At 35.3% G+C, this 115,343-nt stretch carries 120 protein-coding genes, 3 tRNA genes and 7 pseudogenes (2 of these 130 cut by a window edge); 68 read left to right on the plus strand and 62 right to left on the minus strand.

Going from position 1 to position 115,343, the window contains the following annotated elements:
- The 12 genes from ACICPZ_RS03885 to ACICPZ_RS03940 form a co-directional block, all read right to left on the minus strand.
- On the minus strand, positions 1 to 46 hold the 5' end (the start) of the coding sequence (locus tag ACICPZ_RS03885; protein WP_080717620.1) for an IS3 family transposase. It extends 119 nt beyond the left edge of the window; the window shows 46 of its 165 coding nt (coding positions 1-46); it begins with the start codon at positions 44 to 46; the stop codon falls past the left edge of the window.
- Positions 36 to 248 (minus strand): DDE-type integrase/transposase/recombinase, encoded by a 213-nt coding sequence (locus tag ACICPZ_RS03890; RefSeq protein ID WP_264329769.1) that lies wholly within the window; start codon positions 246 to 248, stop codon positions 36 to 38. The genes ACICPZ_RS03885 and ACICPZ_RS03890 overlap by 11 nt, the downstream gene beginning before the upstream one ends.
- Positions 181 to 642, minus strand: a complete 462-nt coding sequence (locus tag ACICPZ_RS03895; protein ID WP_395462164.1) for an IS3 family transposase — start codon at positions 640 to 642, stop codon at positions 181 to 183. The genes ACICPZ_RS03890 and ACICPZ_RS03895 overlap by 68 nt, the downstream gene beginning before the upstream one ends.
- A gap of 51 nt (positions 643 to 693) precedes the next feature.
- Positions 694 to 957, minus strand: a complete 264-nt coding sequence (locus ACICPZ_RS03900; protein WP_264373881.1) for a transposase — start codon at positions 955 to 957, stop codon at positions 694 to 696.
- A gap of 346 nt (positions 958 to 1,303) precedes the next feature.
- Positions 1,304 to 1,561, minus strand: a complete 258-nt coding sequence (locus ACICPZ_RS03905; protein ID WP_010962372.1) for a hypothetical protein — start codon at positions 1,559 to 1,561, stop codon at positions 1,304 to 1,306.
- The gene (locus tag ACICPZ_RS03910; protein WP_155975168.1) at positions 1,516 to 1,686 is read right to left on the minus strand and encodes a hypothetical protein; all 171 of its coding nucleotides are present in this window, start codon (positions 1,684 to 1,686) and stop codon (positions 1,516 to 1,518) included. The genes ACICPZ_RS03905 and ACICPZ_RS03910 overlap by 46 nt, the downstream gene beginning before the upstream one ends.
- Complete coding sequence (gyrB, locus tag ACICPZ_RS03915; protein WP_010962371.1) at positions 1,655 to 4,042, minus strand: DNA topoisomerase (ATP-hydrolyzing) subunit B; 2,388 nt, start codon at positions 4,040 to 4,042, stop codon at positions 1,655 to 1,657. Before gyrB ends, ACICPZ_RS03910 begins: the two co-directional genes overlap by 32 nt.
- Before the next feature lie 95 nt (positions 4,043 to 4,137).
- Positions 4,138 to 4,260 (minus strand): hypothetical protein, encoded by a 123-nt coding sequence (locus ACICPZ_RS03920; protein WP_010962370.1) that lies wholly within the window; start codon positions 4,258 to 4,260, stop codon positions 4,138 to 4,140.
- Positions 4,261 to 4,559: 299 nt separating this feature from the next.
- Positions 4,560 to 4,820 (minus strand): hypothetical protein, encoded by a 261-nt coding sequence (locus ACICPZ_RS03925; protein WP_010962369.1) that lies wholly within the window; start codon positions 4,818 to 4,820, stop codon positions 4,560 to 4,562.
- Positions 4,821 to 4,850: 30 nt separating this feature from the next.
- Positions 4,851 to 5,459: an SCO family protein gene (locus tag ACICPZ_RS03930; protein WP_010962368.1), complete on the minus strand. Its 609-nt coding sequence runs from the start codon at positions 5,457 to 5,459 to the stop codon at positions 4,851 to 4,853.
- A 44-nt stretch (positions 5,460 to 5,503) separates the two neighbouring features.
- Positions 5,504 to 6,199, minus strand: a complete 696-nt coding sequence (gene dnaQ, locus ACICPZ_RS03935; RefSeq protein WP_264373880.1) for a DNA polymerase III subunit epsilon — start codon at positions 6,197 to 6,199, stop codon at positions 5,504 to 5,506.
- 17 nt (positions 6,200 to 6,216) lie between these two features.
- Positions 6,217 to 6,867: a Tim44/TimA family putative adaptor protein gene (locus tag ACICPZ_RS03940; protein WP_010962367.1), complete on the minus strand. Its 651-nt coding sequence runs from the start codon at positions 6,865 to 6,867 to the stop codon at positions 6,217 to 6,219.
- Positions 6,868 to 7,026: 159 nt separating this feature from the next.
- On the opposite strand from ACICPZ_RS03940, the gene secB reads away from it, so the two are divergent.
- From secB to putA, 3 genes are all read left to right on the plus strand, one after another.
- Positions 7,027 to 7,530: a protein-export chaperone SecB gene (gene secB, locus ACICPZ_RS03945; RefSeq protein WP_264373879.1), complete on the plus strand. Its 504-nt coding sequence runs from the start codon at positions 7,027 to 7,029 to the stop codon at positions 7,528 to 7,530.
- Positions 7,531 to 7,544: 14 nt separating this feature from the next.
- Entirely contained in the window at positions 7,545 to 10,130 is a 2,586-nt protein-coding gene (gene acnA, locus ACICPZ_RS03950; RefSeq protein WP_264373878.1) for an aconitate hydratase AcnA, read from the plus strand.
- A 134-nt stretch (positions 10,131 to 10,264) separates the two neighbouring features.
- A complete protein-coding gene (gene putA, locus ACICPZ_RS03955) occupies positions 10,265 to 13,405 on the plus strand; it encodes a bifunctional proline dehydrogenase/L-glutamate gamma-semialdehyde dehydrogenase PutA (RefSeq protein ID WP_264373877.1) in 3,141 nt (1,046 codons plus the stop codon).
- A 141-nt stretch (positions 13,406 to 13,546) separates the two neighbouring features.
- Here the strand turns inward: putA and ACICPZ_RS03960 are convergent.
- The 8 genes and pseudogenes from ACICPZ_RS03960 to ACICPZ_RS03995 all read right to left on the minus strand — a co-directional run bounded on the left by ACICPZ_RS03960 (position 13,547) and on the right by ACICPZ_RS03995 (position 21,131).
- Positions 13,547 to 14,739, minus strand: a pseudogene (locus tag ACICPZ_RS03960) (IS4 family transposase).
- A 266-nt stretch (positions 14,740 to 15,005) separates the two neighbouring features.
- Complete coding sequence (locus tag ACICPZ_RS03965) at positions 15,006 to 15,350, minus strand: DMT family transporter (RefSeq protein ID WP_264373876.1); 345 nt, start codon at positions 15,348 to 15,350, stop codon at positions 15,006 to 15,008.
- A 16-nt stretch (positions 15,351 to 15,366) separates the two neighbouring features.
- Positions 15,367 to 15,681: a DMT family transporter gene (locus ACICPZ_RS03970; RefSeq protein ID WP_010082606.1), complete on the minus strand. Its 315-nt coding sequence runs from the start codon at positions 15,679 to 15,681 to the stop codon at positions 15,367 to 15,369.
- 99 nt (positions 15,682 to 15,780) lie between these two features.
- Positions 15,781 to 16,887, minus strand: a complete 1,107-nt coding sequence (locus ACICPZ_RS03975) for a D-alanyl-D-alanine carboxypeptidase family protein (RefSeq protein ID WP_010082605.1) — start codon at positions 16,885 to 16,887, stop codon at positions 15,781 to 15,783.
- A gap of 1,109 nt (positions 16,888 to 17,996) precedes the next feature.
- Positions 17,997 to 18,755, minus strand: coding sequence for a cell division protein FtsQ/DivIB (locus ACICPZ_RS03980; protein ID WP_264373875.1), 759 nt, complete (start codon positions 18,753 to 18,755; stop codon positions 17,997 to 17,999).
- Positions 18,736 to 19,689, minus strand: coding sequence for a D-alanine--D-alanine ligase (locus tag ACICPZ_RS03985; RefSeq protein ID WP_264373874.1), 954 nt, complete (start codon positions 19,687 to 19,689; stop codon positions 18,736 to 18,738). The genes ACICPZ_RS03980 and ACICPZ_RS03985 overlap by 20 nt, the downstream gene beginning before the upstream one ends.
- Positions 19,690 to 19,777: 88 nt before the next feature.
- Positions 19,778 to 20,563: a hypothetical protein gene (locus ACICPZ_RS03990; protein WP_264373873.1), complete on the minus strand. Its 786-nt coding sequence runs from the start codon at positions 20,561 to 20,563 to the stop codon at positions 19,778 to 19,780.
- A 193-nt stretch (positions 20,564 to 20,756) separates the two neighbouring features.
- Positions 20,757 to 21,131: a ferredoxin family protein gene (locus ACICPZ_RS03995; RefSeq protein WP_010082601.1), complete on the minus strand. Its 375-nt coding sequence runs from the start codon at positions 21,129 to 21,131 to the stop codon at positions 20,757 to 20,759.
- A gap of 61 nt (positions 21,132 to 21,192) precedes the next feature.
- On the opposite strand from ACICPZ_RS03995, the gene dprA reads away from it, so the two are divergent.
- Complete coding sequence (gene dprA / locus ACICPZ_RS04000; RefSeq protein WP_264374146.1) at positions 21,193 to 22,281, plus strand: DNA-processing protein DprA; 1,089 nt, start codon at positions 21,193 to 21,195, stop codon at positions 22,279 to 22,281.
- 213 nt (positions 22,282 to 22,494) lie between these two features.
- Here dprA and ACICPZ_RS04005 read toward each other — a convergent pair whose 3' ends face one another.
- Both ACICPZ_RS04005 and ACICPZ_RS04010 read right to left on the minus strand, forming a co-directional pair.
- A complete protein-coding gene (locus ACICPZ_RS04005) occupies positions 22,495 to 23,223 on the minus strand; it encodes a triosephosphate isomerase (RefSeq protein ID WP_264373871.1) in 729 nt (242 codons plus the stop codon).
- Positions 23,224 to 23,247: 24 nt separating this feature from the next.
- A tRNA-Thr gene (locus tag ACICPZ_RS04010) sits at positions 23,248 to 23,320 on the minus strand.
- Between the two features lie 78 nt (positions 23,321 to 23,398).
- Between ACICPZ_RS04010 and rsmA the strand changes: the two genes are divergently transcribed.
- The 6 genes from rsmA to secD all read left to right on the plus strand — a co-directional run bounded on the left by rsmA (position 23,399) and on the right by secD (position 28,534).
- Positions 23,399 to 24,211 carry a 16S rRNA (adenine(1518)-N(6)/adenine(1519)-N(6))-dimethyltransferase RsmA gene (gene rsmA / locus ACICPZ_RS04015; protein ID WP_264374145.1) on the plus strand — a complete coding sequence of 271 codons (813 nt, stop codon included), beginning with the start codon at positions 23,399 to 23,401 and terminating at the stop codon, positions 24,209 to 24,211.
- Between the two features lie 116 nt (positions 24,212 to 24,327).
- Complete coding sequence (gene guaB, locus ACICPZ_RS04020) at positions 24,328 to 25,821, plus strand: IMP dehydrogenase (protein WP_264373869.1); 1,494 nt, start codon at positions 24,328 to 24,330, stop codon at positions 25,819 to 25,821.
- A 63-nt stretch (positions 25,822 to 25,884) separates the two neighbouring features.
- On the plus strand, positions 25,885 to 26,019 hold the full coding sequence (locus tag ACICPZ_RS04025) for an IS3 family transposase (protein ID WP_007548354.1): 135 nt from the start codon (positions 25,885 to 25,887) through the stop codon (positions 26,017 to 26,019).
- Positions 26,016 to 26,150, plus strand: a complete 135-nt coding sequence (locus ACICPZ_RS04030; RefSeq protein ID WP_259349141.1) for a hypothetical protein — start codon at positions 26,016 to 26,018, stop codon at positions 26,148 to 26,150. The genes ACICPZ_RS04025 and ACICPZ_RS04030 overlap by 4 nt, the downstream gene beginning before the upstream one ends.
- 445 nt (positions 26,151 to 26,595) lie before the next feature.
- Positions 26,596 to 26,781, plus strand: a complete 186-nt coding sequence (locus ACICPZ_RS04035) for a DDE-type integrase/transposase/recombinase (protein WP_338062968.1) — start codon at positions 26,596 to 26,598, stop codon at positions 26,779 to 26,781.
- A 247-nt stretch (positions 26,782 to 27,028) separates the two neighbouring features.
- On the plus strand, positions 27,029 to 28,534 hold the full coding sequence (gene secD / locus ACICPZ_RS04040) for a protein translocase subunit SecD (RefSeq protein ID WP_264373868.1): 1,506 nt from the start codon (positions 27,029 to 27,031) through the stop codon (positions 28,532 to 28,534).
- Positions 28,535 to 28,550: 16 nt separating this feature from the next.
- Here secD and ACICPZ_RS04045 read toward each other — a convergent pair whose 3' ends face one another.
- Entirely contained in the window at positions 28,551 to 29,336 is a 786-nt protein-coding gene (locus ACICPZ_RS04045; RefSeq protein ID WP_065106832.1) for an enoyl-ACP reductase, read from the minus strand.
- A 233-nt stretch (positions 29,337 to 29,569) separates the two neighbouring features.
- Between ACICPZ_RS04045 and ACICPZ_RS04050 the strand changes: the two genes are divergently transcribed.
- The 6 genes from ACICPZ_RS04050 (at position 29,570) to ACICPZ_RS04075 (ending at position 32,825) form a co-directional block, all read left to right on the plus strand.
- Complete coding sequence (locus ACICPZ_RS04050) at positions 29,570 to 30,385, plus strand: hypothetical protein (RefSeq protein WP_264374144.1); 816 nt, start codon at positions 29,570 to 29,572, stop codon at positions 30,383 to 30,385.
- Between the two features lie 62 nt (positions 30,386 to 30,447).
- Positions 30,448 to 31,620, plus strand: coding sequence for a porin (locus ACICPZ_RS04055; RefSeq protein ID WP_264329757.1), 1,173 nt, complete (start codon positions 30,448 to 30,450; stop codon positions 31,618 to 31,620).
- Between the two features lie 170 nt (positions 31,621 to 31,790).
- Positions 31,791 to 32,084 (plus strand): transposase, encoded by a 294-nt coding sequence (locus tag ACICPZ_RS04060; protein ID WP_264706324.1) that lies wholly within the window; start codon positions 31,791 to 31,793, stop codon positions 32,082 to 32,084.
- A 71-nt stretch (positions 32,085 to 32,155) separates the two neighbouring features.
- Complete coding sequence (locus tag ACICPZ_RS04065; RefSeq protein WP_182319997.1) at positions 32,156 to 32,503, plus strand: IS3 family transposase; 348 nt, start codon at positions 32,156 to 32,158, stop codon at positions 32,501 to 32,503.
- Positions 32,504 to 32,506: 3 nt separating this feature from the next.
- Entirely contained in the window at positions 32,507 to 32,668 is a 162-nt protein-coding gene (locus ACICPZ_RS04070; RefSeq protein WP_010082071.1) for a DDE-type integrase/transposase/recombinase, read from the plus strand.
- Entirely contained in the window at positions 32,661 to 32,825 is a 165-nt protein-coding gene (locus ACICPZ_RS04075; protein ID WP_010082072.1) for an IS3 family transposase, read from the plus strand. Before ACICPZ_RS04070 ends, ACICPZ_RS04075 begins: the two co-directional genes overlap by 8 nt.
- 91 nt (positions 32,826 to 32,916) lie before the next feature.
- Here ACICPZ_RS04075 and ACICPZ_RS04080 read toward each other — a convergent pair whose 3' ends face one another.
- The 10 genes from ACICPZ_RS04080 to ACICPZ_RS04125 all read right to left on the minus strand — a co-directional run bounded on the left by ACICPZ_RS04080 (position 32,917) and on the right by ACICPZ_RS04125 (position 52,328).
- Positions 32,917 to 34,320 carry an NAD(P)H-dependent flavin oxidoreductase gene (locus tag ACICPZ_RS04080; RefSeq protein WP_264373866.1) on the minus strand — a complete coding sequence of 468 codons (1,404 nt, stop codon included), beginning with the start codon at positions 34,318 to 34,320 and terminating at the stop codon, positions 32,917 to 32,919.
- 90 nt (positions 34,321 to 34,410) lie between these two features.
- The gene (locus ACICPZ_RS04085; protein ID WP_209473407.1) at positions 34,411 to 34,611 is read right to left on the minus strand and encodes a hypothetical protein; all 201 of its coding nucleotides are present in this window, start codon (positions 34,609 to 34,611) and stop codon (positions 34,411 to 34,413) included.
- A gap of 58 nt (positions 34,612 to 34,669) precedes the next feature.
- Entirely contained in the window at positions 34,670 to 35,257 is a 588-nt protein-coding gene (coaE, locus tag ACICPZ_RS04090; RefSeq protein WP_264373865.1) for a dephospho-CoA kinase, read from the minus strand.
- A 312-nt stretch (positions 35,258 to 35,569) separates the two neighbouring features.
- Positions 35,570 to 36,748 (minus strand): ribonuclease D, encoded by a 1,179-nt coding sequence (locus ACICPZ_RS04095; RefSeq protein ID WP_264373864.1) that lies wholly within the window; start codon positions 36,746 to 36,748, stop codon positions 35,570 to 35,572.
- A gap of 37 nt (positions 36,749 to 36,785) precedes the next feature.
- A complete protein-coding gene (locus ACICPZ_RS04100; protein WP_010962423.1) occupies positions 36,786 to 36,920 on the minus strand; it encodes a hypothetical protein in 135 nt (44 codons plus the stop codon).
- Between the two features lie 711 nt (positions 36,921 to 37,631).
- Positions 37,632 to 40,127 carry a DNA mismatch repair protein MutS gene (gene mutS / locus ACICPZ_RS04105; protein ID WP_264374052.1) on the minus strand — a complete coding sequence of 832 codons (2,496 nt, stop codon included), beginning with the start codon at positions 40,125 to 40,127 and terminating at the stop codon, positions 37,632 to 37,634.
- A gap of 274 nt (positions 40,128 to 40,401) precedes the next feature.
- Entirely contained in the window at positions 40,402 to 40,722 is a 321-nt protein-coding gene (locus ACICPZ_RS04110; RefSeq protein WP_264373863.1) for a hypothetical protein, read from the minus strand.
- A gap of 15 nt (positions 40,723 to 40,737) precedes the next feature.
- Positions 40,738 to 42,084, minus strand: coding sequence for an IS110 family transposase (locus ACICPZ_RS04115; protein ID WP_065106789.1), 1,347 nt, complete (start codon positions 42,082 to 42,084; stop codon positions 40,738 to 40,740).
- A 252-nt stretch (positions 42,085 to 42,336) separates the two neighbouring features.
- The gene (locus tag ACICPZ_RS04120; RefSeq protein ID WP_395462144.1) at positions 42,337 to 51,045 is read right to left on the minus strand and encodes an ankyrin repeat domain-containing protein; all 8,709 of its coding nucleotides are present in this window, start codon (positions 51,043 to 51,045) and stop codon (positions 42,337 to 42,339) included.
- 11 nt (positions 51,046 to 51,056) lie between these two features.
- Positions 51,057 to 52,328 (minus strand): hypothetical protein, encoded by a 1,272-nt coding sequence (locus ACICPZ_RS04125; protein WP_264706290.1) that lies wholly within the window; start codon positions 52,326 to 52,328, stop codon positions 51,057 to 51,059.
- Positions 52,329 to 53,181: 853 nt separating this feature from the next.
- Between ACICPZ_RS04125 and ACICPZ_RS04130 the strand changes: the two genes are divergently transcribed.
- Positions 53,182 to 55,680, plus strand: a complete 2,499-nt coding sequence (locus ACICPZ_RS04130; protein ID WP_264374055.1) for a leucine-rich repeat domain-containing protein — start codon at positions 53,182 to 53,184, stop codon at positions 55,678 to 55,680.
- Positions 55,664 to 56,260, plus strand: a pseudogene (locus ACICPZ_RS04135) (M16 family metallopeptidase); the annotation flags it as partial. The gene ACICPZ_RS04130 and the pseudogene ACICPZ_RS04135, both read left to right, overlap by 17 nt.
- A 284-nt stretch (positions 56,261 to 56,544) precedes the next feature.
- Here the strand turns inward: ACICPZ_RS04135 and ACICPZ_RS04140 are convergent.
- The gene (locus tag ACICPZ_RS04140) at positions 56,545 to 56,700 is read right to left on the minus strand and encodes a hypothetical protein (RefSeq protein ID WP_264706293.1); all 156 of its coding nucleotides are present in this window, start codon (positions 56,698 to 56,700) and stop codon (positions 56,545 to 56,547) included.
- Between the two features lie 132 nt (positions 56,701 to 56,832).
- On the opposite strand from ACICPZ_RS04140, the gene ACICPZ_RS04145 reads away from it, so the two are divergent.
- Complete coding sequence (locus tag ACICPZ_RS04145; protein ID WP_264373951.1) at positions 56,833 to 57,723, plus strand: Rpn family recombination-promoting nuclease/putative transposase; 891 nt, start codon at positions 56,833 to 56,835, stop codon at positions 57,721 to 57,723.
- A 467-nt stretch (positions 57,724 to 58,190) separates the two neighbouring features.
- On the opposite strand, the gene ACICPZ_RS04150 is transcribed toward ACICPZ_RS04145, so the two are convergent.
- The 14 genes and pseudogenes from ACICPZ_RS04150 to ACICPZ_RS04215 all read right to left on the minus strand — a co-directional run bounded on the left by ACICPZ_RS04150 (position 58,191) and on the right by ACICPZ_RS04215 (position 68,218).
- A complete protein-coding gene (locus ACICPZ_RS04150) occupies positions 58,191 to 58,349 on the minus strand; it encodes a hypothetical protein (RefSeq protein ID WP_209472999.1) in 159 nt (52 codons plus the stop codon).
- A 21-nt stretch (positions 58,350 to 58,370) separates the two neighbouring features.
- Positions 58,371 to 58,718 (minus strand): annotated as a pseudogene (locus ACICPZ_RS04155) (recombinase family protein); the annotation flags it as partial.
- Positions 58,719 to 58,744: 26 nt separating this feature from the next.
- Positions 58,745 to 59,508, minus strand: a protein-coding gene (locus ACICPZ_RS04160) for an IS5 family transposase (protein WP_156518237.1) whose coding sequence is annotated in 2 segments (ribosomal slippage) — positions 58,745 to 59,154 and positions 59,154 to 59,508 — 765 coding nt in all. Because the reading frame shifts where the segments join, the coding sequence is not laid out codon by codon here.
- 61 nt (positions 59,509 to 59,569) lie between these two features.
- Positions 59,570 to 60,724, minus strand: a pseudogene (locus ACICPZ_RS04165) (recombinase family protein); the annotation flags it as partial.
- On the minus strand, positions 60,717 to 61,151 hold the full coding sequence (locus tag ACICPZ_RS04170) for a DUF2924 domain-containing protein (RefSeq protein WP_264373950.1): 435 nt from the start codon (positions 61,149 to 61,151) through the stop codon (positions 60,717 to 60,719). The pseudogene ACICPZ_RS04165 and the gene ACICPZ_RS04170, both read right to left, overlap by 8 nt.
- Positions 61,152 to 61,196: 45 nt before the next feature.
- Entirely contained in the window at positions 61,197 to 61,757 is a 561-nt protein-coding gene (locus tag ACICPZ_RS04175; RefSeq protein ID WP_065106771.1) for an ankyrin repeat domain-containing protein, read from the minus strand.
- Positions 61,758 to 61,941: 184 nt separating this feature from the next.
- The gene (locus ACICPZ_RS04180) at positions 61,942 to 62,511 is read right to left on the minus strand and encodes an ankyrin repeat domain-containing protein (RefSeq protein WP_264373949.1); all 570 of its coding nucleotides are present in this window, start codon (positions 62,509 to 62,511) and stop codon (positions 61,942 to 61,944) included.
- A gap of 16 nt (positions 62,512 to 62,527) precedes the next feature.
- Entirely contained in the window at positions 62,528 to 63,226 is a 699-nt protein-coding gene (locus ACICPZ_RS04185; RefSeq protein WP_264373948.1) for an ankyrin repeat domain-containing protein, read from the minus strand.
- A gap of 184 nt (positions 63,227 to 63,410) precedes the next feature.
- The gene (locus ACICPZ_RS04190; protein ID WP_264373947.1) at positions 63,411 to 64,571 is read right to left on the minus strand and encodes a phage tail protein; all 1,161 of its coding nucleotides are present in this window, start codon (positions 64,569 to 64,571) and stop codon (positions 63,411 to 63,413) included.
- Positions 64,571 to 65,380, minus strand: coding sequence for a baseplate J/gp47 family protein (locus ACICPZ_RS04195; protein WP_264373946.1), 810 nt, complete (start codon positions 65,378 to 65,380; stop codon positions 64,571 to 64,573). Before ACICPZ_RS04195 ends, ACICPZ_RS04190 begins: the two co-directional genes overlap by 1 nt.
- Before the next feature lie 2 nt (positions 65,381 to 65,382).
- Positions 65,383 to 65,718: a GPW/gp25 family protein gene (locus ACICPZ_RS04200; protein ID WP_264373945.1), complete on the minus strand. Its 336-nt coding sequence runs from the start codon at positions 65,716 to 65,718 to the stop codon at positions 65,383 to 65,385.
- A 19-nt stretch (positions 65,719 to 65,737) separates the two neighbouring features.
- Positions 65,738 to 66,841 carry a YhcG family protein gene (locus tag ACICPZ_RS04205; protein ID WP_264373944.1) on the minus strand — a complete coding sequence of 368 codons (1,104 nt, stop codon included), beginning with the start codon at positions 66,839 to 66,841 and terminating at the stop codon, positions 65,738 to 65,740.
- Positions 66,825 to 67,079 carry a PAAR domain-containing protein gene (locus tag ACICPZ_RS04210; RefSeq protein WP_264373943.1) on the minus strand — a complete coding sequence of 85 codons (255 nt, stop codon included), beginning with the start codon at positions 67,077 to 67,079 and terminating at the stop codon, positions 66,825 to 66,827. Before ACICPZ_RS04210 ends, ACICPZ_RS04205 begins: the two co-directional genes overlap by 17 nt.
- Before the next feature lie 50 nt (positions 67,080 to 67,129).
- On the minus strand, positions 67,130 to 68,218 hold the full coding sequence (locus ACICPZ_RS04215) for an IS481-like element ISWpi2 family transposase (protein WP_264373697.1): 1,089 nt from the start codon (positions 68,216 to 68,218) through the stop codon (positions 67,130 to 67,132).
- Between the two features lie 71 nt (positions 68,219 to 68,289).
- Between ACICPZ_RS04215 and ACICPZ_RS04220 the strand changes: the two are divergent.
- From ACICPZ_RS04220 to ACICPZ_RS04255, 8 genes and pseudogenes are all read left to right on the plus strand, one after another.
- A pseudogene (locus ACICPZ_RS04220) lies at positions 68,290 to 69,105 on the plus strand (hypothetical protein); the annotation flags it as partial.
- 22 nt (positions 69,106 to 69,127) lie between these two features.
- A complete protein-coding gene (locus ACICPZ_RS04225) occupies positions 69,128 to 69,694 on the plus strand; it encodes a hypothetical protein (protein ID WP_395462145.1) in 567 nt (188 codons plus the stop codon).
- A gap of 54 nt (positions 69,695 to 69,748) precedes the next feature.
- Positions 69,749 to 70,912, plus strand: coding sequence for a phage tail sheath subtilisin-like domain-containing protein (locus ACICPZ_RS04230; RefSeq protein ID WP_395462146.1), 1,164 nt, complete (start codon positions 69,749 to 69,751; stop codon positions 70,910 to 70,912).
- A gap of 30 nt (positions 70,913 to 70,942) precedes the next feature.
- Complete coding sequence (locus tag ACICPZ_RS04235; RefSeq protein ID WP_395462147.1) at positions 70,943 to 71,449, plus strand: phage major tail tube protein; 507 nt, start codon at positions 70,943 to 70,945, stop codon at positions 71,447 to 71,449.
- A gap of 76 nt (positions 71,450 to 71,525) precedes the next feature.
- A complete protein-coding gene (locus ACICPZ_RS04240; RefSeq protein WP_395462148.1) occupies positions 71,526 to 71,747 on the plus strand; it encodes a hypothetical protein in 222 nt (73 codons plus the stop codon).
- 12 nt (positions 71,748 to 71,759) lie between these two features.
- Complete coding sequence (locus ACICPZ_RS04245; protein WP_395462165.1) at positions 71,760 to 72,044, plus strand: type II toxin-antitoxin system RelE/ParE family toxin; 285 nt, start codon at positions 71,760 to 71,762, stop codon at positions 72,042 to 72,044.
- A gap of 142 nt (positions 72,045 to 72,186) precedes the next feature.
- The gene (locus ACICPZ_RS04250) at positions 72,187 to 72,444 is read left to right on the plus strand and encodes a phage tail assembly protein (RefSeq protein WP_395462149.1); all 258 of its coding nucleotides are present in this window, start codon (positions 72,187 to 72,189) and stop codon (positions 72,442 to 72,444) included.
- A gap of 100 nt (positions 72,445 to 72,544) precedes the next feature.
- Positions 72,545 to 72,712 (plus strand): hypothetical protein, encoded by a 168-nt coding sequence (locus ACICPZ_RS04255; protein ID WP_395462150.1) that lies wholly within the window; start codon positions 72,545 to 72,547, stop codon positions 72,710 to 72,712.
- A gap of 15 nt (positions 72,713 to 72,727) precedes the next feature.
- Here ACICPZ_RS04255 and ACICPZ_RS04260 read toward each other — a convergent pair whose 3' ends face one another.
- From ACICPZ_RS04260 to ACICPZ_RS04275, 4 genes are all read right to left on the minus strand, one after another.
- Positions 72,728 to 73,816: an IS481-like element ISWpi2 family transposase gene (locus ACICPZ_RS04260; RefSeq protein ID WP_264373697.1), complete on the minus strand. Its 1,089-nt coding sequence runs from the start codon at positions 73,814 to 73,816 to the stop codon at positions 72,728 to 72,730.
- Between the two features lie 153 nt (positions 73,817 to 73,969).
- A complete protein-coding gene (locus tag ACICPZ_RS04265; protein WP_010081946.1) occupies positions 73,970 to 74,485 on the minus strand; it encodes an IS110 family transposase in 516 nt (171 codons plus the stop codon).
- Entirely contained in the window at positions 74,475 to 74,726 is a 252-nt protein-coding gene (locus ACICPZ_RS04270) for a hypothetical protein (protein WP_010081945.1), read from the minus strand. The genes ACICPZ_RS04265 and ACICPZ_RS04270 overlap by 11 nt, the downstream gene beginning before the upstream one ends.
- Positions 74,727 to 75,247: 521 nt before the next feature.
- Positions 75,248 to 77,341, minus strand: coding sequence for a hypothetical protein (locus ACICPZ_RS04275; protein WP_264711391.1), 2,094 nt, complete (start codon positions 77,339 to 77,341; stop codon positions 75,248 to 75,250).
- A 127-nt stretch (positions 77,342 to 77,468) separates the two neighbouring features.
- On the opposite strand from ACICPZ_RS04275, the gene ACICPZ_RS04280 reads away from it, so the two are divergent.
- The gene (locus tag ACICPZ_RS04280) at positions 77,469 to 78,824 is read left to right on the plus strand and encodes a phosphomannomutase/phosphoglucomutase (RefSeq protein WP_227738550.1); all 1,356 of its coding nucleotides are present in this window, start codon (positions 77,469 to 77,471) and stop codon (positions 78,822 to 78,824) included.
- A 106-nt stretch (positions 78,825 to 78,930) separates the two neighbouring features.
- Here ACICPZ_RS04280 and ACICPZ_RS04285 read toward each other — a convergent pair whose 3' ends face one another.
- On the minus strand, positions 78,931 to 79,782 hold the full coding sequence (locus ACICPZ_RS04285) for an Rpn family recombination-promoting nuclease/putative transposase (RefSeq protein WP_015589151.1): 852 nt from the start codon (positions 79,780 to 79,782) through the stop codon (positions 78,931 to 78,933).
- 210 nt (positions 79,783 to 79,992) lie between these two features.
- On the opposite strand from ACICPZ_RS04285, the gene ppdK reads away from it, so the two are divergent.
- Positions 79,993 to 82,728, plus strand: a complete 2,736-nt coding sequence (gene ppdK / locus ACICPZ_RS04290; RefSeq protein WP_395462161.1) for a pyruvate, phosphate dikinase — start codon at positions 79,993 to 79,995, stop codon at positions 82,726 to 82,728.
- A gap of 85 nt (positions 82,729 to 82,813) precedes the next feature.
- Here ppdK and ACICPZ_RS04295 read toward each other — a convergent pair whose 3' ends face one another.
- Entirely contained in the window at positions 82,814 to 84,175 is a 1,362-nt protein-coding gene (locus tag ACICPZ_RS04295) for an ankyrin repeat domain-containing protein (RefSeq protein WP_264373991.1), read from the minus strand.
- Positions 84,176 to 84,287: 112 nt separating this feature from the next.
- Here ACICPZ_RS04295 and glpX point away from each other — a divergent pair, with 112 nt between their 5' ends.
- Entirely contained in the window at positions 84,288 to 85,214 is a 927-nt protein-coding gene (gene glpX / locus ACICPZ_RS04300; protein WP_264374058.1) for a class II fructose-bisphosphatase, read from the plus strand.
- A gap of 81 nt (positions 85,215 to 85,295) precedes the next feature.
- Positions 85,296 to 86,663, plus strand: a complete 1,368-nt coding sequence (locus ACICPZ_RS04305; protein WP_264373990.1) for a hypothetical protein — start codon at positions 85,296 to 85,298, stop codon at positions 86,661 to 86,663.
- A gap of 420 nt (positions 86,664 to 87,083) precedes the next feature.
- On the opposite strand, the gene ACICPZ_RS04310 is transcribed toward ACICPZ_RS04305, so the two are convergent.
- Entirely contained in the window at positions 87,084 to 87,578 is a 495-nt protein-coding gene (locus ACICPZ_RS04310; protein ID WP_010962761.1) for a hypothetical protein, read from the minus strand.
- A 205-nt stretch (positions 87,579 to 87,783) separates the two neighbouring features.
- Here ACICPZ_RS04310 and carA point away from each other — a divergent pair, with 205 nt between their 5' ends.
- The 36 genes from carA to ACICPZ_RS04490 all read left to right on the plus strand — a co-directional run bounded on the left by carA (position 87,784) and on the right by ACICPZ_RS04490 (position 108,732).
- A complete protein-coding gene (gene carA / locus ACICPZ_RS04315; RefSeq protein WP_264373989.1) occupies positions 87,784 to 88,983 on the plus strand; it encodes a glutamine-hydrolyzing carbamoyl-phosphate synthase small subunit in 1,200 nt (399 codons plus the stop codon).
- Positions 88,984 to 89,097: 114 nt separating this feature from the next.
- A tRNA-Tyr gene (locus ACICPZ_RS04320) sits at positions 89,098 to 89,180 on the plus strand.
- 4 nt (positions 89,181 to 89,184) lie between these two features.
- A tRNA-Gly gene (locus ACICPZ_RS04325) sits at positions 89,185 to 89,255 on the plus strand.
- A 78-nt stretch (positions 89,256 to 89,333) separates the two neighbouring features.
- Entirely contained in the window at positions 89,334 to 90,506 is a 1,173-nt protein-coding gene (gene tuf, locus ACICPZ_RS04330) for an elongation factor Tu (protein ID WP_010962759.1), read from the plus strand.
- Positions 90,507 to 90,520: 14 nt separating this feature from the next.
- Complete coding sequence (gene rpsJ, locus ACICPZ_RS04335; RefSeq protein WP_012673184.1) at positions 90,521 to 90,841, plus strand: 30S ribosomal protein S10; 321 nt, start codon at positions 90,521 to 90,523, stop codon at positions 90,839 to 90,841.
- Between the two features lie 9 nt (positions 90,842 to 90,850).
- Positions 90,851 to 91,573: a 50S ribosomal protein L3 gene (rplC, locus tag ACICPZ_RS04340; RefSeq protein WP_006279218.1), complete on the plus strand. Its 723-nt coding sequence runs from the start codon at positions 90,851 to 90,853 to the stop codon at positions 91,571 to 91,573.
- Positions 91,574 to 91,575: 2 nt separating this feature from the next.
- Positions 91,576 to 92,190 (plus strand): 50S ribosomal protein L4, encoded by a 615-nt coding sequence (gene rplD / locus ACICPZ_RS04345; protein ID WP_012673183.1) that lies wholly within the window; start codon positions 91,576 to 91,578, stop codon positions 92,188 to 92,190.
- Entirely contained in the window at positions 92,187 to 92,474 is a 288-nt protein-coding gene (locus tag ACICPZ_RS04350) for a 50S ribosomal protein L23 (protein ID WP_209473095.1), read from the plus strand. The genes rplD and ACICPZ_RS04350 overlap by 4 nt, the downstream gene beginning before the upstream one ends.
- Position 92,475: 1 nt before the next feature.
- Positions 92,476 to 93,300 carry a 50S ribosomal protein L2 gene (gene rplB / locus ACICPZ_RS04355; protein WP_015589143.1) on the plus strand — a complete coding sequence of 275 codons (825 nt, stop codon included), beginning with the start codon at positions 92,476 to 92,478 and terminating at the stop codon, positions 93,298 to 93,300.
- A 3-nt stretch (positions 93,301 to 93,303) separates the two neighbouring features.
- Entirely contained in the window at positions 93,304 to 93,588 is a 285-nt protein-coding gene (gene rpsS / locus ACICPZ_RS04360; RefSeq protein ID WP_006279181.1) for a 30S ribosomal protein S19, read from the plus strand.
- 5 nt (positions 93,589 to 93,593) lie between these two features.
- Complete coding sequence (gene rplV / locus ACICPZ_RS04365; protein ID WP_065106675.1) at positions 93,594 to 93,941, plus strand: 50S ribosomal protein L22; 348 nt, start codon at positions 93,594 to 93,596, stop codon at positions 93,939 to 93,941.
- Between the two features lie 39 nt (positions 93,942 to 93,980).
- Complete coding sequence (rpsC, locus tag ACICPZ_RS04370) at positions 93,981 to 94,595, plus strand: 30S ribosomal protein S3 (RefSeq protein WP_010962753.1); 615 nt, start codon at positions 93,981 to 93,983, stop codon at positions 94,593 to 94,595.
- A 14-nt stretch (positions 94,596 to 94,609) separates the two neighbouring features.
- Positions 94,610 to 95,023, plus strand: a complete 414-nt coding sequence (gene rplP / locus ACICPZ_RS04375) for a 50S ribosomal protein L16 (protein ID WP_010962752.1) — start codon at positions 94,610 to 94,612, stop codon at positions 95,021 to 95,023.
- Between the two features lie 11 nt (positions 95,024 to 95,034).
- Positions 95,035 to 95,238 carry a 50S ribosomal protein L29 gene (rpmC, locus tag ACICPZ_RS04380; RefSeq protein WP_006279350.1) on the plus strand — a complete coding sequence of 68 codons (204 nt, stop codon included), beginning with the start codon at positions 95,035 to 95,037 and terminating at the stop codon, positions 95,236 to 95,238.
- Positions 95,231 to 95,467, plus strand: a complete 237-nt coding sequence (rpsQ, locus tag ACICPZ_RS04385; protein WP_007549925.1) for a 30S ribosomal protein S17 — start codon at positions 95,231 to 95,233, stop codon at positions 95,465 to 95,467. Before rpmC ends, rpsQ begins: the two co-directional genes overlap by 8 nt.
- A gap of 13 nt (positions 95,468 to 95,480) precedes the next feature.
- Complete coding sequence (rplN, locus tag ACICPZ_RS04390) at positions 95,481 to 95,840, plus strand: 50S ribosomal protein L14 (RefSeq protein ID WP_006279348.1); 360 nt, start codon at positions 95,481 to 95,483, stop codon at positions 95,838 to 95,840.
- Positions 95,840 to 96,157, plus strand: coding sequence for a 50S ribosomal protein L24 (gene rplX / locus ACICPZ_RS04395; RefSeq protein ID WP_006279347.1), 318 nt, complete (start codon positions 95,840 to 95,842; stop codon positions 96,155 to 96,157). Before rplN ends, rplX begins: the two co-directional genes overlap by 1 nt.
- 6 nt (positions 96,158 to 96,163) lie before the next feature.
- Complete coding sequence (gene rplE, locus ACICPZ_RS04400; RefSeq protein ID WP_010962750.1) at positions 96,164 to 96,697, plus strand: 50S ribosomal protein L5; 534 nt, start codon at positions 96,164 to 96,166, stop codon at positions 96,695 to 96,697.
- Between the two features lie 16 nt (positions 96,698 to 96,713).
- On the plus strand, positions 96,714 to 97,022 hold the full coding sequence (rpsN, locus tag ACICPZ_RS04405) for a 30S ribosomal protein S14 (protein WP_006279345.1): 309 nt from the start codon (positions 96,714 to 96,716) through the stop codon (positions 97,020 to 97,022).
- A gap of 21 nt (positions 97,023 to 97,043) precedes the next feature.
- Complete coding sequence (gene rpsH / locus ACICPZ_RS04410; protein ID WP_007551150.1) at positions 97,044 to 97,439, plus strand: 30S ribosomal protein S8; 396 nt, start codon at positions 97,044 to 97,046, stop codon at positions 97,437 to 97,439.
- 16 nt (positions 97,440 to 97,455) lie between these two features.
- Complete coding sequence (rplF, locus tag ACICPZ_RS04415) at positions 97,456 to 98,001, plus strand: 50S ribosomal protein L6 (protein WP_007551152.1); 546 nt, start codon at positions 97,456 to 97,458, stop codon at positions 97,999 to 98,001.
- A gap of 5 nt (positions 98,002 to 98,006) precedes the next feature.
- The gene (rplR, locus tag ACICPZ_RS04420; protein WP_006279867.1) at positions 98,007 to 98,378 is read left to right on the plus strand and encodes a 50S ribosomal protein L18; all 372 of its coding nucleotides are present in this window, start codon (positions 98,007 to 98,009) and stop codon (positions 98,376 to 98,378) included.
- 12 nt (positions 98,379 to 98,390) lie between these two features.
- Positions 98,391 to 98,903 carry a 30S ribosomal protein S5 gene (gene rpsE, locus ACICPZ_RS04425; protein ID WP_010962748.1) on the plus strand — a complete coding sequence of 171 codons (513 nt, stop codon included), beginning with the start codon at positions 98,391 to 98,393 and terminating at the stop codon, positions 98,901 to 98,903.
- Between the two features lie 3 nt (positions 98,904 to 98,906).
- Positions 98,907 to 99,377: a 50S ribosomal protein L15 gene (gene rplO / locus ACICPZ_RS04430; protein WP_006279863.1), complete on the plus strand. Its 471-nt coding sequence runs from the start codon at positions 98,907 to 98,909 to the stop codon at positions 99,375 to 99,377.
- 3 nt (positions 99,378 to 99,380) lie between these two features.
- On the plus strand, positions 99,381 to 100,709 hold the full coding sequence (gene secY / locus ACICPZ_RS04435) for a preprotein translocase subunit SecY (protein WP_010962747.1): 1,329 nt from the start codon (positions 99,381 to 99,383) through the stop codon (positions 100,707 to 100,709).
- Complete coding sequence (locus tag ACICPZ_RS04440) at positions 100,706 to 101,347, plus strand: adenylate kinase family protein (protein WP_007550178.1); 642 nt, start codon at positions 100,706 to 100,708, stop codon at positions 101,345 to 101,347. Before secY ends, ACICPZ_RS04440 begins: the two co-directional genes overlap by 4 nt.
- Positions 101,348 to 101,406: 59 nt before the next feature.
- Positions 101,407 to 101,775, plus strand: coding sequence for a 30S ribosomal protein S13 (gene rpsM, locus ACICPZ_RS04445; protein WP_010962745.1), 369 nt, complete (start codon positions 101,407 to 101,409; stop codon positions 101,773 to 101,775).
- Between the two features lie 24 nt (positions 101,776 to 101,799).
- Positions 101,800 to 102,186: a 30S ribosomal protein S11 gene (gene rpsK, locus ACICPZ_RS04450; protein WP_015589137.1), complete on the plus strand. Its 387-nt coding sequence runs from the start codon at positions 101,800 to 101,802 to the stop codon at positions 102,184 to 102,186.
- A 21-nt stretch (positions 102,187 to 102,207) separates the two neighbouring features.
- On the plus strand, positions 102,208 to 103,275 hold the full coding sequence (locus ACICPZ_RS04455; RefSeq protein ID WP_012673178.1) for a DNA-directed RNA polymerase subunit alpha: 1,068 nt from the start codon (positions 102,208 to 102,210) through the stop codon (positions 103,273 to 103,275).
- Positions 103,276 to 103,282: 7 nt separating this feature from the next.
- Positions 103,283 to 103,711 carry a 50S ribosomal protein L17 gene (gene rplQ, locus ACICPZ_RS04460; protein WP_007550873.1) on the plus strand — a complete coding sequence of 143 codons (429 nt, stop codon included), beginning with the start codon at positions 103,283 to 103,285 and terminating at the stop codon, positions 103,709 to 103,711.
- A gap of 23 nt (positions 103,712 to 103,734) precedes the next feature.
- A complete protein-coding gene (locus ACICPZ_RS04465) occupies positions 103,735 to 104,085 on the plus strand; it encodes a YraN family protein (RefSeq protein ID WP_012673177.1) in 351 nt (116 codons plus the stop codon).
- Positions 104,086 to 104,126: 41 nt separating this feature from the next.
- On the plus strand, positions 104,127 to 104,687 hold the full coding sequence (gene atpH, locus ACICPZ_RS04470) for an ATP synthase F1 subunit delta (RefSeq protein WP_010962742.1): 561 nt from the start codon (positions 104,127 to 104,129) through the stop codon (positions 104,685 to 104,687).
- The gene (atpA, locus tag ACICPZ_RS04475; protein WP_182320407.1) at positions 104,684 to 106,225 is read left to right on the plus strand and encodes a F0F1 ATP synthase subunit alpha; all 1,542 of its coding nucleotides are present in this window, start codon (positions 104,684 to 104,686) and stop codon (positions 106,223 to 106,225) included. Before atpH ends, atpA begins: the two co-directional genes overlap by 4 nt.
- Positions 106,226 to 106,234: 9 nt before the next feature.
- Positions 106,235 to 106,729, plus strand: coding sequence for a transcription elongation factor GreA (gene greA, locus ACICPZ_RS04480; RefSeq protein ID WP_007549342.1), 495 nt, complete (start codon positions 106,235 to 106,237; stop codon positions 106,727 to 106,729).
- Between the two features lie 6 nt (positions 106,730 to 106,735).
- Positions 106,736 to 107,380: a 3,4-dihydroxy-2-butanone-4-phosphate synthase gene (gene ribB / locus ACICPZ_RS04485; RefSeq protein ID WP_007549343.1), complete on the plus strand. Its 645-nt coding sequence runs from the start codon at positions 106,736 to 106,738 to the stop codon at positions 107,378 to 107,380.
- Between the two features lie 71 nt (positions 107,381 to 107,451).
- Positions 107,452 to 108,732 (plus strand): M48 family metalloprotease, encoded by a 1,281-nt coding sequence (locus tag ACICPZ_RS04490; RefSeq protein ID WP_174515763.1) that lies wholly within the window; start codon positions 107,452 to 107,454, stop codon positions 108,730 to 108,732.
- Between the two features lie 27 nt (positions 108,733 to 108,759).
- Here the strand turns inward: ACICPZ_RS04490 and ACICPZ_RS04495 are convergent, their stop codons facing one another.
- Together ACICPZ_RS04495 and fabG are read right to left on the minus strand one after the other, a co-directional pair.
- Positions 108,760 to 109,089 (minus strand): TrbC/VirB2 family protein, encoded by a 330-nt coding sequence (locus ACICPZ_RS04495; RefSeq protein WP_155968336.1) that lies wholly within the window; start codon positions 109,087 to 109,089, stop codon positions 108,760 to 108,762.
- Between the two features lie 94 nt (positions 109,090 to 109,183).
- Entirely contained in the window at positions 109,184 to 109,918 is a 735-nt protein-coding gene (gene fabG / locus ACICPZ_RS04500; RefSeq protein WP_015589136.1) for a 3-oxoacyl-[acyl-carrier-protein] reductase, read from the minus strand.
- Positions 109,919 to 110,184: 266 nt separating this feature from the next.
- Here fabG and ACICPZ_RS04505 point away from each other — a divergent pair.
- Positions 110,185 to 111,486, plus strand: a pseudogene (locus ACICPZ_RS04505) (HlyD family type I secretion periplasmic adaptor subunit); the annotation flags it as partial.
- Between the two features lie 32 nt (positions 111,487 to 111,518).
- On the opposite strand, the gene ACICPZ_RS04510 reads toward ACICPZ_RS04505, so the two are convergent.
- From ACICPZ_RS04510 to ACICPZ_RS04530, 5 genes and pseudogenes are all read right to left on the minus strand, one after another.
- Positions 111,519 to 112,607, minus strand: coding sequence for an IS481-like element ISWpi2 family transposase (locus ACICPZ_RS04510; protein ID WP_264373697.1), 1,089 nt, complete (start codon positions 112,605 to 112,607; stop codon positions 111,519 to 111,521).
- Between the two features lie 74 nt (positions 112,608 to 112,681).
- A pseudogene (locus tag ACICPZ_RS04515) lies at positions 112,682 to 114,139 on the minus strand (phage terminase large subunit family protein); the annotation flags it as partial.
- A complete protein-coding gene (locus ACICPZ_RS04520) occupies positions 114,136 to 114,267 on the minus strand; it encodes a hypothetical protein (protein ID WP_264373986.1) in 132 nt (43 codons plus the stop codon). The gene ACICPZ_RS04520 and the pseudogene ACICPZ_RS04515, both read right to left, overlap by 4 nt.
- A 14-nt stretch (positions 114,268 to 114,281) precedes the next feature.
- Positions 114,282 to 114,779 carry a MarR family transcriptional regulator gene (locus ACICPZ_RS04525; RefSeq protein WP_264374057.1) on the minus strand — a complete coding sequence of 166 codons (498 nt, stop codon included), beginning with the start codon at positions 114,777 to 114,779 and terminating at the stop codon, positions 114,282 to 114,284.
- A gap of 7 nt (positions 114,780 to 114,786) precedes the next feature.
- A protein-coding gene (locus tag ACICPZ_RS04530) for a DNA modification methylase (RefSeq protein ID WP_264373985.1) crosses the window boundary here: on the minus strand, positions 114,787 to 115,343 show its end. It continues 676 nt past the right edge of the window; the window shows 557 of its 1,233 coding nt (coding positions 677-1,233); its start codon lies off the right edge, out of view; the stop codon is at positions 114,787 to 114,789.

Raw genomic sequence — 115,343 nt, forward strand, 5'->3', positions numbered from 1 at the left:
AGCTTTCCACAACAGAATTGTCGTAACAACAACCTTTATAACTCATCTATGTTTTTTATGGATAAGAGATATTGATAACCTTGCGAAGTATATTGTGAACCTTGATCACTATGTAATAGTAGATTTTTGGCAGGTTTACGCTTGTTAACGGCCATTAATAAAGAGTCCATAACCAATTGTTTATTTATTGAACTGCTCATTGACCAGCCAACTACCATGCGTGAATATAGATCGATTATTGTTGCCAAATATAGCCATCCTTCTTTGGTTTTTATATAAGTAATCCCATACTTTATTTGGTTGATCGACAATAAAGTTTTGGTCTAATATATTGGGAGCTACGACTCTACTGTCCGTTTGTTGTTTCTTAATTTTAAATTTTCTTCTCAATATAGCCTGAATACCATTTTTCTGCATAATACTTTGCACTGTTTTTAAGTTGCAACTTTTACCCAAAGCCTTCAATTCAGCATGAATTTTAGGAGCTCCATATCTACATTTAGAAACTTGATATATTTTTTGAATAGCTGCGAGTAGCTCTTTATTTGCTGATTCTCTACTGCTTATTTTTCTTGTGGTCCACTTATAGTAGCCACTAGCAGAAAATTCTACATAATTCCTGTACTTTATAGCAGTTACTATGCTCTTTTATAAAAAAATATTTTACTCTTTTTGACTGGCCAGGGCTTTTTTTTAAATGTCTCTTTCCCTTGTTACTCTTGCTAACTCTCTTTGTAAATCAAACCTCTCTTTGTCGTAAGGAGCCATGTTACCTCTACCTGGAAATGCATCTGCTGACGACTTTTTTTCGTTGTGTTTCTTTATCCATTTTCCTAATAAACCACCCTTTATTCCTAAATCCTTTGCTATTTTTGTAATTGTTTGACCTGCCTTTCTTTGTTCATTTGCCAGTTTAACAGCTTCCAATTTGAATTCTGCCGTATATTCTCTTGCCATTTCTAATCCTCCAAAATTTTATTTTACCCGAAAAAACTCCTTTCTTTCTCTCCACTTTTTCTGGGTAAGGTCACTTGGCAACAGTTGCTCTACTTTCTCCTTCATCCAATGCTTCCATTGCTTCCATTGCTTTTTTCCTTAAGTCGTAACTATACGCTGCTGGCATACAAACCCCTCTACCATAAATCCATTCTTACCTTATTGGGATTATTATGAGAAGAGCTATAACTCTATGGGAGGGAAGCAAAATCTGGGATTCGGCCTTAATGGCATTAGCGTTGCATCAGCTTCACCCTCCCTGTGAGGTATTTTAGCTCTAATGCCTCACATCATAAAGATACAAGTGTCAAGCTACTTGGATGACAGGGGAGGGAGGCACTGGGATGACAGGAGAAGGTAGTGGGATGACACCCTGACAACCGTCATCCCGCTGCTTGTTAGCGGGATCTAGAGATACCGCGAATGAATCGCGGCATGACGTAGGACTGCTTTCATTCCAGTGCTTGACACTGGAATCCAGCCTTTCTGCAATCTCATCGAAAACGTTGTAACCACTTTCTATGCTAGTTTGCTTGTGAGCAACCTGGATTCCAGTGTCAAGCACTGGAATGACACCGTTATAAAGGAACCAGTGTCAGCTACTTGAATGACACAGTCTTTGCTTAAACCCGTAACGTTCGTACATTTTGCTAAAAGTTCAAATATCAACATCATGCACATTAAGTGCATTGCTATTAATAAAATCACGGCGTGGTTCAACTATATCACCCATTAATATTGAAAATATGGAATCAGCTTCTTCACAATCTTTTATTTCAACCTTTAATAAAGTTCTAGCCTCAGGATTTAACGTAGTATCCCATAGCTGATCAGCATTCATTTCACCAAGACCTTTAAATCTCTGCAGAGTTAAACCTTTTTTACCATAGTCCATTATTATTTTTGCAAGCGTACTTGGAGAAGTGATTCTTATTTCAGTTTCTTGTGACTTTAAAAATGAATCACCATTAAATAAATTACTTATACCATCAAGCAAACTTAATATGTTTTGCATATCTTTGCCTTCAAGCATACTAAGTGCAAATATATATTTGTCTGCCAATCCTTGAAACAATTTAGAGATATGAATTTCTTTTTCTTCATCTTTTATTTCCACTTCCCAAGTGTATTCGCTGTACATTAACTTCAAATACTTTAATATCTCATCAGCCGATGATAGAGCATTCTTTTTACTTAAAATTAGCAATGACTCTAAGAGATTTTGTGGTATTTCTCTATCATAATTTTTGCTAATATTAGAAGTGCTAACGCATTTATTCAAAATAAGGCGCAAGTTGTTAAATTCTGTAGCTGTACCACTTAGTGTTAATCTTTTAACTGCTGAGTTTATTATATACTCTTCAAAAGTTTCGTCATCTTTAATATAAGTGTCTTTGGCATTCTTTGTAACTTTATAGAGGGGTGGCTGTGCTATGTATAAGTAACCTTTTTCAATAACTTCACGCATATGTCTAAAAAAGAAAGTTAGAATCAAAGTTCTTATATGTGAACCATCAACATCTGCATCTGTCATGATGATAATTTTATGATATCTAGCTTTTTCAATATCGAAGTGTTCACTCCCTATTCCAGCACCAATTGCAGTAATTAAAGAGCCTATTTCTGCAGATGAAAAAATACGATCTAAACTTACACGTTCTACGTTTAGAATTTTTCCTCTTAAGGCAAGCACTGCTTGTGTTTTACGATTACGCCCCTGCTTTGCAGTACCACCTGCTGAATTACCCTCTACTATAAATAATTCCGATAACTCAGGAGCTTTTTCCTGACAATCAGCAAGCTTTCCTGGCAGAGTTGCAATATCAATATTGTTTTTGCTTTTAACTAGCTCGCGCGCTTTTCTTGCAGCTTCTCTTCCTTTTGCTGACCTGATTGCTCTTTCTACTATGCTTGCTGCCAATTTGGGATCAGTTTCAAGGATTGTGCTCAATTTATCAGAAACTATACTTTCTACAACTGCACGTGCTTCAGAACTAACTAGTTTATCTTTTGTTTGTGAAGAAAACTTAGGATCAGGCATCTTAAGAGATAAAACACAAGTTAAACCTTCTCTAACGTCCTCTCCAGTTAAATTTACTTTTGCTTTCTTTAAAAACCCTTCATTAGTTGCATAGGTATTGATACATCTAGTTAGTGCAGATCTAAATCCTGCCAAATGCGTACCACCATCTCGTTGCCGTATATTATTAGTGAAACACAACATATTCTCATAGTAGGAATCATTCCATTCCATCGATATTTCCAAGCTGATGCCAAGATCTTCTGCATCTCCTTTCATACTGGCAATTTTAGTTACATGTGTCTTATTCTTATCTAAATACTGCACAAAATTTGCTGTACCAAAATTGTCTTTAGATTGATTGCTCTGATTGAAATGAGATTCTGTATATGGTTCATTGCGCAGATCACGTAAAGTAATGTCGATATTTGAATTTAAAAATGCTAATTCTCTTATACGACTTTCAAGCGTTGAGTAACTGAAATTAATGCCATTAAAAGTCTCTGTTGATGGCATGAACGTGACTTTAGTTCCTCTTTTGTTTGTATTTTCGTTGACTACCTTTAAAGGTTCAATAGACTCACCATCTTCAAAACGCATAAAGTGTTCTTTCTTATTGCGCCAAATAATTAATTCCAACCAGCTTGATAATGCATTCACAACTGAGATTCCAACACCATGTAATCCCCCAGAAACTTTATAGGTATTGCTGTCAAATTTACCACCAGCATGGAGTTGAGTCATTATTACCTCTGCTGCTGATATTCCTTCTTCTTCATGAATGTCAGTTGGAATGCCACGACCATTGTCGGTTACTGATACTGAACCATCTTTATTTATGCTAACTTCAATTTTATCACAATATCCAGCTAAAGATTCATCTATTGCGTTATCAACAACCTCATATACCATGTGGTGCAAGCCAGATCCATCGTCAGTGTCACCAATGTACATACCTGGACGTTTCCTTACAGCATCAAGACCCCTTAAGATTTTTATTGCATCGGCATTATAACTATTTTCCATGGTATTGCTTCGTTTATGAATGTTAATTAATATTACATTCATATATGCTGATTAGCAACATTTTTAAACTGATAACCCATATTAAAAGCACAACTTTACGAATGTTTATTTTTGAAGACAGCAAATAGTGTCATTCCAATGTGTCTTCCATAACTGTACGAACATTCATTTTTGAAGGTAAATTGCACAACAGATGATGTCATTCCAGTGCTTGACACTGGAATGGCTTTGTTGCATCGCTAGCTATGATGGATTAAAGATAAAAAAGATGGAGAATATCAGTAGCTTATTATTCTGGTATTTATAACAAGAACGGTCAGTGAATACCTAAATTTGAGTAAAAGAAATTTCACTACCACTCACTAATCCGGCTAAAATTCAAGAATTTCAATGCTTTAGCTATTTTCAATAGAATTAAATTTATTAATGTAAATAATAAATTACTATTCTTAAATTTGATCAGATTGATTGCAAAAAAACAAGATTTTCAATAGGTTACTTATAATCCTAACTATAGTTAGCCTTTCATAAGTAGCGATGCAACAAAGCCCACTGGAATCCAGAAATTTTGCTTATAACTGAGCTGATGAGCTAAAGGTAGTTGTCTTACGCTAAAACAAACGTTTTTAATTAAGTTGCATAGAAGCTGGATCCCAGTGTCTGGGCACTGGGATGACACCCCACTGGTGGGAATTGCTCCCAAACTACAACGTTCGTACAGTTGTGTGTGTCTTCCCATGGAGATTGCTCTCAAATCATAATGCTCATGCAGTTGCATGCTCGACTAATTAACAGAAAAATCTATAATTCAGTTTACGTATTTTCTTATCTCAGCCAAAATCTTATCAGATTGACTTTCGTCTGAATTTAAATCAGCTGCAAAGTGTGTAACATATTTTCCTCCAGGGCCAATAAGGTACATTATTGAAGAATGGTTGATTTCTTCTTCTCCACCAACTTTGCTAGCATATACTTTATACTTTGCAATTACTTCGTCTATTTTTTCTCTTTCACCAGTTAACATTTGTATTCTGTGGTCAAATTGCTGCTGAAATTCTTTAAGTCTTTCCGTGCTATCGCGCTCAGGATCGACTGTGATGAAGAATGTTTGTAGCTTGTTGTTAGTTTTCTCATCTAACTTTGCAAGTGTTTCTGAAATTATTCCAAGGTTCATAGGGCAAATTCTTTTGCATGAGGAAAACCCAAAGAAAATCATCATGTATTTATCTTTAAAATCACTACTGCGCAAGATCTGTCCGTCCTGATTAATTAAAGAAAAATCTCCGCCTATCTTAACTTCTGCGTTGTGAATCGCTGCTGGGGCAAATATGCCTTTTTTAGTGAAATAACAATAACCTAAAAAAACAACTGCTAATGCTGCTAGCACATTAGATAATAATCTTATAAACCTTACCATTAGAATGCTCTCAGTAAAATTGAATTGTATCTTTATTGGTTAACCTATTCAATATATTTATTCCAAAGTGTATTGTTAATTTTGTCTAACAGTTTCTTATGTTCATCAATTTCTTCACTATTTGGTAAATGTTCTCTGGGAGTTAGATTACGTACTTTATGCTGAACGAATGTGGAGTTACTGTCCTGATTGCATTCATTATCAAACAGAAAGGTTTGTAACCCTCCTGTAAGTTCAACATATACCTTTGCAAGCAATTGAGCATCAACTAGTGCTCCGTGCAATTCTCTATTCTCTAGCGATATATCAAAACGCTTACATAATGCATTCAAAGAAGCAGGTGATCCTGCGAATTTTTTCCTCGCAAGAGGTAATGTATCTAGCACTCTGTCTGAGGAAATTAACCTAGCATTCAGCTTGCTTAACTCCATGTTAAGGAACTTAACATCGAATTCAGCGTTGTGAATTACCAAAATATCATTAGATATAAAGTCAAGAAATTCAAGTGCAACATCTGAAAATAATGGTTTATCTTCTAAAAATTCTTCACTAATACCGTGAATCTTAAACGAGTGATAAGGTATATCTCTTTCTGGGTTAAGGTACCGATGGAATACTTTACCTGTTGGAATGCGGTTAATTAATTCCACACACCCTATTTCAATAATTCGATGACCAGGTTCAGTGTCAAGACCTGTCGTTTCAGTGTCAAGTACTATTTCGCGTAGCTTGCTTTCCATTTCAAATAAAACTCATCTTACTTATCATTTGTCTTATCGTTACTTGTCTTTTTATAGTGAATAGAAACAAGCAACCAGCTTGGGTCTGATGAATTAACATTTTTTTTGAATTGCCATACATCCTCAACTTTATTAATAGTGGATGTACTACCTGATATTATATCTCCTTCATTGTTCTTAACGAAGTTAATTTGCTCTGAAAGGAAATATACTGCAATAAACACTGCGTTTTTTACTAGCTTTATTTCTAAAATCTTTTGTGAAACGATAGAAACAATTATAGACTCGTGCACCTCTTTACGATGTTTAATCTTCTCTGCAAAATTATCATATAAGTCTTTATCGAGAAGTGGTTTTAACTGAGACAAATTTCCTTGATTGAAACATTTTATTATTAATTCAAAAGCTATGCTTGAACCTTCTATAAAGTGGGAAATAGAAAAATCTTTGTTTTTTTTTAATATTTGTTTATAAGTAACTTTTATTGAATTTTCATCATTGCTATCAATGTAACCCTCAATGTTTTCTACTACATCTTCTCTACTTCGGCTTACATCCAATACATTAGTTAGCTTTTTTAGGTTGAGGTTGGCTGACCTTCCTAAAGAATTATACAAACGTGAAAAAATGAACGCCGCTAATAAAGCATATATTACAAGCTCTATCATAGTAACTCAACTCCTTGGCATATAAAGTATCCGAACATTATTAATTATTAATGAAAATATGTTTTTCATATTATAATCAGGTTTGCTATTCGTTTGTAAATGAATATATTATATAAGAAAGTATTAAATATCTCAACTTAATTAAAGGAGACGTAAGAAATGCCACAACAAAAAATGAGAATTCACGGTCAATATGTTAAAGATCTATCATTTGAGAATCCGAATTCGCCATTCCTTTCTTCTAGTAAAGCTCCAGATATTAATGTAATGGTTAATATCAATTCAGCAAAATTAGAAGGGACGAAAAACAAAGAAGAAGTGAATGAAGAAAAATCTTTTCATGAAATTACTTTGCATATAGAAGTCAAAGCAACGGTAAAAGATGAAGGCATAAAAGATGGTGTAGCTTTCATTTGTGAGACGAAATATTGTGGCATTTTTTCAATAGAAAATTTAAAAGAGTTGAGTGAGGAAGAGGTAAGACAAGCTTTGTTTATTGGCGGACCTACTTTTCTTTTCCCTTTTGCAAGAGAAATAATTGCAAGAGTTACAAGTAGTGGTGGATTTCCCCCACTGATGCTAGATCCTATAGATTTTGAAACTATGTATGAGCAGCAAGGTCAACAACAAAAAAGTAAAGGTAGTAATTCCAATTTTAACTAATATAGTGTGATAGGATGAACAATTCTTTAAATGCAAAAACGACTTTAAACATTGACGGGAAGTCATACAACTATTTTAGCCTAAGTAGTGCTAGTGAATTTTTAGGAATAGATGTGACTAAATTGCCTTGCTCACTTAAGGTTCTGCTTGAAAGTTTATTGCGCAATGAAGATGGAGTAAACGTAAAGCTAGATGACATAAGAGTACTAGCAGACTGCGTTAATAAACACACTAATCACGAAATTAGCTATAAACCAGCAAGGGTGTTGATGCAAGATTTTACAGGGGTTCCTGCTGTTGTTGATCTAGCTTCAATGCGGGACTATGTTAAGAAAAATGGAGGAAACCCAAGCAATATAAATCCGTCTGTACCGGTTGATCTTGTGATTGACCATTCTGTTCAAGTAGATAGTTATGGAAGTGTTTCCGCATTCAGTAAGAATGTTGAGTTAGAAGTAAAAAGAAATTTGGAGAGATATCAATTTTTAAAGTGGGGAGAATCGTCCTTCACAAATTTTAGAGTAGTGCCGCCTGGCACAGGGATTTGCCACCAAGTGAATCTTGAATATTTAGCGCAAGTTGTGTGTAATAATGATGGAGTCATATATCCTGATACTTTAGTTGGTACTGACAGCCATACTACAATGGTTAACGGATTATCAGTTCTTGGTTGGGGTGTTGGAGGCATAGAAGCTGAGTCTGTGATGCTTGGTCAACCAATTAGTATGGTGATTCCAGAAGTAGTTGGATTTAAATTAATTGGCAGATTGTCGGAAGGAGTAACTGCGACCGATTTAGTGCTGATGGTTACCAATATCCTAAGAACAAAAGGCGTTGTTGGTAAGTTTGTAGAATTTTATGGTGATGGTTTAGATTATTTATCTTTGGCAGATAGAGCCACTATAGCAAACATGGCCCCGGAGTATGGCGCAACTTGTGGATTTTTTCCAATTGATCAAAAAACGCTAGATTATTTAAGCTTAACCGGAAGGCCAGAAAAGCTGATTAAGCTAGTTGAGGCTTATGCGAAAGAGCAAGGACTGTGGCGTAGTAGTGACGAGTTAGCATTTTTTGACACACTAGAGCTTAATTTATCAAGCGTGGAGCCAGTAATGGCTGGTCCCAAAAGACCACAAGATAAGGTTTTTCTTTCACAAGTGGCAGAGTCTTTTTCTAAATCATTTTTAGTTAATGAGTCAAAGGAAAGCGATAAACTCCAAGATGGAAGTGTAGTTATTGCAGCAATAACAAGCTGCACTAATACTTCTAATCCAAGTGTGATGATTGCTGCAGGTCTTGTAGCTCGTAATGCAATTAAACTTGGATTAAAATCAAAGCCTTGGGTTAAAACTTCTCTTGCTCCAGGGTCACAAGTTGTAACAGAATATTTAGAAAAGTCTGGATTGCAGGTAGATCTAAATGCTTTGGGTTTTAATCTAGTTGGATATGGTTGCACAACTTGCATTGGGAATTCTGGTCCACTTAATAAAGATATAGAAGATGGCATTAAAAACAAAAACTTAACCGTTGCTGCAGTTTTATCTGGCAATCGTAACTTTGAAGGAAGAATTCATCCGTTAGTCAAAGCTAATTACTTGGCATCTCCGCCACTTGTTGTTGCATATGCACTTGCTGGTACTGTGCAAATTGATCTGACAAAAGATTCAATATGCAAAGATAAGAATGGAAATGACGTCCATCTCAAGGATATATGGCCAACAAACAATGAAATCGAAGATTGTGTTAAAAATGTGGTAACACGTGAGATGTTTATACAAAAGTATAAGGATGTTTTTTCTGGTGATGAACATTGGCGAAAGATAAAGTGTGAAAAAAGTGAAATCTATAATTGGGATGCAAATAGCACTTACATACAAAATCCGCCCTATTTTGATAATTTATCACCTAAAAATAATAAAATCGATATAAAAGGTGCACAAATATTGGCAATGTTTGGCGATAGCGTAACCACTGACCACATTTCCCCTGCTGGAAATATTGCCTCAAGTAGTCCTGCAGGTATATATTTAAAAAATCTTGGAATTGAGCCACAGGACTTTAATTCGTATGGGTCTCGTCGTGGTAACCACAATGTAATGATGCGTGGGACTTTTGCTAACATTAGAATAAAAAATGAAATGGTAAGCATCGAAGGCGGCTATACAAAATATATTCCTTCTCAAGAAACTATGTCGATTTTTGATGCAGCAATGCGCTACAAGGAAGCTCTCATCATTGTGGCAGGAAAGGAGTATGGCACAGGTTCAAGTAGGGATTGGGCAGCAAAGGGTACTTTATTGTTGGGGGTTAAAGTTGTCATTGCAGAAAGCTTTGAGCGTATACATAGGTCCAACTTGGTCGGCATGGGTGTTCTTCCACTTATATTCCAAAATGGAATAACCAGAAAGATATTTGATGGTAGCGAGGTAATAAGCATAAAAGGTGAAATAGTGCCAGGTGGAAATCTAGAATGCATCATCAAAAGAAAGGATAATTCAAAGCAATCAATTCAACTCAAATGCTGTGTACAAACCGCAACTGAGACTAAATACTTGATGTGTGGTGGAGTGTTGAACTACATACTTGCACAATCTTTTTGATTTAGTGAAGTTATTGCATGGACTTCTTTTAGCCAGCCCTGATCCCTTTGTAAATAGCAATTTGCTCTGCGCAAAGTTATGATATAATTTCACCATACATATGGTGTCGGAGTATTTTTTGGAGATAATTATATATGATAAGCTCTATACAAGAACCTAATGAACTCAGAAAACGTTTACAAGGATTTTATCGTACTGATGAAAAGAGTTATATACGTTATCTTGTAGAAAAAGCAGAGCTTTCGGCTGATTCAAAAAATAGAATTTATAATATTGCAAAACAAGTTATTGAAAAAATCAAACACAATAAATTAAGTATTGTAGATTCCTTTATGCAGCAATACTCGCTTTCCAATGATGAAGGAATAGCATTGATGTGCCTTGCTGAATCGCTACTTAGAATACCAGATGATTATACAATAGACGAGCTAATCAAAGATAAAATTGCCAATCAAGAATGGAGTAAATATTTAGGATATTCTTCTTCATTGTTCGTCAATGCTTCCACGTGGAGTTTAATGATAGGTAGCAGTATATTGAGAGATAATGAAGGCGATTCGAAGTTCTATTACGCAATTTCTAAGTTACTTAAGAATTTAGGAGAACCGATCATTCGCAAAGCAGTAAAACAAGCAATGTCTATGCTTGGTAATCATTTTGTTGTTGGAGAAACCATAGAAGAAGCTTTAAGGTACGCAAAATTAGATGACAATAGTAAGTTTTTATACTCTTTTGATATGCTCAGTGAAGCTGCTCACACAGCTGAGGATGCAGAAGAGTATTTTAATTCATATATGCACTCAATAAAAGCTATAGGTGAATCCACTGAAATAAATGATTGTTTTAAATCCCATGGAATTTCAATCAAACTTTCTGCTTTACACCCATGTTATGAATTCAGCCAATTCGATAATATAGCTGAAGAGCTGAGAGCTAAGCTATTAGAGCTTTGTCATGAAGCAAAAAAATACAATATTTCATTATGTATAGATGCAGAAGAATCAGAAAGACTTGAGATGTCATTAGTTTTATTCGAGCAATTGCGTCTTGATGAGTCACTTTCTGAGTGGGAAGGGCTTGGCTTGGCTGTGCAAGCATATCAAAAGCGCGCTTTATCTGTTCTTGACTTTGTTGAAGATGTTGCTATCCGATCAAAGCACAAAATTATGGTGAGGCTTGTAAAAGGTGCATATTGGGATTCAGAAATCAAGCGTACGCAAGAATTGGGATTAAATGATTACTCAGTATTTACAAGAAAAAGCTATACTGACGTATCTTACCTCGTGTGCGCACAGAAACTTTTGAGTAAACCAAACAACTTTTACCCATGCTTTGGAACTCATAACGTCTATACTTTTGCTTCTATCATGGAACTTGCTGATAAAAACCACCCTGGATTTGAATTTCAACGCTTACATGGAATGGCAAAAGACTTATATGATTATGCAATGTCAGAGCTTGCAACAAATGTTAGCTGTCGTGTCTACGCACCCGTTGGGGAACATAGTGACTTGTTGCCTTATCTTATAAGACGCCTTCTTGAAAATGGAGCTAATAGTTCGTTTGTTAATCAAATAAGTGATCCTAACGTTAAAATCGATGAGTTAATTTCAGATCCACTGGAAAAAGCTATAAATTTTAATTATGAACCTCATCCAGGCATTCCATTACCACAAGATATTTTGGGACCAGAAAGAAAAAATTCCTTGGGGATGGATATTAGTGATTCTGTGATAGTCTCACAATTTGCAGATGATATAAAGGGTTTTAGTGAAAAAAAGTGGCAAATTGGACCAATAATTGATGGAAAAGCACTATTTGATAATGCTGAATTTATCGAAGTAGTGAATCCTGCACATTTGGAAAATGTAATTGGAGAAGTGTCAAGTGCAACAAGCGATCAAGCTTTAAACGCTCTTGAAATAGCACATAGTGCTTTTGCTAAGTGGCAGAATGTTTCAGCAGAAGAGCGCGCTAAATGCCTTGAAAAAGCTGCAGATTTCCTTGAGGAAAGGATGAAAGAGTTAATTTACATTCTGATTGTGGAAGCAGGAAAAATTTTATCCGATGCAATAGCAGAAGTAAGAGAGGCAATCGACTTTCTGCGTTATTATGCAATGATAGCAAAAAATGAACTGAGCGACTGGAAAAAATTGCCGGGCCCAACAGGTGAAGATAACTTCATCTTTTTTGAAGGCAGAGGAGTTTTCTTATGCATATCACCATGGAATTTTCCGCTCGCTATCTTCATTGGGCAGGTCTCAGCTGCACTTGCAGCAGGTAATGCAGTGCTGGCAAAACCGGCAGAGCAAACGCCGATTATTGCCTACGAAGCTGTTAAGATACTACATGAAGCTGGGATACCAAAGAATGTGTTACACCTCATTCCTGGGGATGGTGGATATTTAGGCAAAATATTAGTTCCAGACAATAGAATTTCCGGTGTAGCTTTTACTGGTTCAACACAAACCGCTCAAATAATTAATAGAATGCTTGCAAATAGGGATGGTCCTATTGTGCCATTTATTGCTGAAACTGGCGGATTAAATGCTATGATTGTTGATAGCTCTGCTCTCTTAGAGCAAGTGACTACGGATGTTTTGCTTTCTGCGTTTCGCAGCGCTGGCCAACGCTGTTCTGCGCTTAGAGTGCTGTTTATTCAAGAGGACATAGCAGAGAAGCAGATAAAAATGATATGCGGTGCAGCGCAAGAACTCAAGATTGGTGACCCAATACAACTTAGTACTGATATTGGTCCAATAATTGACAAAGCATCTATCGATATGCTAACTCAACATACGCAAAAAATGTCAGAGGACGAAGATTCAAATCTGTTATTTAAAGTACCCATGGATACAAATTCTCATAATGGTTATTTCTTTCCTCCATATATTTATGAAATACAAAAAATTTCGCAATTAAAGCAAGAAGTATTTGGTCCTATTTTACATATCATACGTTTTAACAAGTCACAATTAAATGAAGTTATAAGTGATATAAATAGTACTGGATATGGACTCACGTTTTCTTTGCAGAGTCGTATACAAAGTCAAATTGATACTATAAGTAAAAAAATATCAGTTGGAAATGTCTACATCAACCGTAACCAGATAGGTGCAGCAGTTGGGATACAACCATTTGGTGGTAGAGGACTATCTGGCACTGGGCCAAAAGCTGGTGGTCCTCATTATTTACAGCGTTTTTCTACAGAAAAAGTTGTAAGTGTTAACACTACAGCATTTGGTGGTAACACTACACTTATGTGTTTGGATTAATTTGCGGGCCCTAATTTTTCTTACCCCTAAACTAGACGTTCGTGCAGTTATGTACACAGCGCTAAAATCCGAAAAGGACCAGCTCATGCACTGAAATAAATCGTATCCGTTCAGCCAATGGCGTCAACTTAAGAACTTTCATTAGCAAACTCTCCTAAAGACATGATGGCGTTTAGGCTTATCTACTTTATTGCGGCTGTCCCGGTCGGATTTTAACTTTAGCGCGTATACTTAAAAAGGGCTTGAAAGTTTTTTGGCGCAATAAGTACCTGATAGAGTTTCTGTCTCATTACACTAAATAAAACTGAAAAATTTAAACGATACTCAGCAATTTGATCTGGATTCCAAGGCCCTTGTGCATCACACATATGAAGCGACAATATATTACACATGACTAAGTTTGCCCAAAATTCTTGTAATACAGCCTCTAAATTTACGCCAGAAAAATTCTCTAATTCTGCACCTATTTTGAGTCGTTTATAGCACTCCTCTATATGCCACCTTAACACATAAGCTTTGCTGATATCTTCCAAAGTAAATTTTACTCGGTCAAAAAGTGAAGTAATCAATACCTCTGTTTCTCCGTTGGCTAATGTCAGCACTATAACTCTTACTTTCTGTCCTTTCATTTTATTTTTTAGCTTTTCATTTTCTAATATAAAATCGAAATCTAATTCGCCAGATGCAATTCGTTCCCATAGCTTGCTATAATTTCTTTTTTGCAAGCGAAAAATAAAATCTACTTCCAAATCATAATGCTGCTGAATGAATTTTACTGAAGACGATCATAGATAAATAATAGTTTCTCTTGATTTAATAAACGCATTTGAGTGATAACTTCGGGTAATTGCTCTGCCGCCAACGTTTGTTCACCTATATTCCAAGCTGCAAGACGAGCACTGCAAATCAGCGAAGTACACAAATCAACAAACAAATTGCCAATGGTGCCTGTTGTTCCATTTGGTTCAAACTCGGATACAATTTCCCCAGAGCTGGGTAATCTCATACCAGAACCATCTGCTGCAATAAGTCTATAGCCTCTCCAACTCAGGTTCATCCTGATAGGCTGTTTGGATGCTTAAATTCTTGAAAGCCTGTATGGCAAATCTTATACCTTGCTTTAGAAAAAGCTTGCTTTGAGGGTACATGTCAATGGCTCCATAAGTTCACATTCTATTCCCAAACTTTTTTTAACTAACTTTAAAATCATAGAAAATACTGTCGAAAAAGGAAGTTTTCTTGTTCGTGTAAAACTCAACACAATGGATTCTCTGAAAAGCTTTCGAGTATATTATATTTTTAATTTGTAGAATAAAATTTTTTCCTTTTTGCATGTTTCACCTAAAAAGGACACATTTTAAACTTCTTTGTTGAAATAAAATAGAAACAAAAGTGCTGTTTCCTGCGGCTTCTGGATAATTTAATGGTAAAAGTTTTAGAGAGAAATTTTATACACTATCGCTGATATTTTTCCTTAAGTTGACGCCATTGTGTGAACGGTTACGGTTTCCCGTCTTCACCATGCTATATAGAAAAAACTCTGGATTCCAATTTGCATGACAATATGGAGTATCTGCTTCTTTCATCCCAGTGGGATCTTTTATTCCATTTTATCAACAGTTTGTTTTGCAGTATCAAACAATTTTAATCCTATAATCCCGAATGTAACTAAAATAAAGCATATTACTTCGAATAAATTAACTGGTTCATCAAATAGGTAAACTCCAAGTATCGAAGCTCCTATAGCGCCCACTCCAGTCCAAATTGCATAGCATACTCCGATAGGTATAGAACGTGTAGCGAGCGAAAGTAAATATGTACTAAGAGCCATGGAGAGTATGCTCATTATTGATGGTACGAGATGAGTAAATCCATAACTATGCTTAAGTGTTATGACCCAGAACACTTCAATTAGTGACGATAAGAGTAAATATATCCAATTCATGCATAAATTTTTAGGTTTAAATAGAGAGCTTTAGCCCTATGCTTCCTATTACAATTAAAACGATACATAAAACTTGAGATAAATTAATATTCTCTGTGAAAGTGGTTGCACCAATTATAGTTATTCCAATTGTGCATATTCCAGAGGAAACTGCATAGCATACCCTAATAGGTAGAAAGCATGCTGCAAGAGATAAAAAGTAAATGCTAATGATCATAATTACCAATGTTGCAATCGAAGGCACAACTTTAGTAAAACTGTTACTAAACTTTAGCGTTACAGCCCACAGTATCTCTAGGATACTAGACAGCAACAAATACAACCAGCACATTTTCGTAACATTTCAATCTTGTATTGTAACAGAAATTGTTAGTTAAAACTACACTAAAGTGCAATAGATCTCTCTTTCGGAATTGCTTTAATATCAAACTTAAAACAACATCCTAAAAAACTTTTCTACGAAATTCAATTCCTGCACGTCATTTGCTGCATAAAGTGGTGTAGTTTGTTGCTCAATACCTGGTATTTCTACAAAAACTTTGCCCACTTCTTGACCTTTTTTAATGGGTGCAGGTATCATATCTTTATATTCAATACGCACCTTAATTTGGTCATGCAATTTGCGGTTGTAAGTTATGGTAACATCGTTTGCAACTGTAATAGGCACTTTTCTATCTTTTCCATAGAGAACATTTACTTCCTCAACTACGCTGTCTTTAACGAATATTTTCTTAGTGTTAAAATGATTTAAGGAGTATTGTATCAATCTTTTTGCTTCTTCTATTCGCTCTTTCTCAGTGTTTAAACCATTTACGACAGCAAAAATTCTCCTATCATTTCGTTTTGCAGATGCTACAATGCCGTAACCACCAGCATTTGTATAACCGGTTTTTAAGCCATCAACCCCAATATCGTGAAAAAGTAGAAGATTTTTATTCTTTTGTACAATTTCATTATATGTCAAATATTGTTCGGAAAATAAATCATAATATTCAGGAAAATCGGTGAAAATCCTTTTTGCCAGCATTACCAAGTCTTTTGCGTTCATAAAATGATCTTCATCTGGCCACCCGCTTGAGTTGACAAAATGACTGTCATTCAGATTCAAATTTTGTGCAACTTCATTCATTTCAGCCACAAAATTCTCTTCTGATCCTGCAATGCCCTCGGCTAGTGTTATGCAGGCATCATTGCCTGAGACTATTGTAATTCCTTCAAGTAATTCCCTCACCGTAACGGATTGACCTTCTTTCAAAAACATAGAAGAGCCTCTCCTTTCCCACGCTTTTCTACTTACTCGAAATTTATCCTCCATGTGTATTATTCCAGCTTTTAGATAATCGAAGGCTATATATAAAGTCATTAGCTTGCTCATTGAAGATGGGGCCATTTTTTCATCAGAATTATGGTCAAAAATGAATGAGTCTGAAGCTAAATCTAAGACTACTGCTTGCTTTGCTTTGGTTCTAAACTGGTATGAGTATGAAGAAAAAGGAAGTATAAAAACTAATAGCAAAATTACCAATCTGCTTAACATATCTATAATTTTAAATTTATAGTGTACTAATTAATAGTATAATTTTACAGGGGCATTTCAATAGATCTCTTGCATAAAAATTCCTTGACAAACCTCGCCAGCCCCCTTATCATGAAACTGAAGCTATTTATTTATCTTCTCTGTACAGATTAAATGACAAAAAAACTCACGTATCTGGCGTCTCATGTTTAATTTTTTGCACTATGTGCACCTTATGTCTTTATAAAATTTCTAGGTTTTTACCTAATATAAGCTAAAATGCGCTTATAAAGCATTTAAAACATAAAAAAACGCCAACTTAAAAAATGGATAGTGAATAACTAGCTACCCTAGGGTTTCTTTTGCCTTTTTTTCTGTTTAGTAAATTTCTTAAACATTTATGACTAAAGGTTAGTTGCATTAAAAAGCAGCTAAATCGCGGTTATTAAGCGTTTAGAATAAAAAAACGCCATACTTGAAAGTATAATGTAAGTAATTAGCCAACCACGGGGCTTCTTTTGCCTTTTTTTTCGTTTGGTAAATTTCTTAAATATTTATAGCTAAACGACAACCGTCATCCCGCTACGTGTTAGCGGGATCTATGCCAAGAGATACCGTGAATGAATCGCGGTATGACGGTTCGTGACGGTATGACGGTTCGCGGTGACATGACGATAACCTCGTCATCCCGCTACGTGTTAGCGGGATCTATGTTAAGGTATGGCGGTTAAATAAGGGATCTATGTTAAGAGATACCGCGAATGAATCGCGGTATGACGGTTCGTGGCGGTATGACGGTTCGCGGTGACATGACGATAACCTCGTCATCCCGCTACGTGTTAGCGGGATCTATGTTAAGGTATGGCGGTTAAATAAGGGATCTATGTTAAGAGATACCGCGAATGAATCGCGGTATGACGGTTCGTGGCGGTATGACGGTTCGCGGTGACATGACGATAACCTCGTCATCCCGCTACGTGTTAGCGGGATCTATGTTAAGGTATGGCGGTTAAATAAGGGATCTATGTTAAGAGATACCGCGAATGAATCGCGGTATGACGGTTCGCGGCGGGATTCCAGTGTCTGGGCACTGGGATGACAGGAAAAGGGGCTACTTGGATTACAGCAGATCACCTCTTCACAAAGATTTTATCAGTAATACGCATATCAATTATACTCCAATTGCTGAAAGTAAAATCAGTTGTATTTTGCAAGTGGTTTAAATAGTCCCATGCACTATAAGGGTTATCTTCAGGCAGTTTTACTGTGGAATCGTTATCAAGTATGATATTCCATCTTCTATTCCCTATATAAGCAAAAGAAGAAATGTGGTCACTTAATTGAGTTTTACTCTCTAACACATCTTTAACAAATTCTAGGTTTGATAATGAGTTTTGTCCTGTAATTACAACAAGATCATCTACTAGATAGTCATCTACGATCACTTTACCTTCAAAATCAATTACCGAGGTTTTGTTATTATCTTTCCAGAGAGCAAACGGTTTATGCTCATCTATATTAATGTGTAGAGTATTGGGCAAAATTCTGTGAACTCTTACGTGTTTTATCCATCTGCTTACGGATTGTATGTTACCGGCAAGTTTTGAAAGTGATATATACAGGATAGGTTGCGTTCTATCTGTCAAACTTAGAATATCCTTTTTGTTTGTAAATTTATTGCCGCTCACGACTACTTCGTCGATTGAAAATCCACTACTGAGTAATAAACTAGATAGGCAGTCATTATACCAAGTAAAGTAGTAATTAAATCGATTTATTATTTTATCAAGTGAGCTGTAGAGTATTAGCGTAAGAAAAAGTGCTGTGATAATAACCAAGGCACACTTGCGCAAAAAACTCCTTTGGCTTCTAGTAATACTGCTCAACATGACTTAAATCCCTAATATTTTTGTGCTGCAAACTATCTTCAATAATAATTTTAACTAATTCATTAAAATTGATTCCTTTTGCCAATTTTGCAATTTCTGGCACTAACGATAACTCAGTAAAGCCAGGATGTGTATTAATCTCAAGCATTTTTAAAGTGTTATTTTTGGGATTATAACGGAAATCTGAGCGGGAAATAGTTTTGCATCCTAAAAATTGATGTATTTTCAGTGCGTGTTCCAAGGTCATTTTATATATATTGTCAGGAATTTTAGCAGGAAATATATGTTCTGCAAATCCATCTGTATACTTTGCTTCATAATCATAGAATTTATTTTTTGGTCGTACTTCTATAGTGCCAATTGCTTCATCCAGCAATACAGCAGTATGTAACTCTATGCCCGGTATGTATTCTTCTACGATCATCTTTTCCATTATAGTAGAACTATTATCTTTCAGTTCTAAGTAATCCTCGTGCGAGAAAATTATGTACACTCCAATACTTGAACCTTCATTAATTGGTTTTAAGACGTACGGATAATCGATTTTAATATTATTTTTTAGTACATCTTCTCGGCTAATTACATAACCTTTTGGAGTGTCGATATTAAGGGATCGAAATATATGCTTTGACATCACTTTATTTATAGCAACGGCAGAAGCCATAACTCCTGAGTGTGTATATTTTATACCTAAGATTTCCAATAAACCTTGAATGCAGCCATCTTCACCATAAGGTCCATGCAGAGCGATAAAAGCAAGGTGGGGATTAATTTTTTTAAGCTTTTCAGCAATGTTGCTGTCAACATCTATTTCTATTGCATTATATGAAAGGCTATCAAGCGCCTTTTTTACTGCTTTTCCACTCATAAGCGATACTTCTCTCTCACAAGAAAACCCACCACTTAAAATTGCTATAGTTGGAATCATGGGCATTCTATGTTTTACTATATAGCATATATAATGGTTACATTAAGCTTATTAAATACCTACTTTGGCTAACTATAAGACCTTCTTACTTTCTTCAAGCACTTTTTTTATCCACTTCAAATAGCGTGCTCGGCAACGGTAGTGGCGTGTTTGCTGCACCTTTATACTGTTCACAGATAAGCTTTTCTAAATCCTCAGCAGATTGTTCTTTTGCTTCTTCTTTTTTCACTACTCCACTAGTTACTAAATCAATTAAGGCTGTAGTGTGTATTATCATTCGATTATTTAGCTCAAATATCTTTTTTGTATCAAGTGAGGGGTTTCTAATTAAGGCAGATAGTGCATGCATATATTTGTCTATATCAGAAAGACTTTTGTTTGTATCATAGTTGCTAGCTAATATATATTCCTTCAAACGCTCAATTTCTTCTGGAGTAAACTTGTAAACTTCATCAAGTTTCCTTATTAAAGATATAGTAAGTATTCTACTTAGAACTCTCAATTCTCTAATAAATTGTATTCCTTCTCCTTCAGGATAAGACATTTCTTCTTTTTTATATTTCTTAAATAATTCTTGATCATAAGACTTTCTGAAATCTGACATCATTGCTAATGCTAACTCTTGTGAACCTAGCTTAAAAACTTCGTTGAAGCTGTTTGCGTTGGCATCTTGTGCACTGCCTGCAGTAATTCCACAACTCCAAGAAATCTTTTCAAACAAGCTATGATACTCTTTTATCATCTCTTCCAGCAATATTTTAATATCATCTTCGGTTAACTCTACTGTTGATAATAGATCACATGCTTTTTCAAGATTACCGTTCGCTTGAAAAAGTAACCCTTCAATCTTTTTAATGGTTTCTCTTTTATTTATACTCATAACTTACCCCCAAGATTTAATGCTAACAGCTAGTTTTATAATCAAATATTTCAAAAGTCAATAAGCCTTTTTCCTTAATCCTTAAATTAATCGATACTAATTTATCAGCATAACAACTTAGATAACGCAACTATTTTCAGCAACCAAAAACAACAACCCTGAAATACAAAAAGTTTCTTTTCCTTCAGTAGCATTATTCTAAATTTTCATCAAAATAAGCTGTTTTATCCTTTTTTTCCTTATACTCTTCTGCGGTATAGAGGGGTTGCTTCTTAGCTGTGATATTTGGCCATTTTTGTGAGTATTCTACATTTATATCGTAAAATAACTTGAAAGTTTTTTGTTCGCTGCTCAGCAACTCTTCATCTAGTTCTAAAATATCTTTTATGGAATCATCAGTTACAATTGCATCTACTGGACACTCAGGTATGCACACTCCGCAATCAATACATTCATCTGGGTTAATCACGAGCATGTTTTTGCCTTCATAGAAGCAGTCAACGGGACATACTTCCACGCAGTCTGTATATTTACATTTTATGCATTTATCTGTAACAAAATGCGTCATAAAACACTGTATATTTGCATTATCTTGGGTACACTAAATTGATAAGAAATTCAAGCTTTTTATGAAGATAAATAAATTGAACAACAAAGAATTAGAAGTATGGTTAAGCCTGGCTAGAACCATAGGACCAATAAAGTTTTTTAGTATACTAAGAACACACGGATCGCTAGATGAGGTGCTAAAATATCTCAATAGGGTGGCTAATGATAAGGTGTATGGCATTCAAGATGCACGAGAAGAAATCAATAATGCAGAAAGAATTGGAGCTAAAATTATACCCGCATGTGACCCAGATTACCCTGATCTTTTAAGAAATATCCCTAGTTGTCCTCCTGTAATAACTGCGCTTGGTGATATATCATTATTAAGCCGTGAGATAATTGCAATAATCGGTGGGCGTAACTCTTCAATAAATGGAAGAAATTTTGCCAATAAGTTGGCACTTGATTTAAGCGAAGCTGGTTTTGTTATCGTTTCTGGACTTGCAAAAGGAATCGATACTGCAGCAAACAGTGTAATATACAAAAATCATCCCACTATTGCTGTTACAGCAAGCGGAATTGATGTGGTGTATCCAAAAGAGAATTTTGATCTATACAAAAAAATCACTGGGAACGGTGGGTTAGTAATTACTGAGCTTCCATTTGCTACTAAACCAAAGCCTCAATATTTTCCTCAGAGGAATCGAATTATATCTGGTCTATCGCTGGGTGTTGCAGTGATTGAAGCATCGAAACGTTCTGGCTCTCTAATAACAGCAGATTTTGCTTTAAATCAAGGGAGAGAGGTGTTTGCAGTTTCTGGTTTCCCTTTAGATTCACGCTGTAGTGGTAGTAATTATTTAATTAAAAACGGTGCTAAGCTTATCGAATCCGCTGATGACATAATAGAGAGTATTAGGTTTAGTTTACCTCCGCAGCAAAAAAACCTATTTGATGTTGAGCACCATTTTGTTAACCAAAAACAAGAAAAATTACAACAGGCAAAATCTGTTATAGTTGATCATATTAACTCTGTACCTGTTGACATAGATGAACTTATACTAGCAAGCGGACTTTCTACCAACATAGCTCTAATGGCTCTTTTAGAACTAGAGTTGGAAAACAAAATAGAGCGTTCACCGGGGAATAAAATATCGTTAATTTTCTAGATTACTTTAGCTATACTAGATGTTCGTACAGATATAGCTAAAGTGGCTTAGGTTTACCTACAATTTGAAAAACAACAAATTCGTCATTCCGCTACTCGTTAGCGGAATCTATGCTGAGATACCGCGAATGAATCGCGGTATGACGTAGGGAAATCTTTCTTGGGTTAGCTATATATGCTTGACACTGAAATGATGTCATTTGTCATAGGATTCTTAGTTGCTGATTTTAGAATTGATAAGAGAAAACTTTTTTTCAACTTGTTGTATAATTTTATAAAAGTGATCGAAATCTAAGCTTGCACTGCCAATTAAAACTCCTGATAAATTTGAAATATTTAACAAATTTTCTATATTTTCTGAACTAACTGAACCACCATATATAATGTGTTTTTTACTAGTACACAATTTTATTACCTCTATCACCTCAGTAATTGCATCATTATTTGGCACATGACCTGTGCCTATTGCCCATATTGGCTCATATGCTACGGTATATTCACCGTGTGTTGGCAAGCGGTTTTTACATTGATATTCTATTACTTCTTTTGTTTTTTCATTCTTATAATCTTCTGAATTTTCACCTACACAGATAATTGGGTGTAAGCCTGATTCTATTGCTATTTCCGACTTAAGTTTTATTTCACTATCTTTTTCATTAGCCCTTTCAGAATGCCCAAGTATTACGTAAGTACACCCTAGTTCTTTTAACATTTCTGCGCTAATTTCACCTGTGTAAGAACCGGACTTTTTCTGATGGCAATTCTGTGCTCCTATACTAATATTATTGCTTAGCTCTATACTATCTGGCAATGATGTAAAAGGAGGGCAAATCACTAGCTTAGAGGTAATTTCGTTGCTCTTGTTGTTAAGTTTGCCTATAAAGTCAACAAATGAAGAACGCATTCCATTCATTTTCCAATTTGCTACTATTAAAAAGGACATCAACTTTACTTATATGGGCGAGAGTGCCGGCTGTCGGACTTGAACTGACAACCTACTGATTACAAGTCAGTTGCTCTACCAATTGAGCTAAGCCGGCGTTAAACACATTAATAATATACAATTATCAATGAATTTTAGTCAACTAATTTTTAAAATACTGTATAATGAAAATAATATGAAAAAATTTTTACTGAAGCCAAAAAAGAGTCTAGGGCAAAATTTTATTTTATCGAGTGAGATAACAAAAAAAATCGTCGCTTTAGCTGGTAGTCTGGAAAATTTTAATGTCATTGAAATTGGTCCTGGATATGGTGCATTAACAAGAGAAATATTGGTGCATAATCCAAAGTCTCTACTTTCTATAGAAAAAGATAGAGATTTAGTAAAACACCATGATCAACTGCTAAATGAGCATCAAGGAAAGTATAGAATTATAGAAGCGGATGCACTGCATGTTACAGAAGAAGAGCTGATAGAGCGCCCAGTTAAAGTTATTGCTAACTTGCCTTACAATATCTCGGTAGTGTTATTTTTAAAGTGGTTAAATAATATAAAATTTTTTACGAACTTGACATTAATGTTTCAAAAAGAGGTAGCAGATCGCATTACGGCAAGACCCAATTCTAAAGATTATGGTTCCTTATCAGTGCTAAGCCAGTTGCTATGTGATATAAAAAAGGAATTTGATATTGAACCTAAAGAGTTTTTTCCAAGACCAAAAATACATTCTTCAGTAATTACAGTAAATCCTTTGCCTACCCCAAAGTTTGCAGTAAATTTGGCAACCTTAACAAGATTAACACGTGTCGTTTTTTCTCAAAGAAGAAAGATGCTGAGAAATAGCTTGCAAAATATAACGAACCACGCTGAAACTGTCCTTGAAAACGCTAAATTGAGTGGAAATGAACGTCCAGAAAACTTAACTATTGAGCAGTTCTGTTTGCTGGCAAATAATGTAGAATGCTTATTGTGCAATAAAATGTATTAGCAACTATATAGCTTTTCTATCTCCTAAAAACAGTTAGAGCTATACAATTAAAGGCTCCTAGCTAATTTTGCCTATTGCAATTTAATTAATTGGCGTATAAGCTTTAAATAAAGCCTATGAAAAAAATGGAAGCTTGTTATTCGTTTGACGATATACTTCTTTTGCCAGCCTATTCTAATATATTGCCTTGCGATGCAGATACAAAAACTTATTTAACAAATAGTATAGAACTAAATATCCCTCTCATATCCTCTGCAATGGATACTGTTACTGAATCGGGCTTTGCAATAGCTATTGCCCAACATGGAGGGATAGGTTGCATACATAAGAATTTATCAATAGATGAACAAGTTTTAGAAGTGAGAAGGGTGAAAAAATATGAAAGTTGGATCGTGTATAACCCAATTACGATTTCACCGGATAAAACAGTTGCGGAAGCAATTTCATTAATGAGAGAGCACAATTATTCTGGCATTCCTGTAGTCGATCAACGCAAGTTAGTTGGAATTTTAACTAACCGAGATGTGAGATTTATTGAAGACCAGAACATGAATGTAAAAGTTTCCGAAGTGATGACAAAAGATAAGTTAGTGACAGTGCGGGAGCAGGGAGTGAATAGTGCCTCAGCAATGAAATTGTTGCATGAAAATAGAATAGAAAAGCTTTTGGTCGTAGATAAAAATTCTTGTTGTATAGGTTTAATTACGGTTAAAGACATTGAAAAATACAATAGATACCCAAATTCATGTAAAGACAGTAAAGGGCGTCTCAGAGTTGCCGCTGCAATTGGCACTGGTAAAAAAGATGGTATAGACAGATGTGAAGCTTTGATCGGAGAAGAAGTTGATGTAGTTGTTGTGGATACTGCTCACGGTCATTCCGAAAACGTTATCAATACCATTAGGGAAATAAAAAAGATGTATCCTAATACGCAATTAATTGGCGGAAACATTGCAACAAAGGAGGCTGCTGAAGCGTTGATTGATGCGGGTGTTGATGCAGTGAAGGTTGGAATAGGACCAGGATCAATCTGTACAACCAGAATAGTTACAGGTGTTGGTGTGCCACAATTCTCTGCAATCAAGAATGTTGCAGAGGCGTGTAGAGCAAGAAACGTCAGACTAATTGCTGATGGTGGGGTAAAATACTCAGGAGATGTTGCAAAAGCTATTGCAGCTGGTGCTGACTCTGTGATGATTGGTTCGATTTTTGCTGGCACTGACGAAAGCCCAGGTGAGATTATTATGTATAAGGGCAGAGCATATAAAGGCTATCGAGGAATGGGATCTATTAGTGCAATGAAACGAGGTTCAGCTAGCCGTTATTTTCAAGATAAAGATTCAAAACTCAAATTAGTTCCACAAGGAGTGGAAGGAAGAGTTCCATTCAAAGGTCCAGCTTCAGGAGTAATCCATCAATTGATTGGCGGATTGCAAGCTGCAATGGGGTATACTGGTAATAGGAATATAGAAGAGATGAAAAAAAATTGTAAATTTGTTACTATTACTGCATCAGGATTAAGAGAGAGTCACGCTCATGATATAGTCATTACACAAGAAGCTCCAAATTATGCTTATCAAACGTCCAATTTGTCAACCGATTCGGAGTAGTCCAGAAAAAGTAGAGAGAAAGTTAAGACGTTTTTGGAGTAAAATAAAACGTTTTTTCAAAATATGACAAATAGAAGAGAATATACAGCAGAATTCAAATTAGAAGCTGTTAAGCTGGTTAAAGAAACAGGTCAAGCAAGTACAAAAATAGCAAAAGATCTAGGTATAGATGGCAGTATGTTAAGTAAGAAAATATGATGGAAAAATGTCTGGAGCATACGCATTTCCAGGCAAAGGCTCCTTATGACAAAGAAAGATTTGATCTAAAAAAAGAACTAACAAGAGAAAGAGACATTTTAAAAAAAGCCCTGGGCAAAGAAAAAGAGTAAAGTATTCTTTTATATAGAAATTGCTATAAAACACAGGAACTATGTAGGGTTTTGTACTGGTGGTATTGGTTGCTAAGGAAAAAAGCAGTAAAGAATTAGCAAAAGAAGGGCTTCTAGCAGATATTCAAAAAATAATCAAGCTTCTAAATGCAGATATGGAGCCCCTAAAATTCACGCTGAATTAAAAGCTTTAGGCAAAAATTAAAACAGTACAAAGTGTTATGCAAGAAAATGGCATTAAAGCCAAGTTTAGACGAAGGTTCAAAAATAAAAAACAGCAAATAAGCAACCGAGTTGTGGCTCCGAACACATTGGATCAAAATTTTACTACTGATCAGCCAAATAAAGTTTGGGATTACCTACATAAAAACTAAAGAAGGTTGTTGGCGGCAATAATTGACCTATATTCACGCATGGTGGTTAATGAGTAACATGATAATTAGTTATAGATTCTTTATTGATGGCCGTTGATAAACGCAAACCCGATAAAAATCTGCTGTTACATAGCGATCAAGGGTCACAGTATACCTCTCAAAATTACCAATTTCTATTGAATACAAAAAACATCATTTCCAGCATGAGCCATAAGGGCTGTTGTTACGATAACTCTGTTGCAGAAAAGTTCACTTAAAAGGGAGCTGCTTATTGATACTTCTCGCTCAACAAACCAGAACTGCCATATTTGAATACATAGAAATCTTTTATAACAAATAACGTAGACATTCTACTATTAACTATTGCATTCCTGCACAATTTATTCTCATGATAAAAACGTCTTAACTTTCTCTCTACTTTTTCTGGGTAAGGTCAAATAGAGAATTTTACAAAAATCTATTTTTAACTTACAATCAATTATTACAATTTTAAACCTACAACTTATGTATAACAGACTTATAGTCAAATCTTTTTCAGTATTATGCATCTGTTTATTTGCTTTATACATAACACTGCCAAATTTCTTTGATAATAAGCTTTTTATTTCGAAAAAAAGAATAAACTTAGGCCTTGACCTGAAAGGAGGGGCATCTTTGCTTTTAAACATAGACTTAGACTTCTATTTTAAGGAAAAGCTAAGCATGCTAGCTAACGAAATAAAAGAGACATTGCTAACAAAAAATATTGAATCTAACGTACAAAATAGCGTTATAACTTTAAATAATATTGATGATTATAAAAAAGCATCTGTGTTGATTAATGCGATAAATCCAAATTTAGAGCTAAATAGAAAAGATTCTTCAATTCTCATTTCGTATAAACCCCATTATAAAAATTCTTTGATCAGTGAAGTAGCTGCAGAATCAATAAACAATGTCCAGCGCCGTTTGGACAAACTTGGCACAAAGGAAGTCAGCGTTCAAAAACAAGGGCAGAATAAAATATTAGTGCAGGTGCCTGGAGTAGAAGATACCAAGCAGATAAAATCTCTGCTTGGCAAAACTGCTAAGCTAGCTTTTCATTTGGCAAACACTAACATAGCCAAGGTGCAGGATATAGACCATGAAACCACTGTCATGCTCAAGGATTCTTTAGGTAATTCTTATCCAATATTCCGCAAAACTGAAATAGGTGGTGATTCGCTGGTTAACGCATCAGTTAGATTTGGTCACTTAGGTAAACCAACAGTGCATTTTAAATTTGACAGCATAGCGAGTAAAAGATTCGCAAAAATCACTAAAGAAAATGTGGGAAAACCTTTTGCAATTGTTCTGGATAACACAGTCTTAACAGTACCTACAATACGTGAGCCAATTTTAAATGGAGAGGGAGAAATTAGCGGTAATTTCACTGAAAAACAAGCAAGCGAACTTGCAATACTTTTAAAATCTGGAGCACTGCCAGCACCACTTAAAATAATTGAAGAAAAAAACATTGGCCCAAGTCTTGGAGAAGAATCAATAAAGGCAGGGGAAATGGCAGCAACAATCTCTATTATAGCCGTGGCTTTATTTATAATCATCACTTACGGCAAATTAGGTGTATTGGCCTCTGTTGCACTTTTTTCTAATGTAGTTCTTATATTATCAATTCTCACTCTGCTTGAAGCAACTCTAACTTTACCTGGAATTGCCGGTATTGCACTCACTGTCGGTATGGCGGTGGATGCAAATGTTTTAATATTTGAGCGAATTCGTGAGGAAATCAAATCTGGCAAGAGAGTGGAACGTGCTATTGAAGAAGGGTTTAAAAACGCTATAAAGACAATACTGGATTCAAATATCACTACATTAATTGCTGCAGGAATAATGTTCATTATTGGCAGTGGAGCAATAAGAGGCTTTTCTGTCACTCTATCAATAGGAATTTTATGTTCGATGTTTTCTGCAATCACAGTCACAAAACTCCTGATAGAGTTGTGTATGAACCCGAAGGAACTAGCGCTTTGAATTAAGGATTTAGATCTCAGTCAACCACCTTCATTCCCACAACGTTATATCCTGAATCGACGTGCAAAATTTCTCCAGTAGTGCCACTACTTAAGTCGCTTAATAAGTATAGCGCTGCCTTGCCAACATCCTCTATTGTAACATTGCGTCTGAGCGGAGAATTATTTCTATTCCATTCTGATATGGAGTGAAAATCGCTTATTCCAGAAGATGCTAAAGTTCTGATTGGACCAGCGGAAATTGCATTTACTCTGATATTTTGTGGCCCGAGATCACATGCTATATATTTTACACTTGCTTCAAGTGCCGCTTTACATAAACCCATAACGTTATAATTTGGCATAACTTTTTCAGCGCCATAATAAGATAAAGTAAGTAAACTACCACCATTTGACATCATTTTTTCAGCCCTTTGCGCTAAAGCAGTAAAAGAATAGCACGATATATGCATTGCATTGAGGAAGTTATCCAGTGAAGTATTGACATATTTACCATCTAACTCATTTTTATCGGAGAATGCTATTGCATGCACCAAAAAGTCAAGAGTACCCCATTTTTTCTCTATTATTTCGAAAGCGTTATCTATGATTTTTTCATTTGAAACGTCACAGTGTAATATTAGCTCCACATTTAATTCATCTGCTATTGGTAATAATTTTTCTTTTATTATTTCGTTCTGGTAGGTGATTGCAAGTTCTGCCCCGTGCTCTGAGAGAGCTTTTGCTATACCGCATGCTATCGATCTCTTATTTATTATTCCGGTTATTAATCCCTTTTTGCCTTGTAATAGACTTGTCGTCATAGAACTATCTGTTTTTTTATAATTTGGAATATTAACTAGGTAAAGTCAAGATATCACTATGTTTTAAAATATTTTTTGCAGTAACTTGAAGTCTATAAACAGTAATCTTGATTCTTCTACAACAAAGCCATCCCGTATGACATTTTGTCTATACCTAATTAAGCATATCAATAAGTAAGTAAATCTTAATATAATCTTATTATACTTATAAATACGCTGTATAGAATGAAAGTATGGATGATTTCATAACTGCAAGAAGAAAAGATGATGCTGTGGTATCTGTTTGTCAGGATAATAAGAAAAAAAACGTGTTAATTTTAGGGCTCAATCAAGCCGCAAGGAATTTGTTAAAATACGAGGAAGGGAATTTACTTAATAAGCCGTTAATCAATATTTTAAGTGCAAGAGCAGCTGACGACATGAAGAATTATTTAGAGTATACCGAAAATGGGCACGATTTACTTGATATATTACCTAAAGTGATAGATTTTTCCTTAACTGATGCTAAAGGAGAAGATATCAGGACAAAAGTAAAAGTTTTCCGCACTGCACAATTTGCCAGTAATAAAATAAATTATGAGCTGTTAATACGTGATATCAGTTTGTCCCATAAATTAGGAATCTTTAGAGATGAATATCTAATGGGTAAGAAATATAAAAACCATGACTTATTCGATATACCGGGCAATGAGTCCACTATTTTAGAGTTATACGTTATATTGAATTTCGCCTTTCAACATCAAATTAATGCAGCTATAGGAATAATTGGCTTAAATAGTAGCTGTAGCGAGACAAATGATGCACTGAAAGTTGTCATAGAACATTTTTATAAAAATTGCCGTAGTGATGATTTTCTAGGGTATATTGATGAGAATAAAGTGCTTTTTGTTTTGATTAACTGCGATGTAAAAAGTACATCTAAAATAATTAATCGTATACATTCTGCCATTAATAAGCAGTTATTAATGCAAAAATTACCAAGTGTATCAATAATTTATGGGAATATAGCTCAAAAACAGGCAGCAAAATCTACCAGCGGTGCCTTCTGAAAAGTTGTTTTTTATTTATATTGAGTTTAAACTTAAATTTTTATAAAGATTTAAGGTTATTTATGAAGTTAAAGTACTACCTGGTAGCACTGCTTTCATCATTGTTTTTGCAGAATAGTGCTAGCTCTAAAACAATTTTGGATAAGGAAATATTTTATGCAGAACTAGACGGAAAAATAGATTTGAGATTCGGCTACGCCTTCAACAGAGATTCTTTCAATGCTAAGCCTAAGGATAAAACTTCAAGTTATTCATACTTGCGCTTTCTTTATTTACAGCAAGTTTATCCAAATACTCAAATGGGGGTTAATGTTAAGGCAGGGGTTTCTGGTATTGCAAACCTAAAAGCGTTAGACATAGAAAAGTTAGACATGGAGGAATGGTATTTTATCATAAAAAACCAGGAACTTGGATCAGTTGAATATGGTAAAAGAAGTTTAGTTAGTCAGAGCATGTTAATTAACACTTCAAAAATTTATGCAGCTGCTGGAGGAGTAAATGGTCATTGGACAAACTATGCAAATTTGCGCGGTGATCATAAAAAAGATGGTGACCCTGGATATGATCAAGACAAGGTGTTCTGGGTCAAGCCCAATATTTATAGCGATTATAATGAACTCGAACTAGGGTTAAAACAATCATCAATTAACTACATCTCCCCTGAAATCTATAACTTTCAACTCGGATTCAGTTATGTTCCAGGAAAAAATAACTTACAGTACAGCAATTTAATTGCTGCTGGCCTTTCCTATAAAAACAGCTTGTCAGATGATATAGGTTTTACTACAGCTTTGACTGGTGAATTTGCAAGAGAAAATTTAACTGATTGCTCAGATGGGACTTCTAAAAATTATGAATGCCGCAATCAATTACTACACTGGAATTTTGGTTTGAAGCTAAAATTGTTCGATCTTGATTGCATTTTTTCGTATGGTAATGGTGGTAAATCTGGTGAGAAGCGTAATCCTGAAATAAATAATACGTATTATATGAATGCAGGTATCGCTTACCATTCTGATTCTTACAAATCAAGCTTAACATATTTTAGTAGTGGTAGGGATATTGCAGGCGAAGGTACAAACGAGTTAACATCATATGCTTTAAGTCTTGAAAATTCTCTTTTTTTAGGTACTTCATACTATTTCGATATTGTAAAGTTTAGTACAAAAGAGCCTAAAATAGAAAATAACAACTCTGGTTATGTGTTCTTGGCTGGACTGAAATTAAGTTTTTAATATTGCCTCCTTCCAACACTCTTTTCTGTCATCCAAGGTAACCGTTCACAGATTTCCACTTAATTTTTCAATCTCACTCATGGAGAGGCCAGTAAACTGACCTTACCCAGAAAAAGTGGAGAGAAAGAAAAGAGTTTTTTCGGGTAAAATAAAATTTTGGAGGATTAGAAATGGTAAGAGAATATACGGCAGAATTCAAATTGGAAGCTGTTAAACTGGCAAATGAACAAAGAAAGGCAGGTCAACCAGTTGCAAAAGTAGCAAGAGATCTAGGAATAAGGGATAGTGTATTAGGAAAATGGATGAAGAAATATAACGAAAAAAAGTCAGCGGCAAATGCATTTCCAGATGTAGCACCTTATGACAAAGAGAGGTTTGATTTACAAAGCAAGAGTAACAAGGGAAAGAGACATTTAAAAAAAAGCCCTGGCCAGTCAAAAAGAGTAAAATATTTTTTTATATAGTAACTGCTATAAAGTACAGGAATTATGTAGGATTTTCTGCTAGTGGCTACTATAAGTGGACCACAAGAAAAATAAGCAGTAGAGAATCAGCAAATAAAGAGCTACTCGAAGCTATTCAAAAAATATATCAAGTTTCTAAATGTAGATATGGAGCTCCTAAAATTCATGCTGAATTGAAGGCTTTGGGTAAAAGTTGCAATTTGAAAACGGTGCAAAGTATTATGCAGAAAAATGACATCAGGGCTATACTGAAAAGAAAGTTTAAAATTAAAAAACAACAAACAGATAATAGAGCTGTAGCTCCCAATATACTAGATCAAAACTTTATTGTTGATCAACCAAATAAAGTATGGGATTACTTACATCAAAACCAAGGAGGGATGGCTATATTTGGCAGCAATAATTCTCACGTATGGTAGTTAATGAGTAGTGCAATAAATAAACAATTGGTTATGAACTCTTTATTAATGGCCATTAATAGGCGTAAACCTGTTAAAAATCTACTGCTGCACAGTGACCAAGGTTCACAATATACTGCGCAAGGGTATCAATATCTCTTAGCTGTAAAGAATATAGATGAGTAATAAAGGCTGTTGTTACGACAATTCTGTTGCAGAAAGCTTCTTTAGCTCATTGAAAAGAGAAATACTTATTGATACTTCACAACACTCTGCTCAACAAACTAGAACTGCAATATTTGAATACATAGAAATTTTTTATAACAAACAACGTCACTATTAACTATTGCATTCCAGAACAATTTGATGCATCATTCTTTTTGTAAAAAACATTCCACACTTTCTCTCCACTTTTTCTGGGTAAGGTCACTGACTCAATACCCAGTCAATATCCTTTCCACCAGTTCTTTTACTGCCGGTACGTAGCCATTCTCATAAAATGGATCTTGCTTAAATTTGTACACATTGTGCCCGGAAAACATGAGTTCGTTCTCAATATCACCATCGTGTATAACGTTTTGCAGTGTTTTTTGTATGCAAAAACTACGCGGATCTGGCTTTCGTCCTGTTGAATGGTCACCATGATCTTTCCAATTGCTAAACAAACAATGGCTCAAACATCCCATACAATTGATTTGATCTTCTCTTATTTGTTTAAATTTATCTGGCGTCACAAAAATAACAGTTGAATCTGGGGTTTTCATTGCTTCTGTGTACCCTGCTTTAGTCCATGTATTTGCCAGTTCTTTGTCTTTTGCAGTAAGGTAGATCTTCCTACCTCTGCTACCCATTGCAAATTCACTATTGGATTCTTCGCTGGCATTTTCTGAAAAATTTACTTGATGTAATTTTCGTTCCTGTAACTCACGTATAAAATTATTCCTCACCGCAGATGAATAAAACCCTGTTGGACTGAATTTATTTAAAAATACATCACCTTCTTCTAAAGTGAGTAGCTTCTTTTTCCACTCTGCAGAAATTGGGCTTTCTTTCGTCAAAAGTGGACGAGTGCCAAACTGAAAAGCTATTGGTCCAATTTGCAGATTGTCAAACCAATGTTCCCAATCTTTCAAATGCCACACTCCTCCTGCCATAACAATTGGTGTTTCTGAGAGACCGACCTCGTTCATGAAAGATCTAAGCTCTGCAACTCTTTCAAATGGAGCCTGTGGTAGCTCTGGGTCTTCACTGTTACTGAGTCCATTGTGCCCTCCAGCAAGCCATGGATCTTCATACACTACTCCACCAAGCAAATAGGAAGATATTCTTTGGTAAGTACGCTTCCATAATGCTTTAAAAGCACGCACCGATGAGATAATAGGGTAATAATAAACCTGATATTTAGCTGCAATTTCTCCAAGCCTATAAGGCATACCAGCACCGCAGGTAATACCATGAATCAAACCTTTCGCTCCTTCTAATATGCCATGAAGTACGCGTTCTGCTGCTCCCATCTCCCAAAGTACATTCATGTGTATTCTTCCATGACCTTTTGATATTTCATTTGCTATTCTTGCCTGACTAATTCCAGCTTCAATACTATACTCAATCAATTCACTATGCTTTTCATTTCTTGTTTTGCCTTTATAAATTAGTGGCACTAACTCGCCATTATCATCAATAAGCTTAGCATTTGCACCAGAAAATGTACCCACAGCATCTGCTGCAGCAAATGCTCCGCTTGATCTCCCATCACTAACTGCAATGCCTTTACCACCTTCGATGATTGGCCACACTTCCTTTCCTGAAATTACTATCTTTTTTATCTTATTTTTCAAAACTTCCTCGCAATCTTTCACTCTATTTTACTTAATTACTAAAAAAATGATAGCTGTTTATTTTTTCTTGTATCATTAAAGCTTCTGTAGCTACTCATGCTGTTGTAGTTTGAGAGCAGTTCCCATCGGAAGGGTGTCATTCCAGTGCTTGACACTGGAATCCAGTTTTTGATCAAAAATGTTGCTATAGTGCACAATCAATTTTCCTGGATCCCAGTGTCTGGGCACTGGGATGACACCATAGGGGGCTACTTGGATGACAGGGGAGGGAGGCTGCTGGGATCCTGACAACCGTCATCCCGCTGCTTGTTAGCGGGATCTAGAGATACCGCGGCGGTATGACGTAGAGCTACGTGTTTAGGTTTAATGAATCCACTATATCTTTTACTTGAGAAAAAACATACTCTTTGCTTACACTGGTATCGATAATAAAGTCACTCATCTTCCTTTTCTCCTCAATAGATAACTGAACATCGGAGATTAGATTAAGCTTTTCTTTATCTATGTTGCGTTCGTTAAGTCTTTGAGCTTGCACAACGCTATCTGCATGAACAAAAACAATAAGGTCGCAATATAAATAAAATTTTGTTTCTAATAGAAGTGGCACATCTAAAACTAAAAGTTTTCTATCGATCTTTTTTTCCTTGGCAATAAAAAATTCTAATTCACGCAGCACAGCAGAGTGAACCAAAGATTGAAATTGTTTCCAATTTTCATCGTAGGCTAAGAAATATTTAGACAGTACTGTTCTATCTATTTCACCATTTACTACCACTCCAGGAAAACTTTTCTCTGCATAACTTATTATGCTTTTATCCACTTTATAAAGTTGGTGTACAACAGAATCAGCATCAAATACAACAGCACCAAACTCTTGAAAGCAATTAGCTACAAAGCTCTTTCCTACCCCAATTCCGCCTGTTAGACTTATAATCATATAACAAAATACATTCGACTTCTTTTGAAACTATAGCTAAGGTTTCTCTATATATATTAACTAGATTTTCTAGATCCCAGTGTCAAGCACATAACTATACGAACATTGCAATTTGTAGGTGGTGTCATCCCAGTCTGGGATCTAGCTTTTTGGTAATTTTATCGAAAATGTTTGCTCGTTTACAATCAATTTTCCTGGATCGAAGTAGTCAGGGCTACTTGGATAACACCCTACTTAACCGTCATACCGCCGTGGTATCTCTTAGCCACTAACACGTAGCGGGATGACGATTGTCGATAAATCTAAGTTACTTTAGCAACAGTTATTCTCCACTAAATTACTCTGAATTTTGGTTATATTATTTGCGGATTTCACTGCTGAAATCTCAAATTTTGAGCTTGTGTTCAAAAATGATTCAACTGACCTGCCAAAAAAATCATATCTCCATCCCTTGAATAATTTATCTGTCTGTCCAGATATTGACCCGGTTAACTCATCTTTTGAAGAAACTAATTTCCTTGATATGTTACTTTCTTTACATTTACTATCTAAAATAATTGAGAGTATATCAAGTACAGATTTGTCATAATTACTCGATAAGGTGTTGTTTTGCTGCATCCAATTTCTCTCATTTTCATTAAAAATATTCACAAACTCTAGTAAATCCGCATCTTTTATATTTTTTGTATTCCTCTTGAGATCATCTAAAATCTCATCAACATGCTCTACATTTTTTTCAATAAAATCAGCTATTACAGCATTATTGATTATTTTATTACGGTTCATATTATAGCGCTGTGCTAAGGTTTCTTGCCACTCACTAACTGCTTTAACAGTTAGTATCAATCTTGGATTTACTTCATAATTAAATTTAATCCTCTTCCATGCATCTTTTGGGCTATGTAAATACTTATTTATATCAACTATTGATTCCATCTCTTCTTGAAACCAACCCATCTTATTATTTTCTTCAAGTTTATTGCACAATATTTGGTGTAGGTCATATAGGTGTACCACGTCGTTTACTGCATAATCTAACTGGTCTTCGGACAACGGACGCCTTAACCAATCTGAATTTTTAGCTTTAATTTTATCCAGTGCTATCCCTTGATATTGCTCCACTACTTTTGAGTAACCAATAAAGTCATGATAATAATGACAAAACATAGCGGCAACTTGGGTATCAAAAATGGGAGTGGGAATACATTTAAACACAGTGAGTAAGGATTCTATATCCTGCCGGCAGCTATGAAACACTTTAGTTATTTCTTGATTCAGCATTATTTTCTTAATGAATGACAAATCAATTTCTGGCACTAATGCGTCTACAATAAAACTCTTCTCTCCGTAAGAAATTTGAATTAACGATAATTTTGGGTAGTAGATTAAATTATTTCTAATGAACTCCGTGTCAACTGCTATAAATTTCGGCTTTTTTGCTATTAACTCTTCACATGTATTCTCCAGTTCTGATGTTGTACTAATTAGCATATATTTTTTATTCAGTGGATTTATTTTATAATTTATATTAAATTTTTGCAATTAATGACTTCTTGCAGAACTTTCTATCACTCATTGGCATCACACAAATAGCCTTTTCCATCCCAATCCCAGTGCTTCCTTCTCCTGTCATCCCAGTGCCCTGACTACTTGGATCTAGCAAGCTTTGCTTGCAAATAAGTCTAATACGCGTCGCGTTTTATGCCAAAACACAATTGGAGTTACATGCAAAATAGATCCCAGACTGGGATGACAAAAAAAGGAGCACTGGGATGACAGCAGTCCTACGTCATACCGCCGCGGTATCTCTAGATCCCGCTAACAAGTAGCGGGATGACGATTGTCGTTTAGCTATAAATATTAAGAAATTTACCAAATAAAAAAAAAGGCAAAAGAAGCCCTGGGGTTATTATCCGCTTTAAAATATTGGCGTTTTTTATGTTTTAAACGCTTGACAAGCAAGATTAAGCTGCTTTTAATTGCAACTAACTTACGCTGCAAATGTTTAAGAAGTTTACTAAGCAGAAAAAAAGACAAAGAATCCCCGAGTTAGCTAGTCTTTTACTATCTCTGTCGAGTATTGGCATTTTTTGATGTCTTGTAACGCTTTATAAGCGCGTTCAGCTTATTTAGATAAAAATCTAGATGTAGATGAAGTTTTGTAAAGACATACAGTATCTATATACTGCAAAAAATTGAACATAAGACGCCGATACATTAAGTAATCCTTACCTTTTAATCTGCAGATTGGCGAAAGCAAATACAATAGCTTCACTATCATGATAAGGGCGCTGGCGAAGGGTGTCAAGTAAGTTTTTCGTTTCTATAGCTACTACCACGATTGTATAGGTAATTCTTCACTTATAATAATGATTCAAGCCTTCAGCTCCTCAAACACTTCACTTGCTCTATTTAAAACAGAATCAGGAAAACCAGCAAGTTTTGCTACATGTATTCCATATGACTCATCTGCAATGCCTTCAATTACTTCATGTAGAAAAATAACCTCTCCGTTCCACTCTCTTATTTTTACACAAAAACATTTCACGTTCTTCAAGTATTTGCTTACTTTAGTTAATTCATGATAATGAGTTGCAAAAATGGCGCGGCACTTATTTACATTGTGAATATGTTCAATCACCGCCTGTGCAATAGATAATCCATCATATACCCCTGTGCCCCTACCAATTTCATCAAGTATCACCAAGGAACGGTCCGTTGCCTGATTTACTATCGTTGCTGTTTCGATCATCTCTACCATGAAGGTAGAATAACCAGCTGTTATATTATCCGTTGCGCCAACCCTGCTGAATATCTTGTCAATCACTCCAATATGTGCACTCTCTGCTGGCACAAATGACCCCATGTGAGCTAAAATTGCAATGAGAGCGTTTTGCCTCAAGAAAGTGCTTTTTCCAGCCATATTAGGACCAGTAATTAGATGTATACCAGCTAAATTGATGCTATTTGCAATGAATTTATCGTTAACTTCAACCACTGGATGTCTTCCGCTACAGATATTGAACTCTTTGCTGTCATCAATAATGGGTTTTACGTAATTATTTTGCACTGCAAGCTCTGCAAATGCGGTTCTAATATCAAGTTTTGCCAAAGCATTTGCAGCAAGAGCAATTTTTTCAGATTCTTTAGCGACTTCACTACACAGTTCACTAAAAATTTTCATTTCTAAGCCGATTGCAGCATCACGTGCCGTAAGAATTTTATTTTCTAGTTCTTTCAATTCATTAGTAGTGTAGCGCATGCTATTTGCTAAGCTTTGCCTATGAATAAATATATCCGAAGTTATTTTGTGATTTGCCGACACTTCAACGTAATAACCAAGTATGTTGTTGTGTAATATTTTGAGTGCGGCAATGCCAGTTAGGTCGCGATAAGATTCACGGAGTTTGGTTATTAGTTTATTACTATTATTTAATATGTAGGATAACTCAGATAATTCTGAGTTGTATTTTGAGTGAATAAATCCTCCTTCTTTCACGGAACTGAGGTTATTATCGAGTATAGCACTATTTAACAGTTCAAATAGGTCTTTATGATTGCCAAGGCTTTTATGTATTGTGCTTAGTTCACTCTCGTCTGATTTTACTGTTATTCCAGCGCGTGACGCTGGCTGGATCTCAGTTTGGATGACATATTGTTGTGGGAGAGATCCATTTTCACCTGATTCAATTTTACATAAGAACTCAGACAATTCTAAAGTCTTTCCTAGGCCTATTTTCAATAGGTTCATATCCTTTGGTGAACCACGCCCTAGTATTAAGCGCGATAAAGACCTTTCAATATCCGGAATGTTAGATAATATCTCTCGTATTTTTCTGCGTGGCTCATGATTATTTACAAAAAATTGAGCGGTGCTGAGCCTCAAATTGATTGCCTTGGAGCAAGCAAGTGGTGAAGCGAGCATTTGCTTGAGCAGGCGTCCACCAGAGGCTGTAACTGTGTGATCAATAACTGAAATTAGTGAACCTTTCTTTTCACCAAATTGAGTTGAAAATAACTCAAGATTTCTCCTTGCTGAAGCATCAATAAGCATGAAATTTTGTTGCTTATAGGTTTTTGGGAATTCAAGCCTTGGAATAGAGCCCCTTTGTGTTACTCTGACATATTCAAGCAGTGCACCACACGCCATGATTTCTACTTTGCTGAAATTTCCTATACTCCCAAGTTCCCTGATTTTATAAAACTCGCATAACGTTCTGTGAGATTTACTATACTCAAAAAAGCTCTGTGCGTGTTGCGTAATTGATATTTTATAATTTTTTAAAATCGATCTAATTTTTTCGTCCTCAGTGAATTTTTCAGAAATTAATAATTCTCTTGGTGATATACGCAACAAATCACTATCTAGAGCTTTCAAACTCGTTAAAGTGTGAAAAAATTTTCCCGTCGATAATTCAAGCCAACTAATAGCATATTCGTCATTTTGTTCAACTATGGACGCGAGATAATTATTGCTTTTATCCTCCAGTAGTGAATCTTCTATAATTGTACCTGGAGTTACAACTCGCACTACATCACGTTTTACTATGGATTTATAGCCCCTCTTTTTTGCTTCATCAGCAGTTTCTAATTGATCACAGATTGCTACTTTGAATCCTAAATCTATTAGCTTGTGCAGGTAAGACTCACTACTGTGTGCTGGCACTCCACACATTGGTATTTCTTGCCCACACGAATTACCTCTCTTAGTGAGCACTATATTCAGCAATTTCGCAGCTTTAATAGCATCATCGAAAAACAACTCATAAAAATCTCCTAGCCTATAAAATAGCAGATGATCCTTGTATTGAGCTTTCAGGTTCAAATACTGCTCCATCACAGGGGTGTTTTTTTCTTTTACGAAGCTCATAATATTTTTTAATATATTGTATTGATAAACGTTATTATAGATTATATTGCACATGTGAATAACATAAATTTTAAATAGGTGTATAGAGGGGAAAATTTAAAACAATTAAATTTCTTGGATCCAAGTAGTCAGGACACTTGGATGACATAAAGAGTAGGAGTATTTGATGACAAAAAAGCAAAAACACAGTTGTCATTCCAGCGCGTGACGCTGGAATCCAGAATATCCTAATTACAAGGTTTATTATTTAGTTTGAAAAATACTATAGCTTTTTCTATGTAAGTTGTGGCCCCTTTTTACCATTTGCGACAGTTGTATCATCAACAGATATTTCAGAGCTAACAGTGCTAATAGTTTTTTCTATCGCTTTAGCCTGTTCATAGTCTTGACTCAAAAAATACATGGCCAGTCCAATAGCTATACTAGCAACAAGAGAAGATGCTATCATTACACCTAGTATCATACCACCAGAAAGACTTACTGCAACACACACACCAGCTCCAAGTACAACACCAAGAAAACCACCAATTATTACGCCAGGCACCAAACTGCCTACCATAGCGCTTTCTTTTTTCGTATTAGCTTGTTTTTTCATACTTCTAAGAAACTCCTAAGAACCTTCTTCATCTATCGGCTCCTCTTTCATTAGTATATAACCAAATTCCTTTGCTTTTTTAGTCAAATTTTTGACTACTCTCTCTTTGTAGAGTGTTTCATAATAGTTCATTCCTTTTTCTACATATTCTTGTCCATATTTTAGCATATTATAAAAAATACATGCTAATTTCCTTGCTGTAGCAGTGATCGCTTTTGGTATCCCTAGTCGCTTCTTTAACCTCCTGCAGTATGCACCAAGTGCAGTGTTGCTTCTTGATACACAATGAGCAGCAAGTCGCAAGGCAGTTGCAGCACGATTAACAACTTTACGAGTTCTTGTTCCAATAATTTTCCCTCCTGTAATTTTATTAGCAGGACTTAATCCGAGCCAGGAAGAAAAATGCTTTTCTGTCCTCCATTTATTGTGATTTATACCTGTTTCTGAAATGATAGCCTGTACACTTAATACATCAAGTCCTGGAACTCTAGTAAAATCCATCCCCGTTATTCGATATAAATCTTCATCTACGGCAAAATCTGGACTATTCTTCTGTTTTCTCTTTCGTGTCTTATTCAATGCCCTGTTCTCATTCGACTTTGTTTCAAATGTTTTATAGTAATTTTCTATACTTTTATCACATCCCGTTATTTGCTCTTGAAAAAAAGTATATGCTGCATATTCTTGTTTTAGCACAAACAAGTGTTCCTCTCTATAATCACCAGCTAACGCTTTTGCTATAGTAGACTGATCATTTTTTATTCGTGCATCCCTGAATTTAGCCAATTTCTCAGGATCTCTTTCGCCTTCAATTATAGCTTCAATGATTTTCATACCAGTTATCCCAGTAATATGACTAATAACCTTGTGTAATTGAATATTCATTTGAATTAGCGCTTTTTGCATACGTTGAGTATGTTTAGCTGCATTTTCAATTAGATTAGCACGTTGTCTAACGTAACTACGCAGTACACACATTTGATTATCCGGTCTAAATGATCCTTGAAGCAGTCCATAGCTGTGCAATTGTTGCAGCCATTGACAATCTTGAACATCAGACTTTCTACCAGGCACATTTTTGACATGTCGCGCATTTACTAATTTTACTTCAAATTTATGTGATTCTAATATTTGAAATAAGGGAATCCAATATACTCCAGTTGACTCCATGGCTACAGTTCTAACCTGACACTTTTTTAACCACTTTGCTAAGTTGTGTAGATCTACTGTAAAGCACCCAAATTTTTGGATACGTTGTTCATCTCTTCCTTCAGGTACACATACATAATGTACAGTCGAGCCAATATCAATCCCTGCTGCATCAAGGTTTATTGTTTTTAATTTACTTTTTGCTTCTGCCATATAAAATCCCTCCTATATTATTATGATAAGAAGCACTTCAGCTTGGGACGGTTAGGTTATACAATCTTCTAAACGAGGTAGCCCAAAAAGAACTCCATCAATGGTTTTACCATTTCCCCCAAAACCATGCTTTCAAACGGGCATTTATAGCACCATTGATTGTTTCGGTTATAGCTGCAGAAGCGCTTCTTCATAACACTATACCCAAAGAACATAAAGTAAAGAGGGAGTTTCTTTTTGGTTTTACAGATTTTATCTGTTCTGGGCTTTGAATAAATTTAAGTTACCGTTGTAAACAGCGTAGTGTAAAAGACTCCAATCTTTCGACCATTTATCTTTGTCTTTAGCATCAGTATCACTTCTGCTAGCACTATTAGCAAGAAAGTGCTTGACTTCATCTAGCTTACCTTCCTTAATATCTTTATTTATAGAAAGGATTCCAGCTGCTTCTAATTTAGAATACTCTCTTGCCACCTCTAAAGGTGTTTTACCTTCATCATTTTCAGCTTCAATTTCAGCACCATTAATAATAAGAAGCTTAATTAAATCCAAATTACCTTCTCGGGCAGCATAGTGTAATAGCATACAACCATGTTGATCCCTTTTATTTACAAGGAAGTTTACCATTTTTGATTGATTGTATTCATTTGCCACTTCTAAAGGTGTTTTGTCTTCATTATTTTTTGCATTAATGTTAGCACCTTTCTCTACAAGAACTTCGACTATATTAAACGCCCAGTCAAAAGTAGCAGCGCAATGCAAAGGTTTCCAGCCGTCCTTGTCCTCAGCTTCAATATCAGCACCATTACCAAGAAGTAGTTGAACTACATTTAGCTTATTATTTATAACAGCTGCATGTAAAGCAGTTGCTTGATATTCTCCATTTTTAGCTTCAATATTAGCACCATTCTCAAGAAGAAATCTAGCTTTATCTAAATCACCTATTTCAGCAGCAAAGTACAGTTGTGTTCTACCATCTCTATCTTTATATTCTACAAGATATTTTAATATTTCTAACCTATTATGCTCACGTGCTACTTTGAGAGGAGTCTTCTCTTCTCTATCTTTGGTCCAAATATCAGCACCTTCATCCATAAGAAGCTCTACCATATCAGATGGACCATACAAAACAGCATAGTGCAAAGGTGCCCGATCATCTCCGTCACCAGCATTAATAATGGTATTCTTGTTTGAAAGAAACTGAAATATATCCCTAACTAGATCCAAATTGCCATTATAAACAGCATAGTGTAAAGTAGTCCAACTTGTTGAGAATTGATCTTTGATTGCAATATAATCCGGACTTCTTTCAGCAGTTTTATCAAGGAAAAAATTTACTGTATCCCATTCACCATTTTTAGCAGCTTCATTGACAAGATACTTTAATTCTTCCCTTGGATCAACTTCCCTTGACTCAAGGTAGACAGGACGTCCCTCCTCTTGTAAAGACTTTCTATGGTGTTGCATATCACGCCTCTTGCGAGCAGATCCACAATTTTCAACCTTCCACTTAAATTGATCATCCCCTAATTTTGAAGGCCAGGTAAACACACGCCGCCGATCACTGTCAAATTGAAAATCCTTATAATCACTAGGTGAATATAAGTACCTTCCATATCCAACATTCTTTAGATATACATTATCGCCATTAAGTTCAACCTTCCACTTAAATTGATCATCCCCTAATTTTGAAGGCCAGGTAAACACACGCCGCCGATCACTGTCAAATTGAAAATCCTTATAATCACTAGGTGAATATAAGTACCTTCCATATCCAACATTCTTTAGATATACATTATCGCCATTAAGTTCAACCTTCCACTTAAATTGATCATCCCCTAATTTTGAAGGCCAGGTAAACACACGCCGCCGATCACTGTCAAATTGAAAATCCTTATAATCACTAGGTGAATATAAGTACCTTCCATATCCAACATTTTTAATACATACCTTTGACGAAAATACTAGATTCCTCAATGACTCTGGTAATTCTTTTTTTATTTTTTCAAGCTCAGATCTCTTTTCTGAATTGACACTACTGTAATCACCTGCTTTCATAACTTCCTTCACATAAAAGGCCAAATTAAACACTGCATTATTGTTAAGGTTGTTCTCCCTTTTCATCTTATCAAACACAGCTACATAACCTTGAATTTTCTGCGTAGTACTATCATAACTACGTATAAATCTTAACATTTCTTCTGTATCTATTTCCCCATATACATCATTCACAACTTCTTTAATTATTCCACCAAACAACTTTTTATCGAAATTGTAAATCTTATTAGCAAGCTCAGTGGTTGAAGCATAACTATCATCGAACATATCATTCTTTAACTCTTTTCTTGCTACACTTTTTATTGAATCTCTCAGACTACTTACATAAGATGCCGCCCATTCTTTTACATTAGATGGAGTATTTGCTCGACTAATAATTTCCTTCTCCAAACTTCTAATCAGTTTCATCATCTTATATGGGTTATCATCAACATTTTCACCAAAAAGAGATTTGACCACATCTAACTTACCTTCTTTAACAGCCAAATACAGAGGTGTCCCACTCTCCTTACTTCTAGCTTCAATGTTGGCACCTCTATCTATAAGAAATTTGACCATATTAGGTTCATTATAATAAACAGCATAGTGTAATGGTGTCCAATACCATTTGTCTTGAGCATTGATATCACCAACTTTGGCTAGCAGAAGGTCGAACACACCATTTACTAGATTCAAATTACCGTTGTAAACAGCATAGTGTAACAAAGTCCAACTTTCTGACCATTTGTTTTTATTCTCAATATCGACACTGCTCCTGTTAGCAGTCTCATCAAGAAAAGCTTTAACTTTATTCCATTCACCTTCCTGAGCTACTTTGCTTATCAAGGGCTTAAATTCTGAAGTTACCACTAACTCATTATACTGACCTATTGCATTTTGGTCATAACCGCTCAGTGAAAGGTCATCTTTTAACTTTTTAAGTAGCGTTAAAACTTGATCACTATTTTGCATTTTATTTTTGAATTCCTCAATTTGCTCTACACTGCAGAGCTTTTCTGTAAAGTTAATTTGATCTTGTAGTGAAGAAAAACCTAAACACTCATATGTTTTATTTCCACTCTCAAAGCCATTAACTGACACTAAACACTTAAAATCATTTTCCGTTCCTGTGCCATCAGCTTTGTTTTTATAATTTTCTGAAGCTTTATCAATCAAAGTTTGTATTTCTTCCACATTAGATAAGCTAAACCTATTCAACCTACGAATTACTATTGGATCCAAGCCTAAATCAAATTCCAATGTAGAAATCCTGTGAGATTCAGAACTATCCCAGTTTTTTATATTAGTCGTACAGTTAGATTTTGTATCATGCAACACCAGATCTGAGCCACTAGAAGAAACCTGAACCTGACCTGGAGTGATGTCTTTCAATATCATCAATCCTACACGTTCTTCACCTTGCCCTACAGAAGTTAAATCATCGTTTTGATTATGTTTAATATCAACAGACTGATTAAAATCTATAACATATTCTTTTATAACCTTTTTGTAATCATCCTTAAGCTTATCTTGATAACTTATTACTCCATCAATCTCTTGTGGTAGGTCGAAATATGAAAAATTACCATTATTCCACAGATGAAAATTAACATCTTTCCATCTACTTTGATCATCAAAATAACCTTCTATTTTCATAGTAAAAGGAACTTTACTTTCTCTCATCAATAAAAGATCACCTTTGTCTTTATATTGCTCAATATCCTCAGAACGAGAATCAATTACTACATGATCATATTGGAAATCTTTAGATAGGAAAAACATGTTTTGAGTTTGTATAGCATGGAAAAAAGGAACTAACTTACCATTTTTTACAGAAGAACTAGTACATGACATTGATTGTATGTAAGGAATAAAGGTTTCTCCCTTGCTATTCATGACCATAAGGTGTGCATAGCTGTCACCCTGAAGATATCCTTCTACTTGAATGCGAGTGTCATTGTAGTTTAAATACAAGTTACACTGTTGAGCTGAAAACTCCTTCGGAACTTCTGGCATAAATAGCACATCTAATTTTTTATCATCTGAGTTATTATCAATTATAACTTCTCTTTTTCCTACATCACTACCAATAACATATACATCACTTCCGTTTCCACCTCTAGCAAACATAGTTTCTTGATCACAGTTTATTATATCATCCCCTGAAGAACCAAACATCATATGTGGAACTGTGCTATTGCTCTGATTTTGTACTTTATCTCTCACAACACCAAAGACTTTATAGCTCTTATTATTGTTGAGAATTTTCTTGTAATGATTTTTCACAGCATCAAGATTATCAAGGGGATACTCTGTATGCAATTCAAATGAATTAATCTTTGCAGTGGGTGATCCTAATTTTTCGATCTTAGGAACAATATTACTACCGTTCTTATCTATCAGTGTAAAATTAGGTTTACCGCTGCTTTTCTCAATATAATTTTTAATGTCAAGAGTATATTGGTTATTTTGACCTAATCCTATTTTTAGGGATAAAGTGTTATTACTCGAAGAATAAGTTATCTCATTATGGTCACTTAGTAGATCAGTTTCTGGAAAGATTACAGTTCCTGTTCCTTTTACATTAATTTCTGAATGCAAATCTCTACCTTTATAATCTGCAGTTTTTACATGGAAAGCATAATTGCCTTTTCCGCCTTTAACTGTAGTATATGGTGAAATAATTACCTTCTCGCAATTTTCAATTATGTCTTCCACATCATTGTCAAAACCACCACCACTATCTATAATAATATCACGATTGTCATTCCCTGTAAGAGGCTTAGAATAATCCCCACATAAGATCTTATCCACCTTTTTCTGCCTTCCGACATAATAATAACTAGAAAGATTATTACCAGCAGAATCATCAATCAATAAATGATCATTTATTTTCACTTTTAATGACCGATGGATATCATTAACATTCGCTTTTATAAGCTTATCTTTTAATTGGCTTAAATCAAGTATATTAGTAGAGTTACTTCCACCAATGACTTTACCCGAAAAGCTAGAGTTATTTACAAAAGCAAACCTATTTACTACATTATTACCGCCAGTTATTTCTGTTGCATCCTGAAAAATTAAGAAGTTATTATTGAGTTTATTACTTCCATCAACCTTATCTATATTTCTCAGATCATAAACAATTGTTTCGCCACTGCTTTTCCTTCTTTTATCGGCAATAACCATTGCATTATCACAATAGTGTACAGCTGATGGAATTGATTTTTTAATATCTTTTTCATAATCTTCATGAGTAATTTGTGGTAAACAAATCATTGTAGCATTTTCGATTGGATCAGGTAAAACACGTGAGAGATTCTCTGTATTAGCATCTTCTTTATCCATTGAAATCCTTGAATAACTTGGACGAAGAGTACCGTCGCTTACTTTTCCAAGACCAATACCATAAGCAACTACATTACTAGGACTTTTGCTTAAAGCTTTCCAGGCCTCTTTAGCTAAACTATTAACTATATTCTGCCTATCTGCAAGATGTTGTACATCAACTGGTATAGGTTGCAAAGCAAGTGTATGCCAAAAAATACGCCAATTCTCATCATGAGTTGTATCATACTTTTTCTCGTACTCTACGATATTGCTAACGCCACTATAAACTCCATAACCTACCATTAATCCAGCCCCAACTGCAATACCAACCCCAGGCATACTAAGTGCTGTAAGAGCAACACCAGAAAAAAATGATACACCAGAAAAAGATATAGATGCTATATTATCTCTTATTTCCTTCTCTCCGCATGGATTACCACTATTCTCCCTTTTTTTACAATCTACAAGATTACTTGCTGACATACCTATATCAACAATGTCAAAAGCTCCAGCCAAAGCTCCAGCTATGCCTTTTGCTACCGTTGTTCCAAATTTTACCCCTACAACTCGGATAGCAAACTTTGTCTGTTTACCTAAAGTACCTGGTATAACCTTTCCTACAACCTTTTCAGCTGATGCTACAACTTTTGGTGTAATTTTAACCATCACATTCTCAATTGGCTGAGATGCAAAAGACCATACTATTCCGCCTAAATTTAATCCACAATCTGTTGCCGTTCCATCCTTACAAGATACAATAGCAACATGTATTCCCCTTATTAATTGTATTCTACCTGCAGCATTCATTAACCTGCTCTTTAGTTTTGGATTTTTTGTTAAACCATTATCTTGTTGTAAAACGTCATTTTGTAAGTCTTTAATACGCTTATTCTGAGCATAGTTTACATATCCCCCATCCTGAATTACTTCATTGAGTAAATATTTATGATCACCTTCAATAGTTGGAGTAATCCTTTCTCCAATAAATTCCACCAATTGAGCACTCTTACCTTTATCCTGACTATCTTTAATGTAAGTCAGAAATTTCTCATTATCAATCTTGATTTTACCCTTGTTTCTTTTATCTACCTTTTCCGTATTAAACTTATCTATATCATCCCATGAGAATAAGCATCCATTAGTACTTCTTTTCTTTCTATTACCTTGTCCTAAACAACTACTTAAGTTATCTACAGTAGGCAAAACGAGTGTTGAGCTATGAACCACCTTAACAGGAATAGATTTTTCGCTTGTTAGAATAAGAGAATCTGCCTTTTTAGCTCCTTTGTCGAAAACAACACCGATAAATTTCACCTCATCACCATCTGTAAGTGTTTTATAGGTGACACCTTCTTTATATTCTTTATTTATTTGATCTTCTGCTTCTTTTAATAATGCTTTAGCTCCTTTACCCTGCCTTGATGCCTTAAGCTCCAACCCTATAGGAGTATATTCTTTAGCATTTTTACCATCACCTTCAAACTTAATACCATGCACCAGCATATCAATACGTTCCCCTCTACCAGTTTGAAACTCAGTTAAAACCAATGCTCTAGCTTCTGGTGATTCTTGTAACTTTAAATCACTATAATAACTAGACGCTCCATTCAATATCCCCTGGAAATGAGGTTCGTTATTAATAAGAGTCTTAAAAGACCATATTCCTTCTCCAATTTTTTTAAACAATTCGTTATACTCATTTATTGATGAAGACTGAGCAGAAGTAAGTTGAGAATCTAATACTCTATCAAATGTTTCTTTTAGCTGATCAGGATAAGGAACATCCTTAAAGCTACCTTCAAATCTACTCGTTTTCTTTTCGCTATACTGTTCTAGAGAAGTATATTCATTAGCTTCTATACTCAAATATTCTTTAAAACCTGATTTTTGTTTCTTGATATTAAAATTAAGATTTAACTCAGCTATTTTTCTATTTCCTATTTTCTCGTTTAGGTTATCAAGAGGAACTCCTTTACTCAGTACCCCAGCTCTTCCATCAGCTTCAACAACATTTATTACATAAACTAATTTTTCATCACCTTTTGGAATAAGCACCATTGATACAACTGCATGGCTTTTATCAAGTCTAGATGATTCTCCTATTTTTTCTCTAGCTTTTTCAGCTGCTGGTCGCTGAGGCCTGCTCGATTCAGACTGAATCTCAGTAGGTATATTTTCATTATAAATAAAAATATGTTTCTTAAATTTAGTTCCTAAAGGTTCAACTTCATTTAACAATAACGATTGTCCTAATAAAAACCTACTGAAATAGTGATTATCCCCCTTCTCTCCTGTGCCAGGAAACGTATGATAAATACGTTCCATATTATTCAGAATCCGTGTTTTTAATGTCTCTTTATCAATATCGTTCTTATTCCATTCATCAGTAGACTCTAACATATCTTGAAAAAGAGGAACAATTTTTGTCTCACGATCCTCTGCTTTAATATTGGAAATAGGAGATGGATAATCAAGATTTACACCAACACACAGAATATTGTCTGCAGTAGTTAAAACTCGCTGAACATTTGGTTGAAAGCCTTTTGTATACTCTATCGCTTGTTCTAAAGCTTTGGCTGGTGTAGTTTTGCTATTTTCTTTTACCTCCTCACCTTTCTTTAACTTTTTTAACTCTTCAGAAGTAGCAGCCTTCAACTCAATAATAATAGGAATAGAATCTAACGCACGATTAGGACCACGTGCTAGTAATACAATATCCGCATAACCCCTTCCCGCAAATTGCTCTAAGTAAACTCTAAGATTATATCTATAGCGGAAATTGTTCAAAGCACCTGCTATAAACCCATGATGTGCTGCCTCACGGAATGCCTTTCTGCCTTCTTTACCATATTCAAGTGAGCTCTCATATTTATAATGAATCTCGCTGATCTTTTTGAGAACTTCCCTAGAAGATTCTTTAACTCTTTCTTTGTCAGAACCAGCCAGCTTTTCTATGTCATCTTCTGGGTTGCTCCATAGTCCTTTCTCTATTTCCTTAAACTTATCTTGAGAAGGGTCATCCTCATATAAATTTTTATCTTCCACTGCAACAAAGATTCTCTGTTGATTAATTTTATCTTTGTTAATTGTGACTAACTTAACTTTTAATTTACCCTTGTTATCAAAAACAGGTTGAAACCTTGCAGGATAAAGCCTACCTAATGCATCCCTCAACTCACCATAACTGAACCTCCGAGTTGCAGAACGGGCACCTTGCTCTGAGATTACAAATAATCTTACCTTATCGATCACACCTGCTTCATTTCTAATCTCACCCTTTTTTATAACAGCTACCTTTAAAGTTTGCGGACCATCAAAACTAAAATAAATCTTTTCAATACCTAACTCCTTTGCTATCTTTGTATCCAGCAGCGTAGAAAAGCTTCCGAAGAAAAAGTGAGGAAAAAACCCTTTCTTTTCTACAGAATGCATATAAGATGGAATCTGATAAATATACGACTGAAACCTTGCTTTGAAAGATTTATCAAGTCCATCCTTCTGTTGAGCTGAAGCGCTTGGAATAGCTTTTCCTGCTTCTTGAATTAGTAATTCTATTAACTCAAAATCTTGTGGTCTTTCTTCATTTAGCATAAATACCCCCTTTACAACCTTTTACCTAAACCATGTACCTTATTTAACTTAACTTCAGTTAAATCAGTACTTAAACTCTCAAGCTCTCTAACTACAGATTTACCATATGATAGAAACTTATCCAGTGAACCCTCATCTCCTCTTTCCTTTAATATGGAACGTATATGATTGGCTTGTTTGTAATTCATAAATTCTTTAATCTGATCAGGACTAGCTTTATCCAACACTGCCCATACTGGTTCCATATAATCCTTTTTTACTAAAGGTATTAATAAATTTGTGTGGAAATAAGGGGACTTATCCATTACTTCTTTGCTCATTACAAAAGCACGATGATTATCAAACCCTTCTTTCATCCACATATGCATAAAAAGCTTCATGCCTGCATCTGCATGATGTACTGAACAATCTTCTATTTCTATACACTTTAACCAGAGATGGTAGTCATCTTCTGAAATATCACTTGGTTTCAAGCAGTCAAACAATGTTTGAACATGACCAAAGCAACGCATTCCTCGTAACGCACTTAAACTCCCATAATAACGATTTTCAGCCAAATCCCTTTTTAAAAGTTCTGGATATTTATCAGGACTTATTTGACTAAAGCAAAACTCAAATATTTCAGGATAACTGTTACAACGACTTCCCGCTGCACGCACTGCAGTTTTCATAAAGACTTCATCCTTCTGCTGAGTACTTAACTCATCTTCAGGCAACGATTTTATTTTATTCCAGAAAAACTCCACTGCTTCTGCTTGTTTAAGATCCATGGCACATTTAAGTCCATACTCATATGGATGACGACCATTCAAGTTTAATTTAGAGATGTGACCGCTAACAAAATGTGACCAAAACTGCCCTAAAAGACCTACTCCGAAACATCTAACCAAATGGTGATATTCTAGCAAACTACTCTCACCTTGAGCTGATAATCTTTTTTTTCTTTCCTCAAATAAGGCAATAATATCTTCTTCTAAGCAACACCGGCAAGCAATATCGTATCTCTTGGTGCTAAAAGGATTATCTGAATCTGGTGGCATAATCAGTTTCTTGCCTACCATTTGCCTATCAAGCTTAACTCCATGTAAACCACCTACTTTTTTCCAGCAATCTTCACTAGACAGTATTTGTGCAAGAAAATTATGCCTTCTTTGACCACTTCTTTCATGTAAATCCCAATTTGCATAGCACCAACGTTCAATTTGAAAGACCTTAGATGCCCTATAAGGATCATCCTCTTTAATGCAAGAAAATAAAACTTGCGGAATGTCTGAACGCAACATGGCTACTCCCCTTGAAATGAATAGACTTTAACCCCTTACATACCATAAAGGTTTAATGTATTTTGGACATGCTACTCCATCTTTAAAACTTGTCAACCCCTACATTTAAAATTTTTTGAAATAATTTTTGATGGAAGTCCTTAATGATAAGCTATTACTAATTTGGCAATACATGCTGTTAAAAACTTAAATAATACAACCACTTTCAGCAACTTAAAATAACAAACGTGAGAACTGTTCGTTTTGGGATCAGTTGGTCTACCAAGTGTATCGTTCGAACTTTTCTTTATAATAATTTTACTATACCGCAAAATCAGCTATTTTAGCCTACTTTGGTCACATTTACATACGAACCAATTTGCTTGGCTTTGTTGCAACAATTTTACGCTTTTATTTTCACAACGCCGCTTTTATTTAATTTGTTCTCACAAAGGTACGTACTATTTTCACGTTTTTGAAGAAAGTAAATGATTAAAATTTTGGTGACGCTATAGAGAGCAGCATTTTCATAAGCTTTTACGTAATTTTTTAACATAGTTGAAAATTACTGAAATATCTGATATCATATTCGCACGATAGTACAAAACACGAGAATAAAATGAGCTTTGATCGATACGTTACAGATGATTCTTTAATAATAAAGAATGCCACTACGGTAGACATAGGGAGACTGCTAAGCTTTTTACAAAGTAATACACACATTATAAGGCTTTCTTTAAAGAATTGCAATGTTGGTAGTGAAGTTGTAGAAGAATTAACTGAGCCTACAAGGCTTAATTTATTGTGCAATAAGATTGGTGATAGAGTTACAGGAGGATTAGCTAAACTTGGGCTTTATACACCATCATCTCTAATGTCTGGATATATTGATAACAGATATACTATTAGTACCAAGGCTGTAAAAAAACTAGCTCAACTTAAAAATCTTACTTCACTTGATTTATCGGGTAACAAGATTGATGATGAAGGTGCAAAAGAATTAGCTAAACTTGCAAATCTTACCTCCCTTGATTTATCTAGTAACAAGATTGGTTATGAAGGTGTAAAAGAATTAGCTCAACTTAAAAATCTTACTTCACTTAACTTATCGGGTAACAAGATTGGTAGTGAAGGTGTAAAAGAATTAACTAAACTTGCAAATCTTACTTCACTTTCTCTAGTGAATTGCGGTATTGGTTATAAAGATATAGGAGAATTAGCTCAACTTAAAAATCTTACTTCACTTAATTTATCAAGTGACAAGGTTAGTGATAAAGGTGTAAAAGAATTAGCTAAACTTGCAAATCTTACTTCACTTTCTCTAATATCTTGCCTTATTAGCGTTAAGGGTGTAAAAGAATTAGCTCAATTTACAAATCTTACTTCACTTGATTTATCGGGTAATGAGATTGGTAGTGAAGATGTAAAAGAATTAGCTAAACTTACACATCTTACTTCCCTTTCTCTAGCGGGTTGCGGTATTGGTTGTAAAGGTATAGGAGAATTAGCTCAATTTACAAATCTTACTTCACTTGATTTATCGGGTAATGAGATTGGTAGTGAAGATGTAAAAGAATTAGCTAAACTTACACATCTTACTTCCCTTTCTCTAGCGGGTTGCGGTATTGGTTGTAAAGGTATAGGAGAATTAGCTAAATTTGCAAATCTTACTTCACTTAATTTATCGGGTAACAAGATTGATGATGAAGGTTTAAAGGCTTTAACTAAGTCTTCATGCTTGAAAAACCTTAAAAAACTTTGCCTTGGTGAAATTAAAATTGGTATTGAAGGTATAGAAAGTCTAGCTGAAATTAAAAATTCCGGAGTCAAATTAATTCATTCTTTGAAAGAAATGTCACATAGAATCTTTTGTGATTTCCTGTTGAAACCACGTCCTCACAATCAAGTTCCATATAAAAAGGGCGTAAAAAAGATGGTTTTTAATGTAGCCCAACATGATAATAGTGGCAAGATAGTTAAGCATATCCTCACACAACCTAACAAATACCGTTTTTTAATTAACTCACAAGATAAACAAGGGCGTACATTATCTCATTTCTATACCCACTCTCCTGAAATGCAAGAATTTTTATTTAAGCATGGTTTCATTCCTGAAAAAGAACCAGAACTAGAAAGGGATGCTGAGTTACAGGGTATTTTACGAGATAGACAGTCTGTCCATACACCAGCAGCAGTTAAGCAAACACGTTTTATCACTAAAAGCTTAGTGGAATCTATAAATGCTAGTGAGAATGAATTAAAACAAGCTGCAACTTTTTATATGGAAAATGTGCCTAAATTACTTGAGCGATATCAGAGTGATTCGGTAAGAGTAGGATTACTCAGTCTTACCAAAGGCGAAAAAAAAAGTGTAATGGAGAAGACATTACTTAAAAATCAAGCTGTACCAAATGATGAAGAGTTCATTAGAATTACTGTTAGCAAGGCTAGTGAAGTATTGGAGAAAAAATACTTAGGAAAAGATCCAAATGGTGAATATATTCAAGAAATTTCCAAAACAAAACTCCAATACGATTATGACAGAGGTGATGCAAAGGTTACTATACCTGAATGTATAGGTTGTATTAAATTGCTTATTGATGGATTCTCTATTCCATTAAAAGAAAGCAAGGAATTGCTCGTTACTCTTGCAAACCAAAATCCAGAGCTGGTGAAACAAAAGCTATCTAAAATAAGGTTAGAACTTGGAAATAATAATGTTTCTCAGGAGCAAATAACTAATAGAACGGAGTTTTATAAGTTGTTAAATAACGTAGACGGTAGTAAAGTAGATAAATTATTCAAAGAAATTAGTGGCTTAAACATAGAAGAAATATGGAGAGAGCAAAAGGAATTTGTTCTTCTAAAACAAATATATGTGGCAGCAACAACATATGGTAAAGACGATGATGCCTGCACTCAAGGTACGTGGAGTCAAATTATTAACAGCGTCAGAGAAATTAGCTCGGAAATAAGTGATCAACTTACACAGTCTTTAGACAAAGAAAGAGAGCAAGAAAAACAGAGAAATAGTATTACCGCAGAAAACATTGTACCATTTGTAGAAGACTTAGCTAAGGAATTAATTCAATATGTTGAAGGCAATCTAGAATTGAAAGATGCCCTATTAGGCTTTGCGGTAGCGAGTACTAATATTAATGAGCCTAAAGAAATTACATTTAAAGAACAGAAGATTTTTGCAATGATTAGCCAAAAATTTTGTAAAGATATTAAGAAATATTTACCTAATTATGATAGAAATATACCGAAAGAAGATGAATATAAAATTATCATTGAAAAATTACCTGAAGTTAAGGTAATGCAAGATTTTGCACAAGGTAAAAGTGTAAACAATAATACCTGTAAAGAATAATTTTGGTCCTGCAAAAAGTAAGAACATTTTTATGGATATACCGCAGAGTATAATATGTTTTGCCCAAAAAGGTATAGCATATGAAGATCCCGACTACTATAATGCTCAAGTATTAATTTACGTGCTTGGCAGCATAGGGCTGAATTCAATATTAATGAAAGAACTGAGGCAAAACCTAGGTATTACTTATTTTGTTTATGCAAATAATATTCCCAATAAACATGGAAATATTATATCTGGACTCGTGAGTACTGATAATTCTACTGCTGGTAAAGCTATATCAGCGGTAAAAGATACATTAAGCAGGATAAAAAAGGAAGGAATTGATGAGCAATTGCTCAATGATGCAAAAATTAATATAGTGAATAATTTTATCTTTTCCTGCCTATCCAATAATGCAAATACAGCAATACTGTTGAATGGTATGCAGGTAAACGATCGTGATGTTAACCGTATAAATAATTGTGCAGATATCATTAATGATGTAAAACTAGAGAAAGTAAACGAGTTAGCAAGTTCTTTGCTAGATCCTGAAAATTTATTTTTTGTTGAAGTTGGAAGGAATACTCAAAATAAATAATTGATTCAAAAAAAGCATGCGCTCAAGATAAGGAGAAGTTGCTTTAAATGTTAAGTGATAGCCATAATAATTTAGAGGTTCTTCTAAAGAAATTATTTTGACCTTATGATTTTTCAAACATACCACTAGCTTTAAGATTTTGTGGGCCGGTAGGATATATTCACATATTAGTATCTTATGCATACTAATTAATAACCTAACTTTCTTCCCTCTTCTCTCCATCTTTGTGGGCAATAATAGTCTCTTCTATGACAGCAGCTATTTCATTCAGCTTCTTCAACTGATTAACCTCTGCGCATTTCCTTCAGCACCTTTTGATAAAGATCTTGTCTTTTCTCATTATCGAGCAGTTTGCAGTATAGTTTTAGCTGCTCAGGGGTCCTCAATAGAAGCCGTGCTAAATTGTACATCCAAGGTGCATAGTAGCATTCTAGGGCCATCTATGAAGGCAGTTTTTTAGCCAACTCTTGAAATTCAGCTAAATTTACCACTTTAATAGACTTTAGCATAAAGAAGTTGAACATTTCTTCAGAATTGTGTATAATTGTTAACGTCCTATAGGTTTACTTATTATGGCTCTTTCTAAATTTCTTGACCCCAAAAATGATATATCGTTCAAGCGTATCTTTGGTACTGAAAAAAATAAGGATATTCTTATTCACTTCCTCAATGATATCCTTGGCTTCACTGGTAAAAATGAAATAAAGGATATAGAGTTTTTAAGTACTATTCAAGACCCTGATATCGCCGCTAAAAAGCAAAGTATTGTTGATGTTCTCTGCAGAGATGAAAATGGACTGCAAGTGATCGTCGAAATGCAGGTCGCTAAAACTAAAGGCTTCGAGAAACGTGCTCAGTACTATGCTGCTAAAGCTTATTCAAGACAAGCTGACAAGGGTGATCAATACCATGACCTTAAGGAAATTATCTTTATTGCTATAGCAGATTGTATCTTGTTTCCCGATAAGTCTGAGTATAAATCAAAGCATACTATTCGGGATGAAGACACTAATGAACATGATTTAAAAGATTTCTACTTTATATTTATTGAATTGCCAAAATTTCCAAAAACTAAGGAAGATCAGTTGGAGAATATAGTTGAAAAGTGGGCCTATTTCTTTAGGTATGCAGAGGAAACCAGTGAAGAGGAGCTGGAAAAAATAATAGGGAGTGATTTTATAATCAAAAAAGCCTATGAAGAGCTAAATAGATTTAACTGGTCAGAGAAAGAATTTATTGCCTACGAACAGGAAATAAAACGTATTCTTGATGAACAGGCTGTCCTCGCTCAAAGACTCGATGATGCTACTGAACAAGGCAAAAAAATTGGTAAAGAGGAAGGAAAAATTGAAGGAAAAGTTGAAGTAGCAAAAACAATGCTGGCTAATAATGTTGATATTGACACTATTGTCAAGTTTACTGGTCTTTCTATAAGTGAGATAAAAGAATTGCAGAAAGTTTAATAACTTATAGATTCTTCTAAAGAAATTACCTTATTTGAAATTTACTTGACGCTTATAGTTTTTTGAGCATAGCCTTTTATGTTAGGTTCAAAGAAGACTGAATAGGCTGCTCCACACTTTCTACTTTCTCTAGCGTCGTATTCGGCTTTAGGACATCATACAACGCATAACTCACACAAGATAATCCAACAATTCCCACAACCGCTGCTACTACAGGCATTTTCATGATATACAATGCAACACCGCTTGCCAATAACACTGCACCAACAACACCAGCCAGGATTGCTTGCCTTTGTTGCGTTAACGGTTTATCTTTTTCGTCTGTAGCATCAAAACATGGTTCAGCGGAAGATGGGCTGTCAGCTCTATCAACGGAAGTTGGCTCTACAGTAGTTTCTATTTGCGCTTTTTCGCTGTTTTCACATATAGGTTGAAGATCTTCACTATTTATATTACATAATTTAGTGTCAGTTTCTGTAAACTGTATTGGTTTGCTTTTTTATTTCAACTTTAACTTCCTCAACATCTGCCGGCATCTCCATATCAGCTCCTTTTGCGGTAGTGGTACCTTTTTTATTTCTAAGCTTTTCAGCAATATCTTTCCATATTTTTTTCGGTGTTCTCATAATGTTTTTCTCCTATTGTTTTTATAAATTAAGATCATAAAATTTCTCTAACTGTTCACTCCACAGCATCGGTATTTCCCTTAAATCAACTAACCGCAAATTACTTGGTTGTCTCCCATTTACTATGTCTTCTTTGATCTTTGGTGCTAAATAATTTAATCTTAAAATTTGTTGTATGCGCCTTGTACCTATATTAATTTTAACGCTCAGCTCTTTCACACTTCTATATTTTCCTTCTTCTAGCTGCCGTTTCCATAGGTGAGCTCTCACCACTGCTTTCAGTAGTGCATTATTTGTTTTTCCTTCTGGTTCCACTACTGTGCATTTGTTTCCTTTCTTCTTTAAATTCATTGGTATAAATTTTTCCTCTGACTCAGAACCTGTCTTGAAAGGAGTTAAGCAGCTAATTTAGTAAGCATAGAAGTAATCATATTAAATAAGATATTGTTTTTTGAAGTAAGAGGAGAATGCTCGTAATCCTTGCTCATGCGTCTAAAATTGGAAAGCCAAGCAAAGGTTCGTTCTACAATCCAACGTTTAGGAATAACCTGAAATCCTGTATCAACCAATTTCTTGGTAATCGTTAGCAAACATCCAGTTTCCAACAAACATCGATTTTGTAATTTACCTTTGTATCCTTGATCAGCAAAAAACTTACGTAATGTTGGAGCTTTGCATTTAGCTTGAATAAAAAGATTGGTAGCACCATCACGATCCTGAATGCTTGCGCTGTGTACCTCTGCAGTAATTACAAGACCTAGTGTATCTACAATAATATGGCGTTTTCTACCCTTTATTTTTTTACCGGCATCATATCCTCTTGATCCCCTTTTTGAGTCGTTTTCACTGATTGACTGTCAATTATACCTACTGAAGGTGTTTCATTTTTACCAACCATTTTTCTTACCTCTTTTACTAGCATGTCATGTATTTTTTTCAATTTTCCATTATTACGCCACCTGATAAAATAGTCATACACCGTTTTCCATGGGGGAAAATCCTTTGGTAGCATTCTCCACTGGCAACCACCCCTCATTATATACCTTATTGCATTAATAATTGTTCTGATGTTATGTTTTCTTGGTCGTCCTATCGCTCCTTGTGCAACATAGGGCTCTAAAATTTCCCATTCCTTGTCACTTATATCACTTGGATACAATTTACCCTCCTATTTTTTGCTTACCTCATCATACTCTTTTCTTTATTCCCTTTCAAGACAGGTTCTCAGAACACACCTCTATTCCATCTTCTCTTACCCACACTGTTTTTATTAATTTCTTCACTGCTTCTTTCTGTTTTCCAAAACTTAAATTTTCCCATTTTTCTTTTTTTGCCCCTTTTTCCCAATTCTCATATAAGCATTCCGCTCTCTTCATTACTTCTTTTTCCACTTCTCCGGCTACTACTGTTCGGTTCATCGACTCGCAACCTTTTCCTCTTAAATGGTTATTGCATATATAATATCGATACCTTTTATTTTCTTTTTTTGAGTATGTCAGCGTCATGTTTACTTTGCAGCATCTGCATCTTATCATCCCCTTTAGTAGCGCCTCTTCATATTTTTTGCCTCGATATGGCTGATTCTTTATTAATTCCTGTGCCTTTTGCCATTTTTCTTCTTCTATTATTGCCTCATGCTTTCCTTTATACTGCTTCTCATAATGCCGTATTTTTCCCATATATATCGGATTTGTTATTATTCTCCTCACTGTGGCCTTTTTAAAGATATCTGATTTTGCTTTCGTTCGGTACCCTTGGCTATTTAACTCTCTTGCTAATCCTGCCATTGACTTCAGCTCCATATACCTCTCAAATATATGCTTTATTATTTTTGCTTCTTTTTCATTTATTATTAATTCCTTATCTTTTGTATCATAACCAAGTGGTGGATTCCCTCCCATCCATAATCCTTCCTCTTTCGATGTTGCTATTTTATTTTTTACTCTCTCTACTATCATTTCTCTTTCTAGTTGCGCTGCTCCTGATAGCACTGTTTGCACAAATTTTCCCATTGGTGTGTTGTTATCAAATATCTGTGTTACTGCTACAAAACTTATCCGGTGTCTCCTAAAAAATGACGTTACTTCTATGCTGTCTTTTGTCTCTCTTGATAACCTATCTAGCGTATATACCACTACGCAATCTATTTCTCCTGCTGCTATATCCTTTAATAATTCCTTTATCGCTGGCCTATTTAAATTGCTTCCCGAATATCCTCCATCGTCATATCTTTTTGGTAATATTGCCCACCCTTCTTTGCTTTTTATATACTTTTCACATGCTACTCGTTGCGCATCAAGACTATTAAACTTTTGTTCTAGCCCGTCCTCATTTGATTTTCTCGTATATATGGCACATCTTATCTCTTTACACATTTTTTTTCTCCTTTTCACGCATACCGAATAAGAGCGGTCCGTTGTAACTCATTCCCATTATTTTCCCGGCTACTGCTGATAATGATGTATAAAACTCTTCTCGGTAGATCAAACCAGTATTTGTTACCATTACAACGTGGACTTCTTCTCCTCTCTCTAATATCAACTCTGTTCCCTCTACTGGCAGTTTATCGCTACTTATCCTTTTTCCCTTCTCTAGTCGATCTGCTAGATATTCTAGTCTGTTTGCCCCTTTTCTTGACATTTCTCCATACGCTTTCTCCTGCAACCTATACGCCAATCTTGGTATCAAATATTTCTTTGAGTTTCTAGGCGCTTCTTCCACAAAGACCTTCCTCCATATTTTTCTCAGCTCTTCCAACGCTTTTTTCTCTAAATTCAATACTTTCTTTTCTATTCCTTCCATCCTAGCTTCTGAATTTAAAAAAAAGTTGCGGCTCATAGCACTTTCTCATCCACAGTTTCTAGCTCTTCCTTTGCCACTATCACACCTGCTGCCGGATACAACCCTTATTTTTTCTATGAACTCTCTCTGTTTATTTGCGATTTTTACGTTCTCTAACACTTCTTTTATCTCTTTATTATTTCTCGCATAATCCATTGGGGTCTTGCCAAATTTATCTTTTTGTTCCACATTCCCTCCCGCTTTTACTAGCTCTTCTACTATTTTTATCTCTGCTACCATGCACGCAAGGTGTAACGCGGCAAATTTGCTACTTCGTTCCACTGCGTTTACATCGACTCCTGCCTTTATCAGCTCTTTTGTATTTTCTAGACGTTGCCCCATCACTGCTAGGTGTAGTGGTCTATATTTCCCGGCATCTGCTGCATCTACATCTGCTCCCTTTTTGATTAATAATTTCACTTTTTTCGGATCTGGCATTCCCACCGCGTAATGTAGTATCGTCCTTCCTTTTGTGTCTTTTTTGTTAATATTTTCTATTGAGTTATCTAATACTTCTTTCCACGACTTATTAAATTCTTCTCTTTCTTTCTTACTAAATTTTACCATAAGTTCCTCAGCTATTAATGCAATATAAAGTGGCTCCAATTTGGCTCACTTTAGCGCTTAGCAAATCTTATTTGTTTACTAGCTACTTTTTCACTTAGGGCTGTTTTGGCATAAAAAGCAAGTTTTTTTTTACAAAATATACACATTTTTTCCGCATATTATATTAAGATATAAATCTATATGTTTAATCTGTTAAATCTACCTCCTGCTGTTGTAATTCATTTACGTTTCGTTTCTCCATTATCTCCTCTATTGCCTTGTTTGCTTCTCCATACATCACCGCCACATCTCTCATATTCACTCCCCTTTTCTCTAGAAAATTCGTTACCTTCTGGTAAATCTTCGCATAGTTTAGTGGACTACATCCAAATTTATCTACTGTATCAAGATCTCCTCCCGCCTTCATTAACTCTTCTATTGTTCCTTTCCTCCCTGCTAAACAGGCTAAGTGTAGTGGTACTGCTTTGTTGTTCGACTTTGCATTTACCTCGGCTCCTTTCTCTATCAGTGCTTTCACATTCTTTCTCTTTCCTAAAAATGCTGCTAGGTGCAACGGTGTCTCGCCTCTATTGTTTCTATCGTTTATACCTGCACCTTTTTCTATTAATAACTTTATTACTTCTGGGTTTGACACTTGTGCTGCTCGGTGCAATGCCGTACAACCACCTGAATCTTTTCCTTTTATGTTTTCTTCTGATATTGCTTTCAGTAACTTATCAAAAGCATTTTTTGTTTCTTTGTTAAACTTTACCATAATATACCTCAACTATCTATCTTTCATCAAATTCTTTAATCATAGTGTTCATCTTGCCCACCACCCTGCTTATTACGTTGTTAAAATCTTCTATTATTAGCGACTCATCTCTTTTTCTTATTTCTTCTAAACTTACTACTTTTCCTTTTAACTTCGGTAAAAATTTTCTACTCCATACATCTACCATTTCTCCAACTGATTCCACTACTTCATCGCATATTTTTGGTGTATCTCTTACTATACCTCCTTGCTTTTCCAGAAATTTCCTTGCCTCTTTATTCTTTTCATTGTCCAATAGCCAATACATTGGTGTACAACCAAATTTACTCTGTTGATTAATTGCCGCTCCTGCTTTCACCAACACTTTTATTATACTTTCTGCTCCTACCATACATGCAAGATGTAGTGCTGTATGTTTACTACCATACTCTATAGCGTTTATTTCCGCTCCTGACCTTGTCAGCTCTTTTACGTTTTCTAGACGTTTCGCTAATGCTCCCCAGTGTAACGGTGTAAAACCCTTGTTATCTCTCGCATTGACATCCGCTCCTTTCCTGACTAGAAAACTTACTTTTTTTCTTGTCGACATTTTTGCTGCCTTGTGCAGTATTGTTTCACCTTTTTCGTCTTTTTCATTAATATTCTTAAACGAGTTATCTAATAATTCATAAAATGACTTATTAAAAGCTTCTCTCTTTTCCTTGCTAAACCTCATTACACACCTCACTATAAAAACATACGCCAATTTGGCTCTCTTTAGTGCAAGATCAATTTTTTTTGTTTACTTGCTACTATTTAAGTTATGCGTGTTTTAGTATAAAAAGGCAAGTCTTTTTTCGCGTAGTACACCTTTTTTAACTAAATACTAATATAGTATATGAAGATATAAATACATATGTTTAGTATATTAAGCATATGGGCTGTCTTTCTTTCCAAGACCTGTTCAAATGACGATGTTCGTGCCACGTTAGTACACCTGGGTAAAACACTAAAATGTACCTTTCTAACTCATGTATTGAATCTTTTTGTCTTGAATCTAAATCATTTTTAAAGTGAATATTGTGCTCTGCTATACCAAATCTTATAACTTTTTGGTTGGTAAAATCTTCTACCTTGTAGTGGTGAGTAACGCTAAACCTTTCTAAAATTGGCTTGTATTTTAAATTCCACAGTTGTTCAGATAGTTTGCTACTTCCCAATAAAAATTTATTCCCTTCCTCTTCTATACTAGTAACCGGAAAACATGCGTTTATTTCTCCTAAACTCCAACTGTCCGATAATACTATCTGCGCTTTAGCAAACTTAATTGCCGGTAATAAGCTCTGTGGTAAAGGGTATAGCGTTTTTAAATTATTCCACTGATGACTTCTTTCATAAATACCGTTATAATTCTTTGTGTGAGGCTCGGTTTCTCCAAGGATTGCTACATCCAAGCGATATATGTCATTGCTTAAAGCTCGTTCATAATGATCGCGTAGATAACTCTCTATAACCTCAATTAATGGACTGCTAGATCTGAAAAAGTTCACTCTTCCAAATGATAACACTGGTCCATCTTTTTCTATTTTTACCCCCGAATAGTCAGAAAGAAGATCTCCAAATAAACTCTCGTCCAATATAAATCTCTGCGCATTATAATAATCGTTAAAAATCCTCATCAATCTGGATCTTACAGGCAGTGATAGTTTTGCCAGCTCTACTACTGCATCTACGAAGAAGTCGTTTGGTACGTCTCTTATCCCTATCTGTAATTCAAAAAAGTGTTTACCGGGTGGCTCTTCAATAATTGTAATATCATCTATACTTGCCCATTTTAATGCTATTTTCAGCGATGCTGGTGTTCCTCTTAAACGCTGAAATTCTACCCCTTCTTTTATCGCTCTTCTTTTCTCTTTTGCCCAACGCAGAATCTCTTCTAGACCATATTCCTCTATTATCCATGGCAATACTTTTTCCCCTGGGCTAAATTTAAACCCTCTAATGCAACCATGGTCTACTTTGTAATCAATAGCCTCTACTAATGCTTTTTCTTGCTTTGTTGCGTTTGGCGGTAATAACATTAACTTTTACCCATTAGTTCAATATTTAAGCTTTGCAAAATAGCACACTCATTTCCCAGTACCACAACATCCTCCTTTGGCTCTATTAATTCCACGTTTTCCACTCCTTCTATAAATAGATTTGCTATAATCCACGCCCTTGTTACACTCCATCCCAATCTTTTCGTTGTTTCAAATTTTTCTATAAATCTCTTCTTCACTGTTTCAATAATGTCTGGTCTTTTAATGCTAATTTTGCTGTGGATATCTATTTCAATAATATTGCAACCAACTACTGTTATCGTATCTGTCAATACCCTTATATCATCCCTGGTGACTCGCTTTCTTACAATATCAAGTAGTTCTTCAGATGCTATGCCATTTGTGGATAACTCCGTGGATAAAATCGAGATCTCTACACTCCCTGGCACTTTTGATTCAACCAGCGCATCCTTTACTCTTCTATCTGCTGAGAGTGCTTGAAACCTATAATGCTCTTTACTTCCTCCAGTGCTTGAGCCAACTATTCTTGCCTTGATTCTTTTTCTAAATCGTTCGTCATCTTCTTCTTTTTCTCTCTCAACTCCGTAAAACTCAGCTAAACGATCTAAGTCTTCTCCTCCTGCGAACTTAAGTAAATTACTTTTTACTGCTTCATTTATTCTTTGTCTAAGCAAAAGTTCTCGCCAGGCTGCTACCTCTAAAATCTTTATTGCTGGGTCACTTTCTATTAATGCTGTAAAACTTTCATCACGACTTACTAATTCCTCTTTCATCCGAGAAAAAATCTCTTCAAAGTTCAGTGGTTCGATAATATTTGGCTGCTCCATCTTTATACTACAATTTCTTCAAAATGAATATTTTTCCCATTTGGTAGATAAATCCCATCCAAAGAAATTGTGACTTTCCCTTCTTTTACTTCTGTGATTTTTACCTTTTCGAGTTTGAACCTTGTTTCCCACTTTTGTAGTGCTTTCGCTGTTGCCGCATAAATTTCTAACGTAAAATCTCTATTTATTGGCCGATCAATTAACTCAGATAACCTTGAGCCATAGTTCCTACGCATGATTCTGCTGCCTATCGGAGTGGTTAAAATATTAACTATTGATTGCTTTAAATGTTCTATTCCTTCAAGCTCTTTCCCAGTATTAACGTCCATTCCTCGCATAAACACGTTGCCTTTTATGTTATATCTGTTTAATCATTTTCTTCTTAGTACTTGCGTATTTTTCACGAGCTATAGAGATAGCTTTTCTCAACTTCTCCTCAAGGATTTCCTTAGGAGGCAACTGTGTTAAATACTGCGCAACATGAATATTAGATCCTTCAAGCTCCAGGTATTCTATATCTTCTTGATCCTTATCAGCACATAAAATAATCCCTAGGGGTTTTTCTTCATCTGGTTTTCGTTCATTTTTATCTAACCAATTTAAGTACCATTCCATCTGTCCTTTATAAGCTGGTTCAAATCGACCAATTTTTAGTTCTATTGCAATAAGGCGCCTTAATCCCCTATGAAAAAATAGCAAGTCTAAATACCTATCAATTCTTTCGGTACTCATCCTTTTTTGACGTGTCACAAAACAAAAATCATTACCAAACTCTTGTAAAAATTTTGTCAATTCATCCAAAATCGTATTTTCTAGATCAGTCTCACTATGACTTGATGGCAATTCCACAAAGTTAAGGAAGTATGGATCGTGAAAAATGAATTCGGGGGCTAACGTATTTTCTTCACGTAACTGTTTGATGCTTTGTCTTATGAAGTCCTCAGGTTTTTTTGCTAGTGCTGTACGTTCATACAACATGGTATCGATTCTACTACGTAGTGCTCTAACACTCCATCTTTCAATACGACACATTTCTAAATAGTAGCTACGCTTCAAGTCATCAGAAATTGCAATAATTTCTACAAAATGTGACCAACTCAATTGTTGTGACAGTGTCGCGACAATTTCTTGATCAGGAAAGAATTTAGAAAATTGCACCATACGAAATAATGAAGCTCTATCAAATCCACGTCCATATTTAATCTGAAGTTCTTTTGCAAGTTGGAAGATGATTTGCTTCCCATAATCTGCACGTTTGTGCTTTAGGATATCTTGATCAATTCTGGAGCCAATTTCCCAGTTTAACAATACTAGAGTAGAATTGAATTGAACAGAAAGATGATTCTTTGCTCTATCTATTAAATTACTAACGTCTCCTAATAGGCTAGTAGTTATATCCATGTTCATAATTTTACTTTTGGTAAGTATAGCACATGGTTTATTTTTATTCTGAAAAAACATTACTACTTCCTCTTATTACTTTAAACCCACAAGATACTGAATCCCCAACTCTTCCTATACCATGACCATTAGCAAACACTGTTTTTGACCCTTGTGCCATTACCTTACCTTCTGTAAAACTATCTCCTTGCCGACAAACAGGTTTATCGTTTATAAACACATCTCTACTTCCTCCTATGCAAAAATGCGGCAATGCTTCTCCACAGTAATCACCCAAACGTACAACTGCTTTAGCCATATCAATTAAGATTAATTGTAAAAGACAAGATTTGATCTGACAGACAAGAATTAACTGACAGAAGAATTGAGGTAGTCAAAACTAATATCAGGCTCTTGTGTAATGCTACTAATATTTTTCTGAAAAGCAATATATTTGCTATCAAGAAAAGTTTGCATAGGCGTTTTGCCATAGCAATATTTACCCGAGTGAGGTCTTGTCTCATTATAAGAACGCAACCAATGATCAACATCAATCTGTAGATCTTCCAAAGAACTGTAGATTTTCTTTCTAAAGATGATATTGTAACACTCATCTTGCATGGTTCTATGAAACCTTTCACATATGCCATTAGTCTGTGGAGAGTTGGCTTTAGTTCTAGAATGATCGATGTTTTCTATGCCCAAATAAAGCTGATAAGCGTGATTTTCGGGCTTGCCACAATACTCCGTACCCCTATCAGTTAAAATGCGTAATAATGGAATTTTCTGCTCATCAAAAAATGGAATAACTCTATCGTTGAGAAGATCTGCAGCTGTAATAGCTGTTCTGTCCGTGTAAAGTTTAACCATTGCAACTCTGGAATAAGTATCAACAAAAGTTTGCTGATAAATGCGCCCTATACCTTTGATATTGCCCACATAATAGGTATCTTGAGAACCCAAATAACCTGGATGTTGCGTCTCAATTTCACCATGAGCTTCCCTTTGTTCTTTCACTTTTTCTAAAGCTGCAAGTTGTTCTTCAGTTAAAATGATTCCGTCTTGAGCTACTTTTGTCTCTAGTGCTTTAAGTCTCTTTTTGAGAGTTTCAAGGTCATTTCTTAGCCATACAGACCTTACTCCTCCCTGAGAAATTATTATACCTCTTTTTCTCAGTTCATTTGCAGCTCTTTCTTGCCCATATGCTGGAAATTCTGTTGCTATACTAATCACTGCTCTTTCTATATCGTCGGAAACTCTGTTTGCTAATAGCGGTTTTTTCTTACTTATTTCATGTAATGCTTCCTCTCCTCCATTTTCATATAACTCCTTAAAGCGATAAAATGTATCTCTTGAGTATCCCATCACTTTGCATGCTTGAGACACATTTCCTAGTTGTTTTGCTAGTTCTAATAATCCTAGCTTTGGTTTTAATATTTTTGTCTGTATTGTACTCATATCTAACACTCCTTTATTTTTATTATTTTTAACTTACTTTTTTAAAGTGTCAGGTCAAGTCTTATTTAATACAAGATGATCAACTAAAAGTGTCGCTTACAAACGAAATAAGAAAGCGCAATATGGTTGAACCAGGGTCATTACCTTTCTTGTTTGGTGTGCTCAGTAGAAAAAATAATTACTATGGTGACGGAGCTTTCACAACTGAATTAGGTCAATGGAGCAGCGATATAACAAAAACCGACTATATGTTGCAATTACTTGCGGGTAGCCATACATACGATACAAGTTACGTTAGTTTTTATCGGCCAAGACAATTGAGTTTTATAGAGGGAAACAAAGGTACATTTATTTACGGAGAGTCATATACAAGCAGTGACTCCACGAGTCGTAATCAGATATATTACTACCCGTATGCTGCACTTGGAGTAATGTTTGTAAAAAACACCACAAGTAGGGATATAACAAGAACATTAAACTTTGTTGGTACATCTTTTTGGAGTTCAGGATATGAAGGAGCAGGAGCATTTGTGGGAACGCCAGATAATACCAATGCTAGTAAATCAAGAATTTCGAAAATAGTGTGGAAAAATGTTTACAAATACATGAGTTCGAGTAGCAGATTTGCTGCATCTGGTAATGTAGAAATTCCAGCAGGAAAAACTGTTGCAGTGTTACTGTATACATCATCTTATCTAGATAGCAGAGGAAAAGTTAGTGAAGGTATGCTTTCAGGTGATGTATATATCTATGGTCAGTTTATCCAGTGGGGGATTTATAACATACGTAACAACTTTTTAACTGCAGGGCTTGAAGTAGATGTAGAGAGGACACTAAGAGCGTGGCAATGTCCAGGATTAGATGCCACCCACAAAATCTGGAATTGATACCAGAAAACGGAGAAAACCAATGCCAATTTATATTCATTTTGAAAATAACAAACAAGTAGAAACAACAACGCTTGAAAGTAAGCCAACAGGGAATGATTGGTATGAAGCGCCAAAGAATTTTGATTGGCAAAAGAGCTATTGTCTAACAAAGGGGGGAAAAATTGTTGAACGGAGTCAAGAAGATATTGAGTTGGAATTATTGGAAAATGCGAAACTTTCTGCACTTTCTAGTCTTCGTGCTTATTATAATAACTATACTCACCAATACGCAGGAGCTTCTCATCAGAAGTCTAAGTCGTATGAGATACAAGCGAAAGCCGCAGAGAACATTTTAGCAGCACCAGAATCTATAGATGAAAAAGATGCAGAAATCGTAGAACCTTTAGCAAAAGTCCGTGATATTCCGATTGTTGAAATGGCAAGAATAATTCAGGAAAAAGCCAAAAAAGCAGTAAAAGCAATAATCAAATGTGAAGAGCTTGAAGATTTAGCCAAGAAGAAAATCAAGGAAATCAAAGATAAAGAAGAGTTGCAGAATTGTCTCAACGATTTTAAACAAAAAATGCAAAAGGTTTTAGAAAGCTAAAAAAGAAACCTTTTCTCTATCCACTTTCCGAAATTCAACATTACAAGGAGAAAAATGACAGAACAGTTTTTACATGGGGTAAATGTTATTGAGATTACCTCTGGAGCAAAAACAGTACGAACAGCTAAATCATCAGTGATAGGTGTAATTGGTACTGCTCCGGAAGCTGACGGGCAAAAGTTTCCACTCAATAGTCCAGTATTAATAGCAGGAAGCTTAAAAGAGGCAGCAAAACTTGGGAAAAGTGGAACACTACCTTCTGCAGTAAATGGAATATTTTCCCAGGTTGGTGCAACAGTAGTAGTGATTAGAGTTGAGGACAGTGATGAGGAAGAGACGCTCAGCAATGTAATTGGAGGAGTTGATGAAGAAATTGGGGAATATCAAGGCATTCAAGCATTCTTAAGCAGTGAAAGTATAGTCCATGTTGCCCCAAGAATACTAATTGCACCTCAGTTTACTCATCAATTGCCTGGAGATGCTGGAAACCCAGTGGTTAGCGCTTTAATTCCTATAGCAGAAAAGCTAAGAGCAATAATAGTAGCAGATGGTCCAAATACCAATGATGAAGAAGCAATAAAGTGGAGAAAAAGTGTAGGCAGTAGCAGAGTTTACGTAGTTGATCCTTGGGTAAAAGTGTTTAACAATGGAAAAGAAGAAACTTTGCCGTCTAGCCCATTTGTAGCCGGTTTAATAGCCAAAGTAGATAGTGAACAAGGATTTTGGCAATCACCTTCAAATAAAGAGATAAATGGTATTGTTGGGACAAGTAGGGCTATTGATTTTACCTTAGGTGATACAAGTTGTAGAGCAAATTACTTAAATGAAAATGAAGTAACAACGATAATCCACCAAAATGGCTACAGACTATGGGGAAATAGAACATGTTCAAACGATGAAGGATGGGCTTTTTTGTCAGTAAGGCGTACTGCAGATCTAATCAATGATAGTCTACTTCGGGCTCATCTATGGGCAGTTGATCGAAATATCACCAAAACTTATATAGATGATGTGATTGAGGGGGTGAATTCTTATCTTGCGCATTTGAAAGCACAGGGAGCAATTACCAGTGGAAGATGTTATGAAACTCCAGAGCTCAACACCCCAGCAAACATTGCAAGCGGGAAAGTGTATTTTGACTTTGAATTTAATACATCTTATCCAGCCGAACACGTTACTTTTAGATCTCATTTAGCAAATACTTTAAAAGGCTTCTAAACAAAATTCAACAAATAAACGAGGAGAAAAATGCTGCCAAAAATCTTAAAGAATTTTAACGTATTCGTTGATGGTAGAGGTTACGCAGGAAAAATAGATGAAGTAACCTTGCCAAAACTTACCATAAAAACTGAAGAATATAGAGCTGGTGGTATGGATATTCCAATAAATATCGATATGGGGATGGAGAAACTTGAAGCTGATTTTACTTTTGCCGAATATGATTCAGAGCTTTTTAGGCTATTTGGCCTCATAGATGGGAATTCGGTTTCTTTGACGCTAAGGGGCGGATTACAAGGCAGTGGAAGCAATGATATCGAAGGAGTAATTATCAACCTTAGGGGAATATTCAGAGAATTTGATTTTGGCAGTTGGAAACCGGCAGAAAAAGCAACGCTGAAGTGTACCGTAGCTGCGCATTATTACAAACTTACTATCGGTGCTAGAGAACTTATCGAAATCGATGCTGAGAATATGATTCGCAAGATTAATGGTGTTGATCAAATGGCTTTGTTACAAACGATTTTAGGAATCTGATATAGTTTACATGTTTTTTTATTGAAAAATTTAGAGAAATGTTGTATAATTATCGTGGTATATTTTGGTAAAACATATGGCAGACTTAGGAATTAACATAGCACTTGACCCAAAAACTTCATATCACCTTACTAGATTAGCTGAAGTTACCAAGGAGCCTATTCAAGAATTAGCAAAAAGGCTAATCATAGAAGGAATTGAATGTGAGATAGAGGAGATTGCGTTATCTGACACTGTCAAGGAGAGTGATGTTCCAGGCGCAGAAACAATTAAGTATGAAGACTTCAAGAGGGGATAAAGTATTTACGAAATTGAACTCTTAAAGAGGTATGCTAAAAAGGATTTTCCAGCTTTACCAGAAGAAATAAGATTGGATATTGAAGAAGCTATAGAAAAGGAACTTAAAGTTAACCCAAATAAAGCTGGTAAACCATTACGTGGCAAGTTACGAGGATATAGAAGACTGAGATTTGATAACTATCGCCTTATCTATCGTGTGAATATTCCAAAACGCAAAGTGTTTCTCGTTACAGCAGGACATAGAGATAACATTTATAAACGGGCAGGATTGTTAGACTTACTACCAAAACTTTAAATATATTTTTTATTGAAAAAATTTAGAAAAAGGGTGTTGCCATTCCAATAAAACACAAAGCTATAGGACCATAATCACAATAAAGAAATTAGTTATGTAAAAGCCAAACAGACTTTTATTTAATTAACTTTTAGGGGGAAATATGAAAACAGTAAAACTTGATAACCCAATAACAGTAGAAGGAATTGAGGTTTCAGAATTAACTTTTAGACCAGTCAAAGTAAGAGACTGCCTAACAATGGAACGTGCCGGTAGTAGTGATTTTGAAAAAGAAGTTGGATTAATAGCAAACCTAGCATCTGTGACGAAGGAAACAATTTTAGAGTTATATTTTGCAGACTACATAAAAATACAGGAAGCGTTGAAGGATTTTTTTCCATCGGTTACACAAAGGACTTAAGGCTAAATGTGTTAATGCTCGGTTCTGTCGTAGGTGGCGGGATTGAGCATATTCTTGAAATGGAAATAGACGAATTTATTTTATGGGCCAAAGCTGCGAAATGTCAACATTATCAGTAAAAATAGGTGCAATACTAGATGGTAGCTTTAATAGCGCAATGGCAGGAAGTAGTGCTCAACTTTCCCGTCTTGGGGGTACAATAAGACAACTTGATGCATCGATGAAATCTGTATCCAAGTTTAAGGAATTTGTAAAAGACAAGATTTGATCTGACAGACAAGAATTAACTGACAGAAGAATTGAGGTAGTCAAAACTAATATCAGGCTCTTGTGTAATGCTACTAATATTTTTCTGAAAAGCAATATATTTGCTATCAAGAAAAGTTTGCATAGGCGTTTTGCCATAGCAATATTTACCCGAGTGAGGTCTTGTCTCATTATAAGAACGCAACCAATGATCAACATCAATCTGTAGATCTTCCAAAGAACTGTAGATTTTCTTTCTAAAGATGATATTGTAACACTCATCTTGCATGGTTCTATGAAACCTTTCACATATGCCATTAGTCTGTGGAGAGTTGGCTTTAGTTCTAGAATGATCGATGTTTTCTATGCCCAAATAAAGCTGATAAGCGTGATTTTCGGGCTTGCCACAATACTCCGTACCCCTATCAGTTAAAATGCGTAATAATGGAATTTTCTGCTCATCAAAAAATGGAATAACTCTATCGTTGAGAAGATCTGCAGCTGTAATAGCTGTTCTGTCCGTGTAAAGTTTAACCATTGCAACTCTGGAATAAGTATCAACAAAAGTTTGCTGATAAATGCGCCCTATACCTTTGATATTGCCCACATAATAGGTATCTTGAGAACCCAAATAACCTGGATGTTGCGTCTCAATTTCACCATGAGCTTCCCTTTGTTCTTTCACTTTTTCTAAAGCTGCAAGTTGTTCTTCAGTTAAAATGATTCCGTCTTGAGCTACTTTTGTCTCTAGTGCTTTAAGTCTCTTTTTGAGAGTTTCAAGGTCATTTCTTAGCCATACAGACCTTACTCCTCCCTGAGAAATTATTATACCTCTTTTTCTCAGTTCATTTGCAGCTCTTTCTTGCCCATATGCTGGAAATTCTGTTGCTATACTAATCACTGCTCTTTCTATATCGTCGGAAACTCTGTTTGCTAATAGCGGTTTTTTCTTACTTATTTCATGTAATGCTTCCTCTCCTCCATTTTCATATAACTCCTTAAAGCGATAAAATGTATCTCTTGAGTATCCCATCACTTTGCATGCTTGAGACACATTTCCTAGTTGTTTTGCTAGTTCTAATAATCCTAGCTTTGGTTTTAATATTTTTGTCTGTATTGTACTCATATCTAACACTCCTTTATTTTTATTATTTTTAACTTACTTTTTTAAAGTGTCAGGTCAAGTCTTATTTAATACACTTTTATTTTCAATAAAATTATTGTCCTATGCTCTTTTGATGTTTATTGATAATAAAATTCTGTTTTATCAACCAACATCCTATGCATAATTACAGCTAATTTTCTTGCTACTGCTACAATTGCTTTTTTCATTCCTTTTTTCTTCGCAACCCCAGTTTTTTAATTTAAATGTCCTCTTGGTAACTGTAAGCATTGTTTGTGCAGCTTCATATAACATACTTCTACATTCCGCTGGTCCCATCTTTGATATGCTGCCATGCCGATCAACTTCTCCAGAAGAATATTGCCTTGGTGTCAACCCTATATATGCTCCAACTGTATCAGATTTCTCAAACCTATGTGGGTTATCAATTGCAGCTTTATACGTCATTGCTACTATAATCCCCACTCCTGGAACAGTAGTTAACAATTTACAATCATCGTCTTTTTCACCTTGTTCTGAAAGCATTTTGTCAAGCTTTCTTAATGACTTTTCTATTGCTTCCAAACTACAAACTAACGCTTCAATTGAACTCCTACTGATTTCATCCAAATTATTTATTGCCTCTTGTATTCTTAAAGCGAAAGTTTCAAATTTTGATCCTTTACCGACCATGTATCTTCAACAACCCTCTTATTGTTCCAATAACCTGCTGTTTGCTACACATTAGCTGTCTTCTGCTTCCAAGCGCTATTTTAATTTGACAACTGATTTTACTAACACTTCTCATCATCTGCGCTATACCCCTCGCATCGTTTTTATCATTCTTATTGATTCTTGCAGACAACGCTGCTGCCATATGCCTTGCATCTACACAAATTACTGGTAATCCAAAACTCCTTAACTCTTTGCACATTGATATTGACAACTATCCACTTTCTATTCCTATGGGTTCGTATTTTTTGCCTTGGCTAATCTGCTATTGCCTTACTTTCGCTTGCAACAACTTCTTCCTTAACAACTTTTCCTTTCTCATCAACGATACTTATAAAAGTTTCTTTTAATGAGATCGCTATAATATTTCATGACCTACTGTAAAAGTTTAAATTATTTTTGAAGAACCAATTCATTGAATTTGTTACTTCGTGCTAAAATAATGGAGTATGTCTCTCCATCATTCAATAGCAATTACAGTATGTTTAGCTATAATTTGAAAAACAAAAATTCGTCATTCCGCTACTAGTTAGCGGGATCTAGAGGTACCGCGGCGGCATGACGTAGGATTGCTGTCATCCCGCTGCTTGTTAGTGGCTAAGAGATACTGTGAATAAATCACGGTATGACGGTTAAGTATCCCGCTACGTGTTAGCGGCTGAGATAACGCGAATAAATCGCGGGATGACGTGTTGCTTGGGTCAGCTATAGAAGCAAAACTCATCATTTTGAAAGAGGAGGAGATTTTTCCGGACCCTCAGCAGGGATTGATTTTGGATCTGATAATTCTGTATTTACCTTGATTGGCTCTAATGGAGTTTTCTGCTCTTCCGGTTTATCATCTGGAATTGGAACAGGCCAATCCATAATGTTTTGCGGTATAACTTCTGCTTCTTTAGCTTCTTTTTGACCTGTTGAAGATGATGCATCAACTCCTGCATTTTTGGTAACTTCTTGTTTTAGTTGTTTATTTTCTTCTTGTAATTGCTTTAAATTTTTCTTTAACTCGTCAATCTCTCTTATTTTTTGTTTTAATTGTTCAGATATAGTTAGTTTGTCTCTAGTCAATTTTTTGTTTTCTTGTCTTAACCCACTAGCTGTTCTGCTTGAGTTGTTGTTTACAGCTTGTATACCTTGGTCTTGCTGCTGCATGCTTGTTCCTCTACTTTCATATTCAACTTCAGTTTGAGTTGATGTAGCTACCTGACCTTTTTCCTGCTGTAATATGTTCTGCAGTTGCTCTAGACTCTCTTTGACAGATGCCAGCTCTTCCTGTGTACACGTTAACATCCCTTCCTTTTCCTTAAGTTGATATTGAAGTTTTTCTATTTCCCTCTTCGTATTTTCTTCGCTTAGCTCATCTGCAAGTGATCTTCCAGGTTCAAGTTGTCGAATTTCCCTCTCTAAATCTTCCTTTTCTCTCTGTAATTCATTTAATTCTTTAGACAATTGGCTCGCCGTTTCAGCCAATGTATTGTTTTCCTTTTTTGTTTCCATTAACTGTTCTGCCAACTGCTTTTTATGATCATCCTTTAAACCTTCCACTATTTTCTTCAGGTCATTCTCCAAATTTGCATTCTTTTCCTTTAGTACAGTTAAATTAGCTTCACTTTGCTTCAATTTTCTCTGTAATTCTTTATTTGCCTCATTTGTTTCACCTTCCTTATCTTTCAACTGATCATTTAAGTTCTTTATTACATCATTTTTATCCTGTAGTTCTTCCTCTTGTTCCTTTATTCTTTGACCTCTTTCAAATATCGCTCGCTGTTGTTCATTGACTTTATCTCTCAAGGAGTCACGTTCTAATCTTAGATCCTCAAGCTGCTTTGCCTGCACTGCAAAATATTTAGCAAATGTTTCTTTTTCTTCCTCTAATTCCTCAACTTCATCTTTTAATCCTTCTTGCTCATACTCTTCTTCATCACCAGACATATCATCCTCAAATATTTCATCTTCATCACTAAATTCACTGCTGGTGGATATAGAACTTCTACGTGAAGAAGGTGTGCTAGGAGAGGAATACCCACTGCTGCTTGGTGTAGGTGACTGTGGTGATATATGTAGATCTTTTGTAAATATTTCCTCTGCTGGTACTTGCTGATCGTCTACACTCTTGGATATGCCAGTAAAAGCTTGATACAGAGTTTTTCCGTTGATAAAAACTTCTTTATTTTGTCCAACTAACTTTAATACTTCTTCTGAACTCGTTATTCCTCCAAATTTTGGCTCACCAATAACACTCTGTATACCACCAGAATCCAATTTTACGGTCATGCTACAGTCTATGCTGTTACCTTCAGAATCCTTAGCCTGCCAATTAATGGTCATTTCACATGAGCTTGAACCAGTAAAATCATAGTGCCTTTCGCTGCCTTTTTTGGTTGCAGTTATTTGACTATCTTTCCCTAAAGATATATTATAAACCTTACCTTCACTGCTGGTCCTTAAAATATTGCTAATTTCTATTGGTTTTTCTTCATTTTCAAATCTAATTTTGAAGTCATTATCCTTTGTTGGATACACTAAGAAATTTTGACCAGGCAGAGACGACTTAAGTTCTTTATGCATTGCGTCTATTGATTGCTCAAATTTTTGGAACTCCTTTTCCCACTTTAAATTTATCTGTCCTGTAATGTCCTCATCTTTGCGTAAAGGACCAATAAAGTACCAGATTAAATTTTCTTCCTCCAGTCTTTTGATAAAATCCTGAAGATCGTTGCAAGATTCAATGACATTTAAAGTATCATTTTTCTTTTGTTCATCTACATCTAAACTTTGACTTTCAGCTATAAATACATTTTCGTTTTCCTGTGGCATAATTTTACATTTTAAAAAATATACTATAATATTAACAGATTTCTTTAAAAAATCAACTAATTGTTGGATAAATAAACTTGAGCATTTGGCCAAAATGTTATATAGTAGTCACTTCAAGAAGTACAGTATGGACAATACCATTATAAGAAAATACGATATTAGAGGTATAGTAGGCAAAGATTTGCAGATTAATGATGGGTACGAGATAGGTAGAAAGTTTGGCCAAACCGTAGCTAGTGTTTGTGTCGGCTACGACAGCAGAATAGATTCACCAGGTATAGAAAGAGAATTAATTAGGGGCTTAACTTTATCCGGTGCAAATGTTATACGCGTTGGACTATGCTCTTCACCTATGCTTTACGCTGCAACACAAATCACACAGGCGGATCTTGGTATCATAATAACTGCCTCTCATAACCCCAGCGAATATAATGGCTTTAAATTTTTTAGTAATAAAAAAGTCTTCTCAGATCAAGAAATGAAGGAAATTATAAGCAGTCCAATTAAAAACAGCACAAGAATTGGAAGCTTAATTAACATAAATATATATAGTGAGTACATTAGCATATTGAAAAGTGCAGTGAAGAATAATACTACACAGAAATTAAAAATAGCCTGGGATTGTGGAAATAGTCCAGCAAGTGGAATTATAAGGTATATTGAAAAGATCTTGCCTGGTCATACGCACATCGTAACCAATAACTCTATAGATGGGGCATTTCCACTGCATGATCCAGATCCCATAGAGGAAAAAAATCTTGCTCAATTAATTGACATTGTGAAGGAATATGGATGTGATCTTGGCATTGCGCTAGATGGCGATAGCGATAGGGTGCGCTTAATTGATAATAAAGGCAACGTTGTTTCCAATGACCATTTATTTATAATTTTTGCACGTGAAGTGTTGGAGGAATATCCAGAAAGCAAAGTTATTGCTAACGTAAAAATGAGTATGAAAGTGCATGATTTTGTTAGCAAGTTAGGAGGGCAAGTTATCACCTGTGCTACTGGACATTCACTAGTTAAGAAGAAGATGGTAGAGGAAGAGGCAAAGTTTGCTGGTGAATTAAGCGGGCACTTCTTCTTTTCTGAGCTAAGTTTTGATGATGGGCTATATTCTGCTGTTAAAGCAGTTGACATTTTGCTTAAGAAAAACCAAAGCCTATCTCAGGTGATTGAGGATTTACCGAAGTTATATATCACTCATGAAGTGAAGATTGTAGTGAAAGATGAGAAAAAGTTTCAAATAATTGAGTCAATAAAGAAAACACTGGAGCAGCAAAATATTGTATTTTCAGATCTTGATGGTGTTAAGGTAACCGATAATAAAGGTTGGTGGCTTCTTAGGGTATCAAATACGCAAAACTGCATTACAGCAAGATGCGAAGGAGAGACTTTAGAGGGTTTTGAACTTACTAAAAAGGTTTTGTTCCATTACATTGATGAAGCAAGGTCTTTAAATTGTAGCTACTCACAGAAATAAATTTGATTTATAAAATTGGCATGAAAGTATAAAGATAAATAGGCTAAATGTACTTATCACCTGGTCAGGCTGCAGCATTATTTCGTGTAACCGTTTGCGGGTCCACTTAATTCTGCAATTCTTTGATCTCACTCATGGAGAGGCCAGTAAACTTAACAATAGTGGTGACATCAACATTATTAGCCAGCATTGTTTTTGCAACTTCAATTTTTCCTTCCTTTTTAGCATCATCAAGTTTTTGTTCAAGAACAGCCCGTTCATCACGAATACGTTTTATTTCCTGTTCGTAGGCAATAAATTCTTTCTCTGACCAGTTGAATCTATTTAGTTCTTCATATGCCTTTTTAATTATTACATCACTACCTATTATCTTTTCCAATTCTTCTTCGCTAGTTTCATCTGCATATTTAAAATAATAGATCCATTTTTCAACTATACTCTCCAATTGGTCTTCTTTAGTTTTAGGAAATTTTGGTAACTCAATAAATGTAAAATAAAAATCTTTTAAATCATGTTCATAGCTATCTTTGTCTAACATTACATGATCTGACTTATACTCAGATTTATTAGGAAAGAGAATACAATCAGCAATAGCTATAAAAATGATTTCTTTAAGACCCTGATATTGATCACCTTTATCAGCTTGCCTTGAATAAGCTTTAGCAGCGTAATATTGAGCGCGTTTTTCAAAGCCTTTAGTTTTGGCAACTTGCATTTCGACTATTACTTGCACCCCATTTTCATCCCTGCAAAGAACATCAACGATACTTTGTTTTTTAGAGGCAATTTCAGCATCTTGAATAGTGCTGAGGAATTCTATTTCTTTTATTTCATCTTTGCCAGTGAACCCCAAAATATCATTGAGAAAGTGAATGAGGATGTCTTTATTTTTTTCAGTACCAAAAATACGCCGGAACGCAACATCATTCTTGGGGTCGAGAAATTTAGAAAGAGCCATAAAAAAATTTTTAAATGTATCTTTATATTATATATTCTTATTAATAATAATTCAATAATTTGTCGTCTTTTTTGTTAACTTTACTGATGTTGTTGTAAGGAACGTTGTTGCAAAATTTTGTAAAATTTATTATCCTAAGGTTTCAAGTTCTCACAGGTTTATTGGAGCTATATGTACAATGTGTTTATCAGTGAAAATCCGGAGAAAATGATGGGGGAAAAGTTAATACATTACTTTAGCCAGGGTAAATGCGAAGGCAATGCAGAAATGAAAAATCTGCTGGGAGGAAAGGGGGCAAATTTAGCAGAAATGTGCAATGTTGGCATTCCTGTTCCACCTGGTTTCACAATTTCCACCTCTGCTTGCAAAGTCTATTATCAAGACAATAGATCTTCTGTTATCCAAGTAGCTGACTACTCGGATCCAGAAAAAAATGTGGTCACGCACTGGAATGACATATGTAGTGGAATCAAAAACTACATGGCGATGCTCGAAAATGACATCGGTTGTAAATTTGGGGATTTAAATAATCCCTTATTAGTTTCCATACGCTCTGGTAGTGTTAGTTCAATGCCGGGCATGCTTGATACTATTTTAAATGTTGGTCTAAATGATGAAACCGTTGTTGGGCTTGCAAAAAAAAGTGGCGAACGTTTTGCTTACGATAGCTACTGCCGTTTCATCATGATGTACTCCAATGTTGTACTACAGCTTGATCATCACCTATTTCAAGATGTTGTTGATAATAAGCAGCAAAAGAGTGGAGCAAAAAGCTTAGCTGATCTTGATGTTGATGTTTTAAAAGAAATTGTTAACAATTTCAAAAGGATAGTACATGAAAAAACAGGAAAACATTTTCCGCAGAACGTTGAAGAGCAATTGCTCAGCTCAGTGAATGCAGTATTTGCTTCTTGGAAAAATGATAGGGCTGTTTCCTATAGAAAAATACATAATATTCCTGAAAACCTTGGAACAGCGGTCAACGTGCAAGCAATGGTTTTTGGTAATTTAAATGATAATTCTGCAACTGGTGTGATATTTACACGAAATCCTTCAACTGGAGAAAAAAAGCTTTTTGGTGAGTTTTTGGTTAATGCTCAGGGTGAGGATGTGGTTTCTGGTGTTTATACTCCTATGCCAATTGACGGAGAGCAAAAAAACACCATGGAGAAGTTGCTGCCAAGTGTCTACCGAGAATTATGCGTGGTATGTGAAAAACTTGAAAGGCATTATAAAGACATGCAGGATATCGAATTTACTGTGCAGGACGGTAAGTTATGGATTTTGCAGACTAGGTCTGGCAAGCGCACGGCTGAAGCTGCTATTCGCATAATAGTTGATATGGTAAACAAAGGAACGATTACAAAAGAAGAAGGAATATTGAGAATTGATCCAAAAACCTTTGACAATTTATTGCATCCAGTTCTTGACGTTAAGAGTGACCAAAAAGTAATAGGGAAGGGGCTGCCGGCTTCTCCAGGGGTTGCTTCTGGATATGTAGTGTTTAGTGCAAGTGATGCTGAAAAAGCTGCAGAGCAGGGCAAAAAAGTGATTTTAGTAAGGTCAGAAACGAGTCCTGAAGATATTAATGGAATGAATGCTGCAAGTGGCATAGTAACAGCACGGGGAGGGATGACCTCGCATGCTGCTGTTGTAACCCGTGGAATGGGTAAGCCATGCATTTGCAGTGTGAGTGGACTTTATATCGATAAAGATGGAACTTTCTTTTCTGTAGGGGATACAAAAGTAAATAAAGGTGAACCAATTACCATCAACGGAGGAACAGGGGAGGTTATGCTTGGCATTCTCCCTACAATTTCACCTGAATTATCGCAAGAATTCAAAACGGTAATCAACTGGATAGATGAAATCAAAACGGTCAAAGTGAGAGCGAACGCTGATACTCCAAAAGACGCAAAAATTGCAAAAGAATTCGGTGCAGAAGGTATAGGCTTATGTCGCACAGAACATATGTTTTTCGCTAGTGATAGAATCGAATTCATTCAAAAGTTGATAATAGCTGACGATGAAAATGAAAGGGCAAATGCGCTCATTAAACTAGAAGAAATGCAAAAGTCTGATTTCAAAGAAATATTTTCTATTATGGAGGGCAGGGAAGTCACTATACGGTTGCTTGATCCACCTTTGCATGAATTTTTACCCAATGATCAGTCTACTATAGAAAAAATTGCCAAATCACTTAGTAAGTCAGTTGAGTCAGTAAAAAATAAAATAGCACAGTTATCAGAAAAGAACCCAATGCTTGGCCATCGAGGTTGTAGACTTGCTATTTCTCATCCTGAAATATATAGCATGCAGATTAGGGCAATACTTAGTGCTGCAAGTGAATTAAAGAAAGAAAAGAAGATAGAAGTGGAGCCTGAAATCATGATTCCTTTTATCATGAGCGAGAAAGAATTTATTCTGATATGCGAGCTAGCAAAGAAAGAATCCTCTGTTATCTCAGCTGGGATCCAGACGCAGATTCCAGCGTCACGCGCTGGAATGACATCAGACAAGGCTTATTCAATTGGAACGATGATAGAACTACCAAGAGCAGCACTGATTGCTGATAAATTAGCAAAACATGCAGAGTTTTTTAGTTTTGGCACTAATGATTTAACGCAAACAACCATGGGACTTTCAAGAGATGATTCAGTTAATTTCCTTGATTCTTATAAGGAAAGCAACATATTCGAAAACGACCCATTTGAAGTGCTGGACATCGAAGGGGTAGGGGAGTTAATCAAGATAGCCATTGAAAGAGGCAAAAAAACCCGAAAAGAAATAAAACTGGGTATATGTGGAGAGCATGGAGCAGATCCAAAATCTATAGAGTTTCTCATCGAATCAGGGGTAGATTATGTTTCATGCTCACCCTATAGAGTACCGATTGCAAAGTTAGTGGCAGCACAGTTTAGTGTTAGATCTAAATTTGCTAGGTAAGTATAGTGGCAGTGTTGGCTACTCATATGGTTTGAGCCCACCAGAGGGTGTCATTCCAGCGCGTGACGCTGGAATCTAGTTTTTATTATGACCTTCTGGATCCCAGTGTCTGGGCACTGGGATGACATCCTGTTACACGTTCAACTTCATTCTCTCTCATCTCCCTATAACTTGGTAATGTAGAATTTTTTACATGCAACCCGGTAGCTATTGCAACCAAAGCAGCTATAACACCACAAATCACTGCACCAGTTACAAATGGAACCATCACAGCAGCAGTAATGAATAATCCTGTAATAACAACTCCAACAACATCTTTTGTTAATGAGGTGTAAAAATTTTCCTTGCTTTTTTTATATTTAGCTTCTTTTTCATTTGGCACAGAAAATTGAGCATCTACAAAGCCGTTAGCTTTATTATCATTATTTGGTTTGGCAGTTTGCTTAGCCTCTGGTATTACAGGCGTTTTATTTTTGTTATTATGATTTGATTGGCCATTAACATTATCACTATTTGGCGTGGTAGTTTGGTTAGTCTCTGTTACTACAGGTATTTCATTGTCGTGATTGCGATTATCACCATTAGTACTAACTGGAGGCACTGTTGCTACAGGTCTACTACCAATGTTTCCATTACTGCTGCTGGGTTCTGCTCTATTTTCTTCATTAAGCTTACCTCTATTCAAGAACGCATTAACAATTTCAGTTTTACCTACCTGTATGGCCACTTGTAAAGCCTCTTTCCTGTTTGCAGGACTCACGTAACCTAAAATTAGCTCAGCTTCTTGGGCATTATCCTGAGTAATAGCAAGACATAGAGCGTTAAATTTTTCTTCTTCATAAAATTTGCCACTATCCAAAAGTACCTTAACAACGTCAGCTTGTTTTGTTATTGTAGCTATGCCCAATATAGTTCTGGAAGCAGTATCTGTAAGATGGATTACAGCATCTAAATCTGTAAACAATTTTACAACATCTAGAAATATGCCACGATCGCCGGTAATATTGGACTCTCTTACAGCATTTGCAAACGAGTCAAAAATTGCCAGATTTGTTTCTTTCCCTTGTATTAGTTGCTCGTAAAGTACTTCAGCAGTCATACCAGGGTTTATGAAGTTACTAGAATCTACTTCATTACTGTCTGCTCTATTCTCTTCCACATTAGGTGCCTCTTCTTCCTTGTTTATTGCTGCGGTTATTTGCTCTTGTTGAAGGGGTTCACACCCATTTTGGAGGAGAAAATCCTTAACGCGTGGGTTGTTATTTTCGGTTGCATGTTTTAGAAGTAGGTTCCCTAATGAATTGCCTCCTTCACATTCATCTTGAAAATTAACTTCTTTCCTTAACCTCTTTTTTAGTTCTTCCAAACTAGTAACTGTGTTATCACGTCCTGTAATTCTATCTATATCTAGATAGAAATTTCTAACATCATCATCACTATATGCCACAACTATAATGCTTATATTATATCAACTCCCTAATAATCAGTCAAGACATATTGCAGTTTCAAGCAGCATGATATATCATGATACATATTGAATATAGTTCTTAAAGCAAATGATGGAAGATTTAGCCTATAAATTAGTTAAAGTGACCGAAGCTGCGGCGCTTGCTGCATATAAACTAGCAGGCTTCGGCGATGAAAAAAAGGCTGATCAGGTTGCAGTTGATGCAATGCGTACAGTATTAAATTCAATGGAAATAAATGGTACTATCGTAATTGGTGAAGGTGAGAGAGATGAAGCGCCGATGCTATATATTGGCGAGCAGGTTGGCACTGGAAATGGTCCTGAAATCGACATCGCTGTTGACCCACTTGAGGGCACTACGATTTGTGCTCATTACAAATCAGGGGCAATGTCTGTTCTTGCTGCAACGAAAAAAGGTAATTTTTTACACGCACCTGATGTTTATATGGAAAAAATAGCAGTGGGAAAAAATCTTCCAGAGGGTGTAGTCTCACTAAAAAATAGCATTGAAAAGAATCTAGACAATTTAGCCAAGGCAAAAAAATGCAAAGTGAATGATCTCGTGGTAACTGTACTTAAACGTGAAAGGCATGGTGAATTAATAGAGAAAATCAGGAAATTAGGATCAAAAATTAAACTAATAGATGATGGTGATGTTGCGGCCATAGTTTCACTAGTAAATGGCAATCATGATATGTATATCGGTATAGGAGGAGCACCAGAGGGAGTGCTTGCGGCTGCAGCGCTAAGCTCTATCGACGGACAGATGGAGGGAAGATTAGTACTTGATACGGATCAGTTAAGAGAAAGAGCAAAAAATTTAAATATTGATGACCCAGAAAAAGTCTACGCCGTAAAAGATATGGCAAGAGGTGAATCAGTGTTCATTGCAACTGGAGTAACAAGCGGAGAACTTGTGGATGGAGTTAAATTGAATCATAATACCTATTCAACTAATTCTTTAATAATTCTGCCTAATAGGCTGATAAAGCTGCAAACAATGCAGAACTTATGTTAGCTTTTTTAGTTTCTAATTTTAGCTTTACAACATTTAGCATTAAGATATAATCAAGTTTACTTATAACAATAGAGGTGTGAAATGTTTTCTAGTATTATAAATCTATTTAATGGTTTGTACAAAAATTCGAGTACCAAGGAAAGTGAAGAAAAGTTGACTCTTCTATCTCCTCAAGCAAATCTTCAATTCGATGAGACTCAGGTACAAAGTGTGCTCTCAGATTTTGAGGAATTGGAGTTTAAGGATAATAAGTGTTTTGACAAAATAGCAGACGATTATGAAAAGAAGGGGGAGAGTGCCCTTTTTAACTATGTAATATTGAATAAGCGGAAAGAAATAATCGATATATTAGATAGGAATCTTCCTCTCCTCGAAGAACAGGAGGAGTTTAGAAAGAAATATGGTCAATATGTTCTTCAAATTGACAAAGGAATGAGTTATGGAAAAGAACTTCAAGATGGACTTCGGTCTTTTGAAGATAGGGCAGAAAAAGTATTATCAGATTTTGAAAGATTGAATTTTGATTTTAAGGATAATAAGTGTGAAGATTCTTCTGATTTCGTAAATTATAATAACGGTTGGCCGGCAGATCCATTTGACAAGATAGCAAATTATTATCGAGAGGATGATATTTTCCTTTTCAATTATGTGGTATTGAGTAAGCGAAAAGAAATAATGGGTATATTGGATAAGAAGCTTACTTCTAAAGATCAGGAGGAGTTAAAAGAAAATTTTAAAAAGAGGTTGGGTAGATATCTTATTCGAATTGGTGAAGGAATGAGCGATGGACAAGAATTTCTAAAAACTGGTAGTGCAATTGCTTTCTTTGATGGGTGTTATGTGCCATGTCCATATGCAAACCGTCTTCTTAATCATTATGACCATCTTAATATCAACATTACTAAACCTGAACAAAGTTTAGAAACCAGTCGTCTTTTCACTGAAAAAACTAAAAGAATGGAAGAAGAGAAAAGCGAGGTAAAAAGAGCAAAAATATACAGCAATGGTGAAAGAATAGTAACAATTGAGAAGAATGAGAAACAACAGAGGAACTACTCCTTTACAAAATTTGCAATATGTGACATCGAAATTAGTTGGGGTGCAAAAGATGAATCTGGAAAAGACCTTAACTGTACTGTTGTTCTAAATATAAATTTAGGTCAAGTTAGTATTAAAAAATCAACTATTGACGGTAAAGATGTTGAACCAAAGAAAATTTTAGAGTTAGCTAAGCAAAACGAGGCTGTGCTTATAAAAGGTAAAGCTTTACATGAAGTTTTAGCAGCACATTTCATTAAGCAAACACCATGTGAGGAAAAGAAGGATATGCAATCGCACGAGAATATCGTTGTACCTGGTTCCGGTGCACCTCGCTCTATTAATGAGGAAATAACTGTAGAGCATCCGTTCGGGAAAGCGGCAAATAAAGATAATCATAGAGAAATGTGAGTTTACAACAAATGGTGCCATGAAAGTAGCTGATACATAACTGTACGAACGTTTGTTTGCGAAGAAATGTTATAGCAGGTTTTGCCTCAAACACAAAGGTGTCATTCCAGTGCTTGACACTGGAATCCAGCCCTTTTACGCAGTCCCATTAAAAACGTTGTATTTTAACGTAGGATTAGCTACTTTTATACTCACCAATTTAATCTCTAATCAAAATTCCTGGATCCCAGTGTCTGGGCACTGGGATGACATCCTCCCTAGTGGATTCAAATCACAATATTCGTATAGTAAGCACTGACCACTTTTGCTTCAATATTTGCGATGCCCCTGAACAGATACAATTATTCTATTATCAGGAGGATGCCATTAATCGCTTTATATAATGCTACTTGTAACACTTATGCCCTGAACGGAGACAGTTTAGGCTGTTATGCCTGGCGGCTTTGTTGGAATAAGTTTTTCAACACTGCTAACAATAAAATTGATTGTATCGTCAGCTACCTTATCGAATTTATCATTTATCTCTTTTCCTATTTCTTGATTTTTAACATATTCGTGTAGAGCTAAAGCAGTTATAGCTGCACATGCTGCAATTAAGCCAGTTTGTGCTATAATGAATAGTGATAATCCTCCTACGAATATAGATGTTAATCCAATAGCCAGGTTTATAATTTTACTTTGTGTTGTTTGTTGCGTCGCTTGGCTTTGATCTGCCTGTTTATCCTCTAAAGCATTCGATATTGTTTTTAAGGCAACTTTTATCGCTATTGCTGCAACTGAAACCATAATTAACCCTATAGCTATTTTTGCTAAAAGAAGAATCGACGGTAGCATCATTACAAATAATAGCGCGCCAATTCCTCCAGCTAACCACTTCTCATTTATTTTTTTTGATTGATTTGTACCAGTGTTCATTATTACCCTCCACTTTACTTATGATTTACCTATATCTAATACGAAATATGAAGGTAGTCAACTATATATTTTATATGAAAGATTGTATTAAAAGTTTTTCATGTTATTTTTTGCTGCTTCGTGGTTAAATTTGGAATTTTAGAAAGAGTTACGTATTATTTGAAATTCTTGTATACTGTTTTGAATCAGTTAAATAGATAATGAAGTGCAGGACGCAGTTTTAATTTTACAAGATGGCAAGTGCTTTTGGGGAAAATCAGTAGGTAAAAAAGGCAAATGCATAGGTGAGGTCTGTTTTACCACTGGTATGACCGGTTATCAGCATACTATAACTGATCCTTCTTTTGCCGATCAAATTATAACGTTCACTTTTCCTCATATTGGTAACGTTGGAATAAACCATAAGGATAATGAAGGAAAGAAAATTTTTGCAAGTGGTGTGGTTATGCGTGAACTTTCTTCTATGTCCCACCCTTCTTCATATATCAGTTTAAATGATTGGTTAGAGAAAAATAACGTGATTGGGATATCAGGAGTTGATACTAGAGCTTTAACGAGACATTTGAGAGAACATGGATCTCAAAATGGAATGATATGCTCATCGAGTAAGGCGCATGCATTAGACAAATTGAAGGAATACAAACCTGTAAATGGGATAGAAATAACTAATAAGGTTAGTTTAAATAACAGTTTTGAAAATAATAGACTAGCGGAGCACTTTGTCATCCAAGTAGCTGACTACTCGGATCCAGCAAAAAATATATGGATTCCAGTGTCACGCACTGGAATGACATCAGATAGAGCTATTGACCTTAATGCAAAATATAGGATTGTAATCGTTGATTTTGGCGTAAAAATCAGTATAGTTTCACGCTTAATAGAACTTGGTTGTACAGTTGAATTAATCAGACCAAGCACAGGTTTTGCTCAAAAAGTGTTGAGTATGAATCCAGATGGTATAGTGCTTTCAAATGGTCCTGGTGATCCGCAAGAAATAGGAGAAAGTGTAGTTTCAGAAATAGACATTATTATAAAATCTAAAATACCAATTTTTGGCATATGCATGGGCCATCAATTACTTGCGATTACTTTGGGGGCAAAGACCATCAAGATGGATATAGGTCACCGAGGGAGTAACCATCCAGTTTATGATGTAATTAGTGGAAAAGTTGAGATCACTAGCCAAAATCATGGTTTTGTTGTTGATTCAGCTTCTCTTCCAAGTAATGTTGAAATTACTCACATTTCTCTATTTGATAATAGTGTAGAGGGAATAATGATGAAGGATTACCTAGTCTTTTCTGTGCAATATCATCCAGAAGAAGCGCCAGGTACGCATGATTCGCATTATTTGTTTAGGCGTTTTATTGGCAATATTGTGTTATATAAAATGAAATCTGCATGATTTTAATCAGGGTAGGTTTTATTGCTTGATTTTTTAATTTTAGGCGTTTAGTATTAAATACAATAAGAGCTTAAGTTAAGATGCTAAAATAGTATTCTCTTAACAAATTTTTGCGGAGGAGTGACCGAGTGGTTAAAGGTAACAGACTGTAAATCTGTCCGCGTGAGCGTACGTAGGTTCGAATCCTACCTCCTCCATTGTGCGGGTATAGCTCAATGGTAGAGCTCTAGCCTTCCAAGCTAGTGACGTGGGTTCGATTCCCACTATCCGCTCTTTTTTTTGTTGTATTTTTATAAAATCAACATATTATTTATTGATGTATTTGTATTTTAGGTAGAAAAGTTTAAATTATGACAGCAATAGTGGAAGCATTTGGAAAGCCGCATGTAAATGTGGGAACAATAGGACATGTGGATCATGGGAAGACGACGTTAACAGCGGCGATAACGAAGCATTATGGAAATTTTGTAGCGTACGATCAGATAGATAAAGCGCCAGAAGAAAGGAAGAGGGGGATAACGATAGCAACAGCGCATGTTGAGTATCAGACGGAAAAAAGGCATTATGCACACGTTGATTGTCCTGGACACGCTGACTATGTAAAGAACATGATAGTAGGTGCAGCACAGATGGATGCGGCGATATTGGTAGTGTCGGGGGTTGATGGGCCAATGCCACAAACGAGAGAGCATATATTGCTGGCGAAGCAGGTAGGTGTTGGATATATCGTGGTGTATATAAATAAAGCTGATGTTGCTGATGCTGATATGATAGATTTAGTAGAAATGGAAGTGAGGGAATTACTGAGTAAATACGGATTTCCAGGGGATGAAGTGCCTGTGGTGGTTGGTTCAGCGCTCAAGGCGCTGGAGGATGACAGCAGCGAATATGGAAAGAAATCAATAGATAAATTGATGGAAAAGTTAGATGAATATGTAGCGGTTCCACCAAGGCCTGTGGATTTACCATTTTTATTGCCAATCGAAGATGTATTTTCGATATCGGGGCGAGGAACAGTGGTAACAGGAAGAATAGAGAAGGGAGAGATAAAGACGGGAGAAGAGATAGAGATAATAGGTCTGAAAGCGACGCAAAAGACGATATGCACAGGTGTTGAGATGTTTAAGAAGTTGCTGGATAAGGGAAGTGCAGGACTCAATGTAGGAATATTGTTAAGAGGAACAAAAAGAGAAGAAGTGGAGAGAGGGCAAGTATTAGCGAAACCGGGGACGATAACACCGCATAGAAAGTTTAAGGCGGAGGTTTATATATTAAAGAAAGAGGAAGGAGGAAGGCATACACCATTTTTTGCGAATTACCAGCCACAGTTTTATTTAAGGACAACGGATGTAACTGGGAGCATAAAATTGCTAGATGGGAAGGAGATGGTAATGCCAGGAGATAATGTGAGTGTAGAAGTAGAATTGCAAGTACCGATAGCAATGGATAAGGGATTGCGTTTTGCGATAAGAGAAGGCGGTAGAACTGTTGGTTCTGGTGTTGTTTCTGAAATTTTGGAGTGAGTGTAGTAACTAAGATGAAGCAAGATATATATATTAACATTAAGGCTTTCGATTGTTCTTTATTGGAGGAGTGTGTTCGAAAATTTGTTGATGAATTAAAGCGGTCCAGTGCAAAATTATCTGGTCCGATTGCGTTGCCAAGGAAAGATTCTAAATTTATTGTTAATAGATCTCCTCACGTTGATAAAAAATCTCGTGAACAGTTTGAAATGAGAACTTCTAGGCGTTTGATTGTTTTACATGATCTTACTCCTACTATGATGCAGATGCTTACAGGTTTATCTTTTTCTGCTGGCGTAGAAGTGGATTTAAAAGTCAAGGAAGTTAAGGTTTAGGAGAAGGAAATGAAGAGAATAAATTCGCTGAGGAGAATTGGTTTACTAATGATGAATATTGGTCATACTGCTATGTATTCTGACAATAGTCGCATGGCTGTAACTTTATTGCATCTCAGCGAAACTTATATTATTGATATAAAAGGACAAGATAAATGTGGCTATAATTCAGTCATTTTAGGCACAGGAGATTTTAAAAATATAGCAAAACCTCAGTTGGAATATTTAAAGAAAAAGGGTATAAATAATAAATGTAAGTTATACGAAAGTAGATTAAATGACCTGTCGGGAATAGAATGTGGTAAAAAAGTGGGAATCAATCATTTTGTGGTTGGTCAATATCTTGATATTACGGGTTATTCTATAGGTAAAGGATTTGCTGGTGTGATGAAGCGGCATAATTTCAGTGGGCTTAGGGCATCTCATGGTGTTTCTATTGCTCACAGATCACAAGGTTCCACTGGCCAATGTCAGGATCCTGGTAGAGTATTCAAAGGAAAGAAAATGGCTGGTCATTTAGGTAACAGCAGGATAACTGCACAAAATATGAAGATATTATCCATTGATCATGAAAATAGTATAATTGCTGTGAAGGGTAATAATGTTCCTGGGTTTAAAAATTCCTATGTTTTTGTAAGAGATGCAGTTAAAAAATCTTTACATAAAGATGTTCCTTTTCCGGTAGGTTTACTGTTAGATGTAAATGATGATGCTAGTAATTTGGTAAGTTAGTTATGGAATGTAATTTAGTTAATCTATCTAATGATAATGTAGGTACTGCTCAGCTCAATCCTTTGATATTTTCTGCTAAGCAAAAATTGAGTATTTTGCATGATATAGTGAGATGGCAATTAGCGAAGAGAAGAGCTGGTACTCATAAAACAAAAGGTATTAGTGATGTCTCTGGTACAACAGCTAAACCTTATGGTCAAAAACGTACCGGTAGGGCAAGACAAGGGAGCTTGCGATCTCCTCAATTTAGAGGTGGTGGGATTATTTTCGGCCCTGTTGTGAGGAGTCATACTTATTCTCTTAATAAGAAGGTACGCAAATTTGGTTTAAAAATTGCTTTATCTCTAAAGTATTTAAATAATCAAGTAATTATTCTGGATAATTTAAATATTGATGTGAAGAAAACGTCTGAAATGTGTAAATGTATTAAAAATTTTAAATTTTCTTCCTTTTTGATAGTTGGTGATTATGGAGATGATTTGTTGCGTGCGGCTAAAAACTTGCACTATGTAGACTTAATCAAACCTATTGGGTTAAATGTTTTTGATATATTGAATCACGAATGCGTGATGTTGACAAAGGATACTTTAAAGCATCTTGAAGGTAGATTGTTATGATCAAATATAATAATATAATAAAATCTCCTATAATTACAGAAAAGGCCTCTTTTTTGAGGGAGAAGTTTAATAAATATTCTTTGTATGTTTTTGTAAATGTAAATAAGCGTCAAATAAAGTTGGCAATAGAGTCTCTATTTGATGTTAAAATTTCTTCTATAAATGTTGTTAGAATTAAGCCTAAATATAGGCGTTTTAGGGGTGTGGTTGGTTGTGAAAAACAGAAAAAGAAAGTTTATTTTTCTTTGATGGATGGTCAAAAATTAGATATAATGAGCGTTTAGTATGGGTATGAAATTTTTTAATCCTGTTACTCCGTCTTCTCGTGGGACTGTGTTAGTAAGTAAAGTTGGTTTATCAAAAGATGAGCCAGAAAAGTCTCTTACATCCGGTAAAAAGTCCAGTGGTGGAAGAAATAATCATGGTAGAATTACAACTCGTCATAGGGGTGGTGGTCACAAAAAGAAGTATAGAGTGATAGATTTTAAGCGTAATAGAAGTGGTCAAGGTATAGTTGAAAAAATAGAGTATGACCCAAATAGAAGTGGGTTTTTGGCGTTAATATCATATAAGGAAGATGATATTAAGTCTTATATATTAGCTCCTCAAGGTATGAAGCCAGGTGATGTTGTTACAGCTGGGAATGATGCTGATATTTTGCCAGGGAATTGTTTACTACTCAAGCATATACCTGTTGGTTCTTTCGTTCATAATGTTGAGCTGAAGCCAGGTAATGGTGCTGCGATTGCTAGAGCTGCTGGTTGTTATGCACAAATCGTTGGTCGTGATGGCCAATATGTTTTATTACGACTCAGGTCTGGTCAAATTAGGTTGATTTTATCTTCTTGCAAGGCTACTATTGGTGTAGTATCTAACCCTGACCATAAGAATAGAAAGTTGGGTAAAGCTGGGAGAAGTAGGTGGCTTGGGATTAGACCTACTGTACGTGGAGTTGCAATGAATCCGGTTGACCATCCTCATGGAGGCGGGGAAGGAAAAACCTCTGGTGGTCGTCATCCTGTTACTCCTTGGGGTGTTGCAACAAAAGGAAAGAAAACTCGAAGGAGAAATAAATCTAGTGATAAGTATATAAAACAATTGAAAGGTTAGTTTATGAGTAGATCTGCATGGAAGCCTCCTTTTTGTCATCCTTCTATATTAAAGTCGGTGAATAATGCTTTAAACAAGGGGTTTGTTAACATGGCTATAAAAGTTCATTCCAGGGCTTCTGTAATTCTTCCTAATTGTTTAGGTTTAAAGTTTGCTGTTTATAATGGTAAGGATTACATTCCTGTGAATGTTAATGATCAGAATATGATAGGTCATAAGTTTGGTGAGTTTTCACCCACTCGTAAATTTACTGGGCATAGTGGTGATAAAAAGGCGACAAGAAGGTAATTGATATGAAAAACAGAGATGTAATAGTTAAAGCTGGTTCTAGGGTTTTAAAATCAACTCCTCGTAAATTGAATTTGGTTGCTGGTTTAGTACGTAATAAAAAAGTTTTTTTTGCCACTGTGCAATTAAGATTTTGTGAAAAGAAAGCTGCAGGTCTTATAAGGAAGGTATTAAATTCTGCGATTGCTAATGCTCAAAATTATGGATTGGATATCGATAATTTATATATAAAAGAAATTTTAATAGGTAAGTCTCTTACTTTGCGTAGGGTATGTCCAAAAGCTATGGGTAGAGCTAATAGAGTTAGTAAACGTTATAGTAATATAACTGTAAAATTGGGGGAAATTATATGATTCATAAAAATAGAAAATTAATAAGGAAAGTGCAAAAATATGGGAAACGTTAATCCTAAAGGATTTAGGTTAAAAATAATTAATACTTGGTCATCTATTTGGTATGCTGAGAAGGGTTATAAACAAGGGTTGCATCAAGATTTATCTATTCGCAGTTATATAAATGAATCTTTTAAGCATGCTGGTGTTTCTAAAGTAATTATAGAGCGTACGATCGATTTGGTATCTGTAATAATACATTCTTCTAGACCTGGAGTGATAATAGGTAAGAAAGGCTCGGATATTGAGAAGATAAAGCAAAAGATAGCTGAAAAAGTAAAAAATAATGTGGAAGTGAATGTAGTAGGGGTTAAAAGGTCTGAAATAGATGCAGTTTTAATATCAAACAGCATTGCACAGCAGTTAGAAAAAAGGGTTTCATTTAGAAGAGCGATGAAAAAAGCTATTCAAAGTTGTTTGAGGATGGGTGCTAGAGGTATTAAAGTAAGTTGTTCTGGGCGCCTTGGCGGAGCTGAGATAGCTCGTACTGAGTGGTATAAAGAAGGCCGTTTGCCTTTGCATACTTTACGTGCTAATATAGATTATGCTTTTGCTGAAGCAAAAACTATATATGGCATCATAGGAGTTAAGGTCTGGGTTTATATTGGTAACTAATTAGGTATATTGAAATGTTTATTCCTAAAAAAAGTAAATATAAAAAAGTATTTAAAGGACGAATTAAGGGTAACACGAAAGGTGGTAGCACATTATCTTTTGGAGATTATGGTCTAAAGGCTATGGAAGCAGGTAGGATTCAATCTAAGCATATTGAAACTGCAAGGCGTGTAATATCTAGAACATTAAAACGCTCTGGTAAAGTGTGGATAAGAATTTTTCCTGATACCCCTGTTAGTAAAAAGCCGGCGGATGTGCGTATGGGTAAAGGGAAAGGTAGTGTTGAGTTTTGGGTATTTAAAGCTAAGCCCGGTAGAATGTTGTTTGAAATTAGCAGTGATGTTCCCATGCATTTAGCAAGATTGGCGCTTGAAAAGGCAACTGCTAAGCTTCCTATGAAGTGTAAATTTGTATCTAATCATAATTAAATGGAGTTGCAATGGATATAGCTGACATTGAATCGAGGTCCTCGCAAGAATTGCATGAAATTCTTGTGAATTTGAGAAAAGAGTTTGTTAATTTGGTTTTTCAAAAGAAGCTGGGCCAGTGCAACAATATTTCGCGTTTTAGCTTAATAAGAAAGAGCATAGCTCGTATTTTAACTACATTAAATAAAAGAAGAAGAGAGGAAAAGAATGCCTAAAAAGGTTTTTTGTGGTACTGTAACTAAGGCTAAGTGTGATAAGACTGTAAAGGTTTCGGTATTACAAGTGTATAAGGATGAGCTGTATAAAAAGGTTATAAAAAAATACAAGAAGTATACAGCACATGATGAGAATAATAGTTGTAAAGAAGGGGACAAGGTTTTAATACAAGAACACAAGCCTATTTCTACTACTAAAAAATGGGTTATTGTTAATAGCTCACATTGAATAGGATATTTATATGATTCAAAAAAATACATTGTTGGAAGTAGCTGATAATTCTGGCGCGCGTGCAGTGCTTTGTATTGGTTTATTGGGTGGTAGAAAGTCTGCATCTATAGGTGACACAGTTATTGTATCTACTAAATCTATTACTCCAAGAGGGAAAGTTGAGAAGGGAAAAGTATATAGAGCAGTTGTGGTGAGGGTGAAAAGCCCTATTAGGAAATCTGATGGTTCTGTAATTCGTTTTTCTAGCAATGCTGTAGTTTTGATTAACGATCAAGGTGAACCACTTGGCACTCGGGTGTTTGGTCCGGTAAAAAAGTTATCATCTGGTTCTTTTATGAAGATAATGTCATTAGCTGTTGAGGTTTTATAATGAGTGCTAAAATAAAAAGTGGTGACGACGTTATAGTTTTAACTGGTAAAGATAAGGGAAAAATTGGTAAGGTAATCAAAGTTATAGCACGTGATGCTAAAAAGAAAGTAATTGTTTCTGGAGTGAATGTGCATAAGAGACATACTAAACCAAAAGCTGGTAGTAGTGGTGGTATATTAAATAAAGAGTTAGCTATTGATATATCCAACGTTGCAACATTGGACCCTAAATATAAAACTCCAACTAGAGTGGGGTTTAAGGTTATAGACGGTAGAAAAGTGCGTTTTGCAAAAGTTTCTGGAGAAGTGATAGATTAGGTTGATATGTTTAAAGAATTGTATAAAGATAGCATAGTAAAGTCCTTGAAGGATAAGTTTAATTACGGCAATATAATGCAAGTGCCTAAACTTGTCAAGGTGTGTATCAATATGGGCGTTGGAGATGCTGCTACAGATAGTAAAGCAATAAATGAACCACTTGATAGCCTATATTTGATTGCTGGGCAGAAGCCTTTATCAACTTTTGCAAAAAAATCTATTTCTGGCTTCAAGATCAGAAAAGGTGCTACAGTAGGTTGCAAAGTAACTTTGCGTAGAGATAAAATGTATGAGTTTTTAGAAAGATTGATATATATTGCTTTGCCAAGGGAAAAAGATTTTAGAGGATTTAGTGTGAAGCAATTTGACGGTAATGGTAATTTTTCCTTTGGTATAAAGGAACATATCTCGTTTTTAGAAATAGACTATGATAAAATAAGTAAAATTAGAGGTATGGATATTAATATTATAACAAGTGCAGTTAGTGATAAGGAAGCAAAGGAATTATTACTGGCTCTTAAATTTCCTTTTTTTGATTAATTGAGAGGAGAAATATATGGCAAAAAAATCTATGATAGAAAGAAATCTTCGCAGAATAAAGTTGTGCGATCAATATAAAGAAAAAAGAGAAAAATTGAAATCTATAATAAATAATAAGAATTTGTCTATTGTAGAAAGGTTTACAGCTCAAAATAAATTAATTAAAAAATTGCCTAGAAATTCTTCTAAAACCAAAATTAGAAATAGGTGTGCTTTAACTGGGAGACCAAGAGGAGTATATAGAAAATTTGGTTTATGTAGAATTGTTTTGCGTGATTTATGTTCTTTTGGGCAAATTCCAGGAGTTACAAAGTCTAGTTGGTAAATATAATATAAGGAGTATATTGTGGCGTTATCTGATAGTATTGGTGATTTTTTAACAAGGATACGTAATGCTCAATTGGCAATGCATAGGGCAACAAGGGTACTATTTTCTAAGATGAATTCTTCTATATTGGAGATTTTAAAAGAGGAAGGGTATATCCTTGATTATGAAAAGCAAGTTGTAGATAATTTACCTTCTTTCATTGTAAAATTGAAGTATTATGAGAAGTCACCTGTAATTAGTGACATAGTTAGGGTGTCAAAGCCTGGTTGTCGTCGTTATTCTAAGTATAAGGACATTTCTAAAGCATATAATGGTCTTGGTATTTTTATTATATCGACACCCAAAGGAGTGATGACTGATTATAATGCACATAAATTAAAGGTTGGTGGAGAAGTTTTGTGTCGTGTGTTTTAAATAATAGGAGAAATTCATGTCTCGTATAGGTGCTGCTCCTATCAATATTCCTGCTGGTGTTTCAGTTGAATATAATAATGGTAGTATGTTAATAAAGAGTGCTAAGGCTGAAAAGGAAGTTAGCTTGATCAGGGATGTTGTGTGTCAGATTATTGATAATCAGCTATTGCTTTCTGTTGATCAAGATAAAGATAATTATGATAAAATAAAGCCTATGTGGGGCACTTATAGGAGTAATATTAATAATATCATTAACGGCATGGTTGATGGTTTTTCTGTTAATCTTGAGATTAACGGTGTGGGATATAAGGCAGAGTGTGATGGTAAGTATTTGACTTTATATCTTGGTTATAGCCATAATGTTAAATATAAAGTGCCTAAAGATGTTGAGATTAAGTGCATAAAGCCAACTCACTTAGTAGTTAGTGGTATGGATAAGCAGAAGGTCTATATGGTGGCGTCTGATATATGCAAAATTAGAAAATATGATCCTTATAAAGGTAAGGGTGTTGTAATAAAAGGCAAATTTATGCTGCGTAAGGTTGTAAGTAAAAAGAAGTAATAAAAATGAAAAGATCGTATAATTTTTTAAGTAATTCTGAAAAAAGGAAGTTACGTAATAGAGCGAAGCTTGACAAGAGCGCTGAACGTTTACGTATATCCATATTTAAATCTAATAGGCATTTTTATGTCCAGTTAATTAATGATGTAAAAGGAATAACTCTCACTTCAGCTTCTACTTTGGATGCTAAAATTAAGGATGTATGTAAAGGGAAAGTCAACGCTGAAACTATAAAACAGGTTTCTTCTTTAATGGTTGAGCGTCTGTCTGGCATGAAATTAGAGCAGCAGCTTACGTTTGATCGTGGAGCGTATAAATACACAGGATTAGTTTCTCAATTTGCTGAGGCTTTAAGAAGTTCTGGATTTGAATTTTAGAAGGTTTTGAATATGGCTATAAAGAATTTACAAAATAATAATGATTTATCAGAGCTTTTAGTTTCGGTACGAAGAGTGACAACGGTTACCAAAGGTGGTAGAAGATTTTCATTTTCAATTTTGGTTGTTGTTGGCGATGAGAAGGGTAGGGTAGGGTGTGGAATAGGTAAGCACGCAGAAGTTGCTGAAGCAAGAGTCAAAGCTGTAAATGCTGCAAAGAAATCAATGATTAGAGTGTACTTGCGTGAAGGTAGAACTTTGCATCATGATATTAAAGCTAAATTTTGTTCTGGTGAGATAGTTTTAAGAACCGCAAGAGCCGGAACAGGTATTATTGCTGGTGGAGCGATTAGATCAGTTTTTGAGGTGTTAGGTATAAAGGATGTGGTAGCTAAATCCACTAGATCAAATAATCCTCATAACGTTATATGTGCGGTGTTTAAGGCTTTTGATAGTATGTTATCTCCTCGTCAGGTAGCAAGCAAAAGAGGCAAAAAGATTAGCGAGATAGTTGGAAACAGGTAAAGTATGAATAATGCTGTAAAATTAAACTCTATATTTACTAAATTATCTAAGAAAAAGAAGCCTAAGTTGCTGGGTAGAGGTATCGGTTGTGGTAAAGGTAAAACATCCGGTAGAGGGCATAAAGGGCAGAAGGCTAGAAGTGGAGTTTCTATAAATGGTTTTGAGGGTGGACAACAGTCTATATATACTCGTTTGCCTAAAAGAGGTTTTAAGCCTATACGTAGGAGCATATACTCTATAATTAATGTTGGCGATATACAGCGCTTAATGGAAGCTAAAAAAATAGTGAAAGACTCTGTTATAGATAAGGAGAGGCTGTATAAATTAGGTTTTATAAAGTCTATTAAGGATAAAATTAAACTTCTTAATAAAGGTAAGTTGAGCGAAAAATTTGTGTTTCATGTTGATTTTGCGTCAGAAGCTGCAAAAAAATCTGTAGCTTCAGTTGGTGGTAGTGTGGAAATACTATCGTAAGTCATGGGCAATAAATCAGCATTTAATAGCTTGGATCCTACGTTGTTATATAAAGGCGATTTATTAAAGCGTATATTTTTTACGCTAATAGCTTTAATTTGCTATCGCTTGGGTACTTATGTGCCTATTCCTGGAATTAATCTTGATGTAATTAATGATATATTTCCCAAAGATGGCTCAGGCGTTTTTGGAGTATTTAATTTATTTTCTGGTGGTGCATTGGCTAGAATGACAATTCTAGCATTGAACGTTATGCCATATATAATGGCTTCTATCATTATTCAGTTACTTTCTTCTGCGATTAAAGGAATGAAGGAAGTTAAGAATGATGGAGAGTCAGGCCGTAGAAAGATGAATTCTTATATACGCTATCTGACCATAGTAATTTGTGTATTTCAATCAATTCCAATTTTGGTTGGATTGGAAGGGATGAATAGGGAAGGGGTATTGGTTGTAATCGAACCTGGTGTTATGTTTCGTACAATAGGTGTTTTCAGCCTTTTAGGTGGAACTATGCTTTTAATATGGCTTGGTGAACGAATCAGCGCTAGCGGTATAGGCAATGGTATCTCATTAATCATTTTCACGGGTATAATATCAGAGTTACACAGCGCTTTGTCATCTTTGTTAACGTTAAATAAAAACGGTAGCGTATCGTTATTTATTATCCTTTTTGTTTTGGTATTGTTTTTTTTGCTGCTACTCTTAGTCATTTTTGTAGAGTCTTCTTATAGAAAGGTTATTGTTCAACATCCTAAAAAGCAATTTAAAAGATTACATAATGACGATTTTACTTATATTCCATTGAAGATTAATTTATCTGGTGTAGTACCAACCATTTTTGCTAATGCAATTTTATTGACACCTATTTCAATTGCAAATTTCTATAAGGGGCACGCTTTTTCTGATTTTATTTTGAATTACTTTATGGCAAATAAAGTAGTATATATTGTAGCCTATTTGGTGCTGATAGTATTTTTTAATTTTTTCTATACCAATTTTATATTTAATCCAGAGGAAAACGCAGATTTTCTTAAAAAAAATGGTGGTTTTATACCTGGTAGAAGGCCTGGGAAACATACTTCTGATTACCTTCAAGATATAGTTTTTAAGTTGACATTCATTGGCTCTGCGTATTTGGTAGTCATATGTACTGTACCTGAAGTTATGAGATATTATTATGATATACCATTTATTTTTGGTGGGACGAGCTTACTGATTATAGTGAACGTTATTACTGATACTATTATGCAAATACAATCTTATATTTTTTCAAATAGGTACGACAACTGGATAAAGAAATATGAGTCTAAAACGAGGAAAGTAAGATGATCATTACGATTTTTGGTCCTCCAGGTTCTGGTAAAGGTACTCAGTCAAGCTTGTTAATAGCAAAATATAATTTAAAATTAATTTCAGTAGGGGATTTATTAAGGAATATTATATCTAGCAGTAGTGAGTTAGGTAAAAAAATAAAGGGTACCGTGGAATCTGGTAATTTAATTCAAGATGAAATTATATGTGGATTATTACGTGACCAGCTTGCATTAGTGGATGATAATTGCTTATTAGATGGTTTTCCGAGAAATTTAAACCAGGCTCATTTTTTGACTCAAGTTTTGCAAGAAAAATATAATAGGGATGTTGACATTGTAGTTGAGCTGCAGCTTGACGATAATATTGCAATCGATAGGTTAAAAAATCGTCTCGCGTGTTTGGACTGTAAAAGCATATATAGTGTATCTTCTTTTAAGAGTACTACTTGTGCTAAATGTAAAAGTACGAGGTTAGAGAAAAGAATTGATGATGCTGATATGTCTGCAATTAATAAGAGAATAAGTGAATATCACCTTCAAATGAAAGGTTTACGCGAGTATTATAAAGGCAAATTATTAACAATTGACGCTAATTTGAGTGTTGATGAGGTAACGCAAGAGATTGAAAGTAAAATTTCTTGTAATTTGGTTTGACTCTGAGTTGTTTTATGGTATAAATTAAGAGTTGTTATTAATAAAGTATCGAGGTACCAGTGGCACGTATTGCAGGCATAAATATTCCAGTGAGGAAATGTGTTCCTTTTGCATTAACTTATATATATGGTATAGGTATTGCTACTGCGAATGTAATTTGTCACGCTTGCGAAGTTGATAAGCGCAAACGTGTTTCAGAATTACGAGATGAAGATATAGAAAAGATCAGCGGTTTCATTAGACAAAATTATGTTATAGAAGGTGAGCTCAGAAAAGAAGTGGCTATGAACATAAAATCTTTAGTGGAAATGGGATGCTATAGAGGGGTGAGACATAGAAAAGGTTTACCTGTGAGAGGGCAAAGGACTCATACTAATGCTAAGACTCGTAAAGGTAGATCTCGGTTGCCTATTGCTGGGAAAAAATAAAATTTATTATTATTGTGAGTTTTAATGAAAAAAGTCAAAACGGTTAGTAAGAGTAAGAAGGAGTTTATTACTGGTGTTGTCCATATTCGTGCAACTTTTAATAATACTTTTGTAAATGTAACTGATGTTCATGGTAATACGCTATGTCAAACTTCTGTGGGTGCATGTGGTTTTTCAGGTTCGAGAAAATCCACACCTTATGCTGCAGGTAAGGCTGCGGAGTCTGCTGCGAAGAACGCAATGGAGAGATTTGGTATGAAGGTTGTCTCTGTAATAATTCGCGGCCCTGGCTTTGGTACCGAAGCTGCGGTTAAAGCACTTCAGAGCTGTGGGTTGACTGTGACTTCAATTGCAGATAAAACCGCAATTCCTCATAATGGGTGCAGGTTAAGAAAAAAAAGAAGAGTATAGGATATTTGAAAAGGTTGTTTTATGTATTATAATAATGATGTTTCTCTCTGTAGCAATTTAGATAAATTGATTAAACCTAGTTCAGTTAAGGTAATATCAGATGATTCAAGTGAAAAAAGTGATATAGTGCTAGAACCGTTGGAAAGTGGTTTTGCTTTAACATTAGGCAATGCATTAAGACGTGTAATGTTATCTTCTCTTAAAGGTAGTGCTGTTTATGGAATAAAAATTGAAGGTGTAACTCATGAGTTCACTTCAATTCAAGGGGTGAGAGAAGACGTAACTGATATAGTATTAAATATGGGTATGTTGAGGTGTAAATTAAATGGTGCTTCTAATAAATGCTTAAATTTAAACGCTAAAGGGCCTTGCCAGGTATTAGCTGGGATGATAGAAACTGATGATCAATGCTCTATTGTTAATAAAGATTTGTTAATATGTACGCTGGGGCAAAATGTGGAGCTTAACATGACCATATATGTGGCTAGCGGAAAAGGTTATCTTCCTGTAACTAAATATAAAGAAAATGAACTTTTGAAGCTTATGAGTGAACAGGATTTAATTGGTTTTATTCCAGTTAATGCTTTGTATAGCCCTGTCAACAGGGTTTCGTACAGGGTAGAGAACAGTCGTGTTGGCCAAGTGACTGATAAGGATAAGCTGATATTGTCAATTGAAACTGATGGTACAATTTCTCCGAGTCAAGCTGTTGACTCTGCTGCAAGAATATTACAGGAGCAACTTCAGCCCTTTATTAGTTCTGATGTAAGTTATAAAAAATCGCAGGTTTCTTCGTCTAGTGGTGCTAAAGATTTGGGTTATGACCCTGTCTTATTGCGTAAGGTAGATGAAATGGAATTATCTGTCAGGTCTCATAACTGTCTGAAAAACGAAAACATCACTTATATAGGTGATCTTGTACAAAAGACAGAAGGTGAAATGTTAAGAACTGCTAATTTTGGCAGAAAGTCTTTGAATGAGATTAAGGCAGTTTTGACTAATTTTGGCTTGTCTTTGGGTATGAATGTGCTAAACTGGCCACCTAAGGATATAGATGAGTTGGCTAAACAACATACTGATGAAGATTAGGTGATATATGAAACATGGAATAAAAAAACGTAAACTATCTCGTTGTACTGAACATAGATTATCGACGTTAAAGAATCTATCTATCTCATTAATTAACCATGAGCAGATTGTAACTACTTTACCAAAAGCTAAGGAACTTCGTCCATATGTCGAAAAGTTTATTACAATTGCTAAGAATAAGAATACTTTACATGGTAGAAGACTTTTGCTTTCACGCCTTCATAATAGTAAGTTAGCAGTTGATAAGTTATTAAACGTCTTAGCCAGCCGTTATCAAGATCGTAAAGGTGGGTATTCTAGAATAATAAAATTTAGCACTCGAAAGGGTGATTGCGCTTCAATGGCAGTGATAGAACTGGTTGATAGGGATATTGCAGCAAGAGGTAAGGTTTATAGTAAAAATAAAGAAGGAGGCAAAGTAGTTACACAAAGTTAATTGTTATCATAATTGTTCTTCTTGTGGTAAGTAGGTTACGCTACTTTGTAGGTTACTTTGGCGAGTTATTAGTTTTAGTATATTTAAAACTGAAATGGTATAATGTTATAAAACGCCGTTACCGTTGTAAGTTCGGTGAAATTGACTTAATTGTATCTAAAAAAAAGGAGCTGATTTTTATAGAAGTTAAAACAAGTTTACTTGGAAAAGAAATACCGATATCTCATCTTCAATGTCAGTCTATTATAAATTCTTCTAAGTATTTCTTAAGTAAAAACCTTAGTTTTTTAGATTATTCAGTCAGATATGATTTATATTTTCTTTCCTTAAAGAGAAGACCTGTTTATATAAAAAATGCTTGGATTGAAGAATGAAAGATTTGTAGCTGAATTAATTTAGATTTACTGGATTTAATATGAAAAAGACCCAATACAATAATTTAGTTTCATCTTACGCTAGAGTGCTATTTCATGTCTCAGGAAGCAGGTTAGGTATTATAAGGAAAGAAGTAGAATTTTTGTTGGCTTTTTTTAAGGATCAACGTGATGTTTTTGTGTACCTATCTCATCCTATGATTTCTTTTGCACACAAAAAAGAAGTGATGCTTTCTATAAATGAGCACTTGAGTGAGAATTTAGTAAAATTTATTATGGTTATATTTGCAAATAAACGCTCTAGTTTATTGATCCTTATATTAGAAAAATTCTTAAGTCTTGCAAGAGAAAATGAAAATGAATTCGAAATTACTATAAAGTCAGCAGAAACTTTAAAGGAATCTGATATAAAAATAATTACTGAATCTTTGAGCTTTCTTGGTAAAATAATAAAAGTAAGCAATGTGGTTGACCCTTCTATACTAGGTGGCTTCGTAGTTAGGTATGGTTTTAATTTGATCGATGCTTCGCTAAAAAGTTACTTGGATAGGTTAGTTGACTTAAGTAAAATGGAAATATTAAAAGTAAGGAATTTTGTATGAAGAACAGTATGAATGTTTCTGAGATAGCAAGTATAATAAGAGAAAAGGTTGAGACGTTTGATAATCCTATAAAGCGGGAAAATATAGGTGAAGTAATTTCAGTAACAGATGGTATCGCATTGGTTTATGGGCTGGAAAAAGCAAAATTCGGTGAAAAGGTATTTTTTGCAAGTGGTGTAGAAGGAATAGTTCTCGATTTAGATCATAATACGGCTGGAATAGTTGTGCTTGGTAATGACCGTGATGTGAAAGAAGGGGACGTTGTAAAATGTAGTGGTGATGTTGTGCAGGTGCCTGTAGGGCATGAATTGTTAGGGAGAGTTGTAAATGCGTTGGGCCATCCTATGGACGACGGTGGGGAAATTAGAGCCAAAAACAGAATGGATATAGAATCTAAAGCGCCAGGCATTATTGATCGTAAGTCTGTGCATGAGCCACTGCAAACAGGAATTAAAATTATAGATTTGCTAATTCCAATAGGTAGAGGGCAGCGTGAATTAATTATTGGTGATAGACAAATTGGTAAAACTACTATTGCGCTTGATACTATTATCAATCAGAAGAAGATTAACGATGAGGTAAACGAAAATCAAAAAGTTTACTGTGTTTATGTTGCTATTGGGCAAAAAATTTCAACAGTAGCAAAAGTGGTAAATAAGCTGAAAGAAAGCGGAGCATTAGAGTATACAACTGTAGTTGTGGCTAGTGCATCTGACTGCGCGCCTATGCAATTTTTAGCACCTTATGCTGGTTGCACTATTGGGGAATTTTTCCGTGACAATGGAATGCATTGTTTGATTATATATGATGATTTATCTAAGCATGCTGTGGCATATAGGCAGATGTCTTTATTGCTCAGACGTCCTCCTGGTCGTGAAGCTTACCCTGGAGATATATTCTATGTACATTCTCGCTTGCTTGAAAGAGCTGCTAAAATGTCTGATAAAAAAGGGCAGGGTTCTTTAACTGCTTTGCCAATTGTCGAAACTCAAGCTGGTGATGTATCTGCATATGTGCCAACAAATGTTATTTCAATTACCGATGGGCAGATCTTTCTTGAGTCTGAATTATTTTATAAAGGATTTCGACCTGCAGTAAATATAGGTTTGTCAGTTTCACGGGTTGGTTCTGCTGCACAACTAAAGTCTGTGAAGAAAGTTGCTGGTTCTATAAAGCTAAGCTTAGCTCAGTATAGAGAATTAGAAGATTTCGCAAAATTTGGTTCTGATCTTGATGCTAGTGTTCAATTATCCTTGAATAAGGGTAAATATCTTGTCGAGTTATTAAAGCAAAAACAACATTTACCTATGTCAATAGAAGAGCAAGTAGTGCTGATGTATATTTTTTCTAACCTATATAATCAGTTAAGTAAAATACAAATAAGTTACATTAATAAATTTGAACATGATCTTATTAATTATTTTCATACTGTACACCCTGGGGTTTTAAAAAAGTTGTCAAATGACATGAGTGATGATATAAAAGGTGATATTTTTAACATTGTGAGTAATTTCGTTACTCAATTTAATTGCGTTTAGGTGGTGATTATGGCTTCATCCATTATTAATAAATTTCCTATGACGAGGGAAGGTTTTGAGAATATGCAAGCCGAACTTGAAAAATTAAAGGAAGAAAAACCTTCTGTGATACAGGCTATTTCTGATGCTCGTGATCAAGGTGATTTGTCTGAAAACGCAGAGTATCACGCAGCACGGGAAAGGTTAGGTTTTATTGAAGGCCGTATAATGGAGATAGAAAGTAAGCTCTCACATGCGGAAGTAATAGAAGTAAAAAATTTGTCTGGTGATTCAGTAATGTTTGGTGCAACTGTGACATTAAGCATGTTAAGTGATAATAACGGTGAAGTGGAATATGTTTATAAGGTTGTAGGCGAATATGAAGCTGATGTTTCAAAGCAGTTAATATCTACTAGTTCACCACTTGGGAGTGCCTTAATCGGCAAAAAAGTCGGTGAATATGTGGAAGTGACAGTGCCAAATGGAGAGAAATTGTATAAAATAGTTAAGATTGAATTTAAGTAAATTATTATGGTACAGGCCACTTATGCTTCAATGAGTCTACCAGGTATTTCTTCTGTGGAAGATGTATTAGAGGATGCTCGTTCCGGTAAATTATTCATTTTAGTTGATGATGAAAATAGAGAAAATGAAGGCGATTTGATTGTCTTAGCTGAGAAAATAAAGCCGGAACATATGGCTTTTATGGTTAGGTACGGTACAGGGGTTGTTTGCTTAGCAATGACTAAATTTCACATGAAAAGGTTGGGCCTTAATTTCATGGAAAAGAAAAATATTGGTGAAAATCATACCGCATTTACTACATCAATTGATGCACGTTATGGCATTACAACCGGTGTTTCAGCAGAGGATAGAACGAAAACTATACATGCTGCTATCAACAAGGATGGTACTCAGGATGACATCATAACTCCAGGTCATGTTTTTCCTGTAATTGCACATAAAGGTGGGGTGGCACAACGTGCTGGTCATACTGAAGCGAGTGTTGAAATGGCGAAGTTAGTAGGGTTTGATCATTCAGCAGTTATTTGTGAATTAGTGAATGATGATGGCTCTATGATGCGCTTACCTCAGTTACTTAAATTTGCTGAACAACATAAAATTAAGTTAACTACCATCGACAAACTTATCAGTTACGTTAAAAATTTAAACTAGCGTTTATAAATTTGTATAATTTAAGTGTTAAAATATAGAATTTCTATAAATTATACAAGCACAGAATTTTCATGTTTAGAGTTGCTAAGTTTTTGACCTTATTGTTCTTTTTTGCATATTGTAATAATGCTTACTCTATTAACATTATTAGAGATAGTGAAGTGGAAGCAATAGTGAAAGAGCTAGCGCAACCTTTATTTTCTGCTGCGGATATTGATCATGAGCAAATAAAAGTTTTTATAATTAATGACAATTCGATTAATGCTTTTGTAATTAACAATAACAGTATTTTCATTCATTTAGGACTTTTACAATATTCGGCTAAACCTTATGTCCTGCTTGGTATATTAGCACATGAGATTGCTCACATATCTGCTGGTCATATATTGCAAATGAGTAGTGCTATGGGTTATTTTCAATCGATAGCAATGATTAGTTATATGGTAGGATTAGTTTCTAGTATTATCATTAACCCTCAGGTTGCTGGTGCAATTTTGCTTAGTGGTGTAGCGTTTAGTTCAAGGCTATTTTTTAACTATTCTCAAGAGCAAGAAAGTGTAGCAGATAGCTATGCTTTAAGGTATCTTGATGAATCTGGCTATGATAATTCAGGTATGAAAGAGATTTTTGATTATTTTAAAAGTATTGAGCATGAGAACACCGAGGAATATTTCCGCACTCACCCACTTAGTGAGAAACGTATATTTGCTGTACAAAATTATAAGGTTAAAAACAACGTAAAACCAATTTTTGCGGATAAGTTACTAAAGTTTGAGCGTGTGGTTGCCAAGCTAGACTCTTTCTTTGCTCCTATTCATGTGTTATCTAATAAATATGAAAATAATTCTGAGTATGTAAATGCTATAGTTTGCTATAGGCAAGGAAAGATAGAAGAGGCTATTGCTAAAGTTAATTCATTGATTCAAGAGTCACGCAATGACCCATACCTATATGAATTAAAAGCAGAAATGCTATACAAGGCCGGAAATTTAAGTGAAGCAATAAAAATGTATGAGGAATCGCTTAGGTATTTATCTGAGAAAAACAGTTATTTAGTGAAACTTGCATTATCTCATACTTTATTATTACACGGTGATGCAAAAAAGGCGATTTTTTACCTGGAGCAGATTTTGAATGTAGAACCAGATAACGCTTTTGTCTGGAAGTATTTAAGCATTGCATATAAATGTGAAGCTGATACGGCAATGCATTATTTTGCCTTGACAAAAAAGGCTTGTATTGAAGGTGATTTAAAGCAATTTACAAAATATGCTGAGCTAGCTGTTAAAACTTTACCAAAAGATAGCCCTTATTTGTTGCAAGTTGAAGATATGAAGCGGTTTAATGGATAACAAAAAAGCATTTCTGCACTTTTTGGATTATTTTTGTCCACACTTTTCCAACATAGTTTTTGCTTCATCGCTTACGTTGGGCATAATTTTCGTTATGATAGTTTTAGCGCCAAAAAATACACCACAGAACATGCCAAGAGCAAAGAGGGCTGGCCACGGCATCCTGCCAAATATTGCAAGCAAAGCTGCACCAATTATTACTACCGTCATAAGTGGACCGCCTATCCCCCAAACATAACCAATAATATTGCATATTACTTTAGTTGTGTCATCCATATCAGGGTCAGCTGCATAACCTGAGAAAGAGAAAAGCAATACTACGCAAAAAACACTAAAAAATTCCATTATAGAGCTCATTTTTTTGCCTCTAAGTAATAAATTAACCTAAACCTAAACCTACACATTTTTTATTTTAAAGTAAAAATTATAATTTGTCCATACATAAGTGTTGCTACATAAATAACCCACCATTAATATTGAGCACATGCCCTGTTATATATTTTGCTTCATCACTTGCTAAAAACAAGACCCCTGCTGCTATTTCTTCCCCTGTTCCCATTCTTTTCATTGGAATATTATCTAATATTTTTCCCTTTTGTCCTTCATTTAAAACTTCAGTCATTTTAGTATCTATAAACCCAGGAGCAATACAATTTACTGTTATATTACGACTTGCAACTTCTTTTGCTATGGATTTGCTCATAGCTATTATTCCAGCTTTAGACGCCGCATAATTTGCTTGCCCGGCGTTTCCTGTCAGCCCTATTATTGAGGAAATATTTATAATTCTTCCCCAATTATTCTTAATTAGTTTTCTGCATGCTTCTCTACTCAGCTTAAATGTAGAGCTCAAGTTAATATCAATTACTTTTTGCCATGCTTCATCTGTCATTCTCAATAATAAACTGTCTCGCGTAATACCCGCATTGCATACGAGCCCGTCAAAGCCTTCCATCAGCTCACTTGCTCTATTTATTAGTTGATTTACTTCCTCAGCATTTGATAAATCACAAGGGAGTACATGCATGTTTTTTTCATATTGTTTAGCAACTTCTTCGAGCACTTCTTTTTTTGTGCCAGAAATACATAAAGTTGCTCCGGCTTTGTGCATAATTTTTACAATTGCTTGCCCTATTCCGCCTGATGCGCCAGTAATCAGGAACTTTCTGCTTTCCAATTTAAGCATAATAACTTTATATTATCTTAATTCCTAACAGAATATTGACTAGTTGGCAATAGATTTCTTACATAATATAAGTAACTCAGATATTCACAAAATAAAGAAAAAGTTATAATAAAGTTAAACGTCAAAAAATTTTAAAAACATAGTTGATGCAGGAATTGTTACTAAATAGTTTATTCTGGTGCTCTACAGTCTAAATGGAATGCTTAAATTATAGATTCTTTGTTTTTGTGTGTTATCTTGAGTTAACACAAATTCACAGTAGTATTATGATAAGTAAGTTAAAAAAGCTTAGCGCTGGATTTTCTTTGACAGGCTTGATTGGCCATGGTGATAATATAAATATGCAAGGAGCAAAAAATAAAAAGAAGAAGTACCCAAAATTTTTGGATAAGACGTTTGCATTGATTGATGCAGTGATAAATTTTATTTTAAAACGCGAAAGTAATAACGTAAATGAAGTCCTGAAAGTAACATGGGGACCACTATTTTTTGGTCTGGTAGTAATACTCATCTTTTTTGGGATAGGTGGTATTTGGTCGGCTATAGCTCCAATTGACGGTGCGGTGCATGCAAGTGGAGAAGTTATTGTATCTTCAAATAGAAAAATAGTTCAACACTTGGGCGGAGGAATAATAAGCAAAATTTTAGTAAAAGAGGGTCAAGCAGTTAAAAAAGATGAGCCTCTAGTTTTGTTGAGTGATGTTAACGAGAAGGCGAATTTAAGTATCATCAAAGAGAAGCTCTTATCATTTTTAGCAACAGAAGCAAGGCTTCTTGCAATCAGAGTAGATTTGGACACGCTCGAGTTTCCTGATGAGGTTAAAAAATTATCTCACGATGAACTTGTAAATAAAGCGATAAAGAATCAAGTAAAGTTGTTCAACTCTCAGAGAAAGAGCATATTGGGAAAAACAGACATACTGCAACAACGTATAAAGCAGTTAAATGATGAATTAGCGGGGCTAAACTTTCAACTAAATGCAGCTCATAAGCAATATGACTTGATAACTGAGGAGTTGGAAACAAAAAGACAATTACTTGATAGTGGCCATATAAGCAAACCACACATTTTAGCTTTAGAAAAGCAGTTTGCTGAAATTGAAGGCAGAGTTGGACATTACCGTTCTGCAATATCTCAAGTGCAGCAAAAAATTGGAGAGAACGAATTAGAAATTATAAACGTGAGAAATGATTCTCAAGAAAGAGCAAACGCTGAACTTAAGGAAGTTAGTACGTCTATTGCAGACTTGAAAGAGAGACTGATGGTTGCTGAAGATTCATTAGCACGTACAATAATTAAATCGCCTCAAGATGGGATAGTCACAGATATAAGATACCATACTGAAGGTGGTGTTATACAATCTGGAGTTCCGATCATGAGCGTAGTGCCATCGGATGATGACCTAATAATAGATGCTAAAATTCAGACCAGAAACATAGAAGAGATACTGTCAGCACAAAAGAAAGATAGCAACATAGTCTCTATTGATGGGCTAGAAGGGCTAAAGGTTAAAGTTCGTTTAAGTGCTTACAGTGCACGTCGTTTAAGTTTAATTAATGGTATAGTGTAAAAGACAAGATTTGATCTGACAGACAAGAATTAACTGACAGAAGAATTGAGGTAGTCAAAACTAATATCAGGCTCTTGTGTAATGCTACTAATATTTTTCTGAAAAGCAATATATTTGCTATCAAGAAAAGTTTGCATAGGCGTTTTGCCATAGCAATATTTACCCGAGTGAGGTCTTGTCTCATTATAAGAACGCAACCAATGATCAACATCAATCTGTAGATCTTCCAAAGAACTGTAGATTTTCTTTCTAAAGATGATATTGTAACACTCATCTTGCATGGTTCTATGAAACCTTTCACATATGCCATTAGTCTGTGGAGAGTTGGCTTTAGTTCTAGAATGATCGATGTTTTCTATGCCCAAATAAAGCTGATAAGCGTGATTTTCGGGCTTGCCACAATACTCCGTACCCCTATCAGTTAAAATGCGTAATAATGGAATTTTCTGCTCATCAAAAAATGGAATAACTCTATCGTTGAGAAGATCTGCAGCTGTAATAGCTGTTCTGTCCGTGTAAAGTTTAACCATTGCAACTCTGGAATAAGTATCAACAAAAGTTTGCTGATAAATGCGCCCTATACCTTTGATATTGCCCACATAATAGGTATCTTGAGAACCCAAATAACCTGGATGTTGCGTCTCAATTTCACCATGAGCTTCCCTTTGTTCTTTCACTTTTTCTAAAGCTGCAAGTTGTTCTTCAGTTAAAATGATTCCGTCTTGAGCTACTTTTGTCTCTAGTGCTTTAAGTCTCTTTTTGAGAGTTTCAAGGTCATTTCTTAGCCATACAGACCTTACTCCTCCCTGAGAAATTATTATACCTCTTTTTCTCAGTTCATTTGCAGCTCTTTCTTGCCCATATGCTGGAAATTCTGTTGCTATACTAATCACTGCTCTTTCTATATCGTCGGAAACTCTGTTTGCTAATAGCGGTTTTTTCTTACTTATTTCATGTAATGCTTCCTCTCCTCCATTTTCATATAACTCCTTAAAGCGATAAAATGTATCTCTTGAGTATCCCATCACTTTGCATGCTTGAGACACATTTCCTAGTTGTTTTGCTAGTTCTAATAATCCTAGCTTTGGTTTTAATATTTTTGTCTGTATTGTACTCATATCTAACACTCCTTTATTTTTATTATTTTTAACTTACTTTTTTAAAGTGTCAGGTCAAGTCTTATTTAATACACTTTTAGCTTTTGTCCGCTAACTGTTACATCTACTCTACTTGGGCTGCTAAGTGGCACTAGCGCTTTGTTTGCCCCTTTTACTGCCATTACTCTCCCTGACCCTTGGTGACCTCTTACCCAGTTGTATACCTCTTGTGTTGCATACCCAGCATCAACCGCCATCATACTTATCATGTATTCAAGCCCATTTTCACCGATAAAATGATGATTTAATAATTCCGAAAGTTTTCCCCATACTTCTTCCCCTCCTGGATCTCCTTCAAATACCTGGTAGTCTATTGACCAACTTTCTCGGTTTCTTCCCCACGCTACCACTTCTACTTCTAAACGATCTTTTTGTACATCAACCCCTGCCGTCAATACTATTTTTCCACTTTTTGGCACCATGCCTATCGGATAAGATTCTCTTCGGTTAAATAGTTGCTTCCAGTCTGGTACTTCTCCTTTATCTACCCAGGTTTCTCCGAGTGTTGTATTTATCCAAACTTTCAGTAATTGTTCATTTTCCTTTGCATGCAGAAAATCTTCCACTGCTTGTTTCCAACTATACCAACCAACTGGGCTATACAAGCTTGAAAGGTGGAATCCTTTTTTTTCACCTTTTATTGGATTAGTAGGCCTCCATTCACCTCTAGCTAACATCTCTGTTTTCTGATGATTTTTTATTTCTCCCCTACACTCTATGCAAACGTAGTGGGCTGTTGAGGGATCTTTATCTTTCCACTTTATCTGTGGCCATTTCAGCACCTGATAGTGATCACAATGTGGACAAGGTACAAAAAAGTATCGTTTGTCTGAATTCTCAAATTCCTTCTCTATTCTGCTTATTCCGTGAACCGTTGGTGTTGAAACCAAGAATATTTTTCGCCGCGTAAATGTATTAGTTCGCGCGATACTGAGAAGAACTGGATCCCCTTCTCCTCCTGAATCTCCTGGATATGCATCTACTTCATCTAAAAAAAGATATTTTACCGGCATAGAGCGCAGACCCACTGGACTGTTGGCACCTGTTACTACTACCGTTCCTCCGGGAAATTCCTTACTTTGTACAGTGTTGCCTGAATCTCTCGACCTTGGATCTTTTATTTTACTCCTTAAACATGGCGTATCTTCAATGAGCGGCGCAAATCTTCCCTTTGACCAACGCTTGCCCATTTCTACTGTTGGCTGTACTACCAACATTGGACCTGGTGTTTGGTCGATAATGTAGCCGATCCAGTTGTTTCCTGCTTCTGTTCCGCCAATTTGTGCTCCTTTCATGAATACCACTTTTTCAGCCGGTGAAGACGAAGAAAGTGAATCCATTACTTCTCTAAGGTAGGGTGTTCTCTCTGTCCTCCATTTTCCTGGTTCTGATGATGCTATCGTCGAAAGCTGACGGTTCTTATCTGCCCACTCTGATACTTTTAGTGGTGGATCTGGCCTTAGCCCTGCATAAAAACTACTGCTGTATATCATAATGCTGCAATTGTTGCACTTTTAAGGAGAAAAAGAGGTATTTTTTGTCTGCAATAAGTATCTGCTGATGCCTTACTTAAAATCAGTATTGCAACTAATATGTGAATTAGACTTATTAAACCTATCAAGTGCTTCCTTAGTATCATTGAAATGTATTTTCCACTAACTCTTCTAAAGCTGTTCTGATTTCCTCAGTTAATGTTTCATGGATCTTTTCTGTGTCGTTCATCGATGCCAGTAATGCTGATACTCTGTCTGGGATATTCAAAAGATTGTTACGAACCACTCTTGCAACATTAAATGCTTCAGTCTTTACTTCTTCTACTGAGATAAGTTCACCAATTTCAGCTTTTGCTTTTGCCTCGAGCAGTTTTCCCCGCTCCATCTCGTTTTTAATTCGGGTTTTTAGCAACATCGTTGAAAGATCATTATTTCCTCTTTTTTCCCCTTCTTCTCCACCTTTTCTCCTCAGTGGTTGACTTGGATCTCTAATTGCTTCTATTGCTCTATTTGCTTGTTCTCGGTCAATCAAACCATCCTCCAGCTCAACTATTCCTTTCTTTACTAAGTAACAGACGTATTGCTTTGAAACTCCTAGTTCTCTTGCCCATTCTGTCTGCGTGATTTTCCCCTCTTTCACCCCTTTTTTACCGTTTTTCTTCTTGAATTTGTGCAAAAGTCTTTCCAGTATCCGAAAGTATCGCTTCTCTTCCCGTATACACCCGCCAACGCTTTATCGTTACATCGACGAAGGCGGAATCAAGTTCTATAGTTCTGCATATTCTTCCTGTCCTCTCACATGCAATTAATGTACTTCCAGAACCACTAAATGGATCAAGAACTATGTCCCCTGGTCTACTGCTGTTTACTATCGCTCTCTCCATTAACTCCACTGGTTTCATCGTTGGGTGCAGTGAGTTGTACGTTGGCTTATCGTAAAACCAGAGATCACTCTGATTGCGTCCCCCATGCCACTCACGTTTATTGCCGTTTTTCCACCCGTAGAGTATTGTTTCGTATTGTCTTTGATAATCAGATCTTCCTAGCGTAAAATGATTCTTTGCCCAAATGATGAATGTCGACCATCTTCCCCCTGCTTCTTCAAATACTTTTTGCAAGGTCGAAAGCTCTGATGATGATGCACAGATGTAAATTGCCCCTTTGGTGTACGCTAAAACGTGAGAACAAATGTCATATAGGAAAA

The sequence above is a fragment of the Wolbachia endosymbiont (group A) of Melitta haemorrhoidalis genome, assembly GCF_964273365.1.
Taxonomy (GTDB): Bacteria; Pseudomonadota; Alphaproteobacteria; order Rickettsiales; family Anaplasmataceae; genus Wolbachia; species Wolbachia pipientis.

Coding starts and splice junctions, on each gene's coding strand:
- ACICPZ_RS04005 (WP_264373871.1), bottom strand. CDS start 23,223: ATGTCCTTTTTAATAGTAGCAAATTGGAAAATGAATGGAATGCGTTCT.
- ACICPZ_RS04490 (WP_174515763.1), top strand. CDS start 107,452: ATGTTTAGAGTTGCTAAGTTTTTGACCTTATTGTTCTTTTTTGCATAT.
- ACICPZ_RS04055 (WP_264329757.1), top strand. CDS start 30,448: ATGAAGTTAAAGTACTACCTGGTAGCACTGCTTTCATCATTGTTTTTG.
- ACICPZ_RS04145 (WP_264373951.1), top strand. CDS start 56,833: ATGGCTCTTTCTAAATTTCTTGACCCCAAAAATGATATATCGTTCAAG.
- ACICPZ_RS04280 (WP_227738550.1), top strand. CDS start 77,469: ATGGACAATACCATTATAAGAAAATACGATATTAGAGGTATAGTAGGC.
- rplN (WP_006279348.1), top strand. CDS start 95,481: ATGATTCAAAAAAATACATTGTTGGAAGTAGCTGATAATTCTGGCGCG.
- ACICPZ_RS04025 (WP_007548354.1), top strand. CDS start 25,885: ATGACAAATAGAAGAGAATATACAGCAGAATTCAAATTAGAAGCTGTT.
- ACICPZ_RS04115 (WP_065106789.1), bottom strand. CDS start 42,084: ATGGCAGAAGCAAAAAGTAAATTAAAAACAATAAACCTTGATGCAGCA.
- glpX (WP_264374058.1), top strand. CDS start 84,288: ATGGAAGATTTAGCCTATAAATTAGTTAAAGTGACCGAAGCTGCGGCG.
- greA (WP_007549342.1), top strand. CDS start 106,235: ATGGCTTCATCCATTATTAATAAATTTCCTATGACGAGGGAAGGTTTT.
- ACICPZ_RS04230 (WP_395462146.1), top strand. CDS start 69,749: ATGACAGAACAGTTTTTACATGGGGTAAATGTTATTGAGATTACCTCT.
- ACICPZ_RS04270 (WP_010081945.1), bottom strand. CDS start 74,726: ATGTGCAAAGAGTTAAGGAGTTTTGGATTACCAGTAATTTGTGTAGAT.
- rpsK (WP_015589137.1), top strand. CDS start 101,800: ATGAAAAAAGTCAAAACGGTTAGTAAGAGTAAGAAGGAGTTTATTACT.
- ACICPZ_RS04440 (WP_007550178.1), top strand. CDS start 100,706: ATGATCATTACGATTTTTGGTCCTCCAGGTTCTGGTAAAGGTACTCAG.
- ACICPZ_RS04260 (WP_264373697.1), bottom strand. CDS start 73,816: ATGAGTACAATACAGACAAAAATATTAAAACCAAAGCTAGGATTATTA.
- ACICPZ_RS03925 (WP_010962369.1), bottom strand. CDS start 4,820: ATGCAACTGCATGAGCATTATGATTTGAGAGCAATCTCCATGGGAAGA.
- atpH (WP_010962742.1), top strand. CDS start 104,127: ATGAAAAAGACCCAATACAATAATTTAGTTTCATCTTACGCTAGAGTG.
- ACICPZ_RS04210 (WP_264373943.1), bottom strand. CDS start 67,079: ATGGCTAAAGCAGTTGTACGTTTGGGTGATTACTGTGGAGAAGCATTG.
- ACICPZ_RS04175 (WP_065106771.1), bottom strand. CDS start 61,757: ATGGTAAAATTTAGTAAGAAAGAAAGAGAAGAATTTAATAAGTCGTGG.
- rpsS (WP_006279181.1), top strand. CDS start 93,304: ATGAGTAGATCTGCATGGAAGCCTCCTTTTTGTCATCCTTCTATATTA.
- ACICPZ_RS03975 (WP_010082605.1), bottom strand. CDS start 16,887: ATGTTAAGCAGATTGGTAATTTTGCTATTAGTTTTTATACTTCCTTTT.
- ACICPZ_RS04150 (WP_209472999.1), bottom strand. CDS start 58,349: ATGAGAACACCGAAAAAAATATGGAAAGATATTGCTGAAAAGCTTAGA.
- ACICPZ_RS04110 (WP_264373863.1), bottom strand. CDS start 40,722: ATGAAAAAACAAGCTAATACGAAAAAAGAAAGCGCTATGGTAGGCAGT.
- ACICPZ_RS04265 (WP_010081946.1), bottom strand. CDS start 74,485: ATGGTCGGTAAAGGATCAAAATTTGAAACTTTCGCTTTAAGAATACAA.
- dprA (WP_264374146.1), top strand. CDS start 21,193: ATGAAGATAAATAAATTGAACAACAAAGAATTAGAAGTATGGTTAAGC.
- rpsJ (WP_012673184.1), top strand. CDS start 90,521: ATGAAGCAAGATATATATATTAACATTAAGGCTTTCGATTGTTCTTTA.
- ACICPZ_RS04060 (WP_264706324.1), top strand. CDS start 31,791: ATGGTAAGAGAATATACGGCAGAATTCAAATTGGAAGCTGTTAAACTG.
- ACICPZ_RS04285 (WP_015589151.1), bottom strand. CDS start 79,782: ATGGCTCTTTCTAAATTTCTCGACCCCAAGAATGATGTTGCGTTCCGG.
- ACICPZ_RS03965 (WP_264373876.1), bottom strand. CDS start 15,350: ATGAATTGGATATATTTACTCTTATCGTCACTAATTGAAGTGTTCTGG.
- ACICPZ_RS04240 (WP_395462148.1), top strand. CDS start 71,526: ATGGCAGACTTAGGAATTAACATAGCACTTGACCCAAAAACTTCATAT.
- rplB (WP_015589143.1), top strand. CDS start 92,476: ATGGGTATGAAATTTTTTAATCCTGTTACTCCGTCTTCTCGTGGGACT.
- rsmA (WP_264374145.1), top strand. CDS start 23,399: ATGAAAAAATTTTTACTGAAGCCAAAAAAGAGTCTAGGGCAAAATTTT.
- rpsE (WP_010962748.1), top strand. CDS start 98,391: ATGGCTATAAAGAATTTACAAAATAATAATGATTTATCAGAGCTTTTA.
- rplF (WP_007551152.1), top strand. CDS start 97,456: ATGTCTCGTATAGGTGCTGCTCCTATCAATATTCCTGCTGGTGTTTCA.
- secB (WP_264373879.1), top strand. CDS start 7,027: ATGCCACAACAAAAAATGAGAATTCACGGTCAATATGTTAAAGATCTA.
- rpsN (WP_006279345.1), top strand. CDS start 96,714: ATGGCAAAAAAATCTATGATAGAAAGAAATCTTCGCAGAATAAAGTTG.
- ACICPZ_RS04075 (WP_010082072.1), top strand. CDS start 32,661: ATGAGTAATAAAGGCTGTTGTTACGACAATTCTGTTGCAGAAAGCTTC.
- ACICPZ_RS04310 (WP_010962761.1), bottom strand. CDS start 87,578: ATGAACACTGGTACAAATCAATCAAAAAAAATAAATGAGAAGTGGTTA.
- secD (WP_264373868.1), top strand. CDS start 27,029: ATGTATAACAGACTTATAGTCAAATCTTTTTCAGTATTATGCATCTGT.
- ACICPZ_RS03930 (WP_010962368.1), bottom strand. CDS start 5,459: ATGGTAAGGTTTATAAGATTATTATCTAATGTGCTAGCAGCATTAGCA.
- rplV (WP_065106675.1), top strand. CDS start 93,594: ATGAAAAACAGAGATGTAATAGTTAAAGCTGGTTCTAGGGTTTTAAAA.
- coaE (WP_264373865.1), bottom strand. CDS start 35,257: ATGATTATAAGTCTAACAGGCGGAATTGGGGTAGGAAAGAGCTTTGTA.
- ACICPZ_RS04195 (WP_264373946.1), bottom strand. CDS start 65,380: ATGGAGCAGCCAAATATTATCGAACCACTGAACTTTGAAGAGATTTTT.
- ACICPZ_RS04275 (WP_264711391.1), bottom strand. CDS start 77,341: ATGCCACAGGAAAACGAAAATGTATTTATAGCTGAAAGTCAAAGTTTA.
- rplO (WP_006279863.1), top strand. CDS start 98,907: ATGAATAATGCTGTAAAATTAAACTCTATATTTACTAAATTATCTAAG.
- ACICPZ_RS04510 (WP_264373697.1), bottom strand. CDS start 112,607: ATGAGTACAATACAGACAAAAATATTAAAACCAAAGCTAGGATTATTA.
- ACICPZ_RS04070 (WP_010082071.1), top strand. CDS start 32,507: ATGAGTAGTGCAATAAATAAACAATTGGTTATGAACTCTTTATTAATG.
- ACICPZ_RS04125 (WP_264706290.1), bottom strand. CDS start 52,328: ATGTTGCGTTCAGACATTCCGCAAGTTTTATTTTCTTGCATTAAAGAG.
- ACICPZ_RS04205 (WP_264373944.1), bottom strand. CDS start 66,841: ATGTTTTTTCAGAATAAAAATAAACCATGTGCTATACTTACCAAAAGT.
- ACICPZ_RS04185 (WP_264373948.1), bottom strand. CDS start 63,226: ATGAGGTTTAGCAAGGAAAAGAGAGAAGCTTTTAATAAGTCATTTTAT.
- ACICPZ_RS04305 (WP_264373990.1), top strand. CDS start 85,296: ATGTTTTCTAGTATTATAAATCTATTTAATGGTTTGTACAAAAATTCG.
- rplP (WP_010962752.1), top strand. CDS start 94,610: ATGTTTATTCCTAAAAAAAGTAAATATAAAAAAGTATTTAAAGGACGA.
- ACICPZ_RS04235 (WP_395462147.1), top strand. CDS start 70,943: ATGCTGCCAAAAATCTTAAAGAATTTTAACGTATTCGTTGATGGTAGA.
- tuf (WP_010962759.1), top strand. CDS start 89,334: ATGACAGCAATAGTGGAAGCATTTGGAAAGCCGCATGTAAATGTGGGA.
- putA (WP_264373877.1), top strand. CDS start 10,265: ATGATAAGCTCTATACAAGAACCTAATGAACTCAGAAAACGTTTACAA.
- ACICPZ_RS03900 (WP_264373881.1), bottom strand. CDS start 957: ATGGCAAGAGAATATACGGCAGAATTCAAATTGGAAGCTGTTAAACTG.
- acnA (WP_264373878.1), top strand. CDS start 7,545: ATGAACAATTCTTTAAATGCAAAAACGACTTTAAACATTGACGGGAAG.
- ACICPZ_RS04140 (WP_264706293.1), bottom strand. CDS start 56,700: ATGGCCCTAGAATGCTACTATGCACCTTGGATGTACAATTTAGCACGG.
- guaB (WP_264373869.1), top strand. CDS start 24,328: ATGAAAAAAATGGAAGCTTGTTATTCGTTTGACGATATACTTCTTTTG.
- ACICPZ_RS04045 (WP_065106832.1), bottom strand. CDS start 29,336: ATGACGACAAGTCTATTACAAGGCAAAAAGGGATTAATAACCGGAATA.
- ACICPZ_RS03940 (WP_010962367.1), bottom strand. CDS start 6,867: ATGATAGAGCTTGTAATATATGCTTTATTAGCGGCGTTCATTTTTTCA.
- dnaQ (WP_264373880.1), bottom strand. CDS start 6,199: ATGGAAAGCAAGCTACGCGAAATAGTACTTGACACTGAAACGACAGGT.
- ACICPZ_RS04050 (WP_264374144.1), top strand. CDS start 29,570: ATGGATGATTTCATAACTGCAAGAAGAAAAGATGATGCTGTGGTATCT.
- rpmC (WP_006279350.1), top strand. CDS start 95,035: ATGGATATAGCTGACATTGAATCGAGGTCCTCGCAAGAATTGCATGAA.
- ACICPZ_RS04255 (WP_395462150.1), top strand. CDS start 72,545: ATGTCAACATTATCAGTAAAAATAGGTGCAATACTAGATGGTAGCTTT.
- ACICPZ_RS03910 (WP_155975168.1), bottom strand. CDS start 1,686: ATGCACTTAATGTGCATGATGTTGATATTTGAACTTTTAGCAAAATGT.
- rpsC (WP_010962753.1), top strand. CDS start 93,981: ATGGGAAACGTTAATCCTAAAGGATTTAGGTTAAAAATAATTAATACT.
- ACICPZ_RS04180 (WP_264373949.1), bottom strand. CDS start 62,511: ATGGTAAAGTTTAACAAAGAAACAAAAAATGCTTTTGATAAGTTACTG.
- ppdK (WP_395462161.1), top strand. CDS start 79,993: ATGGGGGAAAAGTTAATACATTACTTTAGCCAGGGTAAATGCGAAGGC.
- ACICPZ_RS04350 (WP_209473095.1), top strand. CDS start 92,187: ATGATCAAATATAATAATATAATAAAATCTCCTATAATTACAGAAAAG.
- ACICPZ_RS04130 (WP_264374055.1), top strand. CDS start 53,182: ATGTCTGGATATATTGATAACAGATATACTATTAGTACCAAGGCTGTA.
- rplC (WP_006279218.1), top strand. CDS start 90,851: ATGAAGAGAATAAATTCGCTGAGGAGAATTGGTTTACTAATGATGAAT.
- rplD (WP_012673183.1), top strand. CDS start 91,576: ATGGAATGTAATTTAGTTAATCTATCTAATGATAATGTAGGTACTGCT.
- ACICPZ_RS03995 (WP_010082601.1), bottom strand. CDS start 21,131: ATGACGCATTTTGTTACAGATAAATGCATAAAATGTAAATATACAGAC.
- ACICPZ_RS04190 (WP_264373947.1), bottom strand. CDS start 64,571: ATGTTATTACCGCCAAACGCAACAAAGCAAGAAAAAGCATTAGTAGAG.
- rplE (WP_010962750.1), top strand. CDS start 96,164: ATGTTTAAAGAATTGTATAAAGATAGCATAGTAAAGTCCTTGAAGGAT.
- rplR (WP_006279867.1), top strand. CDS start 98,007: ATGAAAAGATCGTATAATTTTTTAAGTAATTCTGAAAAAAGGAAGTTA.
- ACICPZ_RS04120 (WP_395462144.1), bottom strand. CDS start 51,045: ATGCTAAATGAAGAAAGACCACAAGATTTTGAGTTAATAGAATTACTA.
- rplX (WP_006279347.1), top strand. CDS start 95,840: ATGAGTGCTAAAATAAAAAGTGGTGACGACGTTATAGTTTTAACTGGT.
- ACICPZ_RS03980 (WP_264373875.1), bottom strand. CDS start 18,755: ATGTTGAGCAGTATTACTAGAAGCCAAAGGAGTTTTTTGCGCAAGTGT.
- mutS (WP_264374052.1), bottom strand. CDS start 40,127: ATGAGCTTCGTAAAAGAAAAAAACACCCCTGTGATGGAGCAGTATTTG.
- ACICPZ_RS04030 (WP_259349141.1), top strand. CDS start 26,016: ATGATGGAAAAATGTCTGGAGCATACGCATTTCCAGGCAAAGGCTCCT.
- ACICPZ_RS03990 (WP_264373873.1), bottom strand. CDS start 20,563: ATGAGTATAAATAAAAGAGAAACCATTAAAAAGATTGAAGGGTTACTT.
- gyrB (WP_010962371.1), bottom strand. CDS start 4,042: ATGGAAAATAGTTATAATGCCGATGCAATAAAAATCTTAAGGGGTCTT.
- secY (WP_010962747.1), top strand. CDS start 99,381: ATGGGCAATAAATCAGCATTTAATAGCTTGGATCCTACGTTGTTATAT.
- ACICPZ_RS04170 (WP_264373950.1), bottom strand. CDS start 61,151: ATGGAAGGAATAGAAAAGAAAGTATTGAATTTAGAGAAAAAAGCGTTG.
- ACICPZ_RS04455 (WP_012673178.1), top strand. CDS start 102,208: ATGTATTATAATAATGATGTTTCTCTCTGTAGCAATTTAGATAAATTG.
- ACICPZ_RS04495 (WP_155968336.1), bottom strand. CDS start 109,089: ATGAGCTCTATAATGGAATTTTTTAGTGTTTTTTGCGTAGTATTGCTT.
- ACICPZ_RS04225 (WP_395462145.1), top strand. CDS start 69,128: ATGCCAATTTATATTCATTTTGAAAATAACAAACAAGTAGAAACAACA.
- fabG (WP_015589136.1), bottom strand. CDS start 109,918: ATGCTTAAATTGGAAAGCAGAAAGTTCCTGATTACTGGCGCATCAGGC.
- ACICPZ_RS04095 (WP_264373864.1), bottom strand. CDS start 36,748: ATGCTAATTAGTACAACATCAGAACTGGAGAATACATGTGAAGAGTTA.
- ribB (WP_007549343.1), top strand. CDS start 106,736: ATGGTACAGGCCACTTATGCTTCAATGAGTCTACCAGGTATTTCTTCT.
- ACICPZ_RS04215 (WP_264373697.1), bottom strand. CDS start 68,218: ATGAGTACAATACAGACAAAAATATTAAAACCAAAGCTAGGATTATTA.
- ACICPZ_RS03970 (WP_010082606.1), bottom strand. CDS start 15,681: ATGTGCTGGTTGTATTTGTTGCTGTCTAGTATCCTAGAGATACTGTGG.
- ACICPZ_RS04250 (WP_395462149.1), top strand. CDS start 72,187: ATGAAAACAGTAAAACTTGATAACCCAATAACAGTAGAAGGAATTGAG.
- ACICPZ_RS04200 (WP_264373945.1), bottom strand. CDS start 65,718: ATGCGAGGAATGGACGTTAATACTGGGAAAGAGCTTGAAGGAATAGAA.
- rpsQ (WP_007549925.1), top strand. CDS start 95,231: ATGCCTAAAAAGGTTTTTTGTGGTACTGTAACTAAGGCTAAGTGTGAT.
- ACICPZ_RS03985 (WP_264373874.1), bottom strand. CDS start 19,689: ATGCCCATGATTCCAACTATAGCAATTTTAAGTGGTGGGTTTTCTTGT.
- atpA (WP_182320407.1), top strand. CDS start 104,684: ATGAAGAACAGTATGAATGTTTCTGAGATAGCAAGTATAATAAGAGAA.
- rplQ (WP_007550873.1), top strand. CDS start 103,283: ATGAAACATGGAATAAAAAAACGTAAACTATCTCGTTGTACTGAACAT.